Below are 111178 nucleotides of genomic sequence, written 5' to 3' on the forward strand. Positions count from 1 at the left end.
CTCCTTAAGCAATTTTCCCGATCTGTCTCATGGTCGCTGACGGGGGACACTATCGGATTCCGTCTTGAACGCGACTCCCTCGGACAGCAGCCGGTTGCGGATGTCCTTGTATCCGTAGAACTCGCCATTCACGACAATGTGGACATTGCCGTCTGCGTTGCTAATCGGCTGTGCGCCATTGTCGAGGCCGATGATCGACAGGCGCGTATGCCCCAGGAACATGGACTGGTTGTCCGACACCCAGGTTGCTGAGGACTCCGGCCCCCGGTGGGTGAGTGTGGTGACTGCTTTGTCCAGCGTCGCAAGCGACACTTTCCCGATTCCTGCGATCAGGCCGCACATGGCGTTTTCTCCGTTTTATTCTGGAAATTGGTCACCCAAGTGCCTTCAGCATCTGCGGTACGAGAGCTTCATTGTGGATGCAGATATTGGCGACAGATTCATGGGAGAAGGTAGAGCCTGTGTACCAGGTCTTCCGTTCGCCCTGCATCTGGCGCATCCGGGCGATCAGGCCCTTCTTGATCGCGTCGGGATCGTATTCGGCGAAATACTCCCAGATTTCCTGCTGGATGACGGCATTGATACTGCCGCCGCGCTTAGTGACTTCCTCGCGCAGGATCTCGATCAGTTCCGGCCCTGTATAGTCACCGGGCAGCTGGTTGGCGATGTAGAGGTGGCCGCCCAGGCCAGCATCATAGCCTTCGCGCCGGGCGGACATCAGCAAGCCGGGCTCCACGCCCGGCAGGCAGGTCTCGCTGTAATATTCGATCTGTTCCTCAAACCAGTCTTCGGATGAAATCAGCGTGGTCGCGTAGCCGCCCCAATGAATGGCGTCGCCGACCACGCGCTCCGATTCGGTCGGCTCCAGCAGGGCAGAGAACCGGTCGACCGGCATGGCGCAGATCAGGGCGTCAAATTTCTCTTCCGTTCCATCATCCAGAACGACGAGGTGCTGGTCGCCTGATCGGTCGATATGCCGGACATGGCTTTCCAGACGAATATCCATGGGCTTGGCCAGGCGTTCCCAGAATTCGCTCCAGCCTTCCACGGGCATGTAGATCTTGTTCAGCGTGCCGGAGAGGATCAGGTCCATGTCCACCCAGCGCATGGCGTGGATGATCGGCACGGTCTTCAGGTCGCCGTATCCCATGCCGGTGACCGTGCGCATCATCATCTTCTCGATCTTGCCCAGATTACGCGCACGCAGCCAGTCGACGGTGGGGGTCGCAGCTTCCTCGAGCGCGCGCTGTGGTGGCGAATCGGATTGCAATGCTTTCAGGAGTTTCCGGCGGGCCATGACATAGGTGATGCCCTGCACGGCGAGCGGAGCGCCGGGGCCGGAATTGAAGAAATCCCGCGCCGGTATGCCATCGATCTTGTGTGGGACGATCTGTTGGATGGTGATGTCCTGTTCGCGCATCCAGTCCATCACGCGGCGGTGAGACATGATGGTGTAACACGTGCCGAACTCGATCAGATCCTCACCCTGGCGCACGCTCAGGGACTTGCCGCCCACCCGGTGGGTTTTCTCGAACAGGGTGACGGAATGGTCGCTCTGCTCCATCAGGAGTCGAGCGATCGTCAGGCCAGCTGGACCTGCGCCGAGAATGGCGATCCGCTTTCCGCCCGGCTTCATCTGAACTACTCACAACAGCATTGGCAGACAGGACTAGCCCATTGCGCCGCTGATGCAAGGCGAATGCTGCCGCTTAGGCGGACTGTGTAGGAAAACTGCTGCGCGTCGCGCAGAAATCAGCCATTCACCGTCCGGCGAGGAGGCGCTGATTCGGCCTTGAGCGATGTTGCAGCGCGCCGGCCGGAAGTGTTTCCGACGATGGCCGAAGTCGGCAGCGTGATCGTGATGGCATTACCGATCTTGTTCAGCGGCCGCACGGTGATTTCGGCGCCCTGGCTGTTCAGGTATTTCTTGATCAGCGCCAGCTCGAGGCCGCGCGTCACGTACTGGTCTGCACCGGGGCGGGTTTCGTCGCCATAAGGCTCGAAGAAGTCGGCGACTTCAGCCGGGCTCAGCGGGCGGCCGCGGTCGACGATGGTCACATGAATGCGGCCTTCCTCGTCTGGTGTGCAGGTCAGCACGATCGGGTCGATCGAAACCATGGAGGCGCGCTTCAGCAGTTTCACCACAGTCGAAGTAAAGCGCGGTCCATCGATCATGACGACGTCGAGATCTTGCGGGATCGACACCTTGATCCGGTCGAAGGTTGACTTCTCCCAGGTTGCGGCAGACCAGAGCTGTTCCGGCGAAAGAAGTTCACGCAGGTCTTCCGGTGCTTCGTTCGAGAACGTACCACCGACTTCGCCTTCGGCATATTCCTCGATGTCGCGCACGAGATCGAGCAGGTCGCGGGCGACCTTGTCGATGCTGTCGCAGTGGCCGCGGATTTCTTCGCGGGAAAACTCGATCTTCGACCCAGACGACATCGCAGAGGCCAGCGTCATGATGTATTTCAGCGGGCCGGCAAGGTCGGTTGACGCACGCGAGATGAAGCGCGACCGGGCGGCCAGGGCGTCATTGATCGTTTCCTGCGCAGCCAGCAGGGACCGCTGGGTTTCTTTCTGCAGGTTGATGTTGGTGTGCGTTACAATGAAGTTGCGGTTCGCGGACTGGGTGACGGACCGGATGAACCAGTCGCTACCCTTCACCGAAATTTCCTTTGTGCCAAGATCAGTCGCCGTCGGAACAAAATCAGGGAAATAGTTCTGGTGATAGGTGTTCGCCACCAGGCGCTCGCCCGCTTCGGTGAAAATTGCAAATCCGTGCCGCGACGTTTCAAGCGACTGTTTCAGAAGGTCGTGCGCGCGCTCCGTTTCCGTGCGGGACTCGACCAGTTCCAGGGTGGACTGGAAGAAGTTCCGAGAACTGACGAGCAGGGCAATCGACAGGGCAAGGCCGAACAGCGTTGCCGTCATGGCGGTCGCGGTGTGATGCTGTAGCAGGGCCAGGAGCTGAACCACGGTCGCAGCCGTCATGTAGCGGGCGGCCACGCCAACCATTGGGGCGGTGAAACCAACCACGCCGCAGCACATGCCCATGGCCACGCCGATCATGGTCAGCTGCTGGGCTTCAGTCTCAGCGACCGGCGTCAGCATCAGGCCTGTCCACCAGAGACCAAGAATGAATGATCCGATCTCAGCACGCTTGACGAAGCGGCCGGACGGCACCCGTCCTGTGCTGAGGTCGAGCGGGCGCAAGCCACTCCAGAACATGAACCCGGAATAGAGGGCGACGGGCACCCACCACGCAAAGGCTATCGGACAGAAGCCGGACTCGGAGTCTGCCGAGAACATGGCGAGCAGGATCGTCGCATTGATCAGCGTCACGACACTGATCGGGATCTTGTATTTCTGGAACCGGCTCAGCATGTGCAGGTTCATTGGCCCGCGCACGCTCTCATCGATCTTCGGTGAGCCGAAGAGGATCAGGTCAAGGAACGTGAAACGGGTCGCCGCACTGGTCATGCGGCCACATAATCACAAGTCAGATAAGTTATAGTTCACGCCGAAACGCGATTTACAGGTGCCGGTTAACCATCTGTTTATCCGCAGATCTGTTGTACCCACGCCTGATCTCGGACGTCGACGGGTTCTGGGGCGTTAAGGATCGAGGGGTTTTCGCGCCGTCGTATTCTTAACCGGGGCGCCCGGTATTCCACAGGACAATGCCCGGAAATGTCTGAACCTGCCGCCCGATCGTGGGCTTTAGGCATTCCTATACCTGCCCGGCATATGGTTACCGCTCCAATTCCAGGCGGGTCAGGGCGGGTATGGCATTTTCGGGCTCCAAATTCAGCACAGCGCAGCTGTGGGCAGGCTTCCTGGCTGGGATGATTTTCCTGAGCGTCGTTGTGGTGAGTCTGTTGCGGGGCCGCTTTGGGCAACCCGGGCCGGACGGGGACGATGTCATGCGGTTGGTTCAGGTGCGTGACCTGCTCGCAGGGCAGGGCTGGTTCGATCTGCATCAGTACCGCCTAGGTCCGGACGGCGGAACACTGATGCACTGGTCGCGTATACCGGACATTCCGATCATTCTGCTGACAGGCCTGTTTGACTTGTTCCTGCCACAGGATATGGCGCTGGCCTGGGCTATCTCGGTCTGGCCTCCGATCAGTATGCTGATCTTGCTGGGTGGCTTGCTGCTGGCTGTCCGGAACATCGGTGACGGAAAGCTGCTGGTTTTCACCTTCATCGTCGGCCTGTTCATCCTGTTGGGGCATTTCCGCTTCCTGGCGGGATCGATCGACCATCATAATCTGCAGCTCGGTTTTCTCGCTGTCGCCGTCGGCGCTGCGCTGGACCGTCAGGCAGGTTCGCGAAACATGGTGCTCAGCGCCATCATGCTGGCGCTTTCTGTGGCCGTGGGGATCGAGCTCTATCCTTTCGTTGCCGTGCTCTGCGCCTTCCATGCGGTCGATTGGGCCTGGCGAGGCGCGGAGATCCGCAATGGTACAGTGGCGTTCGGGAGTGCGCTCGCAGGGGCGATTGCCATCTGTTTCTTCGCAACCGTACCACAAGCGGCCTGGGGCACAGTCTATTGCGATGCCTTGTCGATCATTTCCTTTCTCAGCCTGGCCATCGGCGGGGGTGGCCTCGCCCTTTGTGCTGCCTTCTTGTCGGGGCGGGGAAGGGTGGTCCGTTTTGCAGGCCTTGTGGCGGTCGGCGCAGCGTGCGGCGTGCTGTTCATGTTCCAGGGGCCGCAATGTCTGGGCAACCCGCTCGACGTTCTGACCCCGGACATGCGCGAGATATGGTTCGACAGCATTATCGAAGCCCGGCCCATGTTCGATCAGCCAGGCGGTCGCCGGCCCTTTGTCGCTTACGCGATGGGGCCGAGCCTCGTCGCACTCGGGGTATCGATCTATGGATTGGTGCGTCGGCGCGATGTCCGCACGGATCTGATGTTTGCCCTTCTGCAGGCACTCGCTCTGGTCCTGATGATGTACCAGACACGGTTCTACGTCTTTGGCAGCCTCCTTGCGATTATTCCCTGTGCTGCCTGGGCGAGAGACGCCTTCGATGCCGGCCGCAGGGAAGGCGGCCAGCGCGCCGGCTACCTTCTGCCACTCGTCCTCTCGAATCCGACGCTCTGGGCCTTGCCGGTGATGCTGGTCCTGCCGTCGCCTGCGCCGGCGATTGGAGAGGAGCGATCCTGCCTGTCCGATGAAACGCGTGCGGCTTTGGAATCCGTGCCGCCCGGCATGATCCTGTCGGATGCGAACATCGGTGCCATCCTGCTGGAGGAGACTCCGCATTCGGTGATGTATGCGAACTATCATCGTGACATCGCCGGCATATCTGCCAGCCTCGAGGCTTTCAGCCTGCCGCCGGATCAGGTGCCAGCGCTGCTGGAAAAGAACCAGATCGATTACATTCTGTTCTGTCCGAATGCGGGAGAGAATACGACCTTCCAGCAGATTCAGCCCGATGGGTTCCTGGCGCGTCTGACCGCCGGGGAGGTTCCCACATGGCTGAAGCCCGTTCGGCCCGGTCCCGAGAACAATTCGTCCGGCCGGCTCTATCGTGTCATCCCCCAGAACTGATGGCCTCTTCCCCTTGCGAGACGTGTTGACGGTCAAACGCCGCATGCCACTATCGATCAAAAGTCGACCAAGTGGAGGAAAAGGGAATGCAATCAGGAAAGGACGGTAAGTCTCTGAGTATCGCGGTCCTCGGCGCCGGCATGAGCGGGCTGGCTGCGGTGGCGAAACTGAAAGAGGCCGGATACTCCAACATCGACCTTTTCGAGAAGTCTGATGGCGTCGGCGGTACCTGGCGCGACAATACCTATCCGGGCTGTGGGTGCGATGTTCCGAGCCATCTCTATTCCTATTCCTTCGATCTCAATCCTGACTGGGATTACAAATGGTCGCTGCAACCGCAGATCCTCCAGTACTTCGAGGACTTTGCAGACAAATTCGGCGTGCGCCCTCACTGCCACTTCAATTCAGAGATCACCGACTGCAGCTATGATGAGGCGAGCCGTACCTGGACGCTGACAAAGTCGGATGGAGCGACCCACACGGCCGATGTGCTCATCTCGGGGCTTGGCCAGCTCAACATTCCCTCTATTCCCGATTTCAAAGGCAAGGACAGTTTCAAAGGCCCGTCCTTCCATTCAGCCCGCTGGGACCATTCGGTTGATCTGACAGGCAAGACGGTCTGCGTCATCGGCAACGGACCGAGCGCGGTCCAGTTCGTGCCGGAAATCCAGAAGCAGGTTGGCAAGTTGATCAACTTCCAGCGCTCACCAGCCTGGTGCCGTCCGCGCGGCCAGCGTAAATATACAGAGGCTGACAAGCGTGCCTTCGACCGGCAGCGCTGGCGGATCAACTGGTATCGCTGGCGCATCCGCGCGTTTGCAGACTTCGGCTTCACCGCCTTTCACCAGGGCGAGAACGGCATGGCGAAGTCGATGAAGAAGATGTGCCTGAAGCATCTCGAAGACCAGGTGAAGGATCCGACGATGCGGGCGTTGCTGACGCCGGACTTTGAACCGGGCTGCAAACGCATCCTGATTTCCGACGACTACTATCCCGCGCTGATCCAGCCCAATGTCGAAGTGATCCGGCAGGGGGTGAAGGAAATCACACCCACGGGGGTCATCGGTGATGATGGCGTGGAACACACTTGTGATGTCATCATCTACGCAACGGGGTTCCAGTCGACCGAATTCCTGAACCCAATGCAGGTGCATGGCAGGGCAGGGGAATCCCTCAACGAGGTCTGGAAAGAAGGAGCGGAGGCTTACAAGGGCGTGGCCGTCCCCGGTTTTCCGAACTTTTTCCTGCTCTACGGGCCGAACACAAACCTCGGGCATAATTCCATCATCCTGATGGTGGAGCGCCAGCTGGAATATGTGCTTCAGGCCATTGGCCGGATCGCCGCTGAAAATGTGGCGGCGCTGGACGTAAAGCCGGAAGCCATGAAAGCCTATAATGAGAAGCTGCAGGCGGATCTCGGCAAGACGGTCTGGGCAGGCGATTGTGCCAGCTGGTACAAGACCGAAGGCGGGAAAGTGACCAATAACTGGGCCGGCAAGACGACCGAATATGCCGCGATCATGCGGGAATTCGACCCCGATAGCTGGCAGGTCATTCCGGCAGAATGAGTCGGAAGATTAAGGCTCGCTAACCTCTTGTTTACCATTGGTGTACGCACCGTTCGAATTTGTTCGGGCGTCATCTGTAGGGGCTTCGCGAATCTTCAATAAAAGCAATGGGAATCGCGTAGCAGAACGGAGCGTTCCGTTTATCTGCGCGCCGTCCCTTGCATTAAAGCCACGTTAACGGCAATGGGTTTATGGGGCTGTGTAGAGAATTACACACGCGCGCCGGGATTTGTCGCCTGGCCGCTCAGGAAAAGAGCGCGGTAAGACATGATTGGTAGCCTCCTCGGCATGCTGTCTACGGACATGGCCATCGACCTCGGCACGGCAAATACGCTGGTCTATGTGAAAGGTCAGGGGGTCAAGCTCGATGAGCCCTCCGTTGTGGCCTACATGACGCAAGGCGGCCGCAAGATCGTCTACGCGGTCGGCGAGCAAGCCAAGAACATGCTCGGCAAGACACCGGTGAACATGGAAGCCATCCGCCCGATGCGCGATGGCGTGATCGCCGACTTCGAAGTCGCCGAGGAAATGATCAAGCACTTCATCCGGAAGGTTCACAACCGCCGGGCGTTCGTGTCTCCGCTTATCATTATCTGCGTGCCCAGCTCCGCCACCAGCGTCGAGCGCCGCGCCATCCACCAGTCAGCCCTGGCCGCCGGAGCGCGCGAAGTGCACCTGATCGAAGAGCCGATGGCTGCCGCCATCGGTGCCGGCCTGCCGATCGATGATCCGGCTGGCTCCATGGTGGTCGATATCGGTGGCGGGACGTCCGAGGTGGCTGTGCTGTCGCTGGGCGGCATCGTCTATTCCCGCTCTGTCCGCGTCGGCGGCGACAAGATGGACCAGGCCATCGTCAATTACCTCCGCCGCGAGCAGAAGATCCTGATCGGCGAAATGTCTGCCGAACGGATCAAGAAGGAAATCGGTACGGCCCAGCCGCCGGAAAACGGCACAGGCATGTCGCTGACCGTACGTGGCCGCGGAACGCTGGACGGCGTGCCGAAGGAAACCGAGATCAATGAAGCGATGATCGCCGATGCGCTGTCCGAGCCGGTCAACGATATCATCGACGCCGTGAAGATCGCGCTGGAAGCCATGCCGCCGGAACTGGCCGCCGACATCGTCGATCGTGGTATCGTTCTGACGGGCGGCGGTGCGCTGCTCCGCAATCTCGATGCAGTCATCCGCGAACAGGCGCAATTGCCTGTGATGATTGCAGATGATCCGCTGCGCTGCGTGGTCAACGGTTGTGGTCATGTGCTGGAGAATTTCTCCAAGATGCGAAACGTCCTCTCTCCGGAGGTCTAGGGACGGTATAATCAAGGAAACACCAGAGGACCCGCCATATGGCACGTTCGGGCCGGTCAGCTCAGAAAGGCGTCCGGCGCTCTCCCAAGCGCCTCGTCCTTGGTGTGCTCATTTTTGGGTTCGCAGCGCTCATCATTGCGCAGTCGGCCCCGCAAATCAGCCAGTTTTTCAACCCAGTCCGCGCCTCGGTCGGTGACCGTCTGGGCGGCGGGGAACAGATCGGCCTCTGGGCTCGGCTGACAGGCCGCGCCGCTCAGGAACAGCGCATCCGCGAACTCGAAGCCGAAGTGCGGGACCTCTCCCGCTACAAGGCCGCCGCCATTTCCATGGCGGACAGGCTGGAAGCGTATGAGGAGATTCTCAATCTGATGGGTGAGCCGCCAGCGCGCGGCGTGACCGCCCGGGTCACCTCTGAAAGCGAAGGCCCGTTCGCGCAGACACTGCTCGCCAATGCGGGCCGGTCGCAAGGCGTGGAATCAGGGTCTGTCGCGATGAACGAAGGCGGCCTTGTCGGCCGTGTCATCCAGCTGGGGGAACGGTCCTCCCGTATCCTGCTGGTGACGGACTTCAACAGCCGGGTGCCCGTGATCGGCGAAGTGTCGGGCGTGCACGCGATCATGCAGGGCGGCTCCACAAGTTCCGGGACGCTGACCGACCTGCCCGAGCGGAGCGATTTCATCGAAGGCGAGCGCATCCTCACATCCTCGGAAGGTGGGGCTTATCCCCGCGGCCTGGTCGTCGGCGAAGTGAACAAATCCGGCAATGACTGGCGCGTGAAATACGCGATGAGCAAAGGCTCGTCCGGTTATGTCCAGCTTATTCCGCCGCCTACGGTGGAACGGCCCATCTCAGCGGGTGACTTGCCGGCGCCGGACGCTGTGGCCAGCCCAACACAGGGGGCGCGCCGCTGATGCCTGGCTCCTTCCTGACCCGGCGAAGGCAGAGCCTCTGGGCCAAATCCGGCCCCACCCCCCGGCTGATATTCGGATCCTTCCTGATCGCCACTGTCGGCCTGTTCGGCCTGACCCGGAACGACATCTTCGGATTGTCGTTTGCCTGGCCGCATGCCGCGCTGTGGGGCGCTGTCGGCTGGGGCCGCGTCGGGCTTTCAGTCCGCCCCATGATCATCCTCATAATCTTCGGCGGTATTCAGGACGTGATCTTTCACGCCCCCATGGGCAGTTTTGAGGTCGTCAACCTCATGACCTATGCGGCCAGCACGGCCATCTCGGCGCAGTTCGACATTACGAACGAGCCATTGATCGCAATCGTTGCGACCGTTCTCCTGTTCGCCGGAGCCTTCCTGCTGCTCTGGATCATGGCTTCGACGCTCGAAGACCATCCGGTGCGGATCCTGCCGCTGTTTGCTGCGATGCTGACGACCGGGCTGCTGTATGCGCTGATCCACAAAGTCTTCGACCTGGGCCGCAAGCCGGGAGAAGCTGCGGGGCAGGCGGCATGAGCAAGGGCTTCCATCCCGATCAGGAATTTTCCCGCCGCATGCTCATGGCAGGCGTTGGCGGCGGTGTTGTCTGGGCGGGCCTCGTGGCGCGCCTTTTCCAGCTGCAGATCCTGGAGGGCAAGAAGTACGACGAACTGGCCAACGAGAACCACATCAAGCTGGAACTCGCGCCACCACAGCGCGGGCGGATTCTCGACCGCTTCGGTAAGCCCCTCGCTTCGCACCGGCGGGCCGGCCGCGTCACTGTCATTCCGGAGCAGTTGAAAGACCCGGCTGCAACGATTGCCAGTATTCGCCAGCTGATCGAACTGTCGGACGGGCAGGTCGAGCGCGTCATGGAAGACATCCGCCGCGCACGCCTCCGCCGGGCAGCGTTCCTGCCGGTCATTGTCGCAAACGAACTGTCCTATGAAGACTTCGCCCGGATGAATGTGCATGCGGTAGAGCTGCCGGGCGTGCAGGTCGAGATGGCACTCACGCGGTCCTATCCGCGCGGACGGGATTTCGCACACGTGCTGGGTTATGTGGCCCGGGCCAGCCAGGACGACCTGGAACGGCTGACCGAAGGCAAGACATCCGACGAAGCCACGACCATCGAACGGATGTTCCGTCATCCGGACATGCGGACGGGCCGGCAAGGCATGGAGCGGTTCGCCGAGGAGTGGCTGCGCGGCAAGCCGGGCTTCAAGAAACTGGTCACCAATGCCGCAGGCCGTGTCATCGATCAGATCCCGGATGAACGTCTTGCACCGGAAGCGGGCAAGGACCTGTTCATCACGATCGACATGGACCTGCAGCGTGTCGCGATTGAACGTTTCGAGGGCGAAAGCGGTGCAGCTGTCGTGGTCGATATCGAGAGCGGCGATATTCTCTCCATGGTCTCGACGCCGGCCTTCGATCCCAATGATTTCGTGAACGGCATCTCGGGCACGGACTACGCTGCCCTGCGGGAAGATTCCCGGGCGCCGCTTTATCCGCGAGCCCATGGCGGTGTGTATCCGCCTGGCTCAACGTTCAAGATGGTCGTGGCGACAGCGGCCCTTGAGACCGGCGCGATCAAGCCGACCGACAAGGTGCACTGCAACGGCTACTACCATTTTGGGAACCGGACCTGGCACTGCTGGAAAAAAGGCGGTCACGGGACGGTCGACCTGCATGGCGGCATCAAGGGGTCCTGCGACGTCTACTTCTATGAAGTCGCCCGCCGGGCCGGCGCGCAGGCGATTGCAGATACCGCCCGCAAGTTTGGTTTCGGGGAAGCCTGGTCGCTCGGCATGACCGGTGCCCGCAGCGGACTGGTTCCGGATCCGGAGTGGAAAATGCGCGCCCGGAAGGAGCCCTGGTACGAAGGCGAGACACTGAACTTCGGGATCGGTCAGGGGCAGCTAGGTGTGACGCCATTGCAGCTCGCCCTGATGACCGCGCGTATCGCAACAGAAGGACATTCCCTCAAGCCCAAGCTCATCGGTCTTGGTCCGAAAGATCCCGACGAGCATGTCCTAGATGCGCATCTCGATGCCGAGATCATGAAGCTGATGAAGTCAGGCATGTATGGCGTGACGTCCGAATGGGGCGGCACCGCGCGCAGCTCTGGTGATCTGGGGCTGGGCGGCCCGCGCCTCGCTGGCAAGACGGGGACAGCGCAGGTTCGCCGCATCACGGCCGCTGAGCGCGCCACCGGTGTCCGCAAAGGCGAAGACATTGAACGTGAGCTGCGCGACCACGCCCTGTTCGTCGCCTACGCCCCGGCGGAAAATCCCAAATATGCGATCTCCGTGGTCGTGGAGCACGGGGAAGGCGGGTCGCGAACTGCAGCGCCGGTGGCCCGCGATATTCTGGCCCACGCCATCCGCACCAATAGCGGCCGTAAACCGGCATGGACGAAGAGCGCCTCCATCAAGCCATCCGCTGATGAGGGCACGCCGACATGAGCCGTGATGGTAGCTTCAGCGGTTACAGCCGGGGGGAGGCGCGCACGCGCACCGCCCGTTCGCTCAATTTTGACGGCACGTCTTCCGGCTTGCTTGGCAAGATGGCGCGGTTGCCGTGGGGAGTCATCCTGCTGATCGTCGCCATGGCGCTCATCGGCATCGCGATGCTTTACTCTTCGACCTATACCAATCCGGCGGAGCAACATCTCTGGAAGCTCCAGCTGATCAGGTTCGTCATCTGCTTCGGCATCATGATCGCACTGGCGATGTTGCCGCTATCCTGGTGGATGAACCTGTCCTGGCTGGCCTATGCGGGCACGATCCTTCTCTTGCTGGCAGTGGAGTTCTTCGGCGTGACCGGGGGCGGGGCGCAACGCTGGCTGAGGATCGGCCCGGTGGCTGTCCAGCCGTCGGAGTTTGCCAAGCTTGCGGTGATACTTGCGCTGGCCCGTTACTATCACGCCATGCTGGGCGCCAATGGCTCCCGTTTCCTCATTCACATCGGCGCAGCGGTCATCATCCTTATTCCAGCCGCGCTTGTCTTCCTGCAGCCTGACCTCGGAACCGCGCTGGCGATTGTCGCATCGGGCGGTGTGGTTGTGTTTCTGGCGGGCCTGTCCGGGCGGATTATACTGGCCGGGGCCGCCGCAGCAGCGGCGGCTGTCTGGCCGGTCTACCAGTTTGTTCTGGAGCCCTATCAGCGCGGACGGGTCGATACGTTCCTGGCGCAGCTTTTCGGGTCCAGCGGCGCATCGACATCGCTTGGCGAGAGTTACCAGATCGAGCAGGCGAAGATCGCCATCGGCGCAGGCGGGCTGAACGGCAAGGGCTGGCTGCAGGGAATTCAGTCCCAGCAGGATTATGTGCCCGAGCAGCACACCGACTTCATTCTCACCGTGATCGCCGAGGAATTCGGGTTTCTGGGCGCAACCGCCATCCTGATCGGCTTTGCGATCCTGCTCGGCTGGTCGCTCTATATCGCGTTCCAGTCTGCCAGCAATTTTGGCCGCTTCGCAGTGGCGGGGGCGACGGCGACGGTTGCCTTCTACGTTGTCTTCAACGTCGCCATGGTGCTTGGCCTGTTGCCTGTCGTGGGTATGCCGTTGCCTCTGATCTCATACGGTGGCACAGCCATGCTGACCGCGATGTCGTGTTTCGGCCTGATCCTTTCGGCCTATCTGCATCGCGACGATAAACTCAATACAACGGGGTTATTCTGACCCTGACGCAGCATATGGCGTTGATTTTTGTTTCTCCGCCTATAGTTTCGCGCGAAACTTTTTACCCTGGGGAGAGGGAATATGGCAACAATCGCCCGCAAGGCAGACACCTGGAGCTCGCGCTTCGGTTTTATCATGGCTGCCGTTGGTTCTTCGGTCGGACTCGGCAATTTCTGGCGGTTCCCATACACAGCCGGTGAGAATGGCGGCGGGGCGTTTATCCTCATCTACATCGCTTGCGTCGTGCTGATTGGTTTGCCTGTGCTGATGGCGGAATATGGCATGGGCCGGAAGTCCGGCATGTCCGCTGTTGAAGGCGTCGAGTCGCTCGCACGGGCTGAAAGCAAGAGCCAGAGCTGGGGCTTTGTCGGCTGGGTCGGTACGATTACGGCGACCTTCATCCTGTCCTTTTACATGGTGATTTCGGCCTGGCTGCTCGCCTTCGTGATCCAGGCCATGAAGAATGGCTTTGCGGGCATGGACGCTGCCGCATCCGGCACCAATTTTGCCAATGTCATCGGGCAGGGCGAGCATGCGCTGGCCTCGAAATGGTACATGCTGGCACTGCTCGCCGCCTTCATCTTTGCCAATATCGCGATTGTCGGTCGTGGCGTGAAAGGGGGTATCGAGAAAGCTGCCAGCATCCTGATGCCGGCCTTCTTCGTGATCCTTCTGGTCATCGTCGGTTTCTCCCTGTCGCGCGGCAATGCCGGGGAAACCTTTGCCTTCCTGTTCCAGCCCAAATGGGAGGATGTCGGCTTCAAGACCTTCCTCGAAGCAGTGGGGCAGGCCTTCTTCTCCATCGGCGTCGGTGTCGGCCTGATGATCACCTACGGCGCGTACCTCGACCGCGGTACGAACATCCCGCGTTCTTCCGTCATCATTGCAGGTTCTGACACGTTCGTGGCCCTGATTGCAGGCTTCGCGATCTTCCCGATCGTGTTCGCTGCAGGCCTCGACCCGGCAGGTGGCCCAAGCCTCTTCTTCGTCTCGATGCCGGTCGCGCTCGGCAATCTGGGGCCCATCGGCTACCTCATGTCGATCCTGTTCTTCGCGCTGGCCCTGTTTGCCGCCTTCACCTCTTCGATCTCGCTTCTGGAAGTTTCTGTTTCCTGGCTGGAGGAACGTCAGGGCGTAACCCGGATGGGCGCTGCGCTCGGCGTCGGCTTCATGCTCTGGCTGGTCGGGGCGGCCTATATCTTCTCGACCGAATATCTCGACTTCATGGACTTCATCACCGGCAATGTCCTGTTGCCGCTGGGCGGTCTGCTGGTGGCGATCTTTGCCGGCTGGGTCCTGTCGCGCGACATGCTGACCTCCGAGCTGGGCGAGGGCAACATCATGAATGTCTGGCGGTTCCTGATGCGCTGGTTCGTGCCGGCCTTTGTCGGCTTCGTCCTGTTCTTCGGCTTCTTCGACAAGATCCAGGACCAGTATCACGTCCAGCTGCCGGGCTTCCTGGAAGTCCTGCTGGGGCCGAACTACGAGCTGCCGCCAGTGGAGTAAATGGTCTCCGGCGGGCGCGTCCCGCACCATGAAGAACACCATGTATGAACCATGAATAAACGGGCCCTCCACGCGGTGGAGGGCCCGTTTTTTGTCATCCGGATGAGGCAGGCGTCAGACGCGGACCTTGGAGCCGTAGACGCCTGCAAAATGATCCGTTGCCTGAATCAGCTTGTCGACAATGCCGGGCTCCATGGACGAGTGGCCGGCATCCGGCACGATGTGAAGCTCGGCCTTGGGCCAGGCCTTGGACAGGGCCCAGGCCGTCGACAGCGGCGTCACCACATCATAGCGGCCGTGAACGATGACACCCGGAATGTCCTTCAGCTTTTTCGCGCACTGTTCCAGCAGCCAGTTGTCGCTGGCAAAGAAACCGCGATTGACGAAATAGTGGCATTCGATCCGGGCGAAGGCGTCGACAAAGTCATCTTCATTGAAGCGGGGCGGGGTGGTCAGCGGCCCCTTGATGGAGAGGGTTTCGCCCTCCCAGCGTGACCAGGCCCGGGCGGCTTCGATCCGCGACTGCCGGTCATCGCCCGTGAGCCGGCGATGGAAAGCCATCAGCAGGTCGTCGCGCTCGTCTTCCGGAATCGGGACGACGTAGCGATCATAGGCGTCCGGGAAGAGGCGGCTGGCGCCGCTTTGGTAAAACCATTGCACTTCCGGTTTCGAGACCAGGAAGATGCCACGCAATACTAATCCGAGAGTCCGCTCCGGATGAGTCACGCCATAGGCGAGTGACAGCGTCGATCCCCACGATCCGCCGAAGACAAGCCACTGACTGACGCCAACATGGTCACGCAGTGCCTCAATATCGTCCACCAGGTCCCAGGTGGTATTTTCTCGAAGTTCGGAATGTGGAGTGGAACGTCCACAACCGCGCTGATCGAACAGGAAGATCCGATAGCGCTCAGGGTCGAAAAACCTCCGCATTTCGGGGCTTGAGCCGCCTCCGGGGCCGCCGTGAAGCGCGATGACAGGCACGCCATTAGGGTTACCGGATTCTTCCCAGTAAATTTCGTGAATATCTGAAACGCGCAGCCGGCCGGAGCGCCGAGCCTCGTGTCTGGGATATAAAATGCGGCGGGGCGGGCGTCTATTCATTCACTCTTCACCTAATTTCGTTCAAACTGCCGTCTGAGGTGGACATGGTACCCGTCGTTACGTACAGAATATTACGTATTGGGGCCCAAACAGAATGCAGGTGGCTGTTTGATGCGTAGCGTATTTCTGGGTGTATCCCTATGCCTTCTTGCAGGATGCGCAACCGTTTCCATGGTACCAGGTGAAGCTCTGGTGCAGGCGGGGCTTTCCCAAAACCAGTCCGCACTGCGCACGGCCTCCACGGAATATTGCGATAAGGCAGTTGATGCCGGCTGGGTGAAATCCAGTGGTGGATTGGCCGGGCTCGCAAACACGCTGATCAATGGCATCACCAATGACCAGGCCGAGGCCGACACCTATGCCGCCCGCATCGGCGCAGGGTCTGAAGCGCCGGCGCTCGTGCTCGCCCGCATCGTTTCCGACAGTCAGGCAGCACGGACCGGGTTGGGCGAAGTCAGCCGCGAAGCCCATACGTTGCTTCAGGAAACCGGCGCCCACACCGCGACCCGCGCCGACGTGATGAGCTATGAGCGCGCACTCGTCCGTGCCCAGATGGCTTACCGCAGCTTCCAGAGTGCGCTTGGCGAAGTGTCCGCCCGTTCTGACATGGATATCGACACCGCACCGGTCGACAAGGAACTCGATGCGTTTGAAGACGTCATCGACAATGCGCGTGAAACGGCAGACCAGCTGGCCGACAAATACGCGTCCGTGAATTCCGCAAAATCCTGATCGCAGCCAACCTGTTCGCTGCCTTCAGTCTGACGCCCTGAGGCTGCCGATGGCAGCCAGTCCCCAACCTGCCAGCAAGGAAACGCCGCCGATCGGGGTAATGGCCCCGAACCAGCGCGGCGCGCCGAGTGCCATTGCGTAGAGCGTGCCGGCGAAGATGCAGGCGCCGATGACCATGCACCAGCCGCCAGTGCGGACAAGACCGCCACGGACAGACAAGGCGATGGCCAGTGCCGCCGCTGCATGGGGCAGCGCGTACAGCGTCGCCGTATGCCACCACTCGGTTCCTTCAGGTGTCAGGACGCCTTCCAGGGCGTGCGCGCCAAATGCGCCGAGGGCGACCCCGCAGAAGCCGATCAGCGCTGCGAAGGCCGCAAGCCGGTTCAAGCGGGCACATCCTTCCGGGGCAGGGCGTAGGTGACGACCGCATGGCTGGATGGCTTGGTTGCACCTTCCACGCGCACGTCCACATCCATGACGGCCAGCGTCTGCCCGATCTTCATGATGCGCGCGTCTGCAAGCACGACATCGCCGATGCAGGGACGCAAGAAACTCATGTTCAGGCTGCTGGTCACGGCCATGGGCTCCAGTCCGGTCACGGTCATGACGGCGAAGTAGGACGCCGTGTCGACCAGGGACATCTGTGTCGGTCCGGAAATATAGCCGCCAGGACGCAGATTCGTCTTGTCGGCTCTTAGTCGCACCACGGCGCGGCCTTCCACCATCTCCACGATTTCCGTGCGCACCGACTGGCCTTCAAAGGCTTGGCGCAGGAATGTGTTGGCTTCCTCCGGATTCATTTTACAGGACATAGTGCCTCCCTCGCGTCACCCCTTGTCGCCGGGGTTTCCCTCGTACACCCTAGCTTGCATGACGAGCCCGCCAAGAGGTCACCCAGAGGAAGGAAGTGCGAACAATGCTCACCGCCGGAGATGAATATCCAATCCACCAGACACCGGAGCCGGTCGCTTTTTCCGGATCCGACCGGAACTTCTACGACCGGTACTTCTACAATGGCTATTCCTCTGACGGATCGGTGTTCTTCGCTGCGGCGATGGGGGTCTACCCGCACCTGAACATCATCGATGGATCGGTGTCCGTGCTTCACAATGGCAAGCAGAGCTCGGTCTTCTTTTCGCGTCCGCTGAACATGGAGCGGATGGACACATATATCGGCGGCATGTCGGTGGAAGTGCTGGAGCCGCTGAAGCGTATCCGCCTGAAGCTGGAAGAGACCGAAGGCATCGCGCTCGACGTGGAATTCACCGGCCGGGCCTTCCCGGTCGAGGAGCCGCGCTTCACCCGCCGCCAGGGGCCGCGGATGCTGATGGACCTGACGCGCATGACGCAGAACGGGCAATGGTCCGGCAAGCTGCGGATTGACGGCAAGGAAATCGAGGTCAATCCCGACAGCTGGTCCGGGACGCGGGACCGGTCCTGGGGCGTCCGCCCCATCGGGGCCCAGGACACCCAGCCACTGATCCCGCCGCTCGAGCCGCAATTCTACTGGATCTGGACACCGACAAATTTCGCGAACCAGGCGCTCTATTTCCACGTCAATGACGATGGCGAAGGGGAGGCGTGGAACAAGCGCGCTGTCCTGGCTGCGGATGGCGCGAAACATGGCGAGCACCTGCATCTCGACGATGCGCAGATGGACGTGACCTATGCGCCGGGTACGCGCCGCATGGCGAAAGCGCGCCTCAGCATGAATGACCGTCAGGGCAGTCCGTATACGGTGGACTTCGAGCCCATGGGCACCTTCCTGATGCGCGGCATCGGATACGGCCACGCCAAGTACAAGCATGGCATGAGCCATGGCGACCAGCTGGTCGTCGAGCGCGAAGACATGGACCCGAATGCACCGTGGAACATCCCGGAGAATCTGCACATCCAGGAAATCGTCCGGGCGAAGCTTTCCGGCCCCGGTGGCCAGACTTCCGAAGGGATTGGCGCGTTCGAGCAGCTGTTCATGGGGCCGCACAAGCCGAGCGGCTTCAAGTCCATGCTCGACGGCGCAGGCGAATAGGGCGGATCAGCCCGCCATCGCCTGCCAGACATGGGCGGCCAGCGTGATCGCACGCATGTCGCCCGTCGTCGTGCCTTCCATCCGGTTCATCACATAGGCGATGGTCATCCGGTTCTGCATGTCGACCAGCACGATGGAGCCGCCATAGCCGCCCCAGAACATCGACTGATCGTTCAGGGCCGGTGACAGCGGGCCGGAGAGGCCATAACCGAGCCCGAACCGGACCGGTATGCCGAGCACCATATCGGTGCCGTCTACCTGGCACTCCAGCGCCTTGCGGCATCCGGCTTCCGACAGGAAGCGTTTGCCGTTCATCACGCCGCCATTGGCAAGGATCGACTGGACAGTCGCGACGGAGCGGGCATTGCCCGTGCCGCCCGCGGCAGGGATCTCGGCCCCGCGCCAGGCGCGTGTCCGTGTTTCCGACACGTCGACCTCCGGGTTTTCAAACGCGACGCGCTGGATTTCATTTTGCGCTGCGCCGCCAAGGCCTGCGCCCGGCGGCGGCTTCAGGTCTGCCACCCGGTGATCTTCCGAGGCCGGAAGACCGATATGGAAATCCGCGCCCAGCGGCTCGGCGAACTCTTCCCGGAACACGGTGCCGACCGTGCGCCCGTCAATCCGCCGGATCACTTCGCCGACGAGATAGCCTTGCGTGATCGCGTGATAGCCGGAGGCTGTGCCGGGTTCCCAAAGCGGGGCCTGCGCCGCGAGCAGGCGGGTCGCCTTGTCCCAGTCATAGAGATCGTGCTTGCCCAGCGGTTCTGTCCAGCCGGAAAGGCCGGACGAATGGCTCATCAAATGGCTGACTTTCACGGCTTCCTTGCCGCTCGCTGCAAACTCCGGCCAGTACGCGGCGACCGGCGCATCGAAATCGAGCTTGCCTTGATCGGCGAGCCACAGGGCGGTCAGCGCCGTCATCGTCTTGGTCGTCGAATAGACGTTGACGATCGTGTCCTTTTCCCAGGGGCGTGTGCGTTCCTCGTCAGCCCAGCCGCCCCAGAGGTCGATTACCGGCTCGCCATCCTTGACGACGCAGAAGGACGCGCCGATGTCGGTGCCGTCATTCAGGTTTTTCTCGAACTGTTCTCTTACGGCGGCGAACTTGTCGTCCACGATGCCGCCAACTTCCCCGTCAGCCATTTATTCCTCCCGGTTTTTAGCCTGTTTTTCCCGGGAGGGTAGCGGTGCAGCCGGGCCGCGGCAATCGATTGATCGGGCCGGCCTAGTGTTTTCCTGAAAGACCGTAGAGGAACATGCAGACGGCCCGGTCCACGCTGGTGCGGACGTCGTCTTCCGTCGGGCGCACATTGGCGTCCAGCAGCGCGCGGCTTTGCAGCGGCGAGCGGACCATGTCGAGGAAGAGCGAGCCCAGCGTCTCATACTGGTCCGATTGCGGAATTTCCCCGGCATCGGCCCGGTCCTGCAGGTAAGCAGCGAGGCCTGCGCGCACCTTGTTGGGGCCGAGCTTCATGAAGGTCGCGGCGATGTCGGGATACTTCTTCGCCATGCCGACAATCAGGCGGTAGAGCTCCAGAGAATTGGGCTGGACCAGCTTGCCGGCAAACTGCTCGCCGATGCGGCGCAGGCCTTCCTCCACCGGCGTGTGCGCCTGAAGTTCGACTTCCAGCGTGGCGGTCACTTCCATCATGCGGGTTTCCAGCATGGCCAGGAAGATGCCTTCCTTGTCACCGAACTGGGAATACAGCGTCGCGAGAGAACCGCCGGCCCGCCGGACAATTTCCGACATGTTGGCGGCTTCAAAGCCTTGTTCCAGAAAGACTTCCTGGGCTGCTTCAAGAAAAGCGGCGCGCCGGATTTCGGCGCGCGATGCCCCTTCGGGCGCCTTGATGGCGGCTGGGGCGGAGGCTTTGGGCTTCTGAATACTGTTCATGGGTTGATTTTGGTGTAACGCGGATTACATTGCAAGCGATGTAACCAGAATTACACATTTTGGGTCTACCACCGGGATCCAGAACCAATACCGCGGAACTCCTCCCATGGCCGTACAACCCTTCAAGCGTGACACCTCCCAGCCCGCTGCCGTTCCTCCTGCGGCGCGGGCACCCAACCAGGCCGAAACCCCTGCGGCCAAGATGCCGGACCGCGCCCCTGAGAACGATGCCCCCGTTCAGCGCGCCCCTTCGCCCGAAGGGCAGGGCCTGGTTGCCCGTTTCAAGGCAGACCCCCGGAAATACATCCTTTCCGGCGCGGGCCTGCTGCTCGCTCTGTTCGTTGGATACCAGGGCATTCACTGGCTGGTTGCAGGCCGGTATGAAATCACCACGGACAACGCCTACATCCGCGCCGATATCGCGACGATCTCTCCGAAAGTGCAGGGCTATGTCGAACAGGTCCATGTGACGGACAACCAGACTGTGAAGGCCGGTGACCTTCTGGTGACGCTGGAAGTGGCCGATTATGCGACCCGCGTGTCGGAAGCGGCCGCTGCATTCCAGCAGGCTGTCGCCGCGCAGACGCAGGCCCGCGCCGGTGTCGCCGCTGCTGAAGCGAACCTGCAGACGGCCGCCGCCCAGATCTCGGCCCAGCGCGACCGTCTTGCCCAGTCAAAGGCCAGCACTGCCGCGGCCGAGGCAGATGCCACGCTCGCCACGCATGACCTTGAGCGGTATACGGAGCTTGCCGGGAAAGGACATTACCCGAAGGCGAGCCTTGATGCGGCCGCAACCAAGGCACAGGCCGCGAAGGCAACGCTGGACCAGTCGAAAGCCGGTATCACCACCGCGCAAAGCGAACTGAGCGTTGCGCAGGCAAATTACCACCGCGCCGAGGAAGACCTTGAATCCGCCAAGGCTGCTGTTGCCGGCGCTGAAGCCCAGGTCGAAGCGGCGCAGGCCCGTGTGGATGCGGCGAAGCTCGATGCGACCCGCACCGAGCTGCGCGCCCCCTTTGACGGCGTCGTCGCCAACCGCGTCGTCGCGGCAGGGCAATTGCTGAACCCTGGCCAGCAGACCATGTCGATCGTGCCGGTGTCCGAGGCCTATATCATTGCCAACTTCAAGGAAACGCAGGTCGAGCGCATGCGGCCCGGCCAGGAAGTCGACATCCATGTCGACGCGTATCCGGACATGAAAGTGACCGGTACGCTGGATTCCATCGCGCCTGCGACCGGCGGCCAGTTCAGCCTGATCCCGATGGACACGGCGACCGGCAACTTCACGAAAATCGTCCAGCGCGTGCCCGTGCGGGTGAAGATTTCGGATGAGGCACTGGCCTCCGGTCTGATGCGCCCCGGCCTTTCAGTTGAAGCGACCGTGATCGCGAAGGGGGTGGACGGCTAAGCCGCCCAGCCTTGCGCGAGGTTCGCCATGGTCAACGCAATCCGGCAAAAGACATCGTCAGAGCTCGCACTCAACATCGGCTTTTTTGCGATGGTGATCGGGATGTTCATGGCGATCCTGGACATCCAGATCGTCGCGAGCTCCATCCGCCAGATCCAGGCCGGCGTGTCTGCCAGCCAGGAAGAGATCGCATGGATCCAGACCGGCTATCTGGTGGCCGAAGTCGTCGGCATTCCTCTGTCGGGCTTTCTCAACCGGGCCTTCGGTATACGGAAACTGTTCATGATGTCAGCGGCGGGCTTCGTCGTTTCCAGTATACTGTGCGCCGTCTCATGGGATCTCGACTCCCTGATCTTCTTCCGCATCATCCAGGGCTTCGCCGGTGCGGCCATGGTGCCGACCACGATGGCGGCCAGCTTCACGCTGTTTCCCGCCGGCCGGTCCATGACCCAACAGGTGATGATCGGCATGGTGGCAACGCTTGCTCCCTCCATCGGCCCGACGCTTGGCGGCTGGATCACCCAGCACATGTCGTGGCACTGGCTGTTCCTCATCAACATCGTGCCGGGCATTGCTGCGATCACGCTCGTCTTCCTCTTCATTCCGAAACAGAAAGGGGAGATCGCGCTGCTGCGCCGCCTCGATGTGACGGCGCTGATCACGATGGCGCTGTTCCTCGGCCTGTTCGAATGGATCATCGATGAAGGCCCGGGCGACAGCTGGTTTCAGAGCTCGGCCATTGTGAAGGCCTCCATCGTCTGCGCGATTGCGGCGGCCATCTTCTTCCGCCGCGCGCTGACGTCACCTGTTCCTCTGGTGGATTTGCGCGTGTTCCAGGACCGGAACTTTGCCTCGGGCGCGATCATCGCCTCCGTCATGGGCTTTGGGCTTTATGGTTCTGTTTTCCTGTTGCCGCTCTATCTGGGGCAGGTGCGGGGATACTCGTCCCTCCAGATCGGTGAGGTGATGAGTGTCGCCGGTTTCGCTATGTTCATCGGCGGGCCGATCGCCGGGGCGATGACCAAGCGCTATGATCCGCGCTTTGTCGTGGCTGTCGGCCTGACGCTGGCCGCCATCGGCACATGGCTGAACGGGCATCTGACGGCCCAGTCCGGCTTCCACGAATTGTTCTGGCCACAGGCCCTGCGGGGCGCGGGCCTGATCCTTACCATGGTGCCGACCACGAACCTGGCGCTCGGCACGCTGCCGCCGGAACGGGTGGCCAACGCGTCGGGCCTGTTCACGGTCTGCCGGAACCTTGGCGGGGCCATCGGCATCGCGATCCTGACGACGATGATGATCAGCTTCAACCAGATGCACGAACAGCAGATTGCGAGCGGCATGTCGCTCGCCCGTCCGGAAGTGCAATCCTTCCTGTCGAACATGACAGCCCAGATGCAGGCCGCCGGTGTGACGGATCCGGAAGGCACGGCACTGGCGCAATTGGTCTACCGTACAAAGATGGAAGCGGCGGTGATGACCTACAACAACCTCTTCCTGACCATGTCGATGTCGTTCGCCCTGGTCCTGATGGCGGTCATGCTGCTGGACAAGCCGAAAGGCCCGGCACCTGCAGCGGCGCACTAGCCCCAAAGGTCCGGCGAGGGCGGGGCGACCATGCCGTCCGAATATTGCAGGCCGTGCGGCACGTCCTCAGCGAGCCAGAGCGGGCCATCGACATCCATCAGGTCGGCGAGGCCGGCCAGCAGCAAGGCCGGGGCCATGGAGATGGATCCGGCCACCATGCAGCCGACCATGACGCCAAGGCCGAGCGCGCGGGCTTCCCGCACGGTGGCGAGCGCTTCGGTCAGGCCGCCTGTCTTGTCGAGCTTCACGTTGACCGCGTCATAGCGGCGGGCGAGATCCTGCAACTCGGCCCGTGTGTGGGCGCTTTCGTCGGCGCAGATCGCGACCGGGCCGGGACGGTTGAGCAATGCGTCGTCCGCGCCGGCAGGGAAGGGTTGTTCTATCAGCACGACGCCGAGCGCAGCGGCGGCTTTCGAGATCGCGGGCAGCTCGTTCGGATTGAGGCCCTCATTCGCATCGACGATCAGGCGCGCGTCCGGACGCGCAGCGTGGACGGCCTCGATCCGGCCAAGATCGCCCGGCCCGCCGAGCTTCAGTTTGAGCAGGCGCCCTTGCGTCGACTTTGCAGCGGCGGCCATGGCGTCTGGTGTATCGAGGCTGACAGTGACGGCAGTCTCGACGGGCTTCGGTTCCGGAAGGCCGGCGAGCTGCCAGACAGGCGTGCCGCTCAGCTTCGCTTCAAGGTCCCACATTGCACAATCCACCGCGCAGCGGGCCGCGCCGGGGGGCATGAGGGATTGCAGGTCATCGCGGCTGAGACCGGATTCGATTTCAGTACGGGCGTTTTCGATGGCGGCAGTGACGCTGGTGGTGGTTTCGCCATAGCGGGCATAGGGCACGCTTTCGCCGCGGCCGGTGGCGCCGTTCTCCGTGAGGGTGACGCGAATTGTCTCCGCGCTGGTCTTGGCGCCGCGCGAAATGGTAAATGCCGACTTCAGGGGCGAGGAAATCGCTGAAATTTCAAGGTTTCGATTGCCCATGTCCGATCCTGAACGATAAAATTTCACCGATCATGCTTCGCTGTCCTTAAGCATGTTTTGCTAGTGTTGGAAGGCTAGTTGCCAGAGATGACAGTCACAACGGCCCCCGGTTTCGCGCTCGAAGAGAGCGGCGAACGTGCCACCCTCCGTCTGACGGGGGACTGGACGATCATGACCATTCACGAGCTGGATGATGACCTGGCCGGACTAAAGCATGATCATCCCGTGCTTGTGGATGTCTCCGGACTGACCCGGATCGACACCGCCGGGGCCTTCCTGATCGACCGCACGCTGCGCGCCGCGCCGGAAGGCTCAGGTCTCACCGGCACGAATGATGTCGCCCGCCACCTGATCGATCAGGTCCACGCCGTCTCTGATCCGGTGCCGCCGGCGAAGGCGCCGGACCATGGCTTCCTCGCTCTGCTGGAGCGGACGGGCCGCGGCTTTGTCGGCGTCATGTCGGAAATTTTCCAGACGCTCGCCTTTCTCGGCGAAACGATCGTGACGACGATCCGTCTCCTCATGCAGCCCTGGAAGCTGCGCTGGACGTCCATCGTCGCGGTGATGGAGGAGGCGGGCCTCGATGCGATGCCGATCATTGCCTTCCTGTCTTTCTTTGTCGGCATGGTCGTCGCCTATATCGGCGCGACGACGCTCCGAGATTTCGATCTCGAGATCTACACGGTCGAGCTGATCGGCTATTCGATGCTGCGTGAATTTGGCGTGGTGCTGACCGGTATCGTGCTGGCGGGGCGGACGAACTCGTCCTTCACCGCGCAGATCGGCACGATGAAGATGCGCCAGGAAATCGACGCCATGCAGACGCTTGGCCTGAAACCGATGGACATTCTCGTCGCACCGCGCATCATCGCGTTGTTGCTGATGACGCCCGCGCTGACCTTCGTGGCCACGCTGGCCGGGATCGCCGGCGGTGTCGTGGTCGGCTGGTCGTCGCTGGACATCAATCCCGGCGTCTTCCTTGACCGCCTGCGCAATGCCGTGCCGCTGCAGCATTTCTGGGTCGGCCTGTCCAAGGCGCCGGTCTTCGGATTTGTCGTGACACTGATTGCTTGCCGCCAGGGCCTGAATGTCGGCGGCAGCGTCCAGTCGCTCGGCAATTCGACCACGACCTCCGTGGTGCAGGGCCTGTTTGCCGTCATCGTCCTCGATGCAATCTTTGCCATTCTCTATATGGAGCTTGGCATATGACGGACGACATCATCATCCGCATCCGTGACCTGAAGACAGCCTATGGCACGCATGTCGTACACGAGCATCTGGACCTCGACATCCGCCGGGGCGAGATCATCGGCATTATCGGCCCGTCGGGCTGCGGCAAGTCTGTCCTGTTGCGCGCCATCACAGGGCTCAAGGAATTCGATACCGGCAGTATCGAAGTGTTCGGCGAGCGGCTGGAAACGCTTGATGAGGTCGAGCGGGCCGAGGTCGAGCAGCGCTGGGGCGTCATGTTCCAGGATGGCGCATTGTTCTCGAATCTCACCGTGCGGGAGAATGTCGAAGTTCCGATGAAGGAGCACACGCAGCTGGAGCCGGTGCTGCGCCACCAGCTGGCCGATATGAAGATCCGCATGGCGGGCCTCAGCGCCGAGGCGAGCCCGAAATACCCGTCAGACCTTTCCGGCGGCATGCGCAAGCGCGCGGCACTGGCGCGGGCGTTGGCGCTGGATCCGGAACTTCTGTTCCTGGACGAGCCGACCGCCGGCCTCGACCCGATTACCGCGGAAAAATTCGATGCCCTGATCCGCAGCCTGCAACAGGCATTGGGGCTCACCGTCTTCCTTGTCACGCATGATGTGGATACGCTGCATGCGACCTGCGACCGGATCGCCGTGCTTGGAGAGAAACACGTGCTGGCAGTCGGCACGATCGAAGAATTGCGTGCGTTCGATCATCCGTGGGTGCAGGAATATTTCTGCGGCCCACGCGGACGCGCGGCAACGGGACACTAGAAAGGGGGCCCGGACCGATGGAAACGCGAGCGAATTATGCCGTCATCGGCGCTTTCGTCATTGTTGCAACGATGGCCGTTGCCGCTTTTGTGCTGTGGCTCGGCCAGTCCCAGTTCCAGCGGGACTACAAAGCGTACGACATTGTCTTCGAAGGCCCGGTATCCCTCGAGGACGGATCGGCCGTGCGTTATATCGGGATCAAGGTGGGCGAAGTTTCGACCGTCCGTATCGACCGCGCCGACCCGTCCAAAGTGCGCGCCCGTATCCGGATCGACCGCGAAACACCAGTCAAAACGGATTCCACTGCTTCGATCCAGCTCGCCGGGATCACAGGCGTGACCTTCGTCCAGATCAGTGCAGGCTCTCCGACGGCGCGGCTGCTGGAGGCAAAGCCGGGTGAGCCCGTGCCGGTGATCCGGGCAGAGAGAACCCAGCTCGACCAGATCGTTGCGGGTGGCGCGCAGGTGCTGGGCCAGGCCAATGACACGATGGAGCGGGTGAAGAAGCTGCTGACGGACGAGAATGTCGAGTCGATCAGCGCCTCGCTGAAGAATATCGAGACCATCACTACGAAGCTCGCCGCAGATGACGGCCTGATCGACCAGGCCACCGGCACGATGAAAGACCTTTCCCGTGCCAGCAACGAGTTCGCAACGGCCTCCGAGGCGGCTGCGGAGTTCAGCACGAATGCCAATGAAGAGCTCGCCGGCCTTTCCGGACAGCTCGACGAATTGCTGGCCGAGGTGGGCAAGGTGGTCGCCTCAGCCGATGCCGTGATGGTGCAGGGCGGCGACACAGTGCGCGTGGTCAATACCCTGCTGGAAGGTCCGGCCACCGGCGTGGTGGAAGACTCCCGTCTGGCGGCGCAGGACCTCCGCATCCTGATCAGCCGGATGGACCGGCTGACCCGCGAATTCGAACAGAACCCGCAAAGCATGCTTGTCGGGGAACCGGTTCCCTATGAGGACAAACGCTGATGATCCGCTCGATTTCCCTTGCCTTCGCCATGACGGCGCTGACCGCCTGCGTCAGCATCTTGCCGGAACCGGAAGTTCCGGACGGCCTCTACCGGTTTGGCGCGATGACCGAAACCTATCCGGTCGATACGGTCGTGGCCGTTCGCGAGCCTGAAGCCTCCCGCCTGTTCGGCGGACGTGTGATTGCGTCTGAGGATGCCGCCGGTGCCCTGCGCCTCGTGCGCGGCGTGGAATGGGCAGACAATGCCACGCGCCTGATGCAGGTGGCGGTGCTGGATGCGCTGGACGACAAAGGCGCAGGGGTTGCCGTGGCGCTGGAGGCGGGCGCCCATGCAGATTATGAACTCGTGTGGCGGATCGAAGACTTCACGCTGGCAGGCACGCTGGCCAGGTGCGACCTCGAGGCGACGCTTGTGGAAGCGGGCACACGCAAGGTCGTCGCGCAGACAAATGTGACCTCATCGGCAAATGCCGGCGCGTCCTCTGCTGAGTCCCGCGCCCTCGCGCTGGCCGAAGCGGGCCGGGCCTGCGCGGCGCAAGTGGCGGGGTTCGTTTCCGAACAGGCCACGGCCACTGAGCCGGACGCCTGATCGGACGTCAGGTCTCTACAGCTTGCAGGTTCGGATGCCGAGCACCGTGTAGAGCGGGCAGGTGCCCACGAGACCCGTCAGCAGCGGCACGAGGCCGATCCAGCCCCAAGGGGTTTGCGGGCCGACAAAGACGATAGCGATCAGGGCGAGGCCGACAATGACGCGCAGAACGCGGTCGATCGTGCCTTCATTGGTCTTGAACATGGCAGGCTCCTCCAGAATTGGGGGCAGTCTGCCATAAGTTTTCCTGATCGCCATACGTAAAAACCCCGGCCAGTCAGACCGGCCGGGGTTTTTATGTTTGCAATGAAGGACTTATCAGCCGCTTTTCATTTCGTCGAAAGGCTTGTCCTTGTCGACGCGGACATCTTGCGGCAGGCCCAGAACGCGCTCTGCGATGATGTTCTTCAGGATCTCGTCCGTACCGCCAGCGATACGCAGGCCCGGGGCCCACATGAAGCTTTGCTGGAAGATGGCATCGGCCGGCATGCGATCGGACTCGTTGATGATGCCGTAATGATCCTGCATCTCGATGGCCGAGTTACAGATATCCTGCAGGTGGTTCGCGGTGATGATCTTGCCGATCGAGTTTTCCGGTCCCGGGGTCTGGCCGCGGGAAAGGGCCGTCTGCGTGCGGAACTTGGTCAGCTTGTAGCCCTGCGCCGCGACATACCAGTCCGCCAGCTTTTCGCGGAAGGCCTGGTCGGACAGCGTGCCCTGGCTGCGGGCATATTCCATGATCTCGCCCCAGTCCGGACCGGGAGAACCGCCGACCGCAAGGCGCTCGTTCATCAGCGTGACGAGGGCGACTTTCCAGCCTGCGCCGACATCGCCGAGGCGATCGGAGTCCGGGATGCGAACATCAGTGAAGTAGACCTCGTTGAACTCGCGGCCGCCGGAGGCCTGGTGGATCGGACGCACTTCGACGCCCGGCTGCTTCATGTTCACGATGAACATGGTCAGGCCCTTGTGCTTCGGCACTTTCGGGTCCGTCCGGACAAGGAGGATGCCGAAGTCCGAATAGTGGGCGCCGGAGGTCCAGACCTTCTGGCCGTTGATGACCCATTCGTCACCGTCTTTCACGGCGCGGGTTTTCAGGCCGGCAACGTCAGACCCGGCAGACGGCTCAGAGAAGAGCTGGCACCAGATTTCCTCGCCCATCAGGGCTTTCTGGACGTAGCGCTTCTTGTGCTCGTCGGAGCCGAAGGCGATGACGGTCGGCACGCACATGCCGAGGCCGATGGCGAACGGGCCGGTCGGCGCGTCGAATTTCGACTCTTCCTGGCCCCAGATCACGCTCTGCATCGCCGTGCCGCCGCGGCCGCCCCATTCCTCAGGCCAGGTGATCTGCGCGAACTTGTTCTCGGCTTTCGTCTTCTGCCAGGCTTTCGCCTTTTCCAGCATGTTCACGCGGTCACGCGAGGCCGGGGCGGAGCCTTTCGGCTTCAGGTGTTTTTCGAGGAAGGCGCGCGCCTCAGCGCGGAAAGCGGCTTCTTCGGGTGTATCGTTGAAGTCCATGATGTTTCCTCCTTAGGCGGCGTTTTTCTGCTCAAGGGCACGCACGAGTTTCTCTTTCCAGACTTTCGGTCCGCCAGCCTGAACGGCCAGCAGCTTGGCACGGCGGTAGTAGAGGTGGCAGTCCACCTCCCAGGTGAAGCCCATGCCGCCATGGGTCTGGATGTTCTCTTTCGAAGCATACCAGAAAGCTTCCGATGCGGCCACGCGGGCGGCAGCGGCGGCTTCCGGCATTTCCGGGGCATCGGTCGACAGGGCCCAGGCGCCGTAGAAGCAGTTCGAGCGGGCCACTTCGTTTTTCACGTACATCTCGGCCAGCTTGTGCTTGATGGCCTGGTTGCCGGCGATCGGACGGCCGAATGCGTAGCGCTCCAGCGAATATTCCTTCGCCATTTCCAGAGCGCGCGAGGCCCCGCCCAGCTGTTCGAAGGCGAGCAGCACGGCAACCTTGTCCATCAGCTGGTCGTTCAGGCTTGCGCCTTCACCGGCCTTGCCGAGGCGGATGCCCGGTGTCTTGTCGAAGGTCAGCTCGGCATGGCCGCGCGTCGGATCCAGCGTGGAGAGCGCCTTGCGCGTCACGCCTGCGCCAGAGAGATCCACGAGCACGAGGCTCGCGCCGGAGCCTTCCTTGGCCAGCACAACAGCGTGCGTGGCGATGCCGCCATCGGTGACCGGGATCTTGGTGCCGGAGACGGTGGAGCCGTCGAACGTGGTTTTCAGGCTGGCCGGGTCCGGATGGCCCGGGCCTTCGCTGGCCGCATAGCAGCCGATGATTTCGCCGGCGACGATGCGCGGCAGGATGTCGTTTTTCACCTCATCCGACCCGGCGAGCTTGATCGCTTCAGTCAGATAATAGGCCGTGGACGAGAAGGGGACCGGCGCCAGGACGCGGCCCATTTCTTCAGCCAGCACGCACATTTCCAGCATGCCGAGGCCGAGGCCGCCCTGTTCTTCCGGAACAGCCGTTCCCAGCCAGCCCATTTCCGCGATCTTCTTCCAGAGGCCTTCCGAATAGGCCTTGTCGTCATCATTCAATACCTCGCGCACCACCGGAATGGCGCTCTCGGCTTCGAGGAATTTCCGCGCTTCACCGGCGAGGAATTTCTGGTCTTCGGAAAAGTCGAAGTTCATGAGTAGATGGCCTCCCTTCGCCCTTTATACGGGCGTGATTACGTTCTCGGATTGGAAAATAACGTGCTTTACGTGCACGGAAAGCCGTGACCCGGCGGAAAGGTGCCGCAAGGTTTTATGTAAAATTTCGCAGACGGGCTTCATGGCGCGGAAATCAAGACATGACAGGGTGGGCGGCTACAGGAGATCTTCATGGCCAAAGCCCATTTTCACAAGATGCAGCGTGTCTACGTGAAGCCGGTCGGAACCTGGGCGCTTGTCGAACAGGTGATCCCGCATTGGGTCAAGAATGTCGGCGAGCCGCTGAAAGTCACCTATGAGTGCGGGCTGGGCCGGGAGTTCCAGGCGCATGAGCTTGTCTCGGAACAGGCAATGCATGCCGACGAGACCGCCAGTCACGATGATGACCTGCTGCTGGAACATTGGCGCATCGGCCGCCGGTCCACCAAGTGGCGGACGGCGATGGGGCAGCATTCCGGCGACAATCTCGGCACGTTTCCCGTGGTCCTGACCGATGAGGGCGATACCGGCGGCTGGCGGGTCAATCCCGTCGATTTCGACCGCGACCCGCACCGTGTGGAGCACCAGGCCCGGATGATCGTGCAGACGCCGGACCTGTTGCGCATTGCCCGCAAGATTGCGGAAGTGGCAGCCGAGAATCCGAAGGATTTTCCGGCAGACCTGCTGCCTGTCGCCAAACAGTGCGCGATGATCCTGCGCTATGTCTATCAGTTGAACGACGCGCCGGACACGGTCGCCGCGGAATAGGCTTCAGCGCCGGAGGGCGAGCGCGATCCCCGTGCCGAGGCCTGCGCCAAGCATATTGGCCACTTCATCCAATATTGAAAATTCCCGACCTGTCTGCGCCAGGGCCTGAGCGACTTCCATCAGGGCGCCATAGCCAATCGTGATCAGGAAGGCCCGCAGCGCCCGGCCCGGGCCTGCGGCAATCGCGATGGCGCCCCCGAGGCTGCCATAGGCGATGAAATGTTTCAGCTTGTCGGACCCTTCTACCGGCGGAAGGTCCCCGGGCGGCATCACGGACAGGACAGCGATCGCGAGCATGAGGCAGATTGCAGTCATGCCCGCAAACCGGCGCATGGCGGATGATCGGAAAAGCTGGGCCATATGAATGCATTCCATGTGTAACCGGAGTTCAATGCAGGCCTTGTGCCCGCCGGCAGCGTTCCGGCCCTCGACGCGCCTCCCGCCATTTCCTATGTCCAATGAAGCAATTGCCAAGACCCCGGAGCCCTCATGCGAACCGAAACCCCCGTTTCCGTGCAACTTTCCGACTACAAGCCCTATCCGTTCGAAATCGAGCAGGTGGATTTGCGCTTCGATCTCGATCCGGATGCAACCAAAGTCCACTCCGAACTGAAGGTCCGCCGGACGGGCGGCGCTGGGGAGGCGCTGGTTCTGGACGGGGAAGGGCTCACCCTCCTTTCGATTGCGATTGACGGCAAGCCGCTGGCGGCGGGCGCCTATGAGCGGACCGAGAAGGGCCTGACCATCGCCTCGGTGCCGGATGCGTTCACGCTGGTCACGGAAGTCGAGATCGCCCCGTCGAAGAATACCGCACTGTCCGGCCTTTACATGTCGGGCGGGCGCTTCTGCACGCAGTGCGAGGCAACGGGCTTCCGCCGCATCACTTTCTATCCGGACCGGCCGGACGTGATGAGCGCCTTCCATGTCTGGATGGCCGCGGACAAGGCGACCTATCCGATCCTCCTGTCGAACGGCACGCCGGGCGAGACCGGAGACCTCGACGATGGCCGCCACTTCGCCGTCTGGGACGATCCGCACAAGAAGCCAGCCTATCTCTTCGCACTCTGCGCCGGGGATTATGACGTCTATCGCGACAGCTTCACCACGATGAATGGCGACGAGATCGCGCTCGCGATCCATGTCGACAAGGGCGATGCCGAACGCGCCGCCTGGGCGATGGACAGCCTGAAACGTTCCATGACCTGGGACGAGCAGACCTATGGCCGCGCCTATGACCTCGGCGTGTTCAACATCGTGGCCGTGCGCGACTTCAATTTCGGCGCCATGGAGAACAAGGGACTCAACGTCTTCAACTCCGCCTATGTGCTGGCCGATGAATCGACCGCGACGGACGCAGACTTCGAGGCCATCGAGAGTATCGTCGCCCACGAATATTTCCACAACTGGACCGGCAACCGCATCACTTGCCGCGACTGGTTCCAGCTCTGCCTGAAGGAAGGCCTGACGGTCTTCCGTGACCAGAACTTCTCCGCCGACATGCGTTCGCGCCCGGTGCAGCGTATCAAGGATGTGATCCGCCTGCGCGCGCGCCAGTTCGCGGAAGACGCAGGTCCGCTGGCGCATTCGGTGCGTCCGGACCATTACGGCTCGATCGACAATCTCTACACCGCGACGGTCTATGAGAAGGGCGCCGAACTTATCGGCATGCTGCGCCGGATGATCGGCGAGGAGCTCTATCGCAAAGGCATGGACCTCTATTTCGAACGTCATGACGGCCAGGCCGTGACGATCGAGGATTTCTACAAATGCTTCGAGGATGTCACGGGCGAGGACTTCGCCCAGTTCCGCCTCTGGTACGCCCAGGCGGGGACGCCGGAAGTGACCGTCGAGGAAAACTGGAATCCCGAGACGCGTGAAATCGAGATCACGCTGACGCAGAAGACGCCACCGACGCCCGGCCAGCCGGAGAAGCAGCCGGTGCCGATCCCGCTGGAAATGGCGCTGCTGGATGAGGAAGGCAATCTCGCCGAATGGACGACTATCCTCGAAGATGAGGATGTGACCCTGACGCTGGAGATGCCGGACACGGTGACTGAGCCGCCACTCGTCTCGGTGAACCGCGATTTCACGGCGCCTGTGCGCCTGAACCGCAAACTGTCGCGTGACCAGCGCCTCGCCATGGTCCGTATGGAGACAGACCCGTTCAATCAGTGGGACGCTGTCCAGACGCTGGTGAAGGAAGAGATCCTTGCCCTTTCCGAAGGCAGCCAGGCTGAGCCGGACGATGCACTCGTCGCGGCACTCGCCGGCGCGGTGGAAAATGCCGTCGACGACCCGGCCTTTGCCGCGCTGCTGACGCGCCTGCCGGAAGTGGGGGAAATGTTCCTTGAGCGCCAGCCAGCCGATGCGGTTGCGCTGAATGCGGCCCGGAAAAAGCTCCAGTCTGCCCTGGCGGCCAAACTGTCCGGCTTCATCGCCGACACGCTTGGCAAACCGACGCCGGCGCCGTTCGATCCGGGCGCTGAACAGGCCGGGATCCGTGCCCTGCGGACAGCAATGATCGTGCTGCTCGGTGTCTCGCCCGATACGGGCGCCGCCGACACGCTTCGCAAGCTCTATGATGGCGCGACCAACATGACCGAACGCCTCGCAGCGCTGCGCGCCTACACGGTGCAGAAAGGCGGCAAGGCGAACGATGCCCTCGCCGATTTCGAAGAGACCTGGAAAGACAATCCGCTGGTCATGGACAAATGGTTCGCCCTTCAGGCCACCACTGGCGATGCGGAGACGGTGAAGGCGCTTGCGGCCCATCCGGCCTTCGACCTGCGCAACCCCAACCGTGTCCGGTCGGTCGTGGCAGCCTTCACGATGCAGAACCTCGCGGCCTTCCATGCGCCGGACGGGTCCGGCTATCAGGCGGTCGAAGAAGTCATCCTCAAGGCCGATAAAGCGAACCCGGCCCTGGGGGCGCGTCTGCTCACGGCGTTCGAGCAGTGGCGCATCCTGGAGCCGCAGGCGAAGGCGGCAGCAGAAACGACGTTGAAACGTCTTCAGGCGGCAGGCCTTTCCTCCAACGCAGCAGACATTGTGGCCCGCGCCCTCGGCTAAGACAGCGCGTTAACGAAACTTTGAGATTTGTTAACGCTCGGGCAATGATTCCGGCGGACAAGGTAATTTGTGCGAATTTTGCCCGTTTTGCGGGCATGGGATCATCCATTGGTAGACGCGGATAGAAAATCCCAATCGAATCAAGCTTCAGACCCTGTGTCTGAAGTGATTTCAGCACGCCTGAAATGGACCATCGCCGGGACGATCCTCCTGCTCGCAGCGGCCATGGGCCTGAAAGCCTGGGACGAGCATCAGCGCGCCGACGCGAACCTGCTGCTGACACTGCAGGCAGAAGCCGAAGCGCTCGCAGGGCGGGTCGCAGGCCGGGCTGACACGGTCGAGACCGCAATCCGGCTTGTGGCGGACAGCCATGCGTCCCGGTCGGCTATTGCTGGCGCCACGCCGGGCGTCGATGCAGTCATGTCCCTGTCCGATGCGAAACTGGCGCCGGATGGCAGCCGGCTCGACGCGGCTGCTTCGGTGGCGGAGCGCCTGATCGAACATGGTCAGCGCGCCGGCCTGTCAGAGCTTGGCGATGTGGTTCTGGTCACGGGCAGCGAACGGAATGCCATCATCGCACTCGCCCCGGCGGGCACATGGTTACCGGCAACCATGCCGGGACGCGAGATTTCGCTCGTCTCCGGCGGACTTCAGATCGTGGCAGGTGATCCGGTCCCGCGTCCGGCAAATGGGCTTCGTCCAATCCGTCAGGCCGGATTCGAAAAGGGTGAGGGCATGCAGCGGTCCGCCCTGGCATGCAGCGATCTCGCCGGTGGCGGCCTCGCCGTCTGCAACACCACCCGCGCAGACGTGTTCACGCGGGACGATCTGGTCAGCCTGCTGATTTTTGCGCTTCTGCTTGCTGCACCTGTCCTGGCCATCACGGGCCTTCTGGGCCGCCTATCGAAACAGCAGGCCAATACGATTGTGGAAGCCGCGCGGGACGAACAGGCCGACCGGATCATGGCGACCGTCATGCGCAGCGCCCGCGCCGGCTATTGGGAATGGACGCCGGACCAGACGTCAGTCTTCTTGTCTGAAGCCTCGAGCGAACTGCTCGGCCTTGAAGGCATGCGCACCGTGTCGCTCGGCAATCTGCTGAAACAGGTTCATCCCGAACATCAGGCACGCGTGCGCGAGGCGATCGAGAAATCCCGCGACATCGGATGGCTGCAGGTCTCCTTTGCTGCGGCCCAGCCGCCGCTGCGCTGGATCGAGATGCGCGGTTCAGGCACCGAGACGGATGACGGCGCGCTATTCGGCGGTATCATGCTGGACATTACAGACCGCAAGCAGGCGGAAGATCGCGTGAAGGCTGCAGAGCGGCGCCTGCGCAACGCGCTGGAAGGCTTCAGTGGTCCATTCGCACTCTGGGATCACCGCAAACGCCTGCTTTACTGGAACCGTGCCTTTGCCACGGATTTCGGCCTGACCGACACATTGCGGCCCGGCATGACGCACGAGACGGTCACGATTGCCCGTGCAGGGGCTGTGCGCGCAGAGCGCCCGTCAGCGGATGACAAGCAGGTCAATCTGGTCTGCCTGCAGGGTGGCCGCTGGCTGAAGCTGGTCGAGCGGCCGTCTCCGGATGGTGGCCTGATCACGATCGGCATCGATGTGACCGAGAATATCGGCAAGGAAGAAGAACTGCGCCGCCAGAAGGAGCGCATGCGCAAGACAGTTCTGGATCTCGAACGCTCGGAAGGCCGCGCGGGCGAACTCGCACGCAAGCTGACGGAAGAGAAATCCCGCGCCGAAAACGCGGCGAACTCCAAGTCCGCCTTCCTGGCAAATATGAGCCACGAGCTGCGCACGCCGCTGAACGCCATCAATGGCTTCTCGGAGATCCTTGCGAACGAGCTGTACGGATCGCTCGGAGACCCGCGCTACAAGGGCTATGCGCAGGACATCCTGGCATCTGGCCAGCACCTGCTGGACATGATCAACGACATTCTCGACATGGCGAAGATCGAAGCCGGCAAGATGACGATCAATCCGCAACCGATCGATCCGGTCGACCCGGTCGATGCGGCGGTGCGGATGATCCGCCGCAAGGCGTCCGATAAGGATATTGAGGTCGTGCTGGATGTTCAGCCCGGCCTTCCGGAGATCGACGCCGACCATCGTGCCATCCGCCAAATGGTGCTGAACCTTGTCTCCAACGCCATCAAGTTCACCAATGCGGGCGGCAGGATCACGGTGGCCATTCAGCAATACGGCCCGGACATCAAAGTCTCCGTCACCGATACGGGTATCGGCATCCCGGCGGCGGATCTTCCGCGCCTGTCACAGCCTTTCGAACAGGCTGCGGGCGCGCATGACCGTAATTATGAAGGCACGGGGCTCGGCCTCGCGCTGACCAAATCCTTCGCGGAAATGCATGGCGGAACGCTCAGCATTTCGTCCATCGAGGGGGAGGGCACGACCGTCGCCTTCACCCTGCCGATTGCCGGGCCCGGTGAGATGGAAGACGAAACCGGCGACCGCGACGCGGCCTGACAGGTAGTCTGATTAGACAGGCGGGCGCTCGTTCCACGCCAATATACGTGTGCCGGCATTGCACGCGACGATGCCCCAGGCACCCGTCTTGAGCTTCGGCTGCAGGCCGACGGGTACCGCATCCACGACATCCGGCAGGAACCGGGCGATGCCATTGCTGGTGACCACGAGGATGGTCTCTTCCTTCGGCAGGCGGGACGCTTCTGCGAGCAGGGATTTCCAGCCGGCGTGAATGGCGGCCTTGTCCACGGTCCAGCCATCCGGCACGCGGCTGTCTTCCTCCCAGGCGCGCATGGCGTCTTCGCCGATACGGGCGACCACCTTCTCTTCGGCCACATTTTCGTCCGGGCCATAATCGATTTCCGTCAGGAAGGGCAGGACGGTGAGGTCGGGGCCATCCGCGCGGGCGCCGAGGATGGCAGCGGCGGTTTCCCGCGTGCGCTGAAGGGAGGAGCAATAGGCAGCACGGAAGGCTGTGTCAGCAAAGTGGCGGGAAAGCGCTTCGGCCTGTTCTGTGCCGGATCTGGAAAGCGGCAGGTCCGTTCGGCCGCCGACACGCGTGACCACATCACCTTTGTCAAACGTATTGCCATGGCGGCAGACAATGATCCGTCCCATGAGGGTCAGGCCTCCAGCGGGTCGCCATGCTCGGCGACGAGGCGTTCTGCAAGGGCGACATCTTCGGCCGTGTCGATGCCGGGAATGGCGATCCGGTCCGGCTCTACCTCGACGCACTGGATGCTCATGCCGTTCTCGAGCAGGCGCAACTGCTCCAGGCCTTCGAGCTGTTCGTAACGCCCCTCCGGCAGGCTGACATAACGGCGCAGCGCCTCCAGCCGGTAGGCATAGAGACCGATGTGGCGGCACACGGGCGACGGGTCGCCCTTCGTCCGCAAGGCTGCTTCCTTGCGCATGGCAGGGATCAGGTTCTTGGAGAACCACAAGGCGCGGCCGGTTTCATCATGGACCAGCGTGGTGCCGGAAAACGGGGTTTCCTGCTTGTGCAGGCGGAAGGCGTCCAGCGCGTCCCAGGTGAGGCGGACATAGGGGGTCGCCGCATCCGCGCCAGACTCCCTTGCGGCTTCTGCGACGGCAATCACATGGGCCGGCGGGGTGAAGGGCGAGTCGCCCTGCAGATTGACCACAACGTCCGGCGCGGCGCCCATCGCGTCTGCTGCCGCCAGCGCGCGGTCCGTGCCGGAAGGCAGGTTCGGATCCGTCATCACGACCGGGATGCCAAGCTCCCGGCAATGGGTTTCGATCCGCGCGTCGTCCGTTGCCACCACGTGCTGCGCATCGCCAAGCGCGTCCGCCGCCTTCGCAGCCATCGCCGCGACACGCGATACCATGGTGCGCCCTGCAATCATCACCAGAGGTTTGCCGGGCAGGCGAGTAGAGGCATAGCGTGCCGGGACGACAATCAGTGTGCGCATGTGTTTCAGTCCTGGTGATGCCCGTCGAGATCGAATGTTCCATCGCGCATTTCGGTCATCACGCCGACGAAGGGGATGATCCAGCTGATGGCCTCATCGCTGACGCCCTCATCCTGAAGGAAAGCGGTCAGGGCGGGAACAAATTCCTCATGGCGGCCGCACTGATCGACGGCAGCTTCCAGCTCCGGCAGGACAGTGCGGTTGAACGAGTCGGCGAAGGTCTGGATCCGGTTGGACTTGCGGGCGAGAGCGATGGCGACAAACGGGTCCACCTCGCCGTCTTCACGGGCGAGCCGGCGGAAGTCGTTGATCAGGCCGCGGTTTTCAGATGCGAACTTCCGCAGGATCTTGTCCGTCTTGTAGTCGATCCATTCGGCAGAGCAGGGCTCGGGTTCGACCGTCGCACAGGCTGCCAGCGGCAGCAGGAACAGGGTCAGGGCAGTCAGGCGCGGGGTCATCCGGCAGCTCCGGTAAGTGTGTCAGAAATCGAGCGCACCCTAGAGGGGCTCGGCGGGCCTGCAAAGCCTTCGCGTTCAGACGGAAAAGCCCCGGCAGGTCAGTGCCGGGGCTTGGTCCTGGGATTTGAGCGCGAACGCTTACAGGAGCTTACTTTTCAGCGCCGTCGAGTTCGCCTTCCGGGTAGACCTGATCACGGAACGACTTCTTTTCGACGTCGCACAGCTTCTTGCTGGAATTGATGACCGCCAAAGTGGTTGGGGACCGCAGGGCTTCGCCATCACCCTTCACGCAGGCGATCTTGACCGTGTTCTTGCCGTTCCCGAGGTCGACGGTGCGGCTCATCACCTTCGTCTGACCATCCGCAAGGTCGGCGTCGCGGCATTCTTCCACGAGGGCATCCAGGGCGCTGGAGGTTGCGTCGATACGGAATTCGAAGTCGTCGCCGAATTTTTCGTCGATGAGCGCTTCGAGCTTGATGGATTTCTCTTCCAGACGGCTCTCCAGTTCCTCGGTCATGCGTTCGAGTTCAGGTTCAAGCTTCTGGTGCATCTCTTCTGCGCGGGTTTCGTAGACGACGGTCCATTGTTCCGCGCGTTTCTCGAACTGTTCTCCCCATTCTTCCCATTTCTTGCCCCAGGCTTCCCAGTCCTCGTCGGACATTTCGCCGTCGAACTGGACGTCGAAATCTTCGTTGAAGTCCATGACGATGGGCAAGTCGTTCAGCTCGGCCATGAGGGCCTGGAACTCTGCGTCGTCTTCCATGGAGAAATTCATTTCGGGAAGGTTCGATGTAATCTTGGCGGTGAGCTTGGTGATCAGCCTGCCTTCCTCAGCCATTTCCTGGGACAGCCGGTTGATCTCCGCAGTGAATTCGGGACCAGGCTCGATGCCTTCAAAAGGCTCGCCAAGGACAATGATCTGGCGGTCAGGGATCATCTTGCCATTCACGTAGGCGGTGCCGTTCTCGATCCGCAGTTCATGGTGATCGCGTTCGCCTGCATTAGCCGGGACCGAGGAGGTCGCGATCAGGGCGGCTGCCCCGATGACAGCGGTTGCGGTGCCACCGGCGAGGCGGCGGGTGCGGGTCGGAACCGGATGAGTCATGCGGCTGAGGCGCTCCTTCAGGGCATGCGTCAAAGGCAGGCCCGCGCCAACAGGCAGGCGCTCCTGCGAGGCCGACTTCACAGCCTTGATCAGCGTGGCGCCATAAGCGTGCGGCGAAGCGGTGCCCGTCTTCAGCACGTCTGCATCACAGGCGGCTTCCTGGTCCGTGCGGAATGCGCGGTGGGCGTAGTAGGCCAGCGGATTGAACCACATGCAGGCAATGAAGAACTCTGCCAGCTGCAGGGCCCAGAGATCGCCGCGCCGGACATGGGTCAGCTCGTGGGCGAGGGCAGCGCGCTGCTGGGTGTCGTCATAATCCGTCTCGAACCATGCCGGCAGCAAGACGACCGGGCGGAAAAGGCCGGTCACAAGCGGGCCGGACGAAATGAAGCTGGAGGCGATCACCGGCAGGCGCTTCAGGCCGACCTGCATGGCAACCTGCTGTGAAATGCGCTGCAGGCGGGGCGACACGTTCACGGCTTCCCGCTTCACGGTCTGCATGAACACGTGCTGGCGCCAAAGGCTGAGACCGAAGGCAATCAAAGCTCCGCCTGCCCAGACAAGGAACAAGCCGGGCACCAGCAAGACTGACAATGTGTCTATCAAGGTAGGGGAAGGTGCCAGACCGCTCGCGATCACGCTTTCCGCCAGAGGAGGGGCGGGCATGACGGTCGGGGCAGACGGAGAAGTGACGAGTACCGGAAGGATCGCTTCCGGTGCTGAGGCAGCTGCGAACACGCTTGCCGGTTCCGCAGCGGCTTCAGATGACGCGGATTTGGGCAAGCCCAACAGGGGCATCAGGGAAACCGGAACCTGTAGCGGCGGAAGGACCAGGCGGGCCAGCGGCAGGGCCCAAAGGGCATAGGCAACGCCCGCACCGAAATGCTTGGCAACCGGCCGACGGACAAAAAGGATGAGGCCGATCAGCACGGAGACAGCCAGAACGGTCTGCAAGGCCGATGTCATGTCAGGAAGGAAAGTTGCGCCGTTCATTTCTTCAGATCCCCCAGCAGGCGTTCCAGTTCTTCAATGTCTTCCGGTGTCAGGCCGCGCGTATCCGCCAAGTGTGCGACCAGTGGTGCTGCCCGGCCGGAGAAAACGCGGTCCACGAACTGGCCGGCAGCTTTCGCCTTGTAGGCGCCCTCTTCAATGATGGGGTGATAGAGATAGCGGCGGCCATCTTCCTCCGTGCGAAGGGCGCCTTTCTCGACCAGGCGCGCCAGCAGGGTTTTCACGGTGCGGCTGGTCCAGTCTTTCTCATCGCCCAATGCCTCATGAACGTCGGATGCGGCGAGGCCCGGCGTCTGCCAGAGCACGCTCATCACATCGAGTTCGGCGGCGGAAATTTTCATCACTGGGACTCCCCGGTAAGACTACGAATGTGGTCATAAGGTATGACTACAAGCGTGGTCAATGAGTTTCTTTGCAGAGTTGCGTGACAAGTTCGTAAGGTCAGGCTTTGATGCACCGCGCCTGCGTGAGCGGCTTCAATTCAGGGAAGCGCTCCTGTAGGAGAAGAGGGAGTGTCCCGGGGCCGGGGCCAGAGTGAGGGTAAAGGTAGATGAACCGAAGGATGCTGGGAGCGCTGAGCCTGGCGCTTCTCACGGCTGGCTGTGCTGAAACCGGGACAAGCGGCGAGTTTGGCCGCGTACTGGGAGAGGTCCTTGGTTCCGCCACCACACCAGAATCCCAGAGTGCTCTGAGCATTGCCGAGATCGATGCGGGCCTGCGCGAAGCACTGACCGTCGGCACAAATCTGGTCGCCAACCAGTTGGGCCAGACGAACGGATATTATGGCGACCCGAAAATCCGCATCCCGCTTCCCAAGACCTATCGGAGCATCCAGTCGAACCTCGCCAAGGTCGGCGCCAGCGGACCGCTTGATGATCTTGAGCTGCGCATGAACCGCGCGGCGGAGGATTCGGTGCCGGAGGCGCAGGCCCTGATTCTCGGTGCCATCCGCAACATGACGATCAGCGACGCGCTGAACATTCTGAATGGCGGGGACACGGCAGCGACGGATTACCTGCGATCCAGGACGGAAACCCAGTTGCGCGCCGCCTTCACCCCCTATGCCCGGGATGCCCTGTCGAAGTCCGGTGCATTCACGGCAATGGAAGGCGTTGCTGCGCAGTATGGCGCTGGCGGAATCACCTCCAGCCTGCAGGCGGATCTGACCGCCCACGCGGTGGACTACGGCCTCGATGGCATTTTCCTTTATGTTGCCCAGGAAGAGAAAAAGATCCGGGAGAACCCGGTGGCGCGAACGACAGAGCTGCTGCGGCGCGTGTTCGGGAACCGCGGCTGATGCGTCGTTTTGCAACTGAGATGAAAGCCGGCGGCAAACTGGCCGGGATCGAGTTCGGCGATCCGATCAAGCCCTTCGCGGCGGTCTGGATCCACGCCACCGGCTTCAATGCCATGACATACCAGTCCCTGCTGGCACCGCTTGGCCTGCGCCAGCGCGTGGCGGCACTGGACATGCGCGGGCATGGCCGCTCGACCATGCCGGCAAAACCGGGCCGCATGAAATCCTGGCACCGCTACCGCGATGACGTGATCGAATGGCTTGAGAGGGAAGCGCCGCATGGCGTCGTGCTGAGCGGCCATTCCATGGGGGCGACCGTGGCGCTGCTGGTCGCGGGCAAGCGGCCCGACCTCGTCAAAGGCCTTGTCCTGGCCGATCCGGTGATCATGCCGCGCGTCTATTATTTCTGGAAGCACGTCTTCCCGCCGGTCACCTGGATCGCCAACCGGAACATGCTGGCGCGCGGGGCGAAGAAGCGGCGGGCGGAGTTTCCGGCGTTCCGTGAGGCGCTGGAATCCTATACCGGACGCGGGGCGTTCACGACCTGGCGCGAGCCGTTCCTGGCAGACTATCTCCTGGACGGGATCGACCGGGTCGATCACAATGGCGCCCAGAGTGAGGATCAGGTCTGGCGTCTGACCTGCGATCCGAAATGGGAATCGGCAACGTTTGCCGCACAGCGGAACCAGCCCTGGCGGGCCCTCAGAAAGGTGCGCAAGCACAAGATTCCGATCATCGTGCTCAGGCCGAACCGGTCTTCGGTCATCTCCCCGAAAGTGCGGGCACAGATCATCCTGATGAATCAGGCCTTGATGATGAAGGGCGTGCGCGGGACGTCCCACTTCCTGCCGATGGAAGCGCCCTATGAAGTGCGCGATGCGCTATCCGCCTTCATCGCGCGGCTGGTCGAGCGGTTTACGCTGGAAGAGGATTCGGACGTGTCTCGCTCTCTCAGCATCCGCCGCCGCAGGGCGTAGTAGCCGCCTTTACCAGAGTGGCCGGTCGGGGGAGGCTGACTGCGCCAGTTTCTCCATCAGGCGCGTCAGCTCCTGGCGCTCTTCGGGCGTCAACACGGATTCCAGTGCCTGTTCTTCTGACATCGCCATCGGCACGATGTCGTCGTACACGGACTTTCCGGCAGGCGTGAGAAACAGCATCGAGCGCCGCGCGTCCTCTTCAGAGGATTTCCGCTCAAGATAGCCCACCTCGATCAGCCCGGCGACTGCGCGGCTGACGGCGACCTTGTCCATTGCTGTGCGTTGCCCGATTTCTGTGGCGCTGATGCCCGGCGTATCTCCCGTCACTGCCATGACGCGCCACTGCCAGATCGAGAGGCCGAATTCGCGGTCGTAAAGCTCTGCGATCCGCCGCGAGATCGTGTTGGACAGCACGGACAGGCGATAGGGCAGGAATTCACGCAGTCGCAGCTGAGGGGTCCGGGAGGGTTCGGGCATGGCGGGTCCATTCATACTTGCCTTGACGGCAATAAATAGTTACATATGAAACTAAATCTGATTATCACAATAGGGAGAGAACCCATGGCCGACCTGTTTGACAACCCTGCAGGCCTCGACGGTTTTGAGTTCATCGAGTTTTCAGCCCCGGAAAAAGGCGTGCTGGAGCCGGTTTTCGAGACGATGGGCTTCACCAAAGTCGCCCGCCACCGCTCGAAAGATGTGGAGCTTTGGCGCCAGGGCGGCATCAACCTGATCACCAATTACGAGCCGAAATCTGCCGCCTGGTATTTCTCGCGCGAGCACGGGCCCTCTGCCTGCGGCATGGGCTTCCGCGTGCGCGACGCCCGCAAGGCCTACAAGCATTTGCTGGAGCAGGGCGCCGAGCCAGTGCACGTCCAGACCGGCCCGATGGAGCTGCACATTCCCGGCATCCGCGGCATTGGCAATTCGATCATCTACCTGATCGACCGCTATGGCGACGGGCTCGACATTTACGACATCGATTTCGAATATCTGCCGGAGGTGGAGAAGCACCCGGTTGGCGCAGGTTTCAAGCTGATCGATCACCTGACTCATAACGTCTATGGCGGGCGGATGACGTACTGGGCGGACTTCTACGAGAAGCTCTTCAATTTCCAGGAAATCCGCTATTTCGACATCAAGGGCGAGTATACGGGCCTCACCTCCAAGGCGCTGACGGCGCCGGACGGCAAGATCCGCATCCCGCTCAACGAAGAAGGCAAGAGCGGCGGCGGCCAGATCGAGGAATTTCTGCGGGAGTTCAACGGCGAGGGCATCCAGCACATCGCCCTGATCTGCGACGATCTCTATGCCTGCTATGACAGCCTGAAACAGAAGGGCGTGCCCTTCATGACCGCGCCGCCGGCAGCCTATTATGAGATGCTGGACGAGCGCCTGCCGGGGCATGGCGAGGATGTCGAAGGCCTGAAATCCCGCGGCCTCTTGCTGGACGGCACGACCGAGGGCGGCCAGCCGCGTCTCCTGCTCCAGATCTTTGCCCAGGCCCAGATCGGCCCGGTCTTCTTCGAGTTCATCCAGCGCAAGGGCGACTACAAGGAAGGCTTCGGCGAAGGCAACTTCAAGGCCTTGTTTGAATCCATGGAACGTGACCAGATCCAGCGAGGTGCATTGAAGGTCGAAGAGGACGCATGAGCGAGCCGAAAAAGAAAGTTCAGCTGTCCCCGGTCGGCGAAGGCCTGATCGGAGCCGTGGCCGGCACGGTTGTCGGTGTCATCCTGTGGCGCATCGGCGTGATTTCGGCTCCGGCCATTCCCGGCGTCACGCTGGGCCTCGGTATCGGCAGCTGGTTCAATGCCTGGCGGCGCGCAAAGAACGCCGCGAAAGAAAAGGGAGATACCAAATGACATCACCCGCACACCTGAAAGGCGTCCACCATGTCGCCTATCGCTGCAAGGATGCGAAGGAGACGGTCGAGTTCTATCGCGATGCGCTGGGCATGGATTTCCAGCTCGCCATCGCGGAAGACCATGTGCCCTCGACCGGCGCCTATGATCCGTACATGCACATTTTCCTCGATGCCGGGAACGGCAATGTGCTGGCCTTCTTCGAATTACCTCAGCAGCCTGAAATGGGCCGCGACAAGAACACGCCCGACTGGGTGCAGCACATCGCGTTCCGCGTCGGCTCGCTGGAAGAACTGATGGAGACCAAGGCGCACCTTGAAGGCATGGGGCTCGACGTGCTGGGCCCGACGCATCACGGCATCTTCAAGTCGATCTATTTCTTCGACCCCAATGGCCACCGCATCGAACTCGCTGCCGATATCGGCACGCCGGAGCAGATGAAGCAGCTCAAAGACGTGGCCGAACCGATGATCGAGGAATGGACCGCCACCAAGCAAGCCCCCCGCCACGCCGCCTGGTTGCACGAAAAAATCGCGGAAGAAAGTTGATACATGAAACTCGCCACTATCAAGAACGGCGCCCGTGACGGGCGTCTTGTTGTCGTTTCGAAAGACCTGACGCGCGCGACCGATGCCGCGTCTATCGCGCCGACCCTACAGGCCGCGCTGGATGACTGGGCGCACACGGCCCCGCGTCTGCAGCAGCTGGCAGAGCAGGTGGAGCTGGGCTCTGTCCCAACCTTCCGCTTCCACGAGCATGATTGCGAAAGCCCGCTGCCCCGCGCCTATCAGTGGGCGGATGGGTCGGCCTATATCAATCACGTCGAACTGGTGCGCAAGGCGCGCGGCGCCGAGGTGCCGGAAAGCTTCTATGACGACCCGCTGATGTATCAGGGCGGCTCTGACGCCTTCCTCGGGCCCCGCGATGCCATCCCGCTGGGCGATATCGCCTGGGGCTGCGACATGGAAGGGGAGGTCGCCGTCATCACCGATGATGTGCCGATGGGCGTCTCCGAGGCAGATGCGGCGGCCCACATAAAACTCATCATGTTGTGCAATGACGTGTCGCTGCGCGGGCTGATCCCCGGCGAACTCGCCAAGGGTTTCGGCTTCTTCCAGTCCAAGCCGCCGAGCGCCTTCACGCCGGTCGCCGTCACGCCGGATGAACTGGGCGATGCCTGGAAAGACAGCGTCATCCACCTGCCGCTGCATGTGGATTATAACAGCCAGCCCTTCGGCCGGGCCAATGCCGGCGTCGATGCCACGTTCAGCCTCGCGCGCCTCGTCTCTCACGCGGCAAAGACCCGTCCATTGACGGCTGGCACGGTCATCGGCTCCGGCACCGTGTCCAACAAGGATGCCGATGGCGGGGCAGGCAAGCCGGTCAGCGAAGGCGGGCTCGGTTATTCCTGCATCGCCGAGATCCGGATGATCGAAACCATCGCGGACGGCGCGCCGAAAACCCCCTTCATGAAACCGGGCGATACGGTGCGCATGGAGATGCTGGACAAGGCCGGGCACTCGATCTTCGGCGCCATCGAACAGACGGTCGAAGCGGTCTCATAAAACCGGATCTGACGTCTTGTTTTCCGCCGGCGCCTGTGTTTCAACGCCTGTTGAAATTTTGGGCCCCGGAAACCGGTTCGGGTCACCGGAAATTGTGCTACGCAACATAAATGAACGCGCCTTGCCGGGAAGCGCTCCCGGCCTGGCGCACAAGTCAGGGAGCGACAGGACCTGTCCATGTCTAGCAAGGTCTATAATTCTGCGAAGGAAGCCCTTGAGGGGCTCACCTTCGACGGCATGACCGTGATGGCCGGTGGCTTCGGCCTCTGCGGCATTCCGGAGAATCTCATCCTCGCCCTGCGCGACAGCGGCGTGAAGGACATCACAGCGATTTCCAACAATGCGGGCGTGGACGATTTCGGCCTCGGCCTGCTGCTGCAGACGCGCCAGATCAAGAAGATGATCTCGTCCTATGTCGGCGAGAACAAGGAGTTCGAGCGCCAGTATCTTTCCGGCGAACTTGAACTGGAGTTCAACCCGCAAGGCACGCTGGCAGAGCGCTGCCGGGCAGGGGGCGCGGGCATTCCCGGCTTCTACACCAAGACGGGCGTCGGCACGCTGGTGGCAGAGGGCAAGGAACACCGCGACTTCGACGGCGAGACCTACATCCTCGAAACCGGCCTTGTGTCAGACCTTTCCATCGTGAAGGCCGAGAAGGCCGACACGCAGGGCAACCTCGTCTTCAACAAGACGGCCCGCAACTTCAATCCGCCGATGGCGATGGCCGGCAAGGTCACCGTCGCAGAGGTCGAGGAAATCGTGCCGACCGGCGATCTTGACCCGGACGAAATCCACCTGCCGGGCATCTTTGTGCAGCGCATCGTGCAAGGCACCTTCGAAAAGCGCATCGAACAACGGACAGTCCGCAAGCGGGAGCACTACTAATGCCCTGGACACGCGATGAAATGGCGGCGCGCGCCGCAAAGGAACTTCACGACGGATTCTATGTGAACCTCGGCATCGGCATTCCGACGCTGGTGGCAAACCACATTCCGGACGACATGGACGTCACCCTCCAGTCCGAGAACGGCATGCTGGGCATGGGTCCGTTCCCGTTCGAGGGCGAGGAAGACGCTGACCTGATCAATGCCGGCAAGCAGACGATCACAACGCTGCCGCGCACGAGCTTTTTCGACTCTGCCACCAGCTTTGCGATGATCCGTGGCGGCCATATCAACATCGCCATCCTCGGCGCGATGGAAGTGGCCGAGAATGGCGACATCGCCAACTGGATGATCCCCGGCAAGCTGGTGAAGGGCATGGGCGGCGCGATGGATCTCGTCGCCGGCGTGAAGCGCATCGTTGTGGTGATGGATCACTGCAACAAGAAGGGCGAGACCAAAGTGCTGAAGGCCTGCACCCTGCCGCTGACCGGCAAGGGCGTGGTCAACCGCATCATCACGGACCTCTGCGTCTTCGATGTCGTCGAGAGTGGTCTGAAAGTGATCGAGCTCGCGCCCGGCGTCTCCTTGCAGGATGTGAAGGAAAACACCGAGGCCACGATCGTCGGCTAAAGCCATCTGTCAGACGTGGAGGATTGAATCCGGACACGCTCCGGATTAGGGCTGCGCCATGACTTCTGCATTCTCTCCGCTTTCGCCTCTGCCGCCGGACGCACTGCTCGGCCTGATGACCGCATTCCGCGAGGATGACCGGGTCGAGAAATTCGATCTCGGCGTCGGCGTCTACAAGGATGACCAGGGCAATACGCCGGTCATGTCCGCCGTCGCCAAGGCCGAAGCGCTGATGCTGCAGCGCCAGACGACGAAGGTCTATGAAGGCCCGCGCGGGAATGTCGACTTCTGCGCCGCCATCGAAGATTTCGTGTTCGGTGCGGACGCGCCGGTCCGCAAGGAAGGGCGCACGCTGTCCTTCACCGCGCCGGGCGGCTGCGGCGCGCTCTCGCTGGGTGTCGGTTTGATGCGCCGCCTCGGCGTGAAAAAAGTCTGGGTGTCTGACCCGACCTGGCCGAACCATCCGAAAGTCGTCCAGTCGGCAGGTCTCACGACCGGCAGTTACCGCTATGCCGATCCGGACACGGGCACAGCAGACCGCGCGGCCATGCTGGAAGACCTCGCCAAGGCAGAGCGCGGCGACGGCGTGATCGTGCAGGGGCCTTGCCACAACCCGACCGGTATCGACCTGACACTGGAAGACTGGCGCGCCCTCGGCGCCTTCGTGAAGGAACGCGGCCTGATCGTCATGCTGGATGTTGCCTATCACGGCTTCGCGCATGGCCTCGACGCAGACATCGCCGGCGTGCGCGCCTTCATAGACGCGGCCGGCGAGGCGCTGATCTCCTATTCCTGTTCCAAGAATTTCGGTCTCTACCGCGAGCGGGCCGGCTGCTTCCTTGCGGTGGGCGAAACGGCGGACGGCATCGCGGCAGCCACCACCCATGTGGCGGACATTTCCCGGGCGACCTGGTCCATGCCGCCGGCGCATGGCGCGGGCATTGTGGCGACGATCCTTGGCGATACAGCCCTGCGCGCCGAATGGGAAGCGGAGCTAACCTCGATGCGGGAGCGGATGATTTCGCTGCGCAAGGCCCTGTCGGGGGAACTCGTCCAGCGCACCGGCTCAAACCTGCTCGCAAGCCTTACGACGCAGAACGGCATGTTCAGCCAGCTGCCGGTCACGCCGGCAGGCGCGAAAGCCTTGCGAGAAGAATTCGGTCTCTACATGCCGGGATCGGGCCGCATCAATATCGCTGGGCTGAACCTGAAAGACATCCCGCGCGTCGCCGAGATTATCGCGACGGCGCTTTAAGTCAGATCGACAGGCCTTTCGGGGCGAGGCGTTCGAGTTCCTCGATAGCTGCGACCGGGGCGGGGATGGCCTTGCGCGCGTCGAGGTCGAGCGTGATGGCGGTCGCCTGGCTGGTTGCCCATGGCTTGCCGGATACCGGATCCATCAGCCAGTGGAGCAGGCTATGGGTCTTGCCCTGAACGCCGCCAAGGCCGGTATAGACTTCGAACCGGTCACCCGCTTCCGGCATGTCGTGATAGCGGATCCGGTATTCCAGCACCGCCGCGCCCATGCGAAGATCGCCTGCCGCCGCGGCCACTTTCTTGCGCCAGTCGAACAGGAGATTGGGGACGGAATCCGATACACGCCCAATTACCCATGCCGGAGACATCCGTCCGTGCACGTCCAGATGCTGCGGCGGCACGGCGCCCATGCCGATGCAGGCGATGCCGAGGTCGCGCGGTGTCTCGATCGAGATGTCGTCATAGGGCAGGCCTGTGGCCTCCGGATCGATGGAGCGTGGGGCTGACTCGTCAGGCGGCGTGCCGATATCGTCGGCCATGGCCGCGCGCACGCTCTTGCCCCACGCAAAGGGTTCGCGTCCGGCTGTGTCGATATGCATGATCCGAGTCCGGAAAGCGGCGGCCAGCTGGCCATCCGCGTGGCGCAGCTCCTGATAAACGAGTGCGTCGGCCTCACCGACCTCGATCAGGCAGCCCTTCATGCTGAGCGGCCGGCCAGGCAGGACTTCGCGGACGAACCGAATATGCTGGTCCACCGGCACGATGGTCGATGGTGAGTTCTGGCGGAAGGCATGCGGCATGCCGAGCGCATGGGCAAAGACCGCCAGGCCTTCCATTTGTTTCTCGACATAGACGCGCACATTCATGTGCCCCATCTCGTCGCAATCCCACTGATTGCAGCTTCCCCGCCAGAGAGTTTTCACGCAGCACAATCCCTGCAGATACCGCGCACTTCCACAACTGCGCGGGACATTTTGAAACCGGCCGCATCCGTTTCGGCCTTGAGGGCGGCGCTGGTCGCTTCGGCATGGAGCTCTTCGGCGCCATGGCATTTGTCGCAGATCAGAAAGACAGCCGAATGACGGTGGCTGGCATGCCCGCAGGCGACATAGGCGTTCAGGCTCTCGATCTTGTGGGCGAGACCTGTATCCTGAAGGAAATCCAGCGCGCGATAGATCGTCGGCGGCTTGGCGGAGCCTTCCCCGTCGAGGTTCGCGAGCAGGTCATAGGCCTTGGCGGGCTCAGTGCTCTCCAGCAGCAGGCGCAACACCTTGCGGCGGATTTTCGTCATCCGCTGGCCCTGGCGGGCAACCAGGGTTTCGGCTTCGTTCAGGAACGCGTCGACGTCCTGCGGACTGCAGGGCGTGTTGGCGTGGACATGAGAATGGCTGTCTGTGGCGCTCATGGGTCCAATGTCGTGTGTTTTGTCCACAATGTGAAGGGGCAAGCACTGCCGTATCGGCGCGCAGAGGGCTGGACGGAGTCCGCAAATCACCTGAGATTCTTGCGTAAGACGAAAATCAAAGGGGATGAGCAGGATGCAACTGTCAGAGCGCGAAGGTCTGGAACTGTGGCGCCGTGCGGTGACTGCCTCGGTTCGTTCCGACGCGCCGGACCTGACAGCCCGCCAGCAGGCCATCCTGATGACCATCGCCCTCATGCCGGGGCCGCACACGGTGCGGGGTCTTGCCGAGCAGCTGAATATTGCCAAACCGGCCGTCACCCGCGCACTGGATGCGCTGGAGCGCCTCGATTTCATCAAGCGCGTACGCGATGAGGCCGACCTGCGGAACATCTTCCTGGAACGCCGCCCAGCAGGCATGACATATCTTCGCCGGTTTGCGGGCCTTGTTCTCGCCGCATCCTCCGGCAAGGATCAGGAAGCTGCCGCAAGCTCGAAAGCACGCAAGGCTTCGGCGGCGTAGGACAACGCTGCGGGGCTTTCCATGCCTGACTATAATGATACCCGACTGACACCGCCTGACAGGCCGTGCCGCCCCGTACAGGTGCGCGCGGGAAGCGTGGCAGTCCGGGAAGGTCCGCTACCGGATTCCCGCCTCGCCACCGAAGCGCTGTTTGGCGAAATCCTGGATGTTTTCGAAGAGCAGCACGGCTTTGCGCTCGTTCAGTGCCAGCGCGACCGCTATGTCGGATGGGTGGCGTTGGCGAGGCTGTCCGAACGCCTGCTTGCCCCAACGCATCGCATCACACGGCCACATACCCACGCCTATGCGAGGCCGGACCTGAAATCTCCGCCGCAGCTGATACTGAGCCTGGGCGCGCGTGTCAGCGTGATGGCAGAGGAAGGCGACTGGCGGCAGTGCCAGGATGCCGGATGGGTCCATCATCGCCACCTGGCGCCGCTCGACGTGTTTGAGGAGGATCCGGTCAGCGTGGCTGAGCGGTACATTGGCACGCCCTATCTCTGGGGCGGGCGGTCCGGGCTTGGCCTGGATTGTACGGGACTGACCCAGCAATCCTTCGAGGCGGCAGGTGTGCTGCTGCCGCGCGACAGTGACATGCAGTTTGCGTGGGCCGGAGAGGCCATTGCCGATTGGCAGGCCCCTGGCGCGCTACAGCGCGGGGATATCGTGTTCTGGAAAGGCCATGCCGGCATCATGACCGATTCCGGCCACCTCCTGCACGCCAATGCCTGGCATATGGCCGCTGCGCACGAGCCATTCGAGGAAGCCGTGACCCGGATCGCAAAGTATTACGCCGAGCCCATAGGGGCCCGGCGCATACAAATATCTTCAGAGAAGGGGATGGTGCCGGCCTGGAAGACCGGCGCCTGAGCCTTACTCGCCTTCTTCTTCCGTCGGCGTCGGGGCTTCTTCGTCAAAAGCCTCTTCAGCGGTTTCGGTAGCAGCATCAGCCTCTTCAACGACAGCCTCGGTGACCGTCTCGGCTGCACCTTCCACAGCGTCTTCGACCGGGGCAGCAGCTTCTTCCCCTTCTGCCGGGGCTTCAGCCCCTTCTTCGGCAGCAGCAGCGCCATCGTCTTCACCAGCGACCGGCAACGGGGCCGGGAACGGCGGGGCGTCCGGAGTATTCGCGGCGAGGTAGGCGATCACGTTGATCCGGTCCGGATCCTTGCGGAGACCGGCGAAGGACATGGACGTGCCGCGGGCAAACGAGCTCGGGTTTTCCAGCCAATGGTTCAGATCTTCATAAGTCCACGTGCCGCCGAGATCGGTCATGGCAGCGGAGTAGTTGAAGTCCGCAAGATGGTGCTTGGCAGCGCCGACAACGCCATGAAGGTTCGGGCCGGTGCCGTTGGCGCCGCCCTCTTCAATCGTGTGGCAGGTTGTGCACTGGCCCTTGAAGGTGCGTTCGCCGCGCGAAATGTCCGCAGCAGCAAGCAGGGCACCGAGGTCGAACACTTCTTCCTCTTCAGCTGCCGCGGCGCCGCCGCCGGCAACTTCGACGCAGTAAGCGAATTTTTCGCACATCTGCTCCGACAGGGAAGTCGCTTCAGCGTGCTCTTCCCCGTGGCCTTCTCCACCATGGGCAAACACCACATCAGAAAGCGTCTTGAGCCCGAAAAGGCCCAGTGCGGTCGCCAGCAGCGCTCCCAGGATCTTGTTGAGACCGAGTTCCCCCATGAGGATCTTCCTTCGAATCTGTCTGGTCATAAGTCTTGCGCGCGCGCCTTTTGGCACGCTAACGGATGGCCCGCAATATAAAGGCTGCGCGATAGGGAAGCTTCCCCTGTTCGTCGCGGCGATCCGACGCAGCAAGAAATACGGTAAAGGCCGGAAAAATGACGGGAAAAATCGCATATCAGGGCGAACCGGGGGCCAATTCGCACATCGCCTGCAATCAGGCTTTTCCAGCGCTGGAACCCTTGCCGTGCCGGACATTCGAGGATTGTTTCGCCGCTGTGGAGAAGGGCGAGGCAGATCTGGCCATGATTCCCGTCGAAAACACGATTGCCGGCCGGGTCAGCGATATTCATTCCCTTTTGCCAGGGACCAGCCTTCAGATCGTTGCTGAGCACTACCTGCCGATCCGGTTCCAGCTGATGGCCCTGCCGGGCGTGAAACTGGAAGAGGTCAAGAAGGCCCGGTCCCATATCATGGGTCTCGGCCAGTGCAGGAAATTCCTGCGGGAGCATGGAATTGATTCGGTGACGGCGTCGGATACGGCTGGCGCCGCGCGCGAAGTGGCCGAAAGCGGCGACCGGACCCTTGCCGCCATCGCACCGCGTCTGGCGGCCGAAGTCTATGGCCTCGAAATTCTGGCTGAAGACATCGAAGACGCCGCGCACAACACGACCCGCTTCGTGATCATGTCGCGCGAACCTTCCGAGATCGAGCTTGGCGACGGGCCGGCCAAGACGGCATTCCTGTTCGAAGTGCGCAACATTCCCGCGGCGCTCTTCAAGGTGCTGGGCGGTTTCGCCACCAACGGCATCAACATGACCAAGCTGGAAAGCTACATGGTCGGCGGCAATTTCACCGCGACGCAGTTCTACGCCGAAATCGAAGGCCATCCGGATGAGCGTTCCGTCCAGCTAGCGCTGGAGGAGGTCGGCTTCTTCACACAGATGATGAAGCTGGTGGGTGTGTTCCCCGCGGCGGGCTACCGCGAAGGCTAGCAGATCTGGATTTTCGTTTTCAGGCTGTCGGCCAGGTGGTCTGCAAATAACTTCGCCTTGCCGCGGAGTTTGCCCGCGGCCCAGACGGCGTGGATCGACAGGCTTTGCGCGTTCCACTCAGGCAGGACGCGCACCAGCGTGTTCGATCCGAGGCAGTTCGAAACGAGCCAGCCCGGCGCCATCAATATTCCGAGCCCGTCCTCGGCGGCCTGCTGCAGGATCTCGCCGCCAGAGGCGCGGAACGGCCCGTCGACGGTCACGTCCTCTTTCTGGTTGCCATTGGTCAGTGTCCAAATGGTGGATCGGGTATGGCGGAAGATCAGCGCGTCATGCTTGGCGAGGTCTGCCGGTTTTTGCGGCGTGCCTTTGCGCTCCAGGTAGGCGGGGGAGGCCCATAGCGCGCGCGGCGCCTCTGCCAGCTTCTTCGCCATCAGGCTGGAATCGGTCAGCTCGCCAAGGCGGAAGGCAAGGTCGACCCCTTCGCCGACAATGTCGGTGAGAAAGTCGTCGCCGATCACATCGAACTTCACATGCGGATAGATCCGCATGAAGCTCGCAATTTCGGGCGCGATCACATGGCGGGCGAAGGAGTGGGAACAGGAGATGCGCAGCAGGCCGACGGGTTCGTGCTCCAGTCCGCGGGCCTCGGCTTCGGCCTCATCATACTCAGCGAGGATATCGACGGCACGGCGATAGAAGCGCTCGCCGGCTTCGGTCAGGCTGAGGGCCCGCGTCGTGCGCAGGAACAACATCGCATCGAGCTGGGATTCCAGATCCTGGATCCGGCGCGAGACAGTCGGCTGGCCGATCCCGAGATCCGCAGCAGCGCGAGAGAAGCTGCCCGCATCCGCCACACGGACGAACAGGCGCATTGCATCGATCCGGTCCATTCGAACCCCCTTGCAGAACGGCCCTGTATGTAGGGAAGGCGGGGCTGTTCTGCGAGGGGGCAGGCGCAATTCCCGCTCTCGAATGGCCCACGAATCCGTGAGCGATGTTCACACGCCTTTGCTTTGCCTGTGTGCGGGGCGCCATGAGACAAGCGGCTTAAAGGGAGACGCCATCATGCTTGCACGAATAAAGAAATACACGCCCATCGCCTACAGCCTCGTGGCTTCAGCGGTGTTCCTCGATAGTCTGCGGTTCAAATTCACCAATGCGATCGAGACGCAGGTTATTTTCGGTCGGCTCGATGCCTGGGCTGCCAGCTTCGGCGCGCCCGGCCTGTTCGCCCAGACGGGCCTGTTCAGCCAATATGTCATCGGTACTGCAGAACTGGTGGCGGCAACGCTGCTCCTGCTTGGCCTGTTTCCCACGCTGCGCCGCCTGCAGACACTCGGCGCGCTGATCGCTGTCGCCGTGATGACCGGCGCGGTGAACTTCCACCTCTGGACGCCGCTGGGCATCGATCCGAACAATGATGGTGGTGGCCTGTTCGCCATGGCCGTCACGGTCTGGCTCAGCTCGATTGCAATGCTGGCGGCGCGTCGCGAGACCCTTGTCGCCATGCTTGCCGGTATCGGGAATGTCCTGGTGCCGCCCGTGAAAACATCTCTCCATTCTGAAGCCCGGCACGCCGCTGCCTGAAGCTTCGACCGGCCGCCACGCCTCACCCTTCGCTGGCGGCCGGGCTCACTTCCTGAAAGGATATCTTCCAATGAAACTTCGTCCTCTGTTCCTGGCAGCGTTCGTTGCTTTTGCACCAGTCGCAGCCTTGGCCCCCACAGCCCATGCGGAGCCGGCAATCTATACCGGCCGGTTCTCGGATACAGCCCTGCAGGGGTATGACCCTGTGGCCTATTTCACCAAAGGCGAGCCGGTGAAGGGGGCCAAGGAATTCTCCACGGAATATATGGGCGCCACGTTCCAGTTTGCCTCAGCCGCAAACCGCGACGCCTTCCTCGCGGACCCGGCGGCCTACGCCCCGCAATATGGCGGTTACTGCGCCTGGGCCATGGCCGACGGCAAATACGCCAAGGGTGATGCGAAATACTGGAAGATCGTCGATGGCAAGCTTTACCTGAACTACAATGCCGGCATTCAGAAAAAGTGGAATGCCGATGTTCCGGGCTTCATCGAAAAGGCAGACGCGCAATGGCAGGACCTGCAGGAATAGGTGCCACTACGACAGTCTTGCGTGAATTCTGCGTCATGACTCTCGTTTAACTTGAGGTTGAGGGTAATTAAATCTGAAGGAACAGGTATCCAACACTTTGAAAGGATACCTGGATGCGAACTTTCACCTTCCTTATGGCCGCTGCGGCCATCATTCCCTGCGCTTATGCCGAAGGCTCGGACGAGTCCGGCTGGTATGCCGGACTGAGCTATGAGCGTTTGCAGGAGACTGACAGTCCCTACGAATATCAGGCGCTGGGCCTGACGGGCGGGTATGACTTCAACCGCTATTTTGGCGCCGAAGTGACCGCAGCCACCGGCGTTGACGGAGACGGGACTTTCTCACCTTCGAGCACGATTGAATTTAATGGAAATACGGTCACCCTCCCATCCTACCGGATGTCGGCAGACCTTACACATCGCATTGATCTGATGGGCGTTGGCCATTTGCCTGTGACTGATCGTATCCGTCTTGTCGGCAAGGCCGGGGTATCACATTACAAATACGATATTACGCAGGAAACCGGCTCCAGTCCGGATTTTGGAGCCGGCAGGACAAACTCAAGTTCACCGAGTGGGTACGGTTTCGCCGGCAGTCTGGGGGCCGAGGTTTCCCTAACGGGGGCGACCAGCCTGACCGGTGGCTATAATTACTATGCGGAGCAAGGCACGTCGGACGGTGATGTCGATGGATTCCAGATCGGCCTGAAGCACCGTTTCTGAGCGCTCCTTCTCTGACCTTCCGAAAATAAAAAAAGCGGACGTGGTTTCCCGCGTCCGCTTTTCCTGGAACTTTATTGTCCGGCTTACTTTTTCTTCGCAGCCGGTTTCTTCGCAGCAGGCTTCTTGGCGGCGGCCGGCTTCTTTGCAGCAGGCTTGGCAGCTTTCGGAGCAGCTTTTTTCACGGCCGGCTTCGCAGCCGGTTTCTTTGCAACCGGCTTCTTTGCGACAGCAGGTTTCTTTGCGGCCGGCTTTTTGGCGGCAGCGGTCTTCGTTGCAGTCGCAGCCTTAGCGGCCGGTTTCTTCGCGACCGGCTTTTTCACGGCTGGCTTTTTTGCCGCCGGTTTTTTCGCAGCCGGTTTTTTCGTTGCAGTTGCCATGTCCGATCTCCTGTCAGTGGCAAATTTCTCACTACTGTGATTCGCGCGAACTCAACTCCAGATTTTCGCCTGTGAAGAGAGGCGAAACACGCCTTCCGTGTGCGGTCAATGATCTTTTTCTGACCAGGCTTTCATGATGTGGTGGGCGATGGCCATCGGCGGCGGCCCGAAGATCTCTTCATGAGAGTGGTTCAGAATCCGGACCATCTCTTCGCGCGTCACCCAGCGGGCCGTTTCGATTTCTTTCTCATCGATCGAAATGTCGAACCCTTCCGCTTCCAGGATGAGGCCGACCATCAACGAAGAGGGGAAGGGCCAGGGCTGGCACGCGACATACTCTGCGCTCGCAGCATCAGTAACTACACCAGCTTCCTCGAAAATTTCGCGCGCCGCCGCTTGCTCAATCGTTTCTCCGGGTTCGCAGAATCCGGCGAGGCAGGAATAGAAACCCGGCGGCCACATCTTCTGTCTTCCGATCAGCGCCTTGCCATCTTTTACCGCCAGCATGATCGCGACGGGATCGGTGCGAGGGAAATGTTCGGCGCCGCACGACGGGCATTGCCGTTTCCATCCGGCTTCGACCATCGCACTTTCCGCACCGCATTTTGAGCAGAACCTGTGGCTCTGGTGCCACATGAAAATCGACCGCGCGGTCGAGGCGCAGTTGCCATCCATCTCCGGAATCAATCCGGCAGCCGCACGGAAATCGAGAAATTTTCCCGCGCCCGCGATCAGCGATCCATCATGATCGAAACGTTCTGGCAGGTCGATCGCGAACACGGGCGTCCCGGCCTTGTCCTCTCCCAGAAAGAGGCGAGGCGATCCCGGAGAAATGCGTGCTGCTTCCGGCCCCATCCAGACCAGCCCACTCTCACGGCCCGGATGCACGAAGGGTTCGCCATTCTTCATCAGCAGAACGAGCACGTCTTCGCGCGCAAAGGCTTCTTCCAGCCAGGCCTCGTCCAGCCGCCGGTGCGCGGCACGATCTATCGGTTTCGCCGCAAGCGGCATATCGTTTGAGTTCGTCATGCAACGCGCATGCAGCAGCTTTTGACCGTGATCAAGACGGCACCGCGCGGAAGCTTCCTGATCAGGCGGTCACGGACTCGCGCTGGCCAGCATGTTTGCCCTCGCAGATCTCCTCAACGATCTTGGCATTGAACTGGTCAAGGTCATCCGGATTGCGCGAGGTGACGAGTCCTTCGTCCACGACAACCGCTTCGTCGGTCACGACAGCGCCGGCATTTTTCAGGTCCTGCTGGATCGCGGCGAAACCCGTCATTTTACGGCCATTCACCAGGCCGGCCGAAATGAGGACCTGCGGTCCGTGGCAGATTGCGAAGACCGGTTTCTTCTGCTCAAAGAAAGCCGAGACGAATGCAAGGGCTCTGCTGTTCCGGCGCAGCGCGTCCGGATTGAACAGGCCGCCCGGAATGAGCAGCGCATCGAAATCTTCCGCCTTCGCCTCGTCCAGTTTCACATCCACATCAAACCAGTCACCGTGTTCGCGGTGCTTGTTGCCCTGGATGCGCTGATCGTTCGGCGACACGATCTTGCAGGTGCCGCCTGCATTCTCGATGGCTTCTTTCGGCGAGGTCAGCTCGATCTGCTCAAATCCGTCGGTTGCGAGAATGGCGAGGGTGCGGTTTTCGGCACGTTTCGTCATGATGAATCCTTTCCTGCTAATTTGGCGCGCGGATTGTGTCGCGCGGTCCCGTCCAGCCCTGTACCTTATCAATGAGTGGCGCAGGGCTCTGTTCCATGACGATTGCAACAGGAAGCGGAGCCTTTGCCGATATAGCAGCTGTTCAGCTCCTGGGGCCTTTCTGACACTTGGGCATAGCCAAACCGTGCGGCATCCTGTACCGGGCGCGGGAATTCCCCTTTCTTACCTCCCGAAAGCCTGCCGTACATGTCCACGCCTATCGAAAAAATGCGTAACATCGCCATCATCGCCCACGTCGACCACGGGAAGACGACGCTGGTGGATGAGCTCCTCAAACAGTCCGGCACCTTCCGTGAAAACGAGAAGACGGCTGAGCGGATGATGGATTCCAACGATCTGGAAAAAGAGCGTGGCATCACCATTCTCGCCAAGACGACGTCGGTCGAGTGGAACGGCTACCGCATCAACATCGTCGACACGCCCGGACACGCCGATTTCGGCGGTGAGGTGGAGCGTATCCTTCACATGGTGGACGGCGCTATCGTTCTGGTCGACGCTGCCGAAGGCCCGATGCCGCAGACCAAGTTCGTCGTTTCCAAGGCGCTGAAAGTCGGTCTGAAGCCGATCGTTGCCGTGAACAAGATCGACAAGCCGGAGCGCCGCCCGGACGAAGTGGTCAACGAAGTCTTCGACCTCTTCGCCAACCTCGACGCCACCGACGAGCAGCTCGACTTCCCGATCCTCTACGGCTCGGCCAAGCAGGGCTGGATGTCGAGCCAGTACGAAACGGCGAAGGCCAACATGGACGAGCTGTTCCAGCTGGTCGTGGACCATGTGCCGGTGCCGAAAGTGGAAGAGGGCCCGTTCCGCTTCCTCGCCACCACGATTTCCGCCGACAACTTCCTCGGCCGCATCCTGACGGGCCGTGTGGCCTCCGGCAGCATCAAGCCGAACCAGACGATCAAGGTGCTGAACCGCGAAGGCGGTCTCGTTGAGCAGGGCCGCGTCTCGAAAGTGCTCGCCTTCCGCGGACTGGAGCGCGTGCCGGTCGAAGAAGCGCAGGCTGGTGACATCGTTTCGCTGGCCGGCATGACCAAGGCGAACGTCGCCGACACGTTCTGCGACCCGTCCGTCACCGAGCCGATCGCCGCTCAGCCGATTGACCCGCCGACCATCTCCATGACCTTCCGCGTCAACGACAGCCCGCTTGCCGGCACCGAAGGCACCAAGGTGACCAGCCGCATGATCTGGGACCGCCTGCTGAAGGAAGCCGAAGGCAACGTCGCGCTGAAAGTGGAACGCGCCTCGGATGCTGAAGCGTTCACCGTGTCCGGCCGGGGCGAACTCCAGCTGGCCGTCCTCATCGAGACGATGCGCCGTGAAGGCTTCGAACTTGGGGTCTCGCGTCCGCAGGTCGTGATGCAGGAAGACGAGAGCGGCAACAAGCTGGAGCCGATCGAGGAAGTCGTTATCGACGTCGATGATGAGCATTCCGGGATCGTCGTGCAGAAACTGTCCGAGCGCAAAGCCGACATGCTAGACATGCGCCCCTCCGGCGCGGGCCGCACGCGCATGGTGTTCCACGCCCCGACGCGCGGCCTGATCGGTTACCAGGGCGAGCTGCTGTCTGACACGCGCGGCACCGCGATCATGAACCGCGTCTTCCACGAATACGCCCCGCACAAGGGTAAGATCCAGGGTCGTCACACCGGCGTGCTGATCGCGATGGAGCAGGGGGAGGCCGTGGCCTTCGCGCTCTGGAACCTCGAAGACCGTGGGCCGATGATGATCCATCCGGGCGACAAGGTGTATGGCGGCATGATCATCGGCGAGCACACGCGCGACAATGATCTCGAAGTGAACGTCCTCAAGGGCAAGAAGCTGACCAACATGCGCGCGTCGGGCTCTGACGAAGCCGTGCGCCTGACGCCGCCGCTTCAGATGACGCTGGAAAAGTCGCTGGCCTACATCGCCGACGACGAACTCGTGGAAGTCACGCCGGAGAACATCCGCCTGCGCAAAATCTTCCTCGACCCGCACGAGCGCAAGCGTAACGCCAAGAAGGCCGAAGCCTGATCTGACATCAGGCGCGTTCGTCCTTGGGCGAACCCATCACGATGTACGACGTGATGGAGCTGACTTGCGGCACCGTACCAAGCACTTCCGTGTGGAAATGCTTATACGCCGCCAGGTCCGCCGCCTCGACGCGGAGCAGGTATTCGATCGTGCCCGTCACATTGTGGCATTCGCGGACTTCCGGCGCGCGCTGCATGGCCTTTTCGAAGGCTGTCTGATCGGCTTTCGTGTGGCGTGACAGGCCGACCGTGATGTAGGCAACGAAGCCATTGCCTGTTGCGGCACGGTCGACCACGGCGCGATAGCCCGTGATGACGCCGGTGCGTTCCAGTTCCTGCACCCGGCGCAAACAGGCCGAGGGGGACAAGCCGACTTTTTCGGCCAGATCCAGATTGCTGATCCGCCCATTCGCCTGAAGCTCGCGCAATATATTGCGGTTTATGGTATCAATTTCCGTCATGAATTGTGAAAATAGTGTCTCGTTGAGCAAATATGCAAGTACATTGCGTCATGGCTCGCATAAAGTTGCGCCATGATGCCGTTTGAACTCCTCCTTGCACTTTTCGTGTTCGCGTTCGTTGCCTCCATCACGCCGGGGCCGAACAATCTGATGCTGATGGCATCGGGCACCAATTTCGGCCTGAAGCGGACATTGCCGCACATGGCCGGGGTCACGGTCGGGTTCACCCTGATGATCGTGCTGGTCGGACTGGGGCTGGCGCAGATTTTCGATGCCTTCCCGGTGACTTTGCTGGTCCTGAAGGGCGTCAGCGCCGCTTACCTGCTTTACCTCGCCTGGAAGATTGCCAATGCCGCCCCGCCGCCGGACGCGGCCATGGAGGCAAACACGGGCAAGCCGTTCAGTTTCGTGCAGGCGGCGGCCTTCCAGTGGGTCAACCCGAAGGCCTGGGCGATGGCCCTGACGGCGATCAGTGCCTACACGCTGCCGGACCATCCCTTCATCAGCCTTGCGATCATGGCGGGCATCTTCGCCGGCATCAGCCTGTTCAGCACGTCCACCTGGACGGTCATGGGCACGCAGGTTCGGCGGTTCCTGCACAGCCCCCTCCGGCTGCGGATTTTCAACATCGCGGCATCGCTGCTTCTGGTCGCCACCCTGTGGCCAATCCTGACCTCAGGCGATCTTGCCGCGCATTGAAGCGGCAAGGCCATCGGAACCGGAGGCGGTTTGAGACGTTTGTTCCCGGACTCATAAGAACCGGGAGCGTGCGCCATGTCGTCTTTTTCTCTCTACCTGTTCGGCTTCGTCATCTTCATCGCCGGACTGGCCTATGGTGCCTTCCTCCTCGGCATCGCGCCAAGCTGGATCGCCGTCGGCGCCTTCATCCTGTTTGGCCTTGGCATTGTGACCGGAGTTGGCAAGACGCGGACACGCGACGAGTCGCCAGCCGGCGACTAGCGCTGTCCGTGCGGAGCGCCGGGGTCAAAGGCAGGGCCCGCGGCGCTTCAGGCGGGCAGGGGCTGGGAGAGGCGCGAAACGTCGGCAAGCACTGACGTCCACGCCGCCTCCATCAACGGCGACCAGTCGCTGCCCGCCACTTCTTTCGTCACATCGCGGATGATGTCGAAGAAGACCTCGAACATGCCGGCGGGCACATCATAGGTGTCGTGATTCACCCGTTCCGACCGGATCACGGTTTCGGCCAGCGTGCCGGGGCCGTCCGCCAGATCGATCAGGCATTCAAACGCCTGGCTCAGCATCGAGCCGCGCACCCCGCCATCCGTATCCATCAGGAACAGGTCTTCGAGATCCGGATAGGCCGCGAACAGCCGCGCATATACTTGTTCCGTCACATCCCCGGCCCGCTCAGAGAGCAGGCCAAGGCTGTCAACAAGGGCTGGATGTTCGGGCATCAGTCTTCCGCCCCATCCTCTTTCTTCGCCGGGTCATACTTCGCGAACCAGCCCATGATGTTGTCTGTCTTGGCGATCAGGCGGGACGGACGGGAAGCGATATAGTGCGGCGAACCCGGCACGCGGACATAGACCGTGTCCACACCATTCATTTTAAGGGCGGTGTAGAACTGTTCGGCTTCCCAGGCGGGCGTGCGCCAGTCTTCCTCACCCACCATGATCATGGTCGGCGTCGTCACCTTGTCGACATAGCGGATCGGCGAGAATTTGAGGAAGGCCTCCGGGTCGGCCCATGGGTCGGCGCGGATCCAGTGGCGGCGTACGAACTGCGCGATGTCGCCGGCGAGGGCCATCGTCATCCAGTTGATCACCGGCTTGATCGAGGCAGCGGCCGCGAAGCGATCAGTCTTCGTCACGGTCCATGCCGTCAGGATGCCGCCGCCGGAGCCGCCGGTGATGAACAGGCGATCTTCGGAGACATAGTCTTTGGCAACGAGTTCATCGACGACGCTCATCAGGTCGTCATAGTCATTGCCGGGATAGGCAAGGTCGATCAGCTGGGCGAACTCTTCGCCATAGCCGGTCGAGCCGCGCGGATTTGTCCACACGGTGACATAACCTTCAGCGGCATAGCGCTGGATCTCGCTGCCGAAGAACGGCGAGTACATGGCGTAAGGCCCGCCATGGATTTCCAGGATCATCGGGAAGCTGCCATCGGGCTTGAAGTCCGGCGGCAGGGCGACCCACGCCTCGATCTCGCGGCCATCGGCGCTGGAGGCGACGTGAAGCTCCTCCACTTTCGCCATGTCGAGATAGGGCAGGACGTCGGCATTAAGTTCCGTCAAGACACGGTTGTTCTTGCCATTGGCGCCGATCGTAGCGACCTCGGCCGGGCGGTCGGAGAAGCCGGCCGTATAGGCGATGACCGGCCGGCGGCCTTCGCTGACGGAGAAGCTGCCTTCGGCATAGGGACGCCCGATGGAGGCGCCGCCGACATTGGTGACAACCTGGCTGACATCGCCGTTCAGTTCGACATTATAAACGCTGAGCACACCATGGTCTTCGCAGAGGGCGAGGATGCTCTTGCCGTCCGGGGCCCAGGCGACGCTGCCGAATTCCAGCGGGAAGTCGGCCGCCAGTTCCCGGACGTTTCCGCCATCGGCATCCATCAGGTAGAGATTGGCCTGCTCATAGGCTTTCAGGTGATCGTCAAACCCGCGGAAAGCGATGGTCTTGCCATCCGGGGAAACGACTGGGCCAAGGTCAGGCCCGTCGCGGCTGGTCAGGGGGCTGATCGAATTGTCGGCCAGCTCTACCTTGTAGATTTCGCTCTCGATCGGATCCATGTCCCGGTCGTCTGCGAGGTTGCCGGTAACCAGCAGCGTGTCATTGTCCAGCCATTGCGGCCCGCCGAGGTCGGCCTCTTCAAACGTCACCTGGCGCGGCGTGCCGCCATCGACGGTCAGCACGAACACCTGCTCGGCGCCGTCCTTCAGGTAGCCGGCACCGTCAAAGCGGAAGGTGAGGTCGTTGATGACCTTCACGCCGTCATTCCACTTGGCACCTTCCGGCGGGGCGAGGGGCTTGGCGAAGCTTGGCGTCTCGCCCTTCACGAACATGGAGAAGGCGACCTGCTTGCCGTCCGGCGACCAGACTGCGCTGCTCGGGCCTTCCTCGGTGAACTGGGCCAGCGAGAAGCTGCGGCCGCTGTCCAGATAAAGGAGGCGCATCTCGGGGCCATTGCCGTTCGAAGACATGTAGATGATGCGCGAGCCATCCGGGGACCAGCGCGGCCGGCCGGCCGACACATCGGTTACCAGCGGACGGTGCGCGCCGCTGTCCAGATCGATCGACCAGAGGTGCCCCGTGTCGCGGTCTGTCATCTTGTCCATGGCGTGGCGCACATAGACGACCGTCTTGCCATCCGGGGAGACCTGCGGATCCGTCGCATACTCCATGTCGAATACGCGCTCGGCGGTGAAGCGCTTGGATGGCGCCTCGTCTTCCTGTGCGAGCGCCGGTGCGGCGCTCAGCAATGCGGCCACGGCGGCCATCGCGAGCAGTTTTTGTTTCATTGAGAAACCTTCCCATTCTTGAACAAGTTGGGTCATGGCTAGCATGAGGATCCTCAGCAGGACAGCATTTGATGGTCCGTCATAGTCCGGCGCGGTCATGGCTTGGTCTGGCCATGAACTCACTCTGGCCCTTGCGTCCGGGGCGGCCTCTGCGCATATAGCTCGCGGGAGGCAGGTGGCGGACGGGCCGCTCGCCAACCGGGTCAGGCCGGGAACGGAGCAGCCCCAACGAGTTTTCCGCCCGGGTCGCTCGCCTGTCTCCTTCATCTTCTCCATTTCATCGATATGCCATCTCATTCCGCCCGTCCGGGGCAGGAGAGACGACTCATCCGGCTCGCCTCATCCGGGAATCGGCTGCGACAGGAATCGTTTTCTGCGTGTGTTCGGGGACAGGCACCTACTAGGGATAGTGTATGGCCCGGATTTCGCGCCTTATTGCCGGCCAGGCCTTGCCCGTTTTTTCGGCGGTCACCTCATGCACTGATCTGCGTTCCATCATGATTTCCACAGGTCAGAAGGCCCGTGGTACTTGAGTTTTCAGGGTTCCGGAAAGAGTTTGTTAACCAGATTTCCACGGCGAATGTGAAGCTTTCCCGACAAACGACGTTGACCGGGTGTTAACCTTCGGACACTATATGTAGTGTCAGGAACGACGGAGGGCGCCACATATTGGCGCTTGGGGCTGAAGTTCCTATATTTTCAATAGATCCGGAGGGCTGCCGCATGTCTGCAACCAACGCCAACGCTGTGACTGAAAACGCGCCTCGCAAGGGGAAGCCGAAGTCGGGTGCTGATACGCAGTTGCGTGTGGTTTCGAACATGGAAGTCGTGACCGACTCCAGCCGCGATGCAAACCTCACCGAATTCGGCAAGAAGACGCTGGAAGACCGCTATCTGCTGCCGGGCGAGTCCTATCAGGACATGTTCGCCCGCGTCTCCAAGGCCTTCGCCGACGACCAGGCCCACGCCCAGCGCCTCTATGACTATATGTCGAAGCTCTGGTTCATGCCGGCGACGCCCGTTCTCTCGAATGGCGGCGCGGATCGCGGTCTGCCGATCTCCTGTTTCCTCAACCAGGTCGGCGACTCGCTCGACGACATCGTCGGCACCTGGACCGAGAATGTCTGGCTCGCCTCCAATGGCGGCGGCATCGGCACATATTGGGGCAACGTCCGCTCCATCGGTGAGAAAGTCGGCCAGAACGGACAGACCTCCGGCATCATCCCGTTCATCCGCGTGATGGACTCGCTGACGCTCGCGATCTCGCAGGGCTCGCTCCGCCGCGGCTCGGCGGCCTGCTACCTCGACATCCACCACCCGGAAATCGAGGAATTCCTTGAAATCCGTAAGGCCTCGGGCGACTTCAACCGCAAGTCCCTGAACCTGCACCACGGCCTCAACATCACCGACGCCTTCATGGAAGCCGTCCGCAATGATGAAGAGTTCGGCCTGATCTCGCCGAAAACCGGCGAAGTGCTGAAGACGGTCAACGCCCGCAAGCTGTGGCAGAAGATTCTCGAGCTGCGCATGCAGACCGGCGAACCCTACCTGCTGTTCACCGACACGGTGAACAATTCCATGCCGGCGCACCAGCGCAAGCTGGGCCTGAAGGTGACGCAGTCGAACCTCTGCTCTGAAATCACCCTGCCGACCGGTGTCGATCACCGCGGCGAGGACCGTACGGCCGTCTGCTGCCTCTCTTCGGTCAATGCCGAGAAGTATCTGGAATGGTCGAAGGACGAGAACTTCCTCGAAGACATCTTCCGCTTCCTCGACAATGTGCTGGAAGACTTCATCGAGCGGGCGCCGTCCGAAATGGAACGCGCCGTCTACTCCGCCAAGCGCGAGCGCTCGGTCGGTCTCGGCGTGATGGGCTTCCACTCCTTCCTTCAGAAGATGAACGTCTCCATGGAAAGCGCCATGGCGAAGGTCTGGAACGAGAAGATCTTCAAGGACGTCCGCAAGGGCGCCGACGCGGCATCCGTGAAGCTGGCCAAAGAACGCGGCCCGTGTGAAGACGCGCGCGACGCCGGCATGATGGCCCGCTTCAGCCACAAGATGGCCGTTGCGCCGACCGCGTCGATCTCGATCATCTGCGGCGGCACCTCCGCCGGCATCGAGCCGATCCCGGCCAACGTCTACACCCACAAGACCCTGTCGGGCTCCTTCACGGTGAAGAACCCGCAGCTTGAAGCCCTGCTGGAAAGCAAAGGCCTCAACACGCCGGAAACCTGGGGTTCGATCCTGGAGCATGAAGGCTCGGTCCAGCACCTCGAAGAGCTCGACGAGCATGAGCGCGCCGTGTTCAAGACCGCTTTCGAACTCGATCAGCGCTGGATCGTGGAACTGGCGGCAGACCGCACGCCGTACATCTGCCAGTCGCAGTCGCTGAACCTGTTCCTGCCGGGCGACATCGCCAAATGGGACCTGCACATGCTGCACTGGACGGCGTGGGAGAAGGGGCTCAAGTCGCTTTATTACTGCCGCTCGAAGTCTGTTCAGCGGGCTGCCTTTGCAGGCTCGGAAAAGGTGGAAGCCGGTCAGATGGAGACGCCGAACACCGATTATGACGAGTGTCTGGCCTGCCAGTAAGGGTCATCCGGAAGTAGCATATTTGATCGCGCACGGCGGGAACCCGGACAAGGTTCTCGCCGTTTGCGTGTGTCATATTCGGTCGGAAGTGCACAAATTCGCGTCAGAATGGTGCATTACACCCAGTTCACACGTCTGGATTGAGGGCGCTTAATCTAAATTTTTCAATAGGTTAATGCCGGAATATGGCGATTTGGCGCGAGAATTGCCCGAAATAATCCTAAAAAAACCGGAGTCTGGAACAGACTCTACAGAAACGCGTTGGAGTAATCAGAATTAATCTTTTTTGAGTGGAAAGTGGTTTGAGGCGCCTGTGGCCTTCATGCTACATTAAATGAACAGTGGCCTAATTCCCGTTAACGGTTCTAACCCGGGGAAGGCAGCCATGAGAGGTGTGGGTCGAATGGTAGTTGCAGTTGCCAGTGCAGTATTGACGATGGCCTGCCAAGGTTGCGTGGCCGTCTCTCCGCATGACCAGATGCGGATCGAACCGGCTGTGCCGCCGACCGTCGGCATGATGATGGCCGCACCGGGCCCGCAGTCAGCAGCAGCGCCGATTGCATCTGACCGTGCCGCGATTTCCGTGCATGTTGTTGATGGCCTGCCGAGCCGGTTTACCGGCACGCCGCTGGGCCTTGGCAGCGAATTGGCGACCCTTGCCTTTACCGGCACGCCGGCAGATTTCTCTTCAGGCTCTCTGGTGGCCCCATCGACCGGCAAACCTGAATTGGGTTGGTCCGGCTCAGGCGCTCTGACGGCTGTCACGGCTGAGCGCTCTGCTGCAGCCGCGCTGAACCCGGCGCTGGCCAAGGTAGAGAAAGACATCGCCGCCGAAGTGGCGTTCTCCGCTCCGAAAGAAATGACCGGCCTCACCTTCGATGTGGGCGTCGCGCCGCGTATCGCCGTGCGCGAAGACGGCGAGATCCTGACCCAGCGTTTCGGTGGTGAGGTCCGTATCGGTCAGGACTTCGACCTGCTGGATTCGAACGGACAGCCCCAGGGCTGGTACCTGTTCGCTGGTGCCGATGGCGAAGCGCTTGTCTGGGATGCGGATCGGAACGGATTCACACCGCAACTGGGTGACATGTCTCTGACCGACCAGGTGACTGTTGGTGACCTTCAGGCGGGCGTCTCCATCCAGCGCGGCGGCGGCCAGCTTTCGCTGTCCTATATCCGCCGGGAAGTGAAATATCGCGACCGCAATGGCGGCTTCAGCGAGAATGAAGATTTCGCAGGTGTCAGTTTCACCATGCGCCGATAGGTGCTATCGCTCGGGGCATGAAACTGACCCGATTTGAAACACTGACTGGGACAGGGGCCGCGCGGATTGCAGCGGCCCTTTTCATTGGCGCGACCTGTGTCATGGCGCTGCCCGCATCGGCTGAGGATCAGGTTGAGACCGGTCCGGTCGCCCCGCGAAAGCCGGGCGTCTGGTCACTGACTTCCGAGAATGACATGTTCGGTTCCGGCACGGACCGGAACTATTCGAACGGCGTGCGCCTCGAACATGTGTCGGCTGCCGACGAGGTGCATCCCGGCCTGAAATGGGTCGCGGCCCGGCTGCCCTGGATCGATGTTGAGCGGACAGACCTGCGCCAGGGCTTTGGTCTCTCCCACGCCATCTTCACGCCCGAGGACATTACGCTGGAGGATCCAAACCCGCTCGACCGGCCGTATGCCGGCTGGCTTTCTTTGTCTTCCACGATTGCAGCGACGGACATCGAAAAGGAATTGCAGGACACGCTTCAGGTCAATCTGGGGATCGTCGGGCCGTCGGCAGGCGGCGAATTTGTCCAGAACAATTGGCACAAGATGCTGGGTATTCCGGGGGCTCAGGGTTGGGATCATCAGCTGAAAGATGAGCCGGGTGTCGAGATCATCGCGCAACGCCTGCAGCGGCTGAACAAGTTCGATCTGCCATTCGGATTGGAAACGGATTTTGCCGGGCATGCCGGTTTTGCCCTAGGGAATGTGCGCACTTATGCGAACACGGGACTGACGGCGCGTATTGGCTGGGATCTCGACTCCGGATTTGGCCCGCCGCGCATCCGCCCGGCGCTGGCCGGGGCAGGGGAGTTTATTCCCGGTACAGATGAAACCCCCTGGGGCGGGTATGCCTTTATCGGCGTCGACGGCCGCGCCATTGCACGGGACATGTTCCTGGACGGCAATCTGTGGCGCGACTCGGCGCGTGTGGAAGATCGCCGCGCGCTCTCCGGGGACCTGCAGGCGGGCCTTGTGGTTCACTATCGCGACGTGCAGGTCGCTTTCACATGGGTGACACGGACAGAGCAGTTTGCCTATCAGGACGGCCCCCAGCAATTCGGCGCCGTCTCGATTTCCATCGCTCACTAGGCCGCTCAACGCCGGGCGGCTTGTTGGCGCGTGGATCCGGACCGGCGCGATTTATACATACCGACAGTATGTTGGAGTGTCATTTGGCGTCCTTAATGTCAATAAAAGCTGGGCTTTCACCCGCGCATCATATACATACCGCACTCGTGATTGCCGGTCCGGTGCGCAGGCTTTTCTTGTCTGTCCGACAGGCCCGGCGCAGACTGCAGGGAAAAATTCCGGGAGGAACCAAATGAGATATGCCGCCGTCGCGCTCGCCGCGTTGATCAGTCTTGCTGCCTGCTCCGAACAGGCTGCCACCGCGCCGAAGGCCGACGTTGCGCCGCCTGCAGGTGTCGCCACCGAAGCCACCAAAGCGGCCAATGCCGCGCTGGCCGAACGCCTGCCGCTGGACCAGCCGGGCGACTTCGAAGATACCGGCCACGGCCTGCTCGCCCAGATCCAGAAAGATATCGTCGACGAGACCGGCAAGGTCGTCTGGGCCGTCCATGCGCAGGATTTCATCAATGGCGCAGCGCCCGACACGGTGAACCCCTCTCTCTGGCGTCAGCAGCAATTGCTGGCCAAGCATGGCCTGTTCGAAGTCAAGGATGGCCTCTACCAGGTGCGTGGTTATGACTTGGCAGTTATGTCTATCATCCGCGGCGACACCGGCTGGATCATCGTCGATCCGCTGACGAGCAAGGAGACAGCCGCAGCGGCCCTCAAACTGGTCAACGACACGCTGGGGGAGCGCCCGGTCAGTGGCGTTATCTACACCCATTCGCATGCAGACCATTTTGCGGGCGCCCGGGGTGTGATCACGGAATCCGATATCGCCAACGGCGTTCCGGTGCTCGCCCCCGTCGGGTTCACCGAAAATGCGATCGCGGAAAACCTGCTGGCTGGCAACTACATGTCGCGCCGGGCGATCCTGATGTTTGGCGGTACGCTCCCGAACGACGCGACCGGACAGGTCGGCACCGGTCTCGGTCCGGCCTTGTCGACGGGCACGGCAGGCTTCATTCCCCCGACGGAAGAAATCTCGGGCCGGGGTACGCAGCGTGTGATCGATGGCGTGAAATTCGAGTTCATCGACGCAGCCGGCACAGAAGCCCCCGCCGAATTCATGTTCTATCTGCCAGACTTCCGCGCCCTCTGTACGGCTGAGGTCGCAACGGCAACTTTCCACAACGGGCTGACCCTGCGCGGCGCAAAGGTTCGGGACTTCCTCGAATGGAGCCGCGTGCTGGACTATGCGCTGGTGAACTATGCGGGAAAATCAGACGTATCTTTTGCATCCCACCACTGGCCGACCTTTGGCACGGAGAACGTGCAGGATTATCTGCGCGGCCAGCGCGATGTGTATCGCTACACGCATGACCAGACGGTTCGGCGGGCGAACCAGGGCCAGACCCAGTTCGAAATCGCGGAAGACATTCCGGAGCCGGATGTTCAGGAAACCCATTTCGACACGCGCGGCTATTACGGCACGCTGAACCACAACGCCAAGGCGGTCTACCAGTATTATTTCGGCTGGTGGGATGGTGTGCCTGCCACATACAATGCCTGGCCGATGGAAGAACGTTCCAAACGCATGGTCGCACTGGCCGGAGGCGAAGATGCGGCCCTGGTGGCGGGAGAAAAGGCTTTCAAGGAAGGCGACTATCGCTGGGCGGCTGAAGTGTTCAATGCCGTTGTGTTTTCAAATCCCCAGAATCAGGCGGCTCGTGACTGGCTGGCGTCCAGCTATGAGCAGATGGGCTTCCAGGCAGAGTCCGGCGCCTGGCGTGACTATTACCTGACCGGCGCGGCCGAGTTGCGCCGCGGTTTGCCAGTGGATCAGGCGATCCGCCTCGGCAATCTCGACTTCCTGAAGGGCGTGCCGACGGTGGAACTGTTCAACGCGCTGGCCGTGCGTTACGCTCCAGAGAAGCTGACACGGGATCCGTTCACGCTGAACTTCGTCTTCCCGGATACCGAAGAGACGTTGATGCTGGACGTGGGCACCCGCACGGCCTTCCCGCGGCCGGGGTCTGCCTCCGGCTCGCCCGCTGCGACGCTCACCATATCCCGCGCTGCGTTCAATGATCTGATCCTCCAGACACGGAGCTTCCAGGACATTGCGAAGGCCGGGGAGGCGAAAGTGGAGGGCGATCCGTCGGCGCTGCTCGCCTGGTTCAGCGCATTGGAGACTGCGCCGTTCTGGTTCAACGTTGTCGAACCATAGGGCATACCGATGGCCTGCAATGGGACTGAGACCGTCTGATTGCAGGCCGCTGCGGCTTCCCCCATATTGAGAGGGCTGAGCCCCGCCATACTGGCCGGGCTTCTGAAAGGCGCCTCTGGCCGATGGTCCCCGACCTGACTTTCCTGACCCCCGAACTTCTGCAGGCTTTCTTCGCTGTCGTGGCGATCGACCTTGTGCTTGCTGGCGACAATGCCGTGGTGATCGGGCTTGCGGCGGCGGGCCTTGAAAAGCAGCAGCGCGGCAAGGCGATCCTGATCGGGATCATTTTCGCTACGGTCCTGCGCATCGCCTTCGCCCTGGTCGCGGCAGAATTGCTGCTGATCATCGGCCTTCTCTTCGCCGGCGGGGTATTGCTGCTCTGGGTGGCCTGGAAGATGTGGCGGGAGCTGAGGGAAGAGGCCCAACACAATGCCGAAGAAGCCTTGTCAGGCGTTGACCTCAATGCCGACGGCACCGTGGCCTGCCAGCGGCCCGGCAAGACCCTTCGGCAGGCTGTGACGCAGATCATCATCGCCGATGTTTCCATGTCGATCGACAACGTGCTGGGCGTCGCCGGCGCGGCGCGGGAGCATCCGGTCGTGCTGGTCTTCGGCCTCGCATTGTCGATCCTGCTGATGGGGGTTGCGTCCACCTTCATCGCCAAAGTGCTGACCCGCCACCGTTGGATTGCTTTCGCGGGCCTCGCCATCATCCTCTATGTGGCGCTGCACATGATCTGGGAAGGCGGTCACGAACTCTGCGCCGAAGGCCTGCCCATGCTCGGCCTCGATACCCCCGCTGCCTGCCGCGTGCACTAGCGCGGCGCGCTGCGCCTCTAGTTCATTTGGCTGCGGAAGAAGTCCGCGATCATCGGGCCGAACTTGTCGCCGTCCGCGCCAAGCCGTTTGTTGAGACTCTTGTGCGAGCGTTTCTTCGCCAGAACGGCTTCGGCGTCATAGCCATGGTCGCGCAACGTTTCGGCCAGCTCCTTGGCGCGGTCAGGTGAGACCGGGCGGTCGACATAGAAAATCCGGAATGGCGGAATGCGGCGGCCGTCCATCACCTGAAGTGTCGGGGAGGCCTCGCGCCAGACGGTCTCTTTGCCGCCGAAGGCTGGCCGGTAGAATCGCGGCAGCTCGCCATTCTTCTCGCCGGTTTTTACCAGATTGTAGGATGCGCCATCCAGCGGCACCGTACCCTTGATCACGCCGAGGCCCAGACCTTCGGCCCGCAAATATTGCGGATCGATCGAGACCAGCGCCACGGAGTGCGCGCCGGAGGAATGTCCCATCAGGAAGATGGAATCCGGATCGCCGCCATAAGTGTCGGCATTCCTGTAGAGGAAGGCGATGGCGGAGGCGAGGTCTTCCACCGGGGCCGGGAAGGGGTGGTCCGGTGCAAGGCGGTAATTGATCGAAACGTAGATGAACCCTTCGTCGGTGAAGAAATCCGACTGTTTCGGGCCTATGGCGTTCTGCTTGTTGCCATAGGTCCATGCGCCGCCATGCACCATGATGATGATGGGCAGGTCTTCCGCCTCATCCGGGGCATAGATGTCCATGGTGAAATTGCCATCACTGACCGCGGGCATGTGATTGTACACCACATCGCGATATACTTCGGCCGCCGAAGCGAGCCCCGGCGCAGCCATCCAGGCAAAAAGACACAAGAACGCGGCAGATAAGAAACGCATAGCGGATACCTTCCATACAGGAAGCCAGTTTGGAACGCCATCTGTCAGCAATTTCGATGAATCTTGATGCAACGTAATGTCTTCCCTTGGAGAGTCGGGCTGGTCCGATAGAATGAAATTGTGACGGCAGCGGGGCCGCCGACTCGCAATGAAAGGGGATTTTGCATGCACGAAGGAAGCCACGAGATCCTCATCAAGGACGCGCTGGTCTTCCTGATCGCTGCCGGGCTCGTCGTGCCGGCGCTGCGCATGCTGAAACTGCCCGCTGTTGTGGGCTTCATCCTCGCTGGCGTGGCGCTGGGCCCATGGGGCCTCGGTTCGTTTTCGGATACCTGGGCGCCGCTCGGCATGTTTACCATCGCCGAGCCCGAAGCGGCGGCGCCTTTCGCGGAACTGGGCGTGCTGTTTCTCTTGTTCCTGCTGGGGCTGGAGCTGTCGGTGGAGCAGCTCTGGTCGCTGCGGCGCATCGTGTTCGGCGCAGGAATCGTGCAGGCCGCCGCCAGCGCGATCCTGCTGGCCCTGCTGGCGACCGTGTTCGATTTCGACCTGACGGCGGCCATTGTCGTGGGGCTCGCCCTGGCATTGTCGTCCACGGCCGTCGTGATGCAGCTGATGACAGCGAACCATCAGGCCTCGGCGCCGGTCGGGCGCACGGCGCTCGGCGTCCTGTTGTTTCAGGACATTCTGGTCGCGCCGATCCTGATCTTTGTGGGGTTTGCCTCATCCGAAGCCGGCGCAAACCTCGGCACCGTACTGCTGGAGGCAGCGGTGCAGGGCGTGCTCGCCGTCGGCATCCTGCTTGTGATCGGCCGCTTCCTGTTGCGTCGCCTGTTCCAGATGGCGGCCGATGCAGGCGGGCGAGACTTCCTGATGGCAATCACACTGCTGACCGTCGTGGGCGCCGCCGTTCTGACGGCCAGCGCAGGCCTCTCCATCGCGCTCGGCGCCTTCCTCGCCGGCCTGATGCTGGGCGAGACGGAATTCAAGCACCAGACCGAAGTCGACCTCGACCCGTTCAAGGGTCTGTTGCTCGGCCTGTTCTTCATGACCGTCGGACTCGGCCTGGACCTTGGCGTGATCGCGCGGGAGTGGCCGCTCGTCCTGATGGGGCTGATCGCGCTGCTGGTGGTGAAGTACGTCATTGCCTGGGCAGCCGTCCGGATCTTCGGGCGCAGCCCGGAACTGGCAACCGAAACAGCTGGCCTGCTCGCCCCGGCGGGAGAGTTTGCTTTCGTCGTGCTGGCGGCGGGGGCGGCCGGCGGGGTCATCACTGGCGATCAGGCAACGCTCGTCTCGGCCGTGGCGGGCCTATCCATGTTGCTGATCCCGGTCACCTGGCGCGGATCCCAATCCGTTGTCCGGCGCATGCAGCGAAAGGGACACGGCCATGCCACGACGCTTCCAGCCGAAAAGGCAGAGCTGGAAAACCATGTGATCATCGCCGGGTTCGGCCGGGTGGGGCAGGCAGTGGCCCGCATCCTGGATGAAGAGAACACGCGCGTGGTGGCGCTGGACAGCCGGCCCGACACGGTGGCGCGCCTGCGCAAGCAGGGCTGGAGCGTCTATTTCGGGGACGGCGCCCGTAAGGAGATTCTCGACAAGGCAGGCCTTTCCGGCGCGGCCATGGTCGTGGTTACCATCGATGACCCGCAGGCGGCCGAACATATCGTCCGGGCTGTGCGCCGCGGCCGTCCGGAAATCCCGATCCTTGCCCGTGCGCAGGACGCCGACCATTCGCGCAGCCTGTTCCAGGCCGGGGCGACCCACGTCGTACCTGACGCCATCGAGGCCGGCTTGCAGATGTCTGCGCGCGCCCTCGAACAGTTCGGCTATACACCTGAAACCGTCCGCTCCCTCATCGGCGCCGAGCGCGACGCGGAATACCGCAAGGCAACGCTGGAGAAAGCCTAGGTTCGCACGGGTGCCAAGGCTCGGATGTCCGGGGCGACGAAGTCTTCCGGCGGTAGACCGGCCATGTTCGCGACGAAGCTGACCGTATGATACGCCCCGCACAGGGCGAGGATTTCCAGCTGCTGGTCGACACGCCAATCTGCCTCGAATGCCGCGCGCGCGGACGGGGACAGCGCCGCGCTCTGGCAGATTTCGTCGATGGACCGGATGAGGCGGGCTTCTACCGGAGCCCACAAGGTTTCGTCGATGGCGGGCCGAGTGGTGGCGGCAATCTGTTCCGGCGTGAACTTTGCTGCGTTCGCAAAGATCGCCACATGGACACCCCACTCATAGGCGCAGCGCAGATTGGCCGTTACGCGCAGGATCACGATTTCACGCATGCGCAACGGCAGCGGGCTGTCCCGGTCGAGCAGGTTCGGCACGGCCTTCTGCAGGAACCGTTTCGAGTTCGCGAAGGTCCGGAACAGCGACAGGATATACCCGTCTGAACTTGGATAATTTGCCAGAAGGCGGGCGATGTCCTTCGGCCAGGGCTCCGGCAGCGGGGTAAGCTGATTCGTCATGAGGTCCTCCCTTTTGCTACGTATTTCGTAGCGATCTTCATGTGCTACTAAATACGTAGCGTCAAGACATGTGCGATGTCAGAGGACCTCTTTCGTCCACACCTTCTGGTGGTGTAATAGGCATGCATTCGCGGATAGCGGGGTAGGCCAGCCATGACATCATTCACGCACAAGGTGGCGGCGCCCACGCCGGGCTTTGCTGATCTCTACACGCCGAAACTCGTGACGGTGCTGCGCGAGGGATACGGTCTCGACAAGCTTCGGGCCGATGCCATTGCCGGCCTGACCGTCGCTATCGTTGCCTTGCCATTATCCATCGCCATAGCCGTCGCATCAGGAGCAAGCCCGGCACAGGGCCTGATCACGGCGATCGTTGGCGGCTTCCTCGTCTCGCTGCTGGGCGGCAGCCGGTTCCAGATTGGCGGTCCGGCCGGGGCATTTATCGTGCTGGTCAACACGACCGCCGCGACCCACGGCATGGACGGCTTGATCCTGGCGGTGCTTATGTCCGGCATCCTGCTGGCACTCGCGGGCTGGTTGCGTCTTGGCACTTTCGTGAAGTTCGTGCCGTACCCTGTGACGGTGGGCTTCACCGCCGGCATTGCCATCATCATTGGGTCCAGCCAGCTGAAAGACCTGTTCGGCCTCACCCTCGCCGGAGCAGAGCCGGGGCCATTCCTTGAGAAGCTGCCCGTGCTCGCCGCAGCCGCGCCGACCGCGGACTGGCATGCCTTCGCCATTGCGGCAGGGACGATGGCGGTGATCTTCACGCTGAAGCGCTACCGCCCCGGCTGGCCGGGCATCCTGTTGGCGGTCGTGCTGGCGGCGCTGGTGACAGCATTGGCAAAGCTCGACATCGCGACAATCGGCACCCGTTTCGGGGCGATGCCGGCGGGCCTGCCCATGCCGCATGTTCCAGCTCTCTCCATGGCCAAGGTCATGGACGTGTTGCCCGCCGCGATTTCCTTCACGCTGCTCGGCGCCATCGAATCGCTGCTCTCCGCCGTTGTGGCTGACGGGATGACCGGGCGGCGGCACCGCTCCAATTGCGAGCTGGTGGCGCAGGGCGCGGCCAATATCGGCTCGGCTCTGTTCGGCGGCATCTGTGTCACCGGCACGATTGCCCGAACGGCCACGAATGTCAGGGCAGGGGCGCACGGTCCGGTGTCCGGCATGCTGCACTCGGTCTTCCTGCTGGGCATGATGATCCTTGCCGCACCGCTGATCGCCTTCATCCCGATGGCGGCGCTGGCAGGCGTGCTGGCGGTCGTCGCCTGGAACATGTTCGAGAAACATGCCTTCTGGCGCCTGCTGAATGCCTCGAAGGGGGACGCGGCGGTGCTGCTCGCGACTTTCGGGTTGACCGTGTTCCGCGACCTCACCGAAGCGATCATCGTTGGGTTCGCGCTCGGCGCCGCCCTGTTCATCCAGCGCATGTCGCAGGCCGCGACGGTGGAACTCGGCGCGCCGCTGGTCCAGCCGGATGAGGCGGATGACCTTCGCCACCGTGTGCCGTATGACGAGGCGACCAGCACCCGCCGCGATGTCATCGTCTATCGCATTTCGGGCGCGTTCTTCTTCGGTGCGGCAGCCACCATCGGCTCGGTGCTCGACCGGATCGGCGACCAGCACCGCGCCCTGATCGTGGACTTTTCAGCCGTGCCCTTCATCGATTCGACGGCCGCCCACACGATCGAGGGGCTGGTCGAGGCCGCCCATCGCCGCAAGATTGCGGTCTGGCTCACCGGCCTCAGCCCCGCCAACGAAGCCGCTCTCGCAGCCCATGATGTCGCCCCGCCGCATGTGGAAGTGGCGCCGGACATCAAGACCGCGCAGGCCAAGGTGCTCGCGATGCTGGATGGGATATGAGCCCCACGCTATGTCCTGCCGCCAGACAGAGGGATGAGCTGAATCTCCTGAATCGAGCCATGCGTATCCATGGCGACAATCGTGAGGGAGGTGATCCTGCCTGACACGTCGATGCTGGATGCATTCAGTGAATCGCAGATCTGCCTGGCGGTTTCAACGCGGGCAAACCGGCCGACCGTGATGTGTGGGACATAAGGAATGTCGGGGCGCAGCAGGCCCGAAAAGGGGCCGGTGTGCAGATCGCGCCGCAGTTTCAGAATCTCGCTGTTGCCTGTGTCGGGAGCCAGAAAAGCGTAGCCGGTATCATCCTGATGGTCCGTGCCGATGACAGCGCGCCTGCAGGCGAACGGGAAGGGGGCAGTCGCCCGGGCGACCGTCTGGACCTGCTGCAGATAGTCTGCTTCCGGAACAGAATCGTCGCCGAAGACAAGTGTGAAGTGGGGCGCGACCCGGTTCGCGAAATCCCGGTCGTATTCAGCGCGCACCCGGTCCATCCAGGCCCGTGCGCCGGAGCTGGTTTCGGGGATTGCGAGCGTGAAAAGTTGCCGATTCATCTCAACTGCCTGTGTTGAACTTGTTCCTGATACCGCCGCCCAGTCTCTTTCCGCAAAATTTTCCCTGTTCGGCATGCGGGATATCGTGCCATTCTTGCCTTTCCTGTGCGCAAGCCTGTGGACTAATGTCGCGTGCGGCACGCTGCATCTTGCGCCATTAACGCTTCTTAAGCACTATATGTGGTGTTGATTACCCTTATAACCGACTCGCTTGCCAAGGAGGCCCGTCATGGCTGCCACCGATTCTTCGCTTCCCGGACTGCTCACCCCGAGCCGCGCTTACAAGCCGTTCCGCTACCCGTGGGCGTATGATTTCTGGAAGAAGCAGCAACAGGTCCACTGGATGCCGGAAGAGGTGCCGCTTGGCGAGGACTGCAAGGACTGGGCGGTCAAGCTGTCGGATGCCGAGCGTAACCTGCTGACGCAGATCTTCCGCTTCTTCACCCAGTCGGATGTCGAGGTCGGCGCCAACTATATGGAACACTACATGCCGCTGTTTAAGCCGGTGGAAGTGTCCATGATGCTGTCGTCCTTTTCCAACATGGAGACGATCCACATCGCGGCCTACGCCCTGCTGCTCGAAACCATTGGCATGCCGGACAGCGAATTCTCCGCCTTTATGGAATACAAGGAGATGGCCGCCAAGCACGACTATCTCGGCCAGTTCGACACCAAGACGAATGAAGACATTGCCGTCTCCATGGCCGTATTTGGTGCGTTCACGGAAGGCCTGCAGCTGTTTGCGTCCTTCGCGATGCTGATGAACTTCCCGCGCTTCAACAAGATGAAGGGCATGGGCCAGATCGTTTCCTGGTCGGTGCGCGATGAGTCGCTGCACTGCGAAGGCATGATCAAGCTGTTCCACACATTCTGCGCTGAAACAGGTGTGATGAATGACGAACTGCGCGAGCGCATCCGCGAATGCTGCCGCACCGTGGTCAGCCTGGAAGACAAGTTCATCGAGCTCGCCTTCGAAATGGGCCCGGTCGAAGGCATGACGGCCGACGACATCAAGAACTATATCCGCTACATCGCCGACTGGCGCCTTGGCCAGCTGAAGCTGGAGCCACTCTATGGTATCACCAAGCACCCGATCCCGTGGCTGACCGAGATCCTGAACGGCGTCGAGCACGCCAACTTCTTCGAACAGCGCGCCACGGAATATTCCAAGGGCGCCACGAAGGGTGACTGGCACGGTGAAGATGGCGTCTGGACCAAGTTCGACAAGCGCCCAGCCGCCAAGCCGGACAATGTGCCGGCGGAATAAGATCGGACACGGACGGAAGACCCTGCCGGGATGAGCGTGCGTGGCGACATCCTGGGCTGGGTCATCCGCCGGCTTCACGAAATCGACGCAGCAGACCCGGCGGCGCGGCAGGCGCTGTTCGATGACCTCCGCGCCGAAGTCGGGCAGGGCGGCTTTGGCGATTGCCTGGCAGATGAGGCGTTGCCGCATCTGGAAAGCGCCATTGCGCGGCAGGAGGTTTACTGGCTGAGCCAGTCGCCGCCGGCCGATGCGCCCGCATCACCGCCTGCCAAACCTGCGACCGTCCCGCCGCCTCAGGCCCCGCCGAAATGGGGATGGCGGCGATTCCTGCCTGTCCCAGGGCATCCGCCTGGTCCCGCGCCGGGTGAGGCAACCGGGCCGTTTGCAGACCATGTGTACGAAACCGTGCCGCTGTTCGTCGGTGAGCGGGCAGTCGAGTGCCGGCTCTCCTGGACCTATGATCCGGCCTGCACACTGACGGCGCAGTGCGATGATATCGGCTTTCGCTTCGAGACACGGGCCTACAGTTTCCGGCACGCGGTGGAACATCTGGTGGCGGTTCTTCGCCGTGGTGGCCTTACCATGCCGGTTGCAGCGCTTGACCCGGCTGCAGAGTGGACGAGCCCGGCGCGTGATGAGGAATCCGTTCGTGTCACCACAAAACGTGTTTCGTGCCATGCGTTTGCAACTCTCTCGCAAATATAGGCGCCGCATTTCCTATTTCCCGTCAGACAAGTGTCAGCAAGCCGTGCTAAAAAGACCCTGCCTGGGAGGGCTTGGTCCGTAAGCCTGATGCTTGCGGTGCGTTCAGCATGAGGAGACTAAGATGCTGAAACTGAAGATTTTAGGCGCGGCGGCTGTACTGGCTGGTGCAGTTGCGATGTCTGGCCTGGCTGCAGCGCAAGGCGGCGGTCCGGGTGGCGGCGGACAAGGTGGTGGCGGACAAGGCGGAACCGGGCAGGGCGCCGGCATGGGCAACATGTCAGGCGATCTGGACCGTGACCGGCTGCGCGTCATGGATCCGGCTTCCGGCCGCGACAAGCTGCAGGACCGGGATCGCGACCGCGACATGATCCGCGATCCGGATCGTGACCGGCTTTATCTCGGCACGCAGGACCGTATTCGCAAATTCGATCGCGACGGCGATGCCCGTGTCAACCGCGCCGAATTCGAGGACTGGCACACAGACATGTATGGCCAGATGGACGCTGACGGGAATGGCCTGTCTCTGGAAGAATACCACGCGGCACGGTTCGGCCCCGGCCCGTATAGCGACGCCAATCCGGAACGCCAATCGCTGATGCGCCAGCAGGCAAACCTTCGCAAGACCGAGCGTTTCCGTGTGATGGATGGCAATGGCGACGGCGTCGTCAGCCGCGAGGAATACATGCGGTTCGGCGAGCACGCCTGGCTGGAAGCCGACACGAACGATGACGGCCAATTGAGCTGGGGCGAGCTGCAATCCTATAATCGCGGCATGTAAGGAGAGTGAGATATGGCAAGCAAACACATCGCAAGCAGACGCATCCTTCCTGCCGTTACCGCGCTTGCCTTCGCCGGTCTGACAGCCTGCGCAGGCTATGGCCCGCATCGGCACTATGGTCCGCCCCCGTCGGGAGCCGTTTACATCACGACCGCGCCACCTCCGCCGCGGACCGTGATCATCCCGCCACGTCCGACTTCCCTGTCAGTCTGGATCAGTGGCTACTGGAACTGGACCGGGACTGACTTTGTCTGGATCGACGGTCATTGGGACCGGTCACCTCCGCGCGCAGGCGCTGTCTGGGTGCCCGACCAATGGGTGAAGACCAATAAAGGTTGGTACCGCAGACCCGGCCGCTGGAATTAGACCCCCACCAGCTGTCAGGACCAGTCGGAAAAGCTCGGTTTTCCCGGCCGGGCTTTTCTTGTGTCCGGATTCCGGTCCCTGTTGGCGGAATCAGTGAGGGGCGCCCGTGGCCGCGGGCGCCCCTCCAACGCTATTCCGGGAGGAAATGGTCTAGCGTTGTTCGTAAGAGGCGGTTTCGACCGTTGCGAGACGGGCGAAAGTCGGGGCCGTTTTCAGGCCCATTTCTTCACGTTCCTTGAGGATTTTGACGGCGGCCTGGGCCATCACGTCGTCAGCACAGCTGCGGTCGACCATCGGGCCGCGGCCGAACTTGCTGCCGGAAGAGGTGCAGGCGCTGCGGGCCTGGCTGCGAATGTCGGAGAGCACGAGCTCGGCGCCAGACTCGGAGGCCAGCAGGTCGTGATCGTAGGAGATTTCAACGGAGATCGGCGTGACGACTTCAGCCGATGCGGCAAACGGAACCACAGCGACGAGGGCGGCGGCTGCAAGCATTTGTTTTTTCATGAGAATTCAGTCCTTCAGAGTTTGGTGCCGTCTTCCCAACGGCTTTGAAACTCCTCCCTCAAGCTGCCTCACGCGGCGATATCGCCCCAAAACACGCCGACCCGGACACACACTCACCGGGCAGACGTTGGCCAGCCCCGAAGCGGCCGCGTGCTGCACCGCAACAATCGTCTCGCAAGCGCAGCATTTCAAGAGCGTTTTTTCAGCTAACTGCTTCCAGAAGCCTGTAGGAATCCGGTCCGCCCACTGTTCGTGCACGCATGCCCAAACCTTCGCCGCATGACGCTGGGTACAGTGTCTGCTGCCATTACCTGCTGCCGGACGAACCGTCAGAATTCTGTCAAAAATCACCTTCGTTCGACCCTTGCAGCAAAGCAACCCTGCTTTGCAAAATGGAGGTGGATATAATCTGTAGACGGATGCCTGAAGAGGGCTTCGATGCTTGCCGCAACGTCAAATCCGTCTGCAATATCGGCATTAACCATCATGCTGTCCGAATCGAAGGCACGCAGCGAAATGATCCGCTGCCGGATCATATCCGGAACCTCTCCCTGCGGAAGGCTTGCGGTCGCCGCGCCTTCGCGCACAAAGATTGCATGGCTGGCCCGGAAAGGCGTTGCGGCAGCGTGATGCGTGTAGTTCAGCAGGAACACGGTTTCGCCGGGGCGGGCGTCTTCTAGGCTGACGCGGCAGGGATAGCCGGGGTGGCTATCCACCGTCTGGCGTTGGACAATGCGGCTGGCGAGGGCGTCATCGCTGAGCGTGGACAAGGCGGCGAAGTCTTCCGACTGCAATGGCAGGATCTGGAATGGCATGAGCAGGTCTCCCGGATTGATCCACCTGCCTTATCGCGCGTCCTGCCGCCCGGCCCACCCGCTGCTTGCTGTGGGACAGAACGAATCTGAATTCCCGGGGCAGGGGCCAGGCGCAGGGTGGTGCCATGATGATTTCACCCGTCCGTCTCTCTTCCTCTCTCGGGCTTGCCTGGGCTTATACCGGCCAGCAGGCCGCCGCACTTGCCAGCGGGCTGGGCCTCGGCCCGCTCGGCATCCGCGCCTTCCTGCCGCGCGCAGTGTGCCAGAAAGTGGATGCGGATCTGAAGCGCCTGGAAACGCTGGTGCGCCGCATCCTGTTCCTTGTGGCGATGGAGACACCCCTGCTGGAATTTCGGCAGGCACCACCGCGCGATATGTCCGGCAAGCGTCCGCCTGCCGCGCCGCCGGTTCAGCTCGTCTTTCCCTTGCCGGCCTTCCGGCTGACGGAGGCGTCGCCGTCGCCTGTACTGAAGGGGTCGCGGCTTGCGGCGCGCCTTGCTGCCCGCAATCGCCGGGCGGCTGAACCACAGGATCCCGCACATCGCTCCGGTCCGCATGACATGCTGCCCGCCATGGGCCTGATGAACCGGTTCGTAGCGCTGGAGGAGGCGTTGGCCGATCCGGAGGCTCAGGTCGCCCGTTTCCGCCGCAAGCTCGCCCGCATCCGGGCTGACAAGACCCTGCCGCTACCAGTTGCAGACACGCACCAGCCGCCTGTGCCGGGCGCTGGTGCTGGATAGTGTGCTGGCAGGTATGATAATAAGGTGAATTGACAGGCGCATGCCGCTGGGGCAGATGGCGCCATGTCGAAACTCACTACACCTGAAGCCGTCATTGACGCCCTCGAAAAGCTCTATGCTGAGGCTGTCGAGGCGCAAGCCGATGCCCTCAATACATTCCTGCGAGAAGGCACGCCGCCCGACCCGGAGCTGCGCGCATCCGGCGCGTTCTGCTATCCGCAGATCCGCATTGTCTACAATCCGGACGGGCCGGCACCGCGCATTTCGCGCTCCTATGGCCGCATCTCGGAGCCGGGCACTTATATCTCCACCTTTACCCGGCCGGACTTTTTCCGTCCCTATCTGGTGGAGCAGCTAACCCCGCTGCTGAAGTACTACGAGATCGAGGTCTTCGTCGAACGCTCGCAGTCGGAAATGCCTTACGCCTATGTGTGGGAGCAGGGGCAGGCCTCCGGCCTTGAGGAAATCTCCCCGGCCGAACTCGCGCGCCACTTCCCGAGCCCTGACCTTGCCGAGATCGGGGACGAAGTGGCCGACGGTGAACTCTACGAGCCCTTCACCGAACGCCCGCTGGCCCTGTTTGATGCGCTGCGCACGGATTTCTCGCTGAAGCGCCTGCAGCACTACACCGGCACGCCGGTGGAGCATTTTCAACACTATATTCTGTTTACGAACTATCATCGCTATGTCGATGCGTTCTGTGACTGGGGGCTGGAGCAGCTGGGCAATGGCTCGCGCTACACCTCGCTGTCCGTACCCGGCGGTCTGGAGATTACACAGCCGACGGCAAACTCCCGCGCCGAGATCGATGCCTCGCCCTGGCGCCGGTCACAGATGCCGGCCTATCACCTGCGCGCGCCGGGCAATACCGGCATCACTCTGGTCAATATTGGTGTCGGCCCGGCCAATGCGAAGACAATCACGGATCATCTGGCGGTCATCCGTCCGCAATGCTGGGTCATGGTTGGTCATTGCGGGGGGCTGCGCCATTCGCAGGCCATTGGCGACTATGTCCTGGCGCACGCCTATCTGCGGGAAGACCATGTGCTGGACTCCGTCCTGCCGCCGGAGATCCCGATCCCGGCCCTCGCCGAGGTCCAGATTGCGCTGCAGGAATCTGCCGCCCATGTGACTGGCGAGAGCGGCGACGAGCTCAAGAAGCGCCTGCGCACAGGCACTGTGGTGACCACGGACGACCGCAACTGGGAGCTGCGGTTTTCGGCCTCGGCCCCGCGATTCAACAAGTCCCGCGCCATCGCCATCGAGATGGAGAGCGCCACGATCGCCGCCAATGGCTACCGCCTGCGCGTGCCCTATGGCACGCTGCTCTGCGTCTCGGACAAGCCGCTGCATGGTGAGATCAAGCTGCCCGGCGCTGCCAACCGCTTCTATGAGCGGGCCATCGGCGAGCACATCCGCATTGGCATCGAGACGCTGGAACGCCTCGCGGCAGACAAGGGCGCCAAGCTTCACAGCCGCAAACTCCGCAGCTTCGACGAACCGCCATTCCGCTGAGGGGACTGACACGGTTGATCTAGGCCGTGGCTGGGGTTTCCTCCAGCGCGGCGATGATCGCCCGGGCTTCTTCCGACAGAAGGGCGATCATTGCCGGGTCGCCGATACCTCGCAGGTATTTGACAAAATCCCGGCCGCTGCCATGGTTCTGGCCTGTCAGCACGATCTGGTCGGCCAGCCGGACAAGATCCTGCATGTCGTCCTTGTAGAAGATATCGCACAGGAATGTGTAACGGTTGCGGTAGCAGGCGATAATGATCCAGCGCCAGAACAACAGCACATCCTGTTCCGTAAGAACGCCGGTCTCATTCGCCCTGGCGATGCGACGAACCCACGCCAGATAATGATGCAGGGCCGTCAGTCCGACCTCTGCGTCTGGGCCGACCACGCTTGAGGATTGCACGAAGGGGACTGTGCGCTCTCCTTCGCGGTATCGCCAGTCGCGTTCGGTTGTCGGGCGCCATTCGGTATTCCGGTCCAGCACGCTGACCAGCCGGATACGCTTCATGTTGCCGTCTGTGTCAAAATCGACCACCGCTTCGGAAGCCAGAACCTCGAGGATCTGTTCATCCAGTTCGGTGGTCAGTCTCAGGCGCTCCAGGCTCAGCTGTTGCTCCGCCTGTTTCTGCTGGTTCCGCATGACAACGAGATAGGCAAAGGACGCCACCCAGGCGGTGCCGAGGGCCGTGATGCCATAATTCAGAATGGAGAACGACAGCTCCCGGCGGGATTCGATTTCGAATTCTGACGCACTGTCTGCGGGTGGCCAGGTCATGTTGAGGAAGCCGAGAAACAGCTCGTTTGTCAGTCCGCTGAGTACGGCAGCGCCGAGCACCAGAAAGATAAATGTGATGAACGCAAGCAGGCTGAGGGCGACCCACCGTAGCACCCATTCCGGAATCATCTTGTCCCCTTTCTCGAATATAGTGAGAAAGGAGGACAATCAGGGCGAATTCCCGTTCCGGCAAGCCCTGCCGAAAGATAAAGGCGCCCGCCACACAGGTAGGGCTTGCGGGCGTCTTTATACTGGCGTTGAGGCGCCTATTGCAGCTTGTTGATCTTCGTGCCTTCGATGCTGATGCCGGCCATCAGGCCCTTCTGGTCGAAGATGAAGGCGTAGGCATCTTCCTGCAGCGAGGTCGTCGACAGGTTCTGCGCAACACCGGCGTTCACCAGCACCACGGTCGGGCCGACGCCGATTTCCCAGCCATCGGATTCGCGCACATACTGGACAGCGTCGTCATTCATCAGGAACACGGCATAGCCATACTGCTGGGCGCCGGCCTGCAGGCCCCAGGAGCCTGTGAAGGTCGAGTAGTAGCCGGTGACCGCGCCGCCCTGGCGCATTTCACCTTCGCCATAGGCGCCGCCGATGCCGAGACCGGCTTTCACGATGGACGGGAATACCAGCACGGCCCGGGCCTTTTGGCCGATGGCCTTGGCGGCCGGGTTCTTGGCATAAAGCTGGTTCAGCGCCTGGCGGCTGTCAGCATCGATTTCAGCGCGGTCAATCTCGTCGGGCAGGGAAGAGCAGGCGGTGACGGATACGGTCCCGACTGCAAGGCAGGCAGCAGCAATCATTGAACGAATACGGGCCATAAAGAACTCCTGGCATTATTGTTATTGGGGTCAGAACGCCCGGCGAAGGCATCCGGTTCCCCGCCCCCACCATGAGGGACTTGTCATAAGGTCAGGGTAGACGAGCACGAGAGGCCGCGCTAGCTGCCTGACTATGAAAGATCGTATCCTGCCGCTTGAAGGCGTTCGCAATTTCCGGGATTTCGGGGGCTATGCCTCGCGTCATGGGGGCCGTGTAAAGCCCGGGCGGCTGTTCCGCTCCGGTCATTACGCCGAGGCCACGCATGGCGATCTGCAGCAGATACGGCAGAAACGGATCGCCGTGCAGGCAGATTTGCGCCGCCCCGACGAGCGTGAGCGCCAGCCGGGCAAATGGTCCGCCCCGATGACCATCACCCATGATGGCGGCCGCGAGCATGAAGCGCCGCACCACCAGTTCCTGACAAAAGTCGAGGCCGACGCCGAAAAGGCCGAAGCCTGGATGACCGACTATTACCGCGTTGCCCCGTTCAAGGCGCACCACCGGGAGCTGTTCGCCACCTGGTTCGGCCATCTGGCGGAACTGAAAGACGATGAAGCAGGCCTCGTGAACTGCGCTGCGGGCAAGGACCGCACCGGCATTCTCTGCGCGCTGACCCATCATGTGCTGGGCGTCTCGCAGGAGGACATCCACGCCGACTACATCCTCACCAATGTGGCCGTGGATGTGGACGGGCGTCTCGGCGAGATCGCGACCATGTTCAACGCGCATATCGGCAAGAATTACGAGCCGGAAGTCTTCCGCCCCTTCATCGGCGTGCGGCTACCCTATCTCGAAACCGCCATGGCAACGATCATCGGCGAAGTCGGCTCCGTCGATGCCTACCTCACCGAAACCCTCGGTGTGACACCCGCCCAGCAGGACACCATCCGCGAGAAGCTGCTGGAGGGATAAGGCGAGTCATCCGCCCCATTGGCCCGGACCCCGGCAGGGGCTAAGGTCCCGACCAATGAGCGAGATCGATTCCGATACCGAGCGCGATGACGCGACCTTCTCCATGTTCGGGGAAGACGAGGCCCCGGCAAAGCCCGGCGCCTATGAAGTGCTCGCCCGGAAATACCGGCCCCGCACCTTCGAGGACCTGATCGGCCAGGAGGCGATGGTCCGCACGCTCCGCAACGCGTTCGAGACCGGCCGGATCGCCCATGCCTTCATGCTGACCGGCGTGCGCGGCATCGGCAAGACGACCACCGCCCGCCTGCTGGCGCGCGCGCTGAACTACACCTCCGCCGACCATGACGGCCCCTCGGTGAACCTGAAACCGCTGGGCGAGCATTGCGAGGCGATCATGGCCTCGCGCCATCCGGACGTGCTGGAGCTGGACGCCGCCAGCCGCACCGGTGTCGCCGACATGCGAGACCTGCTGGACGGCGCCCGCTACGCACCGGTCTCTGCCAAGTACAAAGTCTACATCATTGACGAAGTGCACATGCTGTCGAACGCCAGCTTCAACGCGCTGCTGAAGACGCTGGAAGAGCCGCCGCCGCATGTGAAGTTCATTTTCGCGACCACCGAGATCCGCAAGGTGCCGGTCACGGTCCTCTCCCGCTGCCAGCGGTTTGACCTGAAGCGGCTGGAGCCGGCGGCGCTGGCGATGCATCTGGGGCGTATCGCAAAGAACGAGGGCGCAACCGTTTCCGAAGAGGGCCTCGCCCTGATCGCGCGGGCCGCCGAAGGCTCGGTCCGGGACGGGCTCTCTATTCTCGATCAGGCCATTGTGCAGACGATGGATGGGGAGGCTGTTACCGGCGCAGCCGTCCGGGATATGCTGGGGCTCGGCGACCGGGGCCGCCTGATGGATGCCTTCGAGAAAGCCATCGCAGGCGAGGCGAAGGCCGCGCTGGAAGAAGTGCAGGATCAGGTGCGCGGCGGGGCAGACCCGGCGGTCGTCCTGAAAGACCTGCTCGAAATCGCTGCCGACATTTCCATCGCGCAGGCGACGGGAGACGACTACCAGCCTGGCGGCCCGGCCGACTGGGTGGAACGCACCCGTGCCATGGCCCAGCGCCTGACGCCGGCCGAAGCGTCCCGCACCTGGCAGATCCTGCTCTCCGGTTATAATGTGCTGCAGGTCGCGCCAGACCCGGCCACTGCGCTCAACATGGTGATCCTGCGCCTTGTCGCATCCGCCGGTCTTCCGTCCCCGGAAGAAGCGGCCCGCATGATCGCGGAGGGCAAAGCTTCGCCGGGAAAGCCTGAATCACAGGCTGAGGCCCCGCCCGATGCCGGCGGGCTGGACAACTTTGACAGCATCCTCGCGCATCTGACCGCCCTTAGGGAGATCAATCTCCAGGTCGAGATGGAGCGCTATATCAAACCCGGCCCGATCCGGTATGGCCACTTCACCTGCGAGCTGGAAGCCGCCGCACCGCCCGACGTGCTGGCCCGGCTGAAGAGCTTCCTTGAACGCCAGACGGGCGATGACTGGGTTGTGGAGCAGATCCGCGGCGGAGCGGAAACCGTGCGCGCCGCTGAGATCCGCACCAAGGAAGAACGCTTCGCGGCGGCGGCAGCACATCCGATCATTGCGGCGGCCTTGAACAGCCTGCCGGGCGCCACCATTGTGGATGTTGTCGACGAGGACCGGGCAAGCCTTGACATCCCCGCCGATGCCGAAAACGTCATAGACCTGAACTCACGCCGCCAAGCCTGAAGGACCCGACAATGAAAGACCTCGCCAAGATCATGCAGCAGGCCCAGCAGATGCAGGGCAAGATGCAGGAAGTGCAGGCCAAGATCGAGTCGACCGAAGCTGATGGCGTGGCCGGGGCAGGCCTTGTGAAAGTGCGCCTGCGCGGCAAGGGGGAGCTCGTCTCCCTCAGCATTGATCCGAGCCTGATGGGCGACGAGCCGGAAATCCTTGAAGACCTGATCAAGGCCGCCCATGCCGACGCCCGCCGCCGCCTCGACGAGGCGATGGAAGCGGCCATGAAGGAAGCCACTGCCGGCTTCGGCGGCATGATGCCGGGCTTCAAACTGCCGTTTTAGTCGACAGCTACATTCGTTCCGTATATGTTCCTCTGGAATCATGCCAGAGAGGCTGAATGGAACCGATCGTCACCATTGCCGGGCAGAATTTTGATCTTGCCCACCTGATCCTCTTCTTCCTCGCCCTCGGGGCAGGCGTAATCGCGTGGATGCAGCTCAGCACGGCGCAGCAGAAGGCCGAGCGGCTGACTCTGGACCTGGAGCGCGCCACCGATGAGCGCGAAGCGGCGTTGCAGCGCGCTCAGACACTGGAATCGGTCGCCCGCGAAGCCGAGATCGCGCTGGCCGAGGCCAGGGCCCGCAGCGCCGAGGACGAGAAGAATTTTGCCGACATGGCGCAGGGCGTGCTGCGGCAGGCCAATGCCCAGTTCCTGCAGCTCGCGAACGAGACGTTCGAGAAGCACAAGGAAGGCGCGCAGGGCCAGCTGAAGGAGCTGATCAAGCCCATCGGCGAGAATTTCGACGCCTTCAAGAAACGCGTGGACGAGATCGAGAAAGTCCGCACCGAGGACAAGTCGGCCATCCAGGAACAGGTGAAGGCGATCCATGAGAGCCTGAAGCTGAACACGACCGAAACAGGCAAGCTGGTCAGCGCGCTGACGGCCCCGAAAGGTGGCGGGCGCTGGGGGGAGATGACGCTCCGCAATGTGATGGAGCAGGCGGGCCTTTCGGCGCATTGCGACTTTTCTGAGCAGGTGCACGACGATACCGAAGCGGGCCGTCAACGCCCGGACGCAGTGATCCACCTGCCGGGCGAACGGCAGATCGTGGTCGATTCCAAGGTCTCGCTGGCCTCGTACATGGCGGCGGTAAATGCCGAGGACCCGGCCGAACGCGCCGCGCACCTGAAGGCTCATGCGGCCAGCGTCCAGCGCCACGTGAATACGCTCGCTTCCAAGGACTATCAGTCAAATCTCGGCAACCGGTTCGACTACATCGCCATGTTCATTCCGGGGGAGAATTTCTTCGCTGCTGCGTTGGAACATTCTCCTGACCTGATCGAGAAGGCGATGAGCCGGTCCGTGATCGTGACCACGCCGACGACGCTGATCGCGCTCGCGCGCACGGTGGCCCATCTCTGGCGCCAGCACCAGATGAACGAGAACGCCATGGAGGCCGCGCATCTCGGTGCAGACCTCTACACCCGCATGGGCGTGATGCTGGGTCATATCGAAAAGCTCGGCAAATCGCTGAACGGCTCGGTCGACCATTTCAATTCCATGATGGGCTCTTTCGACAAGCGCGTGCTGCCGACATTGCGCAAGTTCGAGGACATGAAGATCGCCCCGCCGAACAAGACCCCGGCAGAACCGAAGCCCATCGAATCCCGCGCAAACACGCCGGAAAGCGGCCAATTGGACTTCGGAGACCCGAAACGTCTGCCAGCAGCGGAATGATGGCAGGCCGTTGACCGGGCGAGGGCGCGCGCCTATCTGAAAATCATGGCTATTCGCGAAATCCTCACTGTTCCTGATCCGCGCCTCAAAGAGGTGTCAAAGCCCGTTGAGGGCGGCGTCACCGACGAGATCCGCGCGCTCATGGATGACATGCTGGAAACCATGTACGACGCGCCGGGCATTGGCCTTGCCGCGATCCAGATCGGCGTGCCGCTGCGCGTTATCGTGATGGACCTCGCCAAGGAAGGCGAGGAGCCTCAGCCGCGCTATTTCGTGAACCCGGAAATCGTCGAGACCGTGGAAGAAACCCAGCCCTATGAAGAGGGCTGCCTCTCTGTGCCGGACATTTTCGACGAGGTCGAACGTCCCTCCAAATGCCTCATCCGCTATCTCGATTATGATGGCTTCAAGATCGAGGAATGGGCCGAGGATCTCTACGCGGTCTGCATCCAGCACGAGATGGACCATCTCGAAGGCACGCTGTTCATCGACTATCTGTCGCGCCTCAAGCGCCAGCGCGCGATCGACAAGGTGAAGAAGGCAACCAAGCGTAAAATCCGCGAAGACGCCGCCTGATCGCCCGGATCAGCGCAGGACGCCCAGCCTTGTGAGGATCCCACCGTGAAAGCCGTTGTCGCCGAGACGCTCGAGTCGCTCGAAAGCTACCAGTTCAAGGACGTCGAAACACCTGCGCCGAAAAAAGGCCAGGTACTGATCCGCGTGGCTGCGTGCGGCGTCGGCTATGTCGATGCGCTGGTTGCGTTGGGGCGCTACCAGGTCAAACCACCGCTGCCGCACACACCGGGCCGAGAGGTCTCTGGCATCGTCGAAGCGGTCGGAGACAGCGTCTCCGGGATCTCCGTGGGCGACCGGGTCATGACAATGACGGCGAACGGCTTTGCCGAATATGCGCTCGCGCCGGCAGCCATGGTCATCAAGCTTCCGCAGACGATCGGTTTCGTCGAAGCGGCCAGTCTGCCCCTCAATTACCTGACAGCCCAGCATGGCCTGAAGGATCGCGCCGCTTTGGCAGCAGGTGAGACGGTGCTCGTCTTCGGCGCGGCAGGCGGTGTCGGGTCTGCAGCGACCCAGGTCGCCAAGGCGCTCGGCGCCCGCGTCATTGCCGCGGCCTCTACGGAAGAGAAGCGTGCCTTCGCGCTGGCGCATGGCGCCGACGATGTCATCGACACAGAGCCCGAAGGCTGGCGCGACCGGCTGAAGGCGCTGACTGGCGGCAAGGGACCGGACGTGGTCTTTGATCCTGTCTGCGGCCCGCTCTTTGAACCTGCCTTCCGGTCACTGCGTTGGCGCGGACGGCACATGGTGGTGGGCTTTGTCGGCGGTCCGATCCCGGCGCTGCCGTCAAACCTCACGCTGATGAAGGGCGCGGCCCTGATGGGCGTCGATGTCCGCCAGCATCTCGAATATGAGCTGCCTCAGGCGATTGCTGCCCTGCAGGAAATTGCGGGCTGGGCAGCTGACGGAAAGATCCGTCCACCTGTCGGCAAGGTCTACCCGTTCAGCCAGTTCGGCGAGGCCATGGTCTTCGCCCTTTCCGGCAAGGGCGCTGGCAAGGTCGTGCTCGAAGTCGCGCCAAATGGCGGCGCCTGAGACCGGCGGCAGCCTGCCGCTTTGCAAGCCCTTGATTAACCGATAAGTCCGCGCCCATGACCAACCCGCTCCGCATCGCCTTTATGGGAAGCCCTGATATTGCCGTTGGCGTGCTGAAAGCGCTGATCGCGGCCGGGCACGACATTGCCTGCGTCTATTCCCAGCCGCCGCGCCCCGCCGGCCGTGGCAGGAAGCTGATGCCAACGGCTGTCCACGCTTTTGCCGAATCGCGGGGGCTGGAAGTCCGCACACCGAAAAGTCTGAAGAAAGAACCGGAGCAGGAAGCATTCGCTGCGCTCGGCCTCGATGCCGCCGTGGTCGTTGCCTTTGGCCTGATCCTGCCGCAGGCGATCCTCGATGCCCCGCGCCTTGGCTGCCTCAACATGCACGCCTCGATCCTGCCGCGCTGGCGGGGCGCCGCGCCGATCCAGCGCGCCATCATGGCGGGCGACACGGAAACCGGCGTCGATGCCATGCTGATGGATGCCGGGCTTGATACCGGTCCGGTGCTCGCCTCGCGCCGCACACCGATCACCACCGAAGACACCGCCGGCAGCGTGCATGACCGGCTGGCGGACCTCGCCGCAGAGCTTGCCCCTTACGCGCTGGCCGGCCTTGCCGATGGCAGCCTGACGCCCCGGCCACAGCGGGAAGAGGGGATCACATATGCCCACAAGCTGGGCCCGTCAGATCAGAAGGTCGACTGGACCCGCCCGGCGCGTGAGGTGGACTGCCAGATCCGGGGGCTGTCACCGTTCCCGGGCGCGTGGTGCGAATGGACCCCGCCGGGCAGCGCAACGCCAGTGCGTCTGAAGCTGCTCAATTCCCGGCTTTCAGGCCGCGAAACGTCCGCGCCTGCGGGCATGGTGCTGGACGACAATCTGCTGGTCGCTTGCGGGGACGGCAGCGCCGTGCGCCTGACGCGCCTGCAGAAACCGGGCGGAAAGCCGCTCGACTCGGATGTCTTCCTGAATGGCCAGCCGATCCCTCCGGACACGATGCTTGTCTGAGCAAATGTAATTTCTGCGTGTGTTTAGAACTGTTGCAACTTCACCAGTTCTAGCCTAGGGTGCAGGAAGTGCTGGGGGGTCAGTGCCGGACGCCAGATTGGTAATATCTAAAGGGGTATGAGGGCCCAGCAGGGTCCCCATGCCTTGTTGTTGCGACCAGAACGGCCACCAAATGAACAAAACCTGGATCCGCCGGCTGAAGCCTGAAGATCTTGATAAAGTCGCCGCCCTCAACACACTGGCCTTCGGTGGCACCGAAGAGGCCTCCATTGTGCGGCACCTGCATGCGGATCACGACTCTCTCCTGTCGCTTGTCACACACAGGGGGGATGAACTGGTCGGCCATATTGAGTTTTTTCGTATCCTCATAGGTGGAAAGCCGTCTGCTGTCGGGTTGGGGCCGATGAGCGTGCTCCCGGAACTGCAGGGACGGGGAATCGGCAGTTCACTTGTCCGCATGGGCCTGCTGGTCATGGCCGGGCGGGGCGAGAGTCTGGTCTTCGTGCTCGGGCATCCGGAATTCTATACGAAGCTTGGATTTTCGGCCGATCTGGCCAAGCCGTTTGTCGCGCCCTGGTCGGGTCCGGCCTTCATGGCGCACGCCATCAATCCGGGCGCACCGGAATCGGGCGAATTGACGTATCCGGCTGCCTTCGGCTAGGGGCGGGGCCGATGCCCCGCTACAGACTCCTCATCGAATACCATGGCGGCCCCTTCCAGGGCTGGCAAAAGCTGCCGGATGTGCCGACGGTCCAGGGCACGCTGGAGGCGGCGGCTGCGCAACTGGATGGCGCTCCCGTCGAGGTGTTCGGCGCGGGCCGTACTGACAGCGGTGTGCACGCGACCGGCCAGGTCGCGCATATGGACCTTCAGATCGACCGGGGCCGCAAGGTTGCCGATGCGATGAACTTCCATCTTCGCCCGCACCCGATTGCGGTGCTGAAGGCGGAGGAAGTCAGCGAAGACTTTCACGCACGCTTCAATGCGACCCAGCGGCATTATCGCTATGTGATCATCAACCGGCGGGCAGACCTCGCGCTGGACCGGGGGCTTGCTTGGCGGGTGCCGTCAAAACTCAGTGCAGAGAAGATGCACGAGGCCGCACAGGCGCTGGTCGGCACGCATGACTTTACCACCTTCCGCGATACAGACTGCCAGGCGCTGACGCCCGTAAAGACGCTGAACGAGATCAGGGTCTGGCGGGAAGGTGAGCGCGTCATCGTTACCTGCCGGGCGCAGAGCTTTATCCACCGGCAGGTCCGCTCCATGGTCGGCAGCCTGGTCGATGTCGGCCGGGGCAAGCAACCGGTCAGCTGGATCGCCGATATCCTCGCCGCCGCCGACCGCACGCAATGTGGCCCTATCGCCCCGGCAGACGGGCTCTACCTGACGCAGGTCGATTACGATCAGGCTGCGCGTTCCTGAACACAGTGAACGGAATTGCGTATGGAAAGCCCGACGTATTTCGGCTTCTATTCGCTCCGCCACACTTTCAGGAAAAAGCGTTCGAAGGCAAAGACAATCAGGATGCCCGATGCAGCGATCAGGACAATGGCCGGATCAGCATGCCATTTCAGAACAAGAAATGCGGCGAGCGCCAAGGCATCCAGCACCATGGCCGTGATCAACACAAGCGGCGTTGCACCTACATCCTTTCTGAGGTGCCGGAACACACCCCAGTGAATGATAATGTCCATCACAAGGTAGAAGATTGCCCCGAGAGACGCGATCCGGCTGAGATCGAACAAGGCAGCAAGAAGTGCGGCAGCGACCACAGTGTAAACGAGCGTGTGACGCTGGACAGTTCCGGGCATACCGAAATGTTCATGCGGGATGAGGCTCATATCGGTCAGCATGGCCAGCATGCGTGACACCGCAAAAAGACTGGCAAGCAGGCCGGAAGCGGTCGCGATAATCGCGATCGCCACGGTGAACCACAGCCCGTAATTGCCGAGTGCAGGCCGGGCGGCTTCAGCCAGTGCATAGTCTTTCGCTGAAATGATATCCGGGATCGACAGCGTGGACCCAACTGCAAAACAGACCAGCAGATAGACAAATGTACAGATGGCCAGCGAGATCATGATCGCCCGCCCGACATTCCGTTTCGGGTCTTTCACCTCGTCGCCGCTATTGGTGATGGTCGTGAAGCCCTTGAAGGCAAGGATGGCCAGAGCCACACCGGCCAGGAAGCCGCCGGGTGAAGTGTCGCTTACGAGATCCTTTTCTGCGGGCTGAAAGCTGAAGCCGGCTGCCCAGAGCGCCACCAGGGCGAAGATCAGTATTCCGCCTATCTTCAGGATTGCTGTAATCTGAGAGATGCGGTCGATAAGCTGATTTCCGGCAATGTTGATTACAAAGGCGAGAATGATCAGGCCAACGGCCAGCAACGGCACCAGCATGCCGCCTTCGATGCCGAAAAGCTGCAAGGTGTAAGTGCCGAAGGTCCGGGCGACGAGACTCTCATTGATGATCATGGAAAAGGCCATCAGCAGGGCCGCACCGCCTGTCACAGTCGACGGTCCATAGGCGCGCTTCAGGATCATGGCGATGCCGCCCGCGCTCGGATACTTGTTCGACACCTTGATGTAGGAATAGGCGCTGAAGCCGCTCACGATCGCTGCCGCGAGGAAGGCCAGCGGAAAGAGGCTCCCAGCGAGTTCGGCGACCTGTCCTGTCAGCGCAAAGATGCCGGCGCCAATCATGACGCCAGTGCCCATGGCCACCGTTCCTGAAAGGGTCAGCGACCCTTGCTCGTATTGGTCTTCACGCATTCGAATTTCCCGCGGAATTGACCGCGCTGTTCAAAGCTTCAACGCACGGAGACGCAATGCGTTGCTTATGACGGAAACTGAAGACAGGCTCATCGCCGCTGCGGCGATCATCGGGCTCAGCAGCAGGCCGAAGAAGGGGTAGAGGATACCTGCCGCCACCGGCACGCCGAGCGAGTTGTAGACAAAGGCGAAGAACAGGTTCTGGCGGATGTTCCGCATCGTCGCGCGGCTGAGTTCGCGGGCCTTTGCGGCGCCCATCAGGTCGCCCTTCACCAGGGTGACGCCCGCGCTTTCCATGGCGACGTCCGTTCCGGTACCCATGGCGATGCCGACATTGGCCAGGGCGAGAGCCGGGGCGTCATTGATGCCGTCGCCCGCCATGGCCACTACCGCACCATCCGCCTGAAGTTTTGCGACCACGTCCTTCTTGTCTTCCGGGGAGACGTCGGCCTGCACCTCGTCGATGCCGAGCGTCTTGGCCACCGCGCGGGCGGTGGTTTCATTGTCCCCGGTCAGCATGACGACGCGGAGGCCTTCAGAATGCAGACGGTCGATGGCCTCCTGTGTCGTCTCCTTGATCGGGTCAGCGACGCCGACCAGGCCTGCGGGCTTGCCATCCACGGCGACGAACATGACGGTCTGGCCTTTGGTGCGATAGTCATCGGCCTTGCTGGCGAGTGCCTCGTCGAAGGCACCGATGCGCCGCATCAGCTTTGCATTGCCGACGGCGACCTTCCGGCCGTCCACTTCCGCTTCGGCGCCTTCGCCGGTCGTCGACCGGAAACCGGACGCCTTGCCGGGCGTCAGGTCCCGCTTTTCCGTGCCCCGCACGATGGCGGCGGCGAGGGGGTGTTCGGAGGAGGTCTCGACTCCGGCGGCCAGCTTGAGCAGGTCGTCTTCGGAAAATTCCTCCACCGATTCCACGGTGACGAGTTCCGGATGGCCCTCGGTCAGCGTACCAGTCTTGTCGACAACGATCGTGTCGACCTTTTCCATCGTCTCCAGCGCATCGGCATTGCGGATCAGCACGCCCGCCTGCGCGCCCTTGCCGGTGGCGACCATGATCGACATCGGGGTGGCGAGGCCTAGTGCACAGGGGCAAGCGATGATCAGCACCGCAACGGCATTGACGAGGGCGTGGGCGAAGCGCGGCTCCGGTCCCACCGCCAGCCAGATGACGAAGGTGGCCACCGCGATCAGCACGACCGCCGGCACGAAGTATCCCGACACGGTATCGGCCAGTCCCTGGATCGGCGCGCGGGAACGCTGGGCCTCTGCCACCATTTTCACAATACGCGACAGCAGCGTCTCGTCGCCGACATGAGTGGCTTCCAAGACGAAGGCGCCGGTCTGATTGACGGTACCGCCGGTCACCTTGTCGCCCGTGCTCTTTTCCACCGGTACAGGTTCGCCGGTCACCATGGACTCATCCACGCTGGAGCTGCCTTCGAGGATTTCGCCATCGACGGGCACGCTCTCGCCGGGGCGCACGCGCAAGCGGTCGCCGGTTTTTACATTTTCAAGCGCAATGTCTTCTTCGCTGCCATCCTCGCGCACGATGCGGGCGGTTGGCGGGGTCAGTTGCAGCAGCGCGTGGATCGCCCCCGAGGTTGCCCGCCGCGCCCGCAACTCCAGCACCTGGCCCAGCAGAACCAGCGTGGTGATGACGGCGGCAGACTCGAAATAGACCGGAACCCGCCCGTCATGCCCGCGCAGGGTGTCGGGGAAGATGCCGGGTGCCACAGTCGCGGCCAGCGAATAGAAATAGGCGACGCCCGTGCCGAGCGCGATCAGGGTGAACATGTTCGGGCTGCGGTTCACGACGGAGCGCCAGCCGCGCACGAAGAAGGGCCAGCCGCACCAGGCGACGACCGGCGTTGCCAGCGTGGCCTGCACCCAGTTGAAGGCAGGCGTCTTCGTGAAGCCGGGCAGGGAGATGCCGGGGATCATCTCGCCCATTGTCAGCACCAGCAATGGCACGGACAGGACGACACCGCCCCAGAAACGCCTTGTCATGTCATCCAGTTCGGACGTGTCCTCTTCTGCTGTGGCTGTTTCAGCTTCCAGCGCCATGCCGCAGATCGGGCAGCCTGTGTTGGAGGTTTCGCGCACCTGCGGGTGCATCGGGCAGGTCCACACCGTGCCGGTATAGCCGGGCGGGATATGGTCATAGGCGCTGTCGGGCTTGTCCGGCTCTGCCGCATGGTCGTGGTGGCAGTGACCGCTGGAATGTTCGTGATCATGATGGCCGGATGGATCATGGGTCATGGTGCAAAGGTAAGCACGATCGTGCCAGGAAAGAAGGGGCACGTTCAAAAGGATCTGACGCGAAGTCAGGCTTGCGGGCGCGTCGTTCCGCACTAGCCTCCCCGTCAAAAGACAAGGGAGCGAAACATGGCGATTGATTTCACGATACCGGAAGAGGCGAAAGAAGTACGCGAGCGCGTGCGCAAATGGGTGCAGGAAGAATGCATCCCCGCCGAGAAGGCGATGGCGGCGGGCAAGCCCTACAAGGAAGTGCTGGCCGAGCTGCGCGCCAAGGCCCGCGCGAAGGGTCTGTGGCTACCCTTCTTCCCGGTCGAGCATGGCGGTATGGGCCTCGGGCCGCTCGCCAACGCACTGGTCCAGATGGAACTCGGGCAGAGCCATCTCGGCGCGCTCTCCATGAACTCCCAGGGTCCGGACGATGCCACCATGCTGACGCTGCTGGCACACGGCACAGACTTCCAGAAAGAGAAATACCTGAAGCCGCTGATCAATGGCGAGAAGCGGATCTGTTATTCCATGACGGAGAAGGCCGCGGGCGCCGACGCCACCGGCATGAAGACGACCGCCGTGAAAGACGGCAAGGGCAACTACGTCCTCAACGGTGAGAAATGGTTCTCCTCCGCCGCCACCGCTGCCGACATCGCAGTCGTCATGGCCAAGACCAATCCGGAAGCGCCGCGCCACCAGCAATATTCCACCTTCATCGTGGAGCTGCCGAACCCCGGCTACAACATCATTCGCGATATCCCCACCATGGCGGTCCACGGGCCGCACTATGCCGAAATGGGCGGTGGCCATGCCGAGGTGAAGATCGAGAATCTCGTCGTGCCGGAAGAGAACCTGCTCGGCGGCGAAGGGCAGGGGTTCGCCATGGGCCAGCACCGGCTTGCTTATGGGCGCCTGCGTCACGGCATGCACAATGTCGCCATGGCTCAGCGCGCACTTGATCTGGCGACGGAACATGTCACCAGCCGCGAAACTTTCGGCAAGAAGCTGGAAGACCGTCAGGGCGTCCAGTTCATGCTGGCCGAATGTGCCAGCCAGCTCTACATCGCGCGCTTGATGCTGATGCACATCGCCTACAAGGCCGAGAACGGTATGGACATCCGCCAGGAGAATGGCATTGCGAAAGTGTTCCTCGCCAATATGGTGCACAAGGTGGTGGACACCGCGATCCAGCTGCACGGCGCGCTCGGCTATTCGCTCGATACGCCGCTGGCCGCCTGGTACACCCACATCCGCTCCCAGCGCCTCGTTGACGGGCCGGATGAAGTGCACAAGTGGATCACCGGCAAGAACGTGATCCGCGCCTACAAGAAAGACGGCACCAGCGCCGCCGCAGCCGGTGGAGACCTGCTGTGATCAAGCTGACTTTCTGTCTGCGGCGCCTACCGCATCTCACGCGGGAGGAGTTCCAGACCTACTGGCGGGAGACCCACGCCCCGCTAGTGGCCAAGCATGCGGAGGTGCTCGGCATCCTCCGCTATGTCCAGAACCATACGGCGTACGATGAAATGAATGCGGGTATGCAGGCCAGCCGCGGCGGGCCGCCTTCCTATGACGGCGTCGCCGAACTCTGGTTCGAAAGCGAAGAGGCGATGGCCGCCAATACCAGCGAGGCGGCGGCGAAAGCCGGCAGGGAACTCCTGGAGGACGAGAAGAAGTTCATCGACCTCGCCAACTCCCCCCTCTGGTTCGGGGACGAGTTCGAGGTGGTGAAATAGTCCGCTCGGGCCGCTCCACGCGCGGCTAGATATCCCATCCCATGTACATGCCGGTGATGCCGAGCGCGTCAACACAGGCGTGGGCGATGATCAGGGGCCAGAGGTTTCGCTTGTAAAGCACGAACAGGCCGCCGATGACGGCCCCGATCATGCCCGTCGTGATCCATCCGCTGAGGCCCTGATAATAGAAATGACCATATCCGAAGATCAGCCCTGCGATGAAGACAGCCAGAACAGGTGCCAGAGGCAGGCCTTTGAAGGCTGTCTGCAGCCGCGTGATGAGATAGCCGCGGAAGAACATTTCTTCTGCCAGTCCGCCGCTGACGATGCCGATGGCAAGCCACATCAGATAGACTGGCAGGTTTCCGGCGATGCCAGTAAAGCGATCCGTTGCCGCGTCCTGGCCTTCTGGCAGGGGCTCAATTCCGATGGCTTGCAAGGCCACTTGCGTAACAACGCCGGTAACGATGATCGCGACGATGCCCAGCAGGGTCTGAGGCACCATGAGCCATTTGCTCTTCGCTCCCGGAACTGCGCGCAGTCCCATGCCTGACCAGTATATGCCCCGGCGTCGCAGATAGACGGTCAGGAGAACCAGCAGCGTGATGAGAGAAACAGGACCGGAAAATCGCCAGAAGAAATGATCGAGCGCGGCCTTGGAAAGAAACGCGATAGCCACGACGGCAATAACTTCCGCCAGCGCTTTGGAGCGCTCGCGGTTCGAATAGGTGTTCATGATCTGGAAGTCCCTCTGGGTTTGCTCCCGCCTGAAGTTCGGCGAACATGAGGAGGATGCCGCGAGGCAGCTATTTGGATGCAGACGGGTGAGGAAAGAATCTGGACCGCCAACAGTCGGTGCCGAATTGCTCGGGGACAAGAGGAAATGCATCGCTCTCGCCAATTCCCCACTCTGGTCAGGGAATAAGTTCAAAGTTGTTGGCTCGTCCTTGCCGCCGCGGATGGAACCTTTCTGCGTCTCGTGTATTCTGGGAGAGTGAATTCGCGTTCAAACCTGACCGGCGTTCCCGCCGTGCTGACGGGCTGGCTCTTCGCCGGCTTGATGGTGCTTTGCCTCGTCCTGATGAGCCCGGCCGCGCTGGCGCAGGCACCTGAGCCGCCGACAGACCCGACCCCCGCCATCCAGACGCCCCCGCCGCAGGCAGGCGATGCGGAGATCAAAACGCGCATCTCGGAAATTTTTGCCGAGATCGCGACGCTGCGCCGGGTGACTGTGGAGGTGAACCATGGCGTCGTGACGCTGGGTGGGGAAGTGGCCAGCAGTGCCGCCGTCACCCGCGCCGAGGAGATTGCCTTGCGCGTGAATGGCGTCGTCACGGTTGAGAACCAGATCGAACGGCGCCTCGCGGTGGAGGACAGTTCCACATCGATCTTCGGAGATCCGTCCAGCCGCTTGCAGAAAGTCTACCGCGCCCTGCCGCTCTACGGCGTGTCGCTGGGCGTGTTCCTGGTCATTGTGCTTTTCGGGCATTTGCTCGCCTCATGGCGCAGCTTCTGGCGCCTCATTCTGCCCAACCCATTCCTGGTGGAGCTCGTCTCCGGCGCATTCCGCATCGTGATGCTGCTGGTCGCGTTGATTGCGGCGATGAACATTCTTGGCGCGACGGCGATGATGGGCACGATCCTCGGCGGGGCGGGCGTGATCGGCCTCGCCATCGGCTTCTCCGTGCGCGACACGCTGGAGAACTACATCTCCTCCATCATGCTCAGTGTACGCCAGCCCTTTCGCGCGAACGAGCATGTCGTCATCGACCAGCATGAAGGCAAGGTGATGCGGCTCACCTCCCGCTCCACCGTCCTGATGACGCTGGACGGCAATCATCTGCGCATCCCGAACTCTACCGTCTTCAAGGCAGTGATCCTGAACTATACCCGCAATCCGGAACGCCGGTTCCAGTTCGATCTCGGTGTCGATGCGGCCGACGATCCGGTCGCGGCTATGCAGCTCGGCCTCGACCGGATGAAGGCGCTGCCCTTCATCCTGCAGACGCCGGAGCCTGAGGCCTTCATCCAGACGGTCGGCGATTCCAATATCGTGCTGCGCTTCATGGGGTGGGTCGACCAGCGGGAGACGAATTTCGGCAAGGCCCGAGGCCTCGCCATCGCGGCGACCAAGGATGCACTGGAGGAAGGTGGCTTCACCCTGCCGGAGCCGATCTACCGCGTCCGCTTCGACAGCGGCGTAGAGGATGCGCTGAAAAGCACGAAGCCGGCACCCGGTGCAGCCGCCCGGCCGCCGCAAGCGCCGCCACGCCCGAAAGCCCCCGTCGACACGAGCGAGGCCGCCGACGTCGCCGCCGACAATACGATCGACGAAAAAGTCGCCGCCGAACGCGCCAGCAGCAAGGAAGCCGACCTGCTGGATGAAGAAAGCCCGGTTGAGTAGGGCTTAGGCCAGCGCCGCTTCGAGGTCTGCCAGGATGTCCTCGACATCCTCCAATCCGACGGAGAGGCGGATCAGGCCATTACTGATGCCATGTTCGAGGCGTTCTTCTTCCGTATAGGTCGAATGGGTCATGCTGGCCGGGTGCTGGATCAGCGTTTCGGCATCGCCGAGGCTGACGGCGCGGCGGATCAGCTGCAGCCGGTTCATCATCCCGATGCCCGCCTCGTAACCGCCCGCGAGCTCGAATGCGATCATGCCGCCGAAGCCGTCCATCTGGCGCGTGGCGAGGTCATGCTGCGGATGGCTGGCGAGGCCCGGATAGTAGACAGTCTCCACGCCCGGCTGGGCTTCCAGCCATTCGGCTACGTACTGTCCGCTCTCGCAATGGCGCGCCATGCGCAGCTGCAAGGTCTTCAGTCCACGCATCACCAGCATCGCATTGAAGGGCGACATGACGGAGCCGGTCATATCCTTCACGCCGATCATGCGGACGTCCTTGATGGCCTCAGTGCGGCCGAGCACCATGCCCGCCACAAGGTCGCCGTGCCCGCCCAGATATTTGGTGGCCGAGTGGACGACGAAGTCGGCGCCGAGTTCGATCGGCCGGGTCAGCAGGGGAGAGGCGTAGGTGTTATCCACTACCACAAGCGCGCCGGCCGCGTGCGCGATGTGGGACGTTTCGCGAATGTCGACAAGCCGCATGTTCGGGTTTGCTGGCGTCTCGAAATAGACGATCCGCGTTTTCTCGCTGATCGCGGCGGAGAGGTTTGCCGGGTCGCGCAGATCGACATGGGTGATCTTCACGCCGAAACGCGAGAGGCCGTCGCGCATGAAGGCAAACGTGCAGCCATAGAGCGTCTGGTCGGTGATGATCTCGTCGCCTGGCTTCAGCAGCGTCCACATGAGGGAGCTGATGGCGCCCATGCCGCTGGCAGTGGCGAGGCCCGCTTCGGCGCCTTCGAGGCTGGCGATCCGGTCTTCCAGCAGGGCGACAGTGGGGTTCGAGATGCGGGAATAGATGTGGCCCTCGGCCTCACCGGCAAACAGCGCGCCGCCCGTCTGCGCGTCCGGAAAGGCGAAGGTCGACGTCAGATGTACCGGCGGTGTCAGCGCATAGTCGTTTTTAGCCGGGTCGTAGCCATGATGAATGGCGCGGGTGGCGGGGCCTAAAGGGCGGGTCGCATCGAATGCCATGGGGATCTCCATCTTTAAGGAGATTCTACCATGGGATTGTGGGCGAAAGGTGCCGAACTGCGTCGTCTTTTGCTTGCAGATTGGCAGAATATGCCAATACAGTCGTGTATGGATGCCATAGATGCCAGAATTATCCGCGCCCTGCAGCGCGATGGACGCCTCACCAACCTCGAACTGGCCGAGGAAGTGGGCCTCTCGCCTTCGCCCTGCCTGCGCCGCGTGCGCAATCTGGAGGCTGCCGGGGTGATCCAGGGTTACACTGCCCTCGTCGACCAGAAGGCCTGCGGCTATCCCATCACCTGCCTGGTGCGCATCCGCCTCGCCAATCATTCGCAGGAAAACGTGCAGGCTTTCGAGAAGAAAATCGCGGAAACCGACGCGATTCTGGACTGCTATCTGATGACGGGCGGGGCGGACTACGAGCTGCGAATCGTCGCCCGCAGCCTTGATGATTATGAGCAGCTGGTGCGCCACACGATCCAGAAACTGCCGGGAATCGCCTCCATCGAGACCAGTTTTGCCTATGGAGTTGTGAAGAAGTCCCGCATCCTGCCGGTCCGTGTGGAAAAGGGTGCATAGAACCCGCCCCGGAACCTGCTATAGACAGCCCCCATGAACATACCGCCCACCAAGGCCCCGACGCTCCTCGAAACCCGCAGCCCGCTTCTGCGCCGGCCGGGGAAATGGCGCATCTCGAACATCATCGATGGCCGCGCCCTGCGCGTGAAGCTCACCGCAGCTGCGCTCGACAATTTCGGTGACCCGCAGGCCGCCCGCAAGGCGGCGCTGGACCTGCTGCACGGGGCCATGTTCCGCGGCCGCATGATCGCGCAGGAGCGCCTGCAGCAGGGGGCCGACGGGCTGGACACGGCGCGGCTCCTCTCTGCCGTGCAGGACGAGGTGATCAGCGCGCTCTACGACTTTACCACCACGCACGTTCACCGGGCCCGTAACCCGACAGAGGCCGAGCGGATCACCATCATGGCGACCGGCGGTTATGGTCGCGGCGTGATGGGGCCGTCCTCGGATACGGACCTCCTGTTCCTGCGCGCCTACAAGGTCAGCCCGCACACCGAGAGCGTGGTGGAGTACATGCTCTACGCCCTGTGGGACATGGGGCTGAAGGTTGGCAATGCGTTCCGTACGCCGAACGACTGCGTGAAGCTGGCGCTGGAAGATGTGACCATCAAAACGAGCCTTCTGGATGCCCGTTACATTTGCGGCGACGAGGCGCTGGCCGAAGAAATGCTGACCGCCTTCCACGAGGGCGCCGTGAAGGGGCGCGATGCGCAGTTCATTGCCGACAAGCTGGCCGAACGCGATGCCCGCCATTCCCGGCAGGGTGATGCACGTTACGTGGTCGAGCCCAATCTGAAAGAAGGCAAGGGCGGCCTGCGCGACCTGCAGACGCTCTACTGGATCGCCAAGCAGACCTATGGCGGCCACACGCTGGAAGATGTCATGCAGGCCGGTCCGTTCACGGATCATGAATATTCCGTCTTCATTCGCGCCGCACGTTTTCTGTGGACGGTGCGTTGCCATCTTCACTTCGTAACGGGCCGTGCGGAGGAACGTCTCAGCTTCGACCTGCAGCCGGAAATCGCCGCCCGCATGGGCTATCGCGACCGGCGCGGGCAGCAGGGCGTGGAACGCTTCATGAAGCGCTATTTCCTCGTCACCAAGGATGTCGGCGGCCTGACGCGCATCCTGGCGGCGAAGCTGGAAGCAGACCAGAAGAAGAAGCCGGAAGGCTTGCGCCGCTTCCTGCCGGTGCGCGGCCCGGTGGAGCTGGATGAACCGGGCTTCATCCTCGATAATGGCCGGATCAATGTCCAGGACGAGAAGGCCATGCGGGCCGACCCGCTCAATATGCTGCGCCTGTTCATCGTGGCGCGCGACGAGGGCAAGGACATACATCCGCAGGCGCTGAGCCTGCTGACCCGGGCCCTCCGGGCCCTCAACGAGCGGGTGCGTGAGAGACCGGAAGCGCAGGAACTGATCCTCGACGCCATTCTGGGCGGGGATGATCCGGGCCTCATCCTGCGCAGGATGAACGAAGCCGGCATCCTCGGCCGGGCAATCCCGGAATTCGGCGGCATCGTCGCGCAGACCCAGTTCAACATGTACCATCACTACACAGTGGATGAGCATACGATCCGTGCAGTCGAGGCCATCTCCGAGATGGAGCATGGCCGCGACGCGCATCCGATCAAACTGGTCACAGAACTTTTCGACCTGATCGAGAACCGCCGCGCGCTCTACCTCGCCATGCTGTTGCATGATACCGGCAAGGGGAAAGGCGATCAGCAGATCGCCGGCATGAAAACTGCCCGCAAGGCCTGTGAACGCCTCGGCCTGTCGGAAGACGAAACCGAACTTGTGGCCTGGCTGGTCGGCCACCATCTGGAAATGAGCGAGACGGCGCAGAAGCGGGATATTTCCGATCCGCGGACCGTGACGAAATTCACAGAGATGGTCGGCTCGCTGGAGCGGCTGCGGTTGCTCTACATTCTCACCATCGCAGACATCAAGGCGGTGGGCCCCGGCGTGTGGAACGCCTGGAAAGGCCAGCTGCTGACGGACCTCTATCACAACACGGCCGCGGCCCTGCGTGGCGGACGGACAGATGAGGCCGGCGTGCTGGCCGAGCTGGAAGCCCGCGCCGAGCGCCGCCGGCAGGAACTGGTCGACCGGCTGGGCACTGTTCCGGCTCTGATGCTGGAAATGGAAACGGCCTACTGGACCGGCTTCGACATTGAAGACCTTGCCTGGCATGCGGAGGCGCTGAATGGCGGCGGCGACCAGGTTCATCATCGCCTCTCGCTTGAAGGCGGTGCGATGGCGCTGTTCGTGTCCGGCGCCGACCGCCCGGGCCTGTTCGCAGACCTCGCCGGAACGCTTGCTCACAATGGCGCGAACATTATCGCGGCGCAGGTCTACACTAGCCGCGAAGGCGGCATCATCGACGTGTTCATGCTTCACGACATCCAGGACAAACCGTTCGGCAAGGACGATCCGGCCCGCCTGCAGCGGCTGGAAGCCGCCCTGCAAAAGGTGCTCGCCGGGGAGCCGGGCGACATCACCGTGCGCGAACGCATGGGCCGTCGACAGGCCGCCTTCCTGGTGCATCCATCTGTCCAGATCCGCGACGACCTGTCTGCAGACCATACAGTGATCGACATTGCCGGGCGTGACCGGCCCGCGCTGCTTTATGATGTGGCGAACTGCCTGGCCGATGCCGGCGTTTCGATCCACTCGGCCCACGTGGGCTCGTTCGGCGAACGCATGTTCGATGCCTTCTACGTGCAGACCGAGGACGGGCGGAAGCTGGAAGCGGACGCTGCCCTCAAAGAGTCCCTGCGTGAACAGCTTCTCGACGTATTGGGCCGTCATGAACCGGATGCCCCGCACACGCCGGCCCGAAAGCTGCGCCGGTCGCGGGCCGTAGACAGTTTCTGAGAACCTCTGCACGACAGGCCGCATGAGCATCGCCCGCAACACCCTCGTGCAATCCTCGCTGACACTGGGCAGCCGTATCCTCGGCTTTGCGCGGGATATCCTGCTGGTGGCAAAGCTCGGCGCCGGGCCGATCAACGATGCCTGGGTGACGGCGCAGCAATTTCCGAACCTGTTCCGCCGCATTTTCGCCGAAGGCGCGTTCGCCTCCGCCTTCGTGCCGACCTATGCCCGCACGCTGGAGGCCGAAGGGCCGGAAGCGGCGCAGGCCGTGGCGCAGGAGGCGATGCGCGTCCTCTTCGCTTTCACCGCGGCGCTCACCATTCTGGCGCAGATCTTCATGCCCTGGGTGCTGCTGATCATCCATGGCGGACAGGCCGACGACCATGTCCACTACAATCTGGCTGTGCTCCTGACACGGATCACCATGCCGTATCTCACCTGCATGGCCTTGGCGGCGCTGCTCTCCGGCGTGCTGAATTCCGGTCAGCGCTTCATCCTGTCGTCCGGTGTGCCGACACTGCTGAACCTCTGCCTCATCCCGGCGGCGCTGATCTCCGATGTGCCGGAGGTCGTTTCCAAGGCGGCCGCCGTCGCCGTGCTGATCGCGGGCGTGCTGCAGGTGGCGCTGCTCTGGTGGGGCGTCAGCCGCCAGAAAGTCCGCCTCGGCCTGATCGGCTGGCCGCGCATCACGCCTGCGGTGAAGAAAGTCATGGCGCTCGCCGTGCCCGGCACGATCGCGGCGTCGGGTACCCAGATCAACATCATCGTCAGCCAGTCGCTCGCCAGTTTCGAACAGGCAGCGAAGTCATGGCTTTACACGGCTGACCGGCTTTACCAGCTGCCGCTCGGCCTCGTCGGTGTGGCGGTCGGCGTCGCCATCCTGCCGCGCCTCAGCCGGGCCGCGCGCAGCGAGGATCATGCCTCCAGCCAGGCGACGATGGATGAAGGCATCGGCCTCGCCATGGCGCTGACCCTTCCTGCTGCGGCCGCATTGCTCGTTGCCCCGGTGTTCCTGATCGAGGCCTTCTTCGTGCGCGGGGCCTTCTTACAGTCGGATGCCGAAGCGTCCGGCGGGGCGCTGTTCCATTTTGCCTGGGGCGTGCCGGCTTTCGTTCTGATCAAGGTTCTGGCCCCGGCTTTCTTTGCCCGCGAAGACACCAAGACCCCGATGCAGTTCGCCCTGATTTCAGTGGCCATCAACACGGCGCTTGGCGCCGGCCTGTTCTTCTGGCTGAACGGGCAGGGACAGCTGGGCTTTATCGGCCTCGCCATCGCCACTTCCGTAGCCGCCTGGGTGAATGCCCTGCTGCTCGCCACGACGCTGGCGGGTCGTGGCTGGTACAGGCCGGGTCCGGTGCTGGTGTCGCGCACGCTGCGGGCCCTCATTGCCAGCGGCCTGATGGCCGGGTCTGTCTGGTTCATGGTGCATAATTTCCAGTGGCTGCGGGACAATATCATCGACTCGCGGGCGCTGGCGGCTGCAATTGTGATCCTCGCGGGCGGCCTGATCTACGCAGTTGCAGCCTTCCTGACGGGCGCTATCCGACCCCGCGACATCACGCAGGCCTTGCGCCGCTAGGTAAATCGGCTACAGCGCTTGCGCATGACTGACACGAACACATCCGAATACACCGGCCCTCAGCGGGTCTTCTCTGGTATCCAGCCGACCGGTAACCTCCACCTCGGCAACTATCTCGGCGCGCTGAAGAAGTTCGTCGACCTCCAGAATGACGGCTGGGACTGTGTCTATGCCGTCGTGGACATGCACGCCATCACCATGCCGGTGGAGAAGGGCGTGCTGGCTGACCAGACCCGCCAGATCGCAGCGGCCTTTATCGCGTGTGGTATCGACCCGAAGACATCGATCGTCTACGCCCAGTCCTCCGTGCCGGCGCATGCCGAGCTCGCCTGGGTGTTCAACTGCGTTGCGCGCATGGGCTGGGTCGAGCGGATGACCCAGTTCAAGGACAAGGCCGGCAAGGATGCCGAGCGGGCCTCTGTGGGCCTCTTCACCTATCCGGTCCTGCAGGCCGCAGACATCCTGGCCTACAAGGCGACCCACGTCCCCGTGGGCGAGGACCAGAAGCAGCACCTCGAGCTTAGCCGCGACATCGCCGATCGCTTCAACCGCGAATACGATGTGCCCGGCTTCTTCCCGCTGCCGGAACCGCTAATCAAGGGTCCCGGCGCGCGGATCATGAGCTTGAAGGACGGCACCAAGAAGATGTCGAAGTCCGACCCGTCGGACTTGTCGCGCATCAACCTGGTCGACGATGCCGACCTGATCGCCAAGAAGATCAAGAAGGCGAAGACCGACCTTGAAGGCGACATGCCATCTGAACCGAAGGGCCTCGAAGGCCGCCCGGAAGTCGAGAACCTTGTCGGCATCTACTCCGCCGTGAGCGGGCAGAGCGTGGAAGAAGTTCTGGCCGAATATGGCGGCAAGGGCTTCGGCGTGTTCAAGCCGGCCTTGGCCGACGTCATGGTCGCCCATCTCGCGCCGATCACGCAGCGCTATCGCGACATCCTCGCGGACCAGTCCGGCATCGACGCCATCCTGAAAGACGGAGCGGAGCGGGCAGACGCGATCGCCGCGCCGATCATGGAAGAGGTGCGCCGCGCCGTCGGTTACTGGCGGCCCTGATATTAGCCTGACGGGCAAGCGTGCCATTCCGGCACATTGACCCGTCCGGCCTTCCGGCTACGACTTGGCGCATCAGTTCTGAAAGGATGAGCGACATGCTGCTTCGCACCCTGATTCCCGCCGCCCTGTTGCTGGCGGCCTGTTCCGGTCCGGCCGATGCGCCGGCAGGTGAGTCCGTGATCGAGGTCAAGGACGCCTTCATCGTGAAGCCCGCTGAAGGACGCGACGTCGCCGCCGGCGGTCTGATGGCCTACGTCACGGGTGCCCCGGTGGAACTGGTCGGCGCCTCTACCGATGTAGCTGACCGGGTGGAGCTGCATACTATGACCATGGAAGACAACGTCATGCAGATGCGTCAGGTCGAGAGCTTCACGGTCTCCGAAGGCGAGCCTGTCGTGCTTCAGCGGGGCGGAAACCACCTCATGCTGTTCGGTGTCGATCCGGCCATCGCCATAGGCGACACGGTCGATCTCTCCCTGGAGTTCCGCGATTCGGATGGCACGTCGCAGACGCTGGTCACCAGCGCTGACGTCAAGGGACTCGGGGACTGAATCGCTTGATCCGATGGCGGACAGCTCCTGTGTGCCTTCAAATCTGACATCTCCGACCCGTCTGGCGCGGCATTTGCGTGCACGGCTGCAGGTTGCGGACATTTAACAGTTAATGAGCTGTTAAAATGCCACAATTGAACGCATAGTGTTGTGAATGCAACACCGCGCCAGAGCCGGGGAAATGTAGAGTATGGCCTTCGACAGCCGTTTGCACGCTGCCTATCTCGAAGAGGGACCAGACCCGAACGAGGTGACAGCAGAAGACCTGCGAGAACTGGATGAGGCAGAGCCGCATCCGATCATGGATT

108 protein-coding genes and 1 other RNA gene (1 of these 109 cut by a window edge) are annotated in these 111178 nt (G+C 62.2%); 70 read left to right on the forward strand and 39 right to left on the reverse strand.

Going from position 1 to position 111178, the window contains the following annotated elements:
- Positions 1-27 precede the first annotated feature (27 nt).
- The 3 genes from HY17_RS04395 to HY17_RS04405 form a co-directional block, all read right to left on the reverse strand.
- Positions 28-342, reverse strand: a complete 315-nt coding sequence (locus tag HY17_RS04395) for a hypothetical protein (RefSeq protein WP_034763218.1) — start codon at positions 340-342, stop codon at positions 28-30.
- A gap of 31 nt (positions 343-373) precedes the next feature.
- Positions 374-1636, reverse strand: coding sequence for an FAD-dependent oxidoreductase (locus HY17_RS04400; RefSeq protein ID WP_034763221.1), 1263 nt, complete (start codon positions 1634-1636; stop codon positions 374-376).
- A 116-nt stretch (positions 1637-1752) separates the two neighbouring features.
- Positions 1753-3480: a sensor histidine kinase KdpD gene (locus HY17_RS04405; RefSeq protein ID WP_034763223.1), complete on the reverse strand. Its 1728-nt coding sequence runs from the start codon at positions 3478-3480 to the stop codon at positions 1753-1755.
- 443 nt (positions 3481-3923) lie between these two features.
- Here HY17_RS04405 and HY17_RS19200 point away from each other — a divergent pair, with 443 nt between their 5' ends.
- The 8 genes from HY17_RS19200 (at position 3924) to HY17_RS04445 (ending at position 14553) form a co-directional block, all read left to right on the forward strand.
- The gene (locus HY17_RS19200) at positions 3924-5558 is read left to right on the forward strand and encodes a hypothetical protein (RefSeq protein WP_139068978.1); all 1635 of its coding nucleotides are present in this window, start codon (positions 3924-3926) and stop codon (positions 5556-5558) included.
- Positions 5559-5644: 86 nt separating this feature from the next.
- On the forward strand, positions 5645-7126 hold the full coding sequence (locus HY17_RS04415) for an NAD(P)/FAD-dependent oxidoreductase (RefSeq protein WP_034763225.1): 1482 nt from the start codon (positions 5645-5647) through the stop codon (positions 7124-7126).
- A 267-nt stretch (positions 7127-7393) separates the two neighbouring features.
- Positions 7394-8434 (forward strand): rod shape-determining protein, encoded by a 1041-nt coding sequence (locus tag HY17_RS04420; RefSeq protein ID WP_034763228.1) that lies wholly within the window; start codon positions 7394-7396, stop codon positions 8432-8434.
- Between the two features lie 38 nt (positions 8435-8472).
- On the forward strand, positions 8473-9345 hold the full coding sequence (gene mreC / locus HY17_RS04425) for a rod shape-determining protein MreC (RefSeq protein WP_051599695.1): 873 nt from the start codon (positions 8473-8475) through the stop codon (positions 9343-9345).
- Positions 9345-9896, forward strand: a complete 552-nt coding sequence (locus HY17_RS04430; RefSeq protein ID WP_034763237.1) for a hypothetical protein — start codon at positions 9345-9347, stop codon at positions 9894-9896. Before mreC ends, HY17_RS04430 begins: the two co-directional genes overlap by 1 nt.
- Positions 9893-11827, forward strand: a complete 1935-nt coding sequence (mrdA, locus tag HY17_RS04435) for a penicillin-binding protein 2 (RefSeq protein ID WP_034763240.1) — start codon at positions 9893-9895, stop codon at positions 11825-11827. Before HY17_RS04430 ends, mrdA begins: the two co-directional genes overlap by 4 nt.
- Positions 11824-13047, forward strand: coding sequence for a rod shape-determining protein RodA (gene rodA, locus HY17_RS04440; RefSeq protein ID WP_175354511.1), 1224 nt, complete (start codon positions 11824-11826; stop codon positions 13045-13047). Before mrdA ends, rodA begins: the two co-directional genes overlap by 4 nt.
- Before the next feature lie 81 nt (positions 13048-13128).
- Positions 13129-14553 (forward strand): sodium-dependent transporter, encoded by a 1425-nt coding sequence (locus HY17_RS04445; RefSeq protein ID WP_034763243.1) that lies wholly within the window; start codon positions 13129-13131, stop codon positions 14551-14553.
- A gap of 114 nt (positions 14554-14667) precedes the next feature.
- On the opposite strand, the gene pip is transcribed toward HY17_RS04445, so the two are convergent.
- Complete coding sequence (gene pip, locus HY17_RS04450) at positions 14668-15657, reverse strand: prolyl aminopeptidase (protein ID WP_034763245.1); 990 nt, start codon at positions 15655-15657, stop codon at positions 14668-14670.
- A 171-nt stretch (positions 15658-15828) separates the two neighbouring features.
- Between pip and HY17_RS04455 the strand changes: the two genes are divergently transcribed.
- Positions 15829-16389: a hypothetical protein gene (locus HY17_RS04455; protein ID WP_034763248.1), complete on the forward strand. Its 561-nt coding sequence runs from the start codon at positions 15829-15831 to the stop codon at positions 16387-16389.
- Positions 16390-16413: 24 nt separating this feature from the next.
- On the opposite strand, the gene HY17_RS04460 is transcribed toward HY17_RS04455, so the two are convergent.
- Together HY17_RS04460 and HY17_RS04465 are read right to left on the reverse strand one after the other, a co-directional pair.
- Positions 16414-16776 carry a DUF423 domain-containing protein gene (locus HY17_RS04460; protein WP_034763250.1) on the reverse strand — a complete coding sequence of 121 codons (363 nt, stop codon included), beginning with the start codon at positions 16774-16776 and terminating at the stop codon, positions 16414-16416.
- Positions 16773-17201, reverse strand: coding sequence for a PaaI family thioesterase (locus tag HY17_RS04465; RefSeq protein WP_034763253.1), 429 nt, complete (start codon positions 17199-17201; stop codon positions 16773-16775). The genes HY17_RS04460 and HY17_RS04465 overlap by 4 nt, the downstream gene beginning before the upstream one ends.
- Positions 17202-17305: 104 nt before the next feature.
- On the opposite strand from HY17_RS04465, the gene HY17_RS04470 reads away from it, so the two are divergent.
- A complete protein-coding gene (locus tag HY17_RS04470; RefSeq protein ID WP_034763256.1) occupies positions 17306-18418 on the forward strand; it encodes a hypothetical protein in 1113 nt (370 codons plus the stop codon).
- 6 nt (positions 18419-18424) lie between these two features.
- Here HY17_RS04470 and HY17_RS04475 read toward each other — a convergent pair whose 3' ends face one another.
- Both HY17_RS04475 and HY17_RS04480 read right to left on the reverse strand, forming a co-directional pair.
- Positions 18425-19561: an EstA family serine hydrolase gene (locus tag HY17_RS04475; RefSeq protein ID WP_034763264.1), complete on the reverse strand. Its 1137-nt coding sequence runs from the start codon at positions 19559-19561 to the stop codon at positions 18425-18427.
- 82 nt (positions 19562-19643) lie between these two features.
- On the reverse strand, positions 19644-20312 hold the full coding sequence (locus tag HY17_RS04480; protein ID WP_051599696.1) for a TetR/AcrR family transcriptional regulator: 669 nt from the start codon (positions 20310-20312) through the stop codon (positions 19644-19646).
- A gap of 106 nt (positions 20313-20418) precedes the next feature.
- Between HY17_RS04480 and HY17_RS04485 the strand changes: the two genes are divergently transcribed.
- Both HY17_RS04485 and HY17_RS04490 read left to right on the forward strand, forming a co-directional pair.
- The gene (locus HY17_RS04485) at positions 20419-21720 is read left to right on the forward strand and encodes an HlyD family secretion protein (protein ID WP_065383303.1); all 1302 of its coding nucleotides are present in this window, start codon (positions 20419-20421) and stop codon (positions 21718-21720) included.
- A gap of 27 nt (positions 21721-21747) precedes the next feature.
- On the forward strand, positions 21748-23307 hold the full coding sequence (locus HY17_RS04490; RefSeq protein ID WP_034763267.1) for a DHA2 family efflux MFS transporter permease subunit: 1560 nt from the start codon (positions 21748-21750) through the stop codon (positions 23305-23307).
- On the opposite strand, the gene dgcA is transcribed toward HY17_RS04490, so the two are convergent.
- Positions 23304-24287: an N-acetyl-D-Glu racemase DgcA gene (gene dgcA / locus HY17_RS04495; RefSeq protein WP_034763269.1), complete on the reverse strand. Its 984-nt coding sequence runs from the start codon at positions 24285-24287 to the stop codon at positions 23304-23306. The genes HY17_RS04490 and dgcA overlap by 4 nt on opposite strands.
- Before the next feature lie 87 nt (positions 24288-24374).
- Between dgcA and HY17_RS04500 the strand changes: the two genes are divergently transcribed.
- Genes HY17_RS04500 through HY17_RS04515 form a run of 4 tightly spaced genes read left to right on the forward strand, consistent with a single transcriptional unit; the run spans position 24375 to position 27824 of the window.
- The gene (locus tag HY17_RS04500) at positions 24375-25496 is read left to right on the forward strand and encodes an ABC transporter permease (protein ID WP_034763271.1); all 1122 of its coding nucleotides are present in this window, start codon (positions 24375-24377) and stop codon (positions 25494-25496) included.
- Positions 25493-26257, forward strand: coding sequence for an ABC transporter ATP-binding protein (locus tag HY17_RS04505; protein WP_034763274.1), 765 nt, complete (start codon positions 25493-25495; stop codon positions 26255-26257). The genes HY17_RS04500 and HY17_RS04505 overlap by 4 nt, the downstream gene beginning before the upstream one ends.
- Positions 26258-26274: 17 nt before the next feature.
- Positions 26275-27234 carry an MlaD family protein gene (locus tag HY17_RS19205; protein WP_051599697.1) on the forward strand — a complete coding sequence of 320 codons (960 nt, stop codon included), beginning with the start codon at positions 26275-26277 and terminating at the stop codon, positions 27232-27234.
- The gene (locus tag HY17_RS04515) at positions 27234-27824 is read left to right on the forward strand and encodes an ABC-type transport auxiliary lipoprotein family protein (RefSeq protein WP_034763276.1); all 591 of its coding nucleotides are present in this window, start codon (positions 27234-27236) and stop codon (positions 27822-27824) included. Before HY17_RS19205 ends, HY17_RS04515 begins: the two co-directional genes overlap by 1 nt.
- A gap of 15 nt (positions 27825-27839) precedes the next feature.
- Here the strand turns inward: HY17_RS04515 and HY17_RS04520 are convergent, their stop codons facing one another.
- The 3 genes from HY17_RS04520 to HY17_RS04530 form a co-directional block, all read right to left on the reverse strand.
- Positions 27840-28028, reverse strand: a complete 189-nt coding sequence (locus tag HY17_RS04520; RefSeq protein WP_034763278.1) for a DUF2892 domain-containing protein — start codon at positions 28026-28028, stop codon at positions 27840-27842.
- Between the two features lie 114 nt (positions 28029-28142).
- Entirely contained in the window at positions 28143-29342 is a 1200-nt protein-coding gene (locus tag HY17_RS04525) for an acyl-CoA dehydrogenase family protein (RefSeq protein WP_034763280.1), read from the reverse strand.
- A gap of 12 nt (positions 29343-29354) precedes the next feature.
- Positions 29355-30470, reverse strand: coding sequence for an acyl-CoA dehydrogenase family protein (locus tag HY17_RS04530; RefSeq protein ID WP_034763281.1), 1116 nt, complete (start codon positions 30468-30470; stop codon positions 29355-29357).
- 192 nt (positions 30471-30662) lie between these two features.
- Between HY17_RS04530 and HY17_RS04535 the strand changes: the two genes are divergently transcribed.
- A complete protein-coding gene (locus HY17_RS04535) occupies positions 30663-31238 on the forward strand; it encodes a hypothetical protein (protein ID WP_034763282.1) in 576 nt (191 codons plus the stop codon).
- 3 nt (positions 31239-31241) lie between these two features.
- Here HY17_RS04535 and HY17_RS04540 read toward each other — a convergent pair whose 3' ends face one another.
- Complete coding sequence (locus tag HY17_RS04540) at positions 31242-31598, reverse strand: hypothetical protein (RefSeq protein WP_065383302.1); 357 nt, start codon at positions 31596-31598, stop codon at positions 31242-31244.
- Between the two features lie 129 nt (positions 31599-31727).
- Between HY17_RS04540 and pepN the strand changes: the two genes are divergently transcribed.
- Together pepN and HY17_RS04550 are read left to right on the forward strand one after the other, a co-directional pair.
- Positions 31728-34307, forward strand: coding sequence for an aminopeptidase N (gene pepN, locus HY17_RS04545; protein ID WP_034763285.1), 2580 nt, complete (start codon positions 31728-31730; stop codon positions 34305-34307).
- Between the two features lie 165 nt (positions 34308-34472).
- Positions 34473-36806: an ATP-binding protein gene (locus HY17_RS04550; protein ID WP_139068977.1), complete on the forward strand. Its 2334-nt coding sequence runs from the start codon at positions 34473-34475 to the stop codon at positions 36804-36806.
- A 12-nt stretch (positions 36807-36818) separates the two neighbouring features.
- Here the strand turns inward: HY17_RS04550 and HY17_RS04555 are convergent, their stop codons facing one another.
- The 5 genes from HY17_RS04555 to HY17_RS04575 all read right to left on the reverse strand — a co-directional run bounded on the left by HY17_RS04555 (position 36819) and on the right by HY17_RS04575 (position 41154).
- Positions 36819-37424 carry a histidine phosphatase family protein gene (locus HY17_RS04555; protein ID WP_034763287.1) on the reverse strand — a complete coding sequence of 202 codons (606 nt, stop codon included), beginning with the start codon at positions 37422-37424 and terminating at the stop codon, positions 36819-36821.
- 5 nt (positions 37425-37429) lie between these two features.
- Positions 37430-38239, reverse strand: a complete 810-nt coding sequence (locus HY17_RS04560; protein WP_034763289.1) for a 3-deoxy-manno-octulosonate cytidylyltransferase — start codon at positions 38237-38239, stop codon at positions 37430-37432.
- Positions 38240-38244: 5 nt separating this feature from the next.
- On the reverse strand, positions 38245-38697 hold the full coding sequence (locus HY17_RS04565) for a hypothetical protein (RefSeq protein WP_034763292.1): 453 nt from the start codon (positions 38695-38697) through the stop codon (positions 38245-38247).
- 148 nt (positions 38698-38845) lie between these two features.
- On the reverse strand, positions 38846-40795 hold the full coding sequence (locus tag HY17_RS04570; RefSeq protein WP_034763294.1) for a M56 family metallopeptidase: 1950 nt from the start codon (positions 40793-40795) through the stop codon (positions 38846-38848).
- Positions 40792-41154 carry a BlaI/MecI/CopY family transcriptional regulator gene (locus tag HY17_RS04575; protein ID WP_034763297.1) on the reverse strand — a complete coding sequence of 121 codons (363 nt, stop codon included), beginning with the start codon at positions 41152-41154 and terminating at the stop codon, positions 40792-40794. The genes HY17_RS04570 and HY17_RS04575 overlap by 4 nt, the downstream gene beginning before the upstream one ends.
- A 209-nt stretch (positions 41155-41363) precedes the next feature.
- On the opposite strand from HY17_RS04575, the gene HY17_RS04580 reads away from it, so the two are divergent.
- Together HY17_RS04580 and HY17_RS04585 are read left to right on the forward strand one after the other, a co-directional pair.
- The gene (locus HY17_RS04580) at positions 41364-42110 is read left to right on the forward strand and encodes a DUF4197 domain-containing protein (protein WP_034763299.1); all 747 of its coding nucleotides are present in this window, start codon (positions 41364-41366) and stop codon (positions 42108-42110) included.
- Positions 42110-43087, forward strand: a complete 978-nt coding sequence (locus HY17_RS04585; protein ID WP_034763302.1) for an alpha/beta fold hydrolase — start codon at positions 42110-42112, stop codon at positions 43085-43087. Before HY17_RS04580 ends, HY17_RS04585 begins: the two co-directional genes overlap by 1 nt.
- A gap of 9 nt (positions 43088-43096) precedes the next feature.
- On the opposite strand, the gene HY17_RS04590 is transcribed toward HY17_RS04585, so the two are convergent.
- Positions 43097-43564 (reverse strand): MarR family winged helix-turn-helix transcriptional regulator, encoded by a 468-nt coding sequence (locus HY17_RS04590; RefSeq protein WP_197020224.1) that lies wholly within the window; start codon positions 43562-43564, stop codon positions 43097-43099.
- Positions 43565-43648: 84 nt separating this feature from the next.
- On the opposite strand from HY17_RS04590, the gene hppD reads away from it, so the two are divergent.
- The 7 genes from hppD (at position 43649) to HY17_RS04625 (ending at position 49286) form a co-directional block, all read left to right on the forward strand.
- On the forward strand, positions 43649-44740 hold the full coding sequence (hppD, locus tag HY17_RS04595; RefSeq protein ID WP_034763308.1) for a 4-hydroxyphenylpyruvate dioxygenase: 1092 nt from the start codon (positions 43649-43651) through the stop codon (positions 44738-44740).
- A complete protein-coding gene (locus tag HY17_RS04600; protein WP_034763311.1) occupies positions 44737-44952 on the forward strand; it encodes a hypothetical protein in 216 nt (71 codons plus the stop codon). The genes hppD and HY17_RS04600 overlap by 4 nt, the downstream gene beginning before the upstream one ends.
- A complete protein-coding gene (locus HY17_RS04605) occupies positions 44949-45500 on the forward strand; it encodes a VOC family protein (RefSeq protein WP_034763314.1) in 552 nt (183 codons plus the stop codon). The genes HY17_RS04600 and HY17_RS04605 overlap by 4 nt, the downstream gene beginning before the upstream one ends.
- A 3-nt stretch (positions 45501-45503) precedes the next feature.
- Complete coding sequence (locus tag HY17_RS04610; protein ID WP_034763316.1) at positions 45504-46517, forward strand: fumarylacetoacetate hydrolase family protein; 1014 nt, start codon at positions 45504-45506, stop codon at positions 46515-46517.
- Positions 46518-46694: 177 nt separating this feature from the next.
- Positions 46695-47402, forward strand: coding sequence for a CoA transferase subunit A (locus HY17_RS04615; protein ID WP_034763319.1), 708 nt, complete (start codon positions 46695-46697; stop codon positions 47400-47402).
- On the forward strand, positions 47402-48031 hold the full coding sequence (locus HY17_RS04620) for a CoA transferase subunit B (RefSeq protein WP_034763322.1): 630 nt from the start codon (positions 47402-47404) through the stop codon (positions 48029-48031). The genes HY17_RS04615 and HY17_RS04620 overlap by 1 nt, the downstream gene beginning before the upstream one ends.
- A 58-nt stretch (positions 48032-48089) precedes the next feature.
- Positions 48090-49286 (forward strand): amino acid aminotransferase, encoded by a 1197-nt coding sequence (locus tag HY17_RS04625; RefSeq protein ID WP_034763324.1) that lies wholly within the window; start codon positions 48090-48092, stop codon positions 49284-49286.
- Between the two features lies 1 nt (position 49287).
- On the opposite strand, the gene HY17_RS04630 is transcribed toward HY17_RS04625, so the two are convergent.
- The gene (locus HY17_RS04630) at positions 49288-50211 is read right to left on the reverse strand and encodes a thioesterase family protein (protein WP_139068976.1); all 924 of its coding nucleotides are present in this window, start codon (positions 50209-50211) and stop codon (positions 49288-49290) included.
- Complete coding sequence (locus HY17_RS04635) at positions 50208-50693, reverse strand: Fur family transcriptional regulator (RefSeq protein WP_034763327.1); 486 nt, start codon at positions 50691-50693, stop codon at positions 50208-50210. The genes HY17_RS04630 and HY17_RS04635 overlap by 4 nt, the downstream gene beginning before the upstream one ends.
- Positions 50694-50826: 133 nt before the next feature.
- On the opposite strand from HY17_RS04635, the gene HY17_RS04640 reads away from it, so the two are divergent.
- Positions 50827-51213 carry a MarR family transcriptional regulator gene (locus HY17_RS04640; RefSeq protein ID WP_034763330.1) on the forward strand — a complete coding sequence of 129 codons (387 nt, stop codon included), beginning with the start codon at positions 50827-50829 and terminating at the stop codon, positions 51211-51213.
- A gap of 21 nt (positions 51214-51234) precedes the next feature.
- Complete coding sequence (locus HY17_RS04645) at positions 51235-52083, forward strand: NlpC/P60 family protein (protein WP_034763333.1); 849 nt, start codon at positions 51235-51237, stop codon at positions 52081-52083.
- A 3-nt stretch (positions 52084-52086) separates the two neighbouring features.
- Here HY17_RS04645 and HY17_RS04650 read toward each other — a convergent pair whose 3' ends face one another.
- Positions 52087-52893 (reverse strand): cytochrome c family protein, encoded by an 807-nt coding sequence (locus HY17_RS04650; RefSeq protein WP_034763335.1) that lies wholly within the window; start codon positions 52891-52893, stop codon positions 52087-52089.
- A gap of 158 nt (positions 52894-53051) precedes the next feature.
- Here HY17_RS04650 and HY17_RS04655 point away from each other — a divergent pair, with 158 nt between their 5' ends.
- Positions 53052-53888, forward strand: coding sequence for a prephenate dehydratase (locus tag HY17_RS04655; RefSeq protein ID WP_034763338.1), 837 nt, complete (start codon positions 53052-53054; stop codon positions 53886-53888).
- Here the strand turns inward: HY17_RS04655 and HY17_RS04660 are convergent.
- On the reverse strand, positions 53885-54778 hold the full coding sequence (locus HY17_RS04660; RefSeq protein WP_034763341.1) for a LysR family transcriptional regulator: 894 nt from the start codon (positions 54776-54778) through the stop codon (positions 53885-53887). The genes HY17_RS04655 and HY17_RS04660 overlap by 4 nt on opposite strands.
- A gap of 175 nt (positions 54779-54953) precedes the next feature.
- On the opposite strand from HY17_RS04660, the gene HY17_RS04665 reads away from it, so the two are divergent.
- The 4 genes from HY17_RS04665 (at position 54954) to HY17_RS20175 (ending at position 57143) form a co-directional block, all read left to right on the forward strand.
- Positions 54954-55475 (forward strand): hypothetical protein, encoded by a 522-nt coding sequence (locus HY17_RS04665; RefSeq protein WP_051599700.1) that lies wholly within the window; start codon positions 54954-54956, stop codon positions 55473-55475.
- 70 nt (positions 55476-55545) lie between these two features.
- The gene (locus HY17_RS04670; RefSeq protein WP_034763343.1) at positions 55546-56004 is read left to right on the forward strand and encodes a YHS domain-containing (seleno)protein; all 459 of its coding nucleotides are present in this window, start codon (positions 55546-55548) and stop codon (positions 56002-56004) included.
- A gap of 113 nt (positions 56005-56117) precedes the next feature.
- Positions 56118-56726, forward strand: a complete 609-nt coding sequence (locus HY17_RS04675) for an outer membrane beta-barrel protein (protein WP_065383301.1) — start codon at positions 56118-56120, stop codon at positions 56724-56726.
- A 123-nt stretch (positions 56727-56849) separates the two neighbouring features.
- Positions 56850-57143 carry a hypothetical protein gene (locus tag HY17_RS20175; RefSeq protein WP_155843528.1) on the forward strand — a complete coding sequence of 98 codons (294 nt, stop codon included), beginning with the start codon at positions 56850-56852 and terminating at the stop codon, positions 57141-57143.
- 65 nt (positions 57144-57208) lie between these two features.
- On the opposite strand, the gene nudC is transcribed toward HY17_RS20175, so the two are convergent.
- Positions 57209-58132, reverse strand: a complete 924-nt coding sequence (gene nudC, locus HY17_RS04685; protein WP_051599701.1) for an NAD(+) diphosphatase — start codon at positions 58130-58132, stop codon at positions 57209-57211.
- A 61-nt stretch (positions 58133-58193) separates the two neighbouring features.
- Positions 58194-58769, reverse strand: coding sequence for a type 1 glutamine amidotransferase domain-containing protein (locus HY17_RS04690; RefSeq protein WP_034763350.1), 576 nt, complete (start codon positions 58767-58769; stop codon positions 58194-58196).
- 246 nt (positions 58770-59015) lie between these two features.
- Between HY17_RS04690 and typA the strand changes: the two genes are divergently transcribed.
- Positions 59016-60845, forward strand: coding sequence for a translational GTPase TypA (typA, locus tag HY17_RS04695; RefSeq protein ID WP_034763353.1), 1830 nt, complete (start codon positions 59016-59018; stop codon positions 60843-60845).
- 7 nt (positions 60846-60852) lie between these two features.
- Here typA and HY17_RS04700 read toward each other — a convergent pair whose 3' ends face one another.
- Entirely contained in the window at positions 60853-61305 is a 453-nt protein-coding gene (locus HY17_RS04700; RefSeq protein WP_034763356.1) for an Lrp/AsnC family transcriptional regulator, read from the reverse strand.
- A gap of 75 nt (positions 61306-61380) precedes the next feature.
- Between HY17_RS04700 and HY17_RS04705 the strand changes: the two genes are divergently transcribed.
- Positions 61381-62004: a LysE family translocator gene (locus tag HY17_RS04705; RefSeq protein ID WP_034763618.1), complete on the forward strand. Its 624-nt coding sequence runs from the start codon at positions 61381-61383 to the stop codon at positions 62002-62004.
- Positions 62005-62079: 75 nt separating this feature from the next.
- Entirely contained in the window at positions 62080-62265 is a 186-nt protein-coding gene (locus HY17_RS04710) for a hypothetical protein (protein ID WP_034763358.1), read from the forward strand.
- A gap of 47 nt (positions 62266-62312) precedes the next feature.
- Here the strand turns inward: HY17_RS04710 and HY17_RS04715 are convergent, their stop codons facing one another.
- Positions 62313-62720 (reverse strand): globin, encoded by a 408-nt coding sequence (locus HY17_RS04715; protein ID WP_034763361.1) that lies wholly within the window; start codon positions 62718-62720, stop codon positions 62313-62315.
- Positions 62720-64795 (reverse strand): S9 family peptidase, encoded by a 2076-nt coding sequence (locus HY17_RS04720; protein WP_034763622.1) that lies wholly within the window; start codon positions 64793-64795, stop codon positions 62720-62722. Before HY17_RS04720 ends, HY17_RS04715 begins: the two co-directional genes overlap by 1 nt.
- Before the next feature lie 169 nt (positions 64796-64964).
- On the opposite strand from HY17_RS04720, the gene ffs reads away from it, so the two are divergent.
- From ffs to HY17_RS04745, 6 genes are all read left to right on the forward strand, one after another.
- Positions 64965-65058, forward strand: an RNA gene (gene ffs, locus HY17_RS19840) — signal recognition particle sRNA small type.
- A 460-nt stretch (positions 65059-65518) separates the two neighbouring features.
- Entirely contained in the window at positions 65519-67387 is a 1869-nt protein-coding gene (locus HY17_RS04725; RefSeq protein ID WP_034763364.1) for a ribonucleoside-diphosphate reductase subunit alpha, read from the forward strand.
- Positions 67388-67790: 403 nt separating this feature from the next.
- On the forward strand, positions 67791-68648 hold the full coding sequence (locus HY17_RS19210) for a lipid A-modifier LpxR family protein (protein WP_158531435.1): 858 nt from the start codon (positions 67791-67793) through the stop codon (positions 68646-68648).
- Between the two features lie 17 nt (positions 68649-68665).
- The gene (locus HY17_RS04735; RefSeq protein WP_051599703.1) at positions 68666-69742 is read left to right on the forward strand and encodes a lipid A deacylase LpxR family protein; all 1077 of its coding nucleotides are present in this window, start codon (positions 68666-68668) and stop codon (positions 69740-69742) included.
- A gap of 232 nt (positions 69743-69974) precedes the next feature.
- Entirely contained in the window at positions 69975-71951 is a 1977-nt protein-coding gene (locus HY17_RS04740; RefSeq protein WP_034763366.1) for an alkyl/aryl-sulfatase, read from the forward strand.
- 122 nt (positions 71952-72073) lie between these two features.
- Positions 72074-72769 carry a TerC family protein gene (locus HY17_RS04745; RefSeq protein ID WP_034763368.1) on the forward strand — a complete coding sequence of 232 codons (696 nt, stop codon included), beginning with the start codon at positions 72074-72076 and terminating at the stop codon, positions 72767-72769.
- 17 nt (positions 72770-72786) lie between these two features.
- Here HY17_RS04745 and HY17_RS04750 read toward each other — a convergent pair whose 3' ends face one another.
- On the reverse strand, positions 72787-73644 hold the full coding sequence (locus HY17_RS04750; protein WP_051599704.1) for an alpha/beta hydrolase: 858 nt from the start codon (positions 73642-73644) through the stop codon (positions 72787-72789).
- 165 nt (positions 73645-73809) lie between these two features.
- Here HY17_RS04750 and HY17_RS04755 point away from each other — a divergent pair, with 165 nt between their 5' ends.
- Positions 73810-75555, forward strand: coding sequence for a cation:proton antiporter (locus HY17_RS04755; RefSeq protein WP_034763371.1), 1746 nt, complete (start codon positions 73810-73812; stop codon positions 75553-75555).
- Here the strand turns inward: HY17_RS04755 and HY17_RS04760 are convergent.
- Positions 75552-76118: a carboxymuconolactone decarboxylase family protein gene (locus HY17_RS04760; protein ID WP_051599705.1), complete on the reverse strand. Its 567-nt coding sequence runs from the start codon at positions 76116-76118 to the stop codon at positions 75552-75554. The two genes, HY17_RS04755 and HY17_RS04760, sit on opposite strands and share 4 nt — an antisense overlap.
- 153 nt (positions 76119-76271) lie before the next feature.
- Between HY17_RS04760 and HY17_RS04765 the strand changes: the two genes are divergently transcribed.
- Positions 76272-77987 carry a SulP family inorganic anion transporter gene (locus HY17_RS04765; RefSeq protein ID WP_034763374.1) on the forward strand — a complete coding sequence of 572 codons (1716 nt, stop codon included), beginning with the start codon at positions 76272-76274 and terminating at the stop codon, positions 77985-77987.
- Between the two features lie 8 nt (positions 77988-77995).
- On the opposite strand, the gene HY17_RS04770 is transcribed toward HY17_RS04765, so the two are convergent.
- Positions 77996-78541: a 2'-5' RNA ligase family protein gene (locus HY17_RS04770; RefSeq protein WP_034763376.1), complete on the reverse strand. Its 546-nt coding sequence runs from the start codon at positions 78539-78541 to the stop codon at positions 77996-77998.
- Positions 78542-78770: 229 nt separating this feature from the next.
- Here HY17_RS04770 and HY17_RS04775 point away from each other — a divergent pair, with 229 nt between their 5' ends.
- The 4 genes from HY17_RS04775 (at position 78771) to HY17_RS04790 (ending at position 81657) form a co-directional block, all read left to right on the forward strand.
- On the forward strand, positions 78771-79808 hold the full coding sequence (locus tag HY17_RS04775; RefSeq protein ID WP_034763378.1) for a ribonucleotide-diphosphate reductase subunit beta: 1038 nt from the start codon (positions 78771-78773) through the stop codon (positions 79806-79808).
- Between the two features lie 30 nt (positions 79809-79838).
- On the forward strand, positions 79839-80513 hold the full coding sequence (locus tag HY17_RS04780; RefSeq protein WP_034763381.1) for a hypothetical protein: 675 nt from the start codon (positions 79839-79841) through the stop codon (positions 80511-80513).
- A gap of 121 nt (positions 80514-80634) precedes the next feature.
- Positions 80635-81291 (forward strand): EF-hand domain-containing protein, encoded by a 657-nt coding sequence (locus tag HY17_RS04785; protein ID WP_034763384.1) that lies wholly within the window; start codon positions 80635-80637, stop codon positions 81289-81291.
- 12 nt (positions 81292-81303) lie between these two features.
- A complete protein-coding gene (locus tag HY17_RS04790; protein WP_034763387.1) occupies positions 81304-81657 on the forward strand; it encodes a YXWGXW repeat-containing protein in 354 nt (117 codons plus the stop codon).
- 150 nt (positions 81658-81807) lie between these two features.
- Here HY17_RS04790 and HY17_RS04795 read toward each other — a convergent pair whose 3' ends face one another.
- A complete protein-coding gene (locus HY17_RS04795; protein WP_081812978.1) occupies positions 81808-82161 on the reverse strand; it encodes a UrcA family protein in 354 nt (117 codons plus the stop codon).
- A 347-nt stretch (positions 82162-82508) separates the two neighbouring features.
- Positions 82509-82976: a DUF1203 domain-containing protein gene (locus HY17_RS04800; protein WP_034763392.1), complete on the reverse strand. Its 468-nt coding sequence runs from the start codon at positions 82974-82976 to the stop codon at positions 82509-82511.
- Positions 82977-83101: 125 nt separating this feature from the next.
- On the opposite strand from HY17_RS04800, the gene HY17_RS04805 reads away from it, so the two are divergent.
- Together HY17_RS04805 and HY17_RS04810 are read left to right on the forward strand one after the other, a co-directional pair.
- Positions 83102-83716 carry a hypothetical protein gene (locus HY17_RS04805; protein ID WP_034763394.1) on the forward strand — a complete coding sequence of 205 codons (615 nt, stop codon included), beginning with the start codon at positions 83102-83104 and terminating at the stop codon, positions 83714-83716.
- A 63-nt stretch (positions 83717-83779) separates the two neighbouring features.
- Entirely contained in the window at positions 83780-85231 is a 1452-nt protein-coding gene (locus HY17_RS04810; RefSeq protein ID WP_034763397.1) for an AMP nucleosidase, read from the forward strand.
- A gap of 19 nt (positions 85232-85250) precedes the next feature.
- On the opposite strand, the gene HY17_RS04815 is transcribed toward HY17_RS04810, so the two are convergent.
- Both HY17_RS04815 and HY17_RS04820 read right to left on the reverse strand, forming a co-directional pair.
- Positions 85251-86135 carry a hypothetical protein gene (locus tag HY17_RS04815; RefSeq protein ID WP_034763399.1) on the reverse strand — a complete coding sequence of 295 codons (885 nt, stop codon included), beginning with the start codon at positions 86133-86135 and terminating at the stop codon, positions 85251-85253.
- Positions 86136-86272: 137 nt separating this feature from the next.
- Positions 86273-86830 carry a YSC84-related protein gene (locus tag HY17_RS04820; protein WP_034763401.1) on the reverse strand — a complete coding sequence of 186 codons (558 nt, stop codon included), beginning with the start codon at positions 86828-86830 and terminating at the stop codon, positions 86273-86275.
- Between the two features lie 133 nt (positions 86831-86963).
- On the opposite strand from HY17_RS04820, the gene HY17_RS04825 reads away from it, so the two are divergent.
- The 9 genes from HY17_RS04825 to truA all read left to right on the forward strand — a co-directional run bounded on the left by HY17_RS04825 (position 86964) and on the right by truA (position 95280).
- Positions 86964-87743 (forward strand): tyrosine-protein phosphatase, encoded by a 780-nt coding sequence (locus tag HY17_RS04825; RefSeq protein WP_034763403.1) that lies wholly within the window; start codon positions 86964-86966, stop codon positions 87741-87743.
- Positions 87744-87798: 55 nt separating this feature from the next.
- On the forward strand, positions 87799-89502 hold the full coding sequence (locus HY17_RS04830) for a DNA polymerase III subunit gamma/tau (protein WP_034763405.1): 1704 nt from the start codon (positions 87799-87801) through the stop codon (positions 89500-89502).
- Positions 89503-89513: 11 nt separating this feature from the next.
- Positions 89514-89837: a YbaB/EbfC family nucleoid-associated protein gene (locus HY17_RS04835; RefSeq protein WP_034763408.1), complete on the forward strand. Its 324-nt coding sequence runs from the start codon at positions 89514-89516 to the stop codon at positions 89835-89837.
- 56 nt (positions 89838-89893) lie between these two features.
- Positions 89894-91234, forward strand: coding sequence for a DNA recombination protein RmuC (gene rmuC / locus HY17_RS04840; RefSeq protein WP_034763410.1), 1341 nt, complete (start codon positions 89894-89896; stop codon positions 91232-91234).
- Positions 91235-91279: 45 nt separating this feature from the next.
- Entirely contained in the window at positions 91280-91810 is a 531-nt protein-coding gene (def, locus tag HY17_RS04845) for a peptide deformylase (protein ID WP_034763413.1), read from the forward strand.
- Positions 91811-91855: 45 nt separating this feature from the next.
- The gene (locus HY17_RS04850) at positions 91856-92845 is read left to right on the forward strand and encodes an NADPH:quinone oxidoreductase family protein (protein ID WP_034763422.1); all 990 of its coding nucleotides are present in this window, start codon (positions 91856-91858) and stop codon (positions 92843-92845) included.
- Between the two features lie 56 nt (positions 92846-92901).
- Positions 92902-93855, forward strand: a complete 954-nt coding sequence (gene fmt / locus HY17_RS04855; RefSeq protein ID WP_034763425.1) for a methionyl-tRNA formyltransferase — start codon at positions 92902-92904, stop codon at positions 93853-93855.
- Positions 93856-94027: 172 nt separating this feature from the next.
- Positions 94028-94516, forward strand: coding sequence for a GNAT family N-acetyltransferase (locus tag HY17_RS04860; RefSeq protein WP_034763428.1), 489 nt, complete (start codon positions 94028-94030; stop codon positions 94514-94516).
- Positions 94517-94527: 11 nt separating this feature from the next.
- Positions 94528-95280 carry a tRNA pseudouridine(38-40) synthase TruA gene (gene truA / locus HY17_RS04865; protein WP_034763431.1) on the forward strand — a complete coding sequence of 251 codons (753 nt, stop codon included), beginning with the start codon at positions 94528-94530 and terminating at the stop codon, positions 95278-95280.
- Between the two features lie 47 nt (positions 95281-95327).
- Here truA and HY17_RS04870 read toward each other — a convergent pair whose 3' ends face one another.
- On the reverse strand, positions 95328-96626 hold the full coding sequence (locus HY17_RS04870; protein WP_034763436.1) for an APC family permease: 1299 nt from the start codon (positions 96624-96626) through the stop codon (positions 95328-95330).
- 30 nt (positions 96627-96656) lie between these two features.
- A complete protein-coding gene (locus HY17_RS04875) occupies positions 96657-98894 on the reverse strand; it encodes a copper-translocating P-type ATPase (RefSeq protein WP_034763638.1) in 2238 nt (745 codons plus the stop codon).
- A 126-nt stretch (positions 98895-99020) separates the two neighbouring features.
- Between HY17_RS04875 and HY17_RS04880 the strand changes: the two genes are divergently transcribed.
- Both HY17_RS04880 and HY17_RS04885 read left to right on the forward strand, forming a co-directional pair.
- Complete coding sequence (locus tag HY17_RS04880) at positions 99021-100256, forward strand: acyl-CoA dehydrogenase family protein (protein ID WP_034763439.1); 1236 nt, start codon at positions 99021-99023, stop codon at positions 100254-100256.
- Positions 100253-100618, forward strand: a complete 366-nt coding sequence (locus tag HY17_RS04885) for an EthD domain-containing protein (protein ID WP_034763442.1) — start codon at positions 100253-100255, stop codon at positions 100616-100618. Before HY17_RS04880 ends, HY17_RS04885 begins: the two co-directional genes overlap by 4 nt.
- Before the next feature lie 25 nt (positions 100619-100643).
- On the opposite strand, the gene HY17_RS04890 is transcribed toward HY17_RS04885, so the two are convergent.
- Complete coding sequence (locus HY17_RS04890) at positions 100644-101354, reverse strand: CPBP family intramembrane glutamic endopeptidase (protein ID WP_034763446.1); 711 nt, start codon at positions 101352-101354, stop codon at positions 100644-100646.
- Positions 101355-101612: 258 nt separating this feature from the next.
- On the opposite strand from HY17_RS04890, the gene HY17_RS04895 reads away from it, so the two are divergent.
- Positions 101613-103022 (forward strand): mechanosensitive ion channel family protein, encoded by a 1410-nt coding sequence (locus HY17_RS04895; protein WP_139068874.1) that lies wholly within the window; start codon positions 101613-101615, stop codon positions 103020-103022.
- A 3-nt stretch (positions 103023-103025) separates the two neighbouring features.
- Here the strand turns inward: HY17_RS04895 and HY17_RS04900 are convergent, their stop codons facing one another.
- Positions 103026-104216: a methionine gamma-lyase gene (locus tag HY17_RS04900; protein WP_034763449.1), complete on the reverse strand. Its 1191-nt coding sequence runs from the start codon at positions 104214-104216 to the stop codon at positions 103026-103028.
- 108 nt (positions 104217-104324) lie between these two features.
- Here HY17_RS04900 and HY17_RS04905 point away from each other — a divergent pair, with 108 nt between their 5' ends.
- From HY17_RS04905 to HY17_RS04930, 6 genes are all read left to right on the forward strand, one after another.
- Positions 104325-104795 carry an Lrp/AsnC family transcriptional regulator gene (locus HY17_RS04905; protein ID WP_034763462.1) on the forward strand — a complete coding sequence of 157 codons (471 nt, stop codon included), beginning with the start codon at positions 104325-104327 and terminating at the stop codon, positions 104793-104795.
- Between the two features lie 33 nt (positions 104796-104828).
- On the forward strand, positions 104829-107675 hold the full coding sequence (locus tag HY17_RS04910; RefSeq protein ID WP_081812982.1) for a [protein-PII] uridylyltransferase: 2847 nt from the start codon (positions 104829-104831) through the stop codon (positions 107673-107675).
- Between the two features lie 22 nt (positions 107676-107697).
- On the forward strand, positions 107698-109254 hold the full coding sequence (gene murJ / locus HY17_RS04915) for a murein biosynthesis integral membrane protein MurJ (protein WP_034763465.1): 1557 nt from the start codon (positions 107698-107700) through the stop codon (positions 109252-109254).
- Between the two features lie 24 nt (positions 109255-109278).
- Positions 109279-110319, forward strand: a complete 1041-nt coding sequence (gene trpS, locus HY17_RS04920) for a tryptophan--tRNA ligase (protein WP_034763653.1) — start codon at positions 109279-109281, stop codon at positions 110317-110319.
- A gap of 95 nt (positions 110320-110414) precedes the next feature.
- The gene (locus tag HY17_RS04925; protein WP_158531439.1) at positions 110415-110870 is read left to right on the forward strand and encodes a copper chaperone PCu(A)C; all 456 of its coding nucleotides are present in this window, start codon (positions 110415-110417) and stop codon (positions 110868-110870) included.
- 190 nt (positions 110871-111060) lie between these two features.
- On the forward strand, positions 111061-111178 hold the beginning of the coding sequence (locus HY17_RS04930; RefSeq protein WP_034763478.1) for a hypothetical protein. It continues 944 nt past the right edge of the window; only the first 118 of its 1062 coding nucleotides appear in the window; the start codon lies at positions 111061-111063; the stop codon falls past the right edge of the window.

This window comes from Hyphomonas sp. CY54-11-8, from assembly GCF_000682735.1.
Taxonomy (GTDB): Bacteria; Pseudomonadota; Alphaproteobacteria; order Caulobacterales; family Hyphomonadaceae; genus Hyphomonas.

What these genes read in the sequence shown, in the direction of transcription:
- HY17_RS04395 (WP_034763218.1), bottom strand. Translation starts at nt 342, where the DNA reads ATGTGCGGCCTGATCGCAGGAATCGGGAAAGTGTCGCTTGCGACGCTG.
- HY17_RS04400 (WP_034763221.1), bottom strand. Translation starts at nt 1,636, where the DNA reads ATGAAGCCGGGCGGAAAGCGGATCGCCATTCTCGGCGCAGGTCCAGCT.
- HY17_RS04405 (WP_034763223.1), bottom strand. Translation starts at nt 3,480, where the DNA reads ATGACCAGTGCGGCGACCCGTTTCACGTTCCTTGACCTGATCCTCTTC.
- HY17_RS19200 (WP_139068978.1), top strand. Translation starts at nt 3,924, where the DNA reads ATGCGGTTGGTTCAGGTGCGTGACCTGCTCGCAGGGCAGGGCTGGTTC.
- HY17_RS04415 (WP_034763225.1), top strand. Translation starts at nt 5,645, where the DNA reads ATGCAATCAGGAAAGGACGGTAAGTCTCTGAGTATCGCGGTCCTCGGC.
- HY17_RS04420 (WP_034763228.1), top strand. Translation starts at nt 7,394, where the DNA reads ATGATTGGTAGCCTCCTCGGCATGCTGTCTACGGACATGGCCATCGAC.
- mreC (WP_051599695.1), top strand. Translation starts at nt 8,473, where the DNA reads ATGGCACGTTCGGGCCGGTCAGCTCAGAAAGGCGTCCGGCGCTCTCCC.
- HY17_RS04430 (WP_034763237.1), top strand. Translation starts at nt 9,345, where the DNA reads ATGCCTGGCTCCTTCCTGACCCGGCGAAGGCAGAGCCTCTGGGCCAAA.
- mrdA (WP_034763240.1), top strand. Translation starts at nt 9,893, where the DNA reads ATGAGCAAGGGCTTCCATCCCGATCAGGAATTTTCCCGCCGCATGCTC.
- rodA (WP_175354511.1), top strand. Translation starts at nt 11,824, where the DNA reads ATGAGCCGTGATGGTAGCTTCAGCGGTTACAGCCGGGGGGAGGCGCGC.
- HY17_RS04445 (WP_034763243.1), top strand. Translation starts at nt 13,129, where the DNA reads ATGGCAACAATCGCCCGCAAGGCAGACACCTGGAGCTCGCGCTTCGGT.
- pip (WP_034763245.1), bottom strand. Translation starts at nt 15,657, where the DNA reads ATGAATAGACGCCCGCCCCGCCGCATTTTATATCCCAGACACGAGGCT.
- HY17_RS04455 (WP_034763248.1), top strand. Translation starts at nt 15,829, where the DNA reads ATGGTACCAGGTGAAGCTCTGGTGCAGGCGGGGCTTTCCCAAAACCAG.
- HY17_RS04465 (WP_034763253.1), bottom strand. Translation starts at nt 17,201, where the DNA reads ATGTCCTGTAAAATGAATCCGGAGGAAGCCAACACATTCCTGCGCCAA.
- HY17_RS04470 (WP_034763256.1), top strand. Translation starts at nt 17,306, where the DNA reads ATGCTCACCGCCGGAGATGAATATCCAATCCACCAGACACCGGAGCCG.
- HY17_RS04475 (WP_034763264.1), bottom strand. Translation starts at nt 19,561, where the DNA reads ATGGCTGACGGGGAAGTTGGCGGCATCGTGGACGACAAGTTCGCCGCC.
- HY17_RS04480 (WP_051599696.1), bottom strand. Translation starts at nt 20,312, where the DNA reads ATGAACAGTATTCAGAAGCCCAAAGCCTCCGCCCCAGCCGCCATCAAG.
- HY17_RS04485 (WP_065383303.1), top strand. Translation starts at nt 20,419, where the DNA reads ATGGCCGTACAACCCTTCAAGCGTGACACCTCCCAGCCCGCTGCCGTT.
- HY17_RS04490 (WP_034763267.1), top strand. Translation starts at nt 21,748, where the DNA reads ATGGTCAACGCAATCCGGCAAAAGACATCGTCAGAGCTCGCACTCAAC.
- dgcA (WP_034763269.1), bottom strand. Translation starts at nt 24,287, where the DNA reads ATGGGCAATCGAAACCTTGAAATTTCAGCGATTTCCTCGCCCCTGAAG.
- HY17_RS04500 (WP_034763271.1), top strand. Translation starts at nt 24,375, where the DNA reads ATGACAGTCACAACGGCCCCCGGTTTCGCGCTCGAAGAGAGCGGCGAA.
- HY17_RS04505 (WP_034763274.1), top strand. Translation starts at nt 25,493, where the DNA reads ATGACGGACGACATCATCATCCGCATCCGTGACCTGAAGACAGCCTAT.
- HY17_RS19205 (WP_051599697.1), top strand. Translation starts at nt 26,275, where the DNA reads ATGGAAACGCGAGCGAATTATGCCGTCATCGGCGCTTTCGTCATTGTT.
- HY17_RS04515 (WP_034763276.1), top strand. Translation starts at nt 27,234, where the DNA reads ATGATCCGCTCGATTTCCCTTGCCTTCGCCATGACGGCGCTGACCGCC.
- HY17_RS04520 (WP_034763278.1), bottom strand. Translation starts at nt 28,028, where the DNA reads ATGTTCAAGACCAATGAAGGCACGATCGACCGCGTTCTGCGCGTCATT.
- HY17_RS04525 (WP_034763280.1), bottom strand. Translation starts at nt 29,342, where the DNA reads ATGGACTTCAACGATACACCCGAAGAAGCCGCTTTCCGCGCTGAGGCG.
- HY17_RS04530 (WP_034763281.1), bottom strand. Translation starts at nt 30,470, where the DNA reads ATGAACTTCGACTTTTCCGAAGACCAGAAATTCCTCGCCGGTGAAGCG.
- HY17_RS04535 (WP_034763282.1), top strand. Translation starts at nt 30,663, where the DNA reads ATGGCCAAAGCCCATTTTCACAAGATGCAGCGTGTCTACGTGAAGCCG.
- HY17_RS04540 (WP_065383302.1), bottom strand. Translation starts at nt 31,598, where the DNA reads ATGGCCCAGCTTTTCCGATCATCCGCCATGCGCCGGTTTGCGGGCATG.
- pepN (WP_034763285.1), top strand. Translation starts at nt 31,728, where the DNA reads ATGCGAACCGAAACCCCCGTTTCCGTGCAACTTTCCGACTACAAGCCC.
- HY17_RS04555 (WP_034763287.1), bottom strand. Translation starts at nt 37,424, where the DNA reads ATGGGACGGATCATTGTCTGCCGCCATGGCAATACGTTTGACAAAGGT.
- HY17_RS04560 (WP_034763289.1), bottom strand. Translation starts at nt 38,239, where the DNA reads ATGCGCACACTGATTGTCGTCCCGGCACGCTATGCCTCTACTCGCCTG.
- HY17_RS04565 (WP_034763292.1), bottom strand. Translation starts at nt 38,697, where the DNA reads ATGACCCCGCGCCTGACTGCCCTGACCCTGTTCCTGCTGCCGCTGGCA.
- HY17_RS04570 (WP_034763294.1), bottom strand. Translation starts at nt 40,795, where the DNA reads ATGAACGGCGCAACTTTCCTTCCTGACATGACATCGGCCTTGCAGACC.
- HY17_RS04575 (WP_034763297.1), bottom strand. Translation starts at nt 41,154, where the DNA reads ATGAAAATTTCCGCCGCCGAACTCGATGTGATGAGCGTGCTCTGGCAG.
- HY17_RS04580 (WP_034763299.1), top strand. Translation starts at nt 41,364, where the DNA reads ATGAACCGAAGGATGCTGGGAGCGCTGAGCCTGGCGCTTCTCACGGCT.
- HY17_RS04585 (WP_034763302.1), top strand. Translation starts at nt 42,110, where the DNA reads ATGCGTCGTTTTGCAACTGAGATGAAAGCCGGCGGCAAACTGGCCGGG.
- HY17_RS04590 (WP_197020224.1), bottom strand. Translation starts at nt 43,564, where the DNA reads ATGCCCGAACCCTCCCGGACCCCTCAGCTGCGACTGCGTGAATTCCTG.
- hppD (WP_034763308.1), top strand. Translation starts at nt 43,649, where the DNA reads ATGGCCGACCTGTTTGACAACCCTGCAGGCCTCGACGGTTTTGAGTTC.
- HY17_RS04600 (WP_034763311.1), top strand. Translation starts at nt 44,737, where the DNA reads ATGAGCGAGCCGAAAAAGAAAGTTCAGCTGTCCCCGGTCGGCGAAGGC.
- HY17_RS04605 (WP_034763314.1), top strand. Translation starts at nt 44,949, where the DNA reads ATGACATCACCCGCACACCTGAAAGGCGTCCACCATGTCGCCTATCGC.
- HY17_RS04610 (WP_034763316.1), top strand. Translation starts at nt 45,504, where the DNA reads ATGAAACTCGCCACTATCAAGAACGGCGCCCGTGACGGGCGTCTTGTT.
- HY17_RS04615 (WP_034763319.1), top strand. Translation starts at nt 46,695, where the DNA reads ATGTCTAGCAAGGTCTATAATTCTGCGAAGGAAGCCCTTGAGGGGCTC.
- HY17_RS04620 (WP_034763322.1), top strand. Translation starts at nt 47,402, where the DNA reads ATGCCCTGGACACGCGATGAAATGGCGGCGCGCGCCGCAAAGGAACTT.
- HY17_RS04625 (WP_034763324.1), top strand. Translation starts at nt 48,090, where the DNA reads ATGACTTCTGCATTCTCTCCGCTTTCGCCTCTGCCGCCGGACGCACTG.
- HY17_RS04635 (WP_034763327.1), bottom strand. Translation starts at nt 50,693, where the DNA reads ATGAGCGCCACAGACAGCCATTCTCATGTCCACGCCAACACGCCCTGC.
- HY17_RS04640 (WP_034763330.1), top strand. Translation starts at nt 50,827, where the DNA reads ATGCAACTGTCAGAGCGCGAAGGTCTGGAACTGTGGCGCCGTGCGGTG.
- HY17_RS04645 (WP_034763333.1), top strand. Translation starts at nt 51,235, where the DNA reads ATGCCTGACTATAATGATACCCGACTGACACCGCCTGACAGGCCGTGC.
- HY17_RS04650 (WP_034763335.1), bottom strand. Translation starts at nt 52,893, where the DNA reads ATGGGGGAACTCGGTCTCAACAAGATCCTGGGAGCGCTGCTGGCGACC.
- HY17_RS04655 (WP_034763338.1), top strand. Translation starts at nt 53,052, where the DNA reads ATGACGGGAAAAATCGCATATCAGGGCGAACCGGGGGCCAATTCGCAC.
- HY17_RS04660 (WP_034763341.1), bottom strand. Translation starts at nt 54,778, where the DNA reads ATGGACCGGATCGATGCAATGCGCCTGTTCGTCCGTGTGGCGGATGCG.
- HY17_RS04665 (WP_051599700.1), top strand. Translation starts at nt 54,954, where the DNA reads ATGCTTGCACGAATAAAGAAATACACGCCCATCGCCTACAGCCTCGTG.
- HY17_RS04670 (WP_034763343.1), top strand. Translation starts at nt 55,546, where the DNA reads ATGAAACTTCGTCCTCTGTTCCTGGCAGCGTTCGTTGCTTTTGCACCA.
- HY17_RS04675 (WP_065383301.1), top strand. Translation starts at nt 56,118, where the DNA reads ATGCGAACTTTCACCTTCCTTATGGCCGCTGCGGCCATCATTCCCTGC.
- nudC (WP_051599701.1), bottom strand. Translation starts at nt 58,132, where the DNA reads ATGACGAACTCAAACGATATGCCGCTTGCGGCGAAACCGATAGATCGT.
- HY17_RS04690 (WP_034763350.1), bottom strand. Translation starts at nt 58,769, where the DNA reads ATGACGAAACGTGCCGAAAACCGCACCCTCGCCATTCTCGCAACCGAC.
- typA (WP_034763353.1), top strand. Translation starts at nt 59,016, where the DNA reads ATGTCCACGCCTATCGAAAAAATGCGTAACATCGCCATCATCGCCCAC.
- HY17_RS04700 (WP_034763356.1), bottom strand. Translation starts at nt 61,305, where the DNA reads ATGACGGAAATTGATACCATAAACCGCAATATATTGCGCGAGCTTCAG.
- HY17_RS04705 (WP_034763618.1), top strand. Translation starts at nt 61,381, where the DNA reads ATGCCGTTTGAACTCCTCCTTGCACTTTTCGTGTTCGCGTTCGTTGCC.
- HY17_RS04710 (WP_034763358.1), top strand. Translation starts at nt 62,080, where the DNA reads ATGTCGTCTTTTTCTCTCTACCTGTTCGGCTTCGTCATCTTCATCGCC.
- HY17_RS04715 (WP_034763361.1), bottom strand. Translation starts at nt 62,720, where the DNA reads ATGCCCGAACATCCAGCCCTTGTTGACAGCCTTGGCCTGCTCTCTGAG.
- HY17_RS04720 (WP_034763622.1), bottom strand. Translation starts at nt 64,795, where the DNA reads ATGAAACAAAAACTGCTCGCGATGGCCGCCGTGGCCGCATTGCTGAGC.
- HY17_RS04725 (WP_034763364.1), top strand. Translation starts at nt 65,519, where the DNA reads ATGTCTGCAACCAACGCCAACGCTGTGACTGAAAACGCGCCTCGCAAG.
- HY17_RS19210 (WP_158531435.1), top strand. Translation starts at nt 67,791, where the DNA reads ATGGTAGTTGCAGTTGCCAGTGCAGTATTGACGATGGCCTGCCAAGGT.
- HY17_RS04735 (WP_051599703.1), top strand. Translation starts at nt 68,666, where the DNA reads ATGAAACTGACCCGATTTGAAACACTGACTGGGACAGGGGCCGCGCGG.
- HY17_RS04740 (WP_034763366.1), top strand. Translation starts at nt 69,975, where the DNA reads ATGAGATATGCCGCCGTCGCGCTCGCCGCGTTGATCAGTCTTGCTGCC.
- HY17_RS04745 (WP_034763368.1), top strand. Translation starts at nt 72,074, where the DNA reads ATGGTCCCCGACCTGACTTTCCTGACCCCCGAACTTCTGCAGGCTTTC.
- HY17_RS04750 (WP_051599704.1), bottom strand. Translation starts at nt 73,644, where the DNA reads ATGCGTTTCTTATCTGCCGCGTTCTTGTGTCTTTTTGCCTGGATGGCT.
- HY17_RS04755 (WP_034763371.1), top strand. Translation starts at nt 73,810, where the DNA reads ATGCACGAAGGAAGCCACGAGATCCTCATCAAGGACGCGCTGGTCTTC.
- HY17_RS04760 (WP_051599705.1), bottom strand. Translation starts at nt 76,118, where the DNA reads ATGACGAATCAGCTTACCCCGCTGCCGGAGCCCTGGCCGAAGGACATC.
- HY17_RS04765 (WP_034763374.1), top strand. Translation starts at nt 76,272, where the DNA reads ATGACATCATTCACGCACAAGGTGGCGGCGCCCACGCCGGGCTTTGCT.
- HY17_RS04770 (WP_034763376.1), bottom strand. Translation starts at nt 78,541, where the DNA reads ATGAATCGGCAACTTTTCACGCTCGCAATCCCCGAAACCAGCTCCGGC.
- HY17_RS04775 (WP_034763378.1), top strand. Translation starts at nt 78,771, where the DNA reads ATGGCTGCCACCGATTCTTCGCTTCCCGGACTGCTCACCCCGAGCCGC.
- HY17_RS04780 (WP_034763381.1), top strand. Translation starts at nt 79,839, where the DNA reads ATGAGCGTGCGTGGCGACATCCTGGGCTGGGTCATCCGCCGGCTTCAC.
- HY17_RS04785 (WP_034763384.1), top strand. Translation starts at nt 80,635, where the DNA reads ATGCTGAAACTGAAGATTTTAGGCGCGGCGGCTGTACTGGCTGGTGCA.
- HY17_RS04790 (WP_034763387.1), top strand. Translation starts at nt 81,304, where the DNA reads ATGGCAAGCAAACACATCGCAAGCAGACGCATCCTTCCTGCCGTTACC.
- HY17_RS04795 (WP_081812978.1), bottom strand. Translation starts at nt 82,161, where the DNA reads ATGAAAAAACAAATGCTTGCAGCCGCCGCCCTCGTCGCTGTGGTTCCG.
- HY17_RS04800 (WP_034763392.1), bottom strand. Translation starts at nt 82,976, where the DNA reads ATGCCATTCCAGATCCTGCCATTGCAGTCGGAAGACTTCGCCGCCTTG.
- HY17_RS04805 (WP_034763394.1), top strand. Translation starts at nt 83,102, where the DNA reads ATGATGATTTCACCCGTCCGTCTCTCTTCCTCTCTCGGGCTTGCCTGG.
- HY17_RS04810 (WP_034763397.1), top strand. Translation starts at nt 83,780, where the DNA reads ATGTCGAAACTCACTACACCTGAAGCCGTCATTGACGCCCTCGAAAAG.
- HY17_RS04815 (WP_034763399.1), bottom strand. Translation starts at nt 86,135, where the DNA reads ATGATTCCGGAATGGGTGCTACGGTGGGTCGCCCTCAGCCTGCTTGCG.
- HY17_RS04820 (WP_034763401.1), bottom strand. Translation starts at nt 86,830, where the DNA reads ATGGCCCGTATTCGTTCAATGATTGCTGCTGCCTGCCTTGCAGTCGGG.
- HY17_RS04825 (WP_034763403.1), top strand. Translation starts at nt 86,964, where the DNA reads ATGAAAGATCGTATCCTGCCGCTTGAAGGCGTTCGCAATTTCCGGGAT.
- HY17_RS04830 (WP_034763405.1), top strand. Translation starts at nt 87,799, where the DNA reads ATGAGCGAGATCGATTCCGATACCGAGCGCGATGACGCGACCTTCTCC.
- HY17_RS04835 (WP_034763408.1), top strand. Translation starts at nt 89,514, where the DNA reads ATGAAAGACCTCGCCAAGATCATGCAGCAGGCCCAGCAGATGCAGGGC.
- rmuC (WP_034763410.1), top strand. Translation starts at nt 89,894, where the DNA reads ATGGAACCGATCGTCACCATTGCCGGGCAGAATTTTGATCTTGCCCAC.
- def (WP_034763413.1), top strand. Translation starts at nt 91,280, where the DNA reads ATGGCTATTCGCGAAATCCTCACTGTTCCTGATCCGCGCCTCAAAGAG.
- fmt (WP_034763425.1), top strand. Translation starts at nt 92,902, where the DNA reads ATGACCAACCCGCTCCGCATCGCCTTTATGGGAAGCCCTGATATTGCC.
- HY17_RS04860 (WP_034763428.1), top strand. Translation starts at nt 94,028, where the DNA reads ATGAACAAAACCTGGATCCGCCGGCTGAAGCCTGAAGATCTTGATAAA.
- truA (WP_034763431.1), top strand. Translation starts at nt 94,528, where the DNA reads ATGCCCCGCTACAGACTCCTCATCGAATACCATGGCGGCCCCTTCCAG.
- HY17_RS04870 (WP_034763436.1), bottom strand. Translation starts at nt 96,626, where the DNA reads ATGCGTGAAGACCAATACGAGCAAGGGTCGCTGACCCTTTCAGGAACG.
- HY17_RS04875 (WP_034763638.1), bottom strand. Translation starts at nt 98,894, where the DNA reads ATGACCCATGATCCATCCGGCCATCATGATCACGAACATTCCAGCGGT.
- HY17_RS04880 (WP_034763439.1), top strand. Translation starts at nt 99,021, where the DNA reads ATGGCGATTGATTTCACGATACCGGAAGAGGCGAAAGAAGTACGCGAG.
- HY17_RS04890 (WP_034763446.1), bottom strand. Translation starts at nt 101,354, where the DNA reads ATGAACACCTATTCGAACCGCGAGCGCTCCAAAGCGCTGGCGGAAGTT.
- HY17_RS04900 (WP_034763449.1), bottom strand. Translation starts at nt 104,216, where the DNA reads ATGGCATTCGATGCGACCCGCCCTTTAGGCCCCGCCACCCGCGCCATT.
- HY17_RS04905 (WP_034763462.1), top strand. Translation starts at nt 104,325, where the DNA reads ATGGATGCCATAGATGCCAGAATTATCCGCGCCCTGCAGCGCGATGGA.
- HY17_RS04910 (WP_081812982.1), top strand. Translation starts at nt 104,829, where the DNA reads ATGAACATACCGCCCACCAAGGCCCCGACGCTCCTCGAAACCCGCAGC.
- murJ (WP_034763465.1), top strand. Translation starts at nt 107,698, where the DNA reads ATGAGCATCGCCCGCAACACCCTCGTGCAATCCTCGCTGACACTGGGC.
- trpS (WP_034763653.1), top strand. Translation starts at nt 109,279, where the DNA reads ATGACTGACACGAACACATCCGAATACACCGGCCCTCAGCGGGTCTTC.
- HY17_RS04925 (WP_158531439.1), top strand. Translation starts at nt 110,415, where the DNA reads ATGCTGCTTCGCACCCTGATTCCCGCCGCCCTGTTGCTGGCGGCCTGT.